A 112,873-nucleotide genomic window follows, 5' to 3' on the forward strand; every position below is an offset into this window, starting at 1 on the left:
GCGGCCATGGGCCCGCAGGCGCTGGCCGCCGCCGGTGAACTCGCCGACGGAATCGTGCCGTTCCTGGCGGGGCCGCGCACCCTGGACAGCGATATCGTGCCGCGAGTCGAACGCGCCGCGCGGGCCGCGGGCCGGCCGCGCCCCCGGGTGATCGCGGGCGTCGCGGTCGTGGTGACCGACGACCCCGATCGAGCCCGTGCCCGCGCCGCCGAACAGATGGCCTTCTACGACGCGATCCCCTCCTACCGCGCGGTCCTGGATCGCGAAGGTGTCGCCACCGCCGCCGAACTGGCCGTTATCGGCACCGAAGCCGAGGTCGAAACGCAATTGCGCCGCTACGTCGCGGCCGGCGCGACCGAACTGCTGGTCACCCAGACCGAACTCGGCGGCGCCGCGGACGAACTCACGACCTGGCGTTTCCTCGGCGCGTTCGGCGGTATTCCGGTCTGACCCCGGCCGCCGGATTTCGATCACGGCGCGCGCAAACCTGCCCGTGGGACTCCGGGGCCGGTACCGTCCCCACTTCCGCCGTTCGCCGTCGATCGGCTCGATGGCCCGGGCCGGGCGGAAGTGTGGTGTGTGGTGACCGACGTGGGCCGAATCCCCGGGGGTGCGCGGTGACCGCGACCGATCTCGAGCCGGACACCGGCGCCGGCGTACCGGCTCCGGTCGTACGCCGGAGCGGCTACCGGCGGGTGATCCGGCCGGTGGCGGCACGATTCGCCGCGCTCGTACTCGTACTCGTGCTCTGGGTCCTGGTCACCGCGGCCGGCCTGGTCGATCCCCTGTATCTGCCGCCGCCCGGCGCGGTCTGGGACGCGTTCGTACGCGCGAGCACCCGGCATCCGATCGCGCCGGGTGTGGACCGGACGGTGATCGGTGAACAGAACTACTACCTGTGGGAGCATCTGCTCGCCAGCCTGCAACGTATCGGCGCCGGGGTCGGGCTGGCGATCATGGCCGGACCGCTGACCGGGTTCGTGATGGGGATGCTGGCGCCGGTCCGGCTGCTCACCGAACCGATCCTGAACTTCCTGCGCGCGCTGCCCCCACTGGGCTATATCGGCCTGCTGATCGTCTGGTTCGGTATCGGTGACGTCTCCAAGATCTGGCTGCTGTTCCTCGCCGCGTTCCCGCCCATCGCGATCGCGACCCTGAACGGGGTCACCGGCGTCAAACAGGACTATCTGCACGCCGCCCGGTCGCTGGGCGCCGGCCGCGTCCAGGTGATCACCCGCGTCGTCCTGCCCGCGACCCTGCCGGAGGTCATCAGCGGTATCCGGATCGCCACCGCCTTCGCCTGGACCACCGTGGTCGCCGCCGAACTCAACAACGGTATTCCCGGTATCGGCGGACTGGCCTATATCTCCGGCACGCAGCTGGACACCCCGCTGACCATCGCCTGCATCATCGTGATCGGCTGCGCGGCACTGGTCCTGGACTCTCTGCTCAAACTGGCCGGCGATATCGCGGTCCCCTGGAAAGGCAAAGTATGAAGCGCACTCTTCGCACGGTGTCGGCGCTGGTCGTCGCCCTCGGCGTGGCCGCCGCCACGGCCGGCTGTGTCGAATCCGGACGCGGCGACAGCGGCGACGGCAACGGTGCGGCGTCCTGCCCGTTCGCCCCGGACACCGGCGTCACCGCGACGGCGCGTATCGCTTACCAGGCGATTCCCAACGCCGACCTGTACGTCAAGGACCGCGGCCTGCTCGAGGCGTGTCTGCCGAACGCGACGATCACCTGGAGCCAGTTCTCCTCCGGCGCCGATGTGGTGCAGGCGTTCGGCGCGGGCAGCGTCGATATCGGCACCCTCGGGTCCGCCCCGGCGACCAAGGCTGTCTCGGCCCCGCTGAACCTGCCGGTCCGCGTGTTGTGGATCCACGATGTGATCGGGAAATCGGAATCGCTGGTGGTCCGGGACGAATCGGTGACCTCGGTCGCGGGTCTGCGCGGTAAGCGGATCGCGACACCGTTCGGCAGTACCGCGCACTACAGCCTGCTCGCCGCGCTCGGCCGGGCCGGGCTGACCGATCAGGTGCAGCTGATCAATCTGCAGCCCGCCGCCATCCCCGGTGCGTGGTCCGGTGGTCAGATCGATGCCGCGTGGGTATGGGACCCCACCCTGTCCGAACTCACCGCGGCCGGGGGCACCGTGCTCACCTCCAGCGCGGAGACCGCGGCGCAGGGGGCCCCGACCTTCGACGTCGCCGCGGCGACCACCGCCTTCCTGGACCGGGACAGTGCCTTCGCGGCGGTATGGGCGAAGGTCCAGAACTATGCGATCGGACAGTTGCGCGACCATCCGGAGGAGGCCGCGGTATCGCTGGGCGCCCAGCTCGGGATCGCCCCGGAGCAGGTGCGGCCCCAGCTGGCCGGGTACACCTATCCGACCGCGGCCGAGCAGGCCGGACCGGAGTATCTGGGCGGTGATTTCGCCGGCGCCCTGCACAGCACCGCGAAATTCCTGCTGAGCCAGGGTGGTATCGAGGCGGTCGGCAATGCGCAGGCGTACGAGGACGCCCTCTACCCGGACGCGGCGCGGGCAGCGGCGCAATGACATCCACCGGCCGTCGGGTGACCCTGTCGTCGGTGACCATGAGCTACCCGGGTCCGGAAACACCGGCCCAGGTACTCGCGCCCACCGATCTGACCGTCGCGGACGGTGAATTCGTCTGTGTGGCCGGCCCGTCCGGCTGCGGTAAGACCACCCTGCTCAATATCCTCGCCGGATTCCTGGAACCCACCGCCGGCACGGTGCGGGTGGGTGGTGAACCGGTCACCGGGCCGGACCCCGCGCGCGGCGTCGTTTTCCAGCAGCCGACCCTCTACCCGTGGCTGTCCGTCCGGCAGAATGTCGAATTCGGTCCCCGGGCACGAGGGGTCGCCCGCGCCCGGCGGCAGGCCGAAGCGGACCGCCTGCTCGCCCTGGTCGGCCTCGACCATCTCGGTGACCGGCGCCCCTACGAACTGTCCGGTGGTCAGCAGCAGCGTGTCCAGATCGCCCGCGTACTGATCAACGATCCCCGGATCATCCTCATGGACGAACCCTTCGGGGCGCTCGATGCCCTCACCCGGGAGAAGTTGCAGGGCGAACTGCTGACGCTGTGGCGGGAACGCCGCAAAACCGTCTTCTTCGTCACCCACAGCATCGACGAGGCACTGCTGCTGGGCACCCGGGTGATCGTCATGGGTACCCGGCCGGGCCGGATCATCTACGACGAACCCACCGCCTTCAAAGCCGGCCTGGACGCCGCGGATTTCCCGGCGCTGCGCGCGGACCCCGGATTCACCGCGATGCGCGACGAGGTCGCCCGCCATATCTACACCGCGCACGCCGCCTGAAAGGATTTCGCCCGCAGCCGGCCGGACCCGGCGCGATCGCGGATATTCTCCTCACCCCATGGTGAGCACGACGAGGTAATTACCCCGCTCCTCGCGCAACTCCTCGATCCGCCACCCGGTACCGGCCACCACCTCCGCGAGTTCGCCCGGTGCCAGGAACCACCACGGGAACCACGGGGTGGCCGTCCGGCGGTGCCGGACCCGCATCCGCATCTCGCCCCCGTGGCGACCCGCCGCGCGGTTGCGCGCGTGGTAGCGGAGATGATCGGGATCTTCGGTGGCATAGGGATCGCGTCCGACACCCACGATCCGTCCCGCACCGCCCGTCGCACGCGCCAGCGTATCCAGCAACCGCGGCGCGGCCGCCGGACTCTCCAGCAACCCGATATTGTTGTCGAGCAGCAGGATCGACTCGAAACCGCAGTGCGGTTCCCGCGCCAGCAGGTCGAATACCGTGCCCTCGAATGTATCCCGCACGCCGCGGCCGCGGCATACCTCCACCGCCCCCGCCGAGGTGTCCAGCGCCAGTACGGACGATCCGCGGCACTGTAGTTCCAGGCTCGCCCGCCCGCCTCCGGCCCCCAGGTCCAGCACCCGTCCGGTACAGCGTTGCAGTGCCGCTCGATCGAAGGCGCTCCATTGCCCGGGTTCGCTGAGGTAGTGCTCGACGGGCCGCCCGGCCATCACATATCCGTCGTCGCGTTCGATCACTTCCACGACACCGCCGCCGCTCCACTGCTCGTACAGCATGGCGCCGACCGCGTCACCGATCACGGGTTCGTCTGTCACGACTTCGCATGATCACGCGTGGTCCACCCCGGCCGCCAGCGATTATCCGCGCCGCGGCCGCGGATCTCCACCCACGGCAGAATGTCCGCGGGTCCACCCGCGCCTAGGCTGATCGAGATGACGAGCACCGAAGGTCCGCTGCCGCATCGCTTTCCCGCGTGGATGGACCGGCTGGGCGTCCGGTATATGAACCCGTGGATGCGGCGGATCGCGCCGGTGCTGCCGGGCTACGCGGTGATCGAGCACACCGGCCGGAAGTCGGGCGCTCGGTACGAGACCCCGATCTGCGTCTTCCGGAAGGACGGGACGGTGGCGGTGGTCCTCCTGCACGGCGAGACCGACTGGGTGCGAAATGTGATCGCGGCCGGTCGTGCCCGGCTCCGCTGTCGCCGGGGCCCGCTCCTCCTGAGCAATCCCCGGATCGTCGGGCCGCGCCGCGCCACACCCGATATGCCGCGGGGTGCCCGCCTGGGCAACCGGATGGCCGGGATCATCGTGTTCGATATCGACTGATCCCGTCGCCCGCCGCCGGGCGACGAAGTGTCCGGCACCGCCCGACCGGCTCGGACACCGGACCTGCCCGCTCCCGCTACCGTCGTCACTCGTGACCACTTCCGGAACGCGCCGGCCGTTTCCCGCGATCGAACCCCACGATTCGGGGCTGCTCGACGTCGGTGACGACAACCGGATCTACTGGGAAACGAGCGGGAATCCGGACGGCAGACCCGCGCTGGTGGTCCACGGCGGCCCGGGCGGTGGCGGCCGGCGGGGCGCGCGCACCCTGTTCGATCCGGACGTGTTCCGGATCGTGCTGTTCGATCAGCGCGGCTGCGGCGCGAGCCTGCCACACGCCTCCGACCCGGCGGTCGATATGCGGCACAACACCACCGAACACCTGCTCGCGGATATGGAATCGCTGCGCCGGCACCTCGGTATCGAACAGTGGCTGCTCTACGGCGGATCATGGGGTTCGACGCTGATCCTCGCCTACGCCGAACGCCACCCGGAGCGGGTCGCCGGGGTGGTACTCGTGGGCGTCACCACGACTCGCCCACAGGAGATCGACTGGCTCTACCACGGCCTGCGACTGCTGCTACCCGCCGAATGGGAGCGTTTCCGGGACAGCGCCCCGGAGCCGGACCCGGGCCGGAATCCGGTCCATGCCTACCGGCGACTGATGGAGGATCCGGATCCCGCGGTACGGGAAGCCGCCGCCCGCGAGTGGTGTGTGTGGGAGGACGCGGTGATCGCGCACGAAAGCCTGGGCGCGCCCGGGCAGTACAGCGCGAAACCGGATGCGGCACGGCTGGCCTTCGTCCGGATCTGCACCCACTATTTCGCCCACGCGGCCTGGCTCGAGGACGGGCGATTGCTCCGCGACGCATACCGTCTCGCGGATATTCCGGCAGTGCTGATCCACGGCCGTCTCGACCTGTCCGCACCCCTGCGCACGGCCTGGGAACTCGCCCGCGCCTGGCCGGGCGCCGAACTGCGGATCGTCGAGGACTCGGGGCATACCGGCAGCCCCGAGCTGGCAGCGGCCGTCCTCGACGCGATCGCCCGGTTCGCCACCTGATACCGCCCGGTTCGCCACCTGATACCGGCCGCGACCGGTTCCTCCACCGGATGCCGTCGCGCGCTCCCTGCCATATGAGGACCCACTGCCGACAGCCGCGACCGATTACCGCCAGCACACCGTCCCCAGCGGTCCGATAGTGACAATGTGACCGAATCCGCGACAGCAACTGCCGTACTCGTCCTCGAAGGGATGTACCGCGCCGAAGCCGAATATCTCGCCGCCGGTGGTCCGGGGCAGGCATCCTTCGCCATCCTCGCACCGTTCTTCGCCCCGGATGTCGAACTCGTCCAGGCCGACGGTCTCCCCTACGGCGGCGTCTGGCGCGGACACGACGGTATGGAGCGATTCTTCCGCACCATGAGCGAGACCTGGGAACGCTTCGACATGGTCGAACAGACGATCCTCGCCGCTACCGGGCCACTGGTCGTCCTGACGGATGTACACGCCCGCTCCCGTGCCACCGGTCGCGATCTGGCCTTCCCCATCCTGCAGACGATCACCGTGGCGGACGGGCGGATCACCCGGGTCCAGCCTTTCTACTGGGATACCGCGGCGATCGCCGCGGTATGCGCGCCCGCCCCGCATCCCGATGGCCACGCAGGGTCGTCCGGCACTCCCGGATGAGGCCGGAGCGGCTCACCGGAAGGCGTCGAGATGCTCCGCGGCCCAGTGCCGGAAGGTCAGGGCCGGATCTCCGGTGATCCGGGTGACCGTATCGTGCACCCGCAGCAGCTCGTCGTTGATATCACCGCCGGTCACATCCAGCACCGCGTCCGCGGCTTCCGCGCCGAACACCGCGACCATGCCCGGACGTGCCTGTGCCCGGGTGCTCTCGATCAGCTCGATATCCCGGCCCAGCAGCGCGGCCACGGTGTCGACCTGCCGGCGCGCGCTGATCCGCTCCGGACCGGTCACCGCGTACCGCTGTCCCCGATGGCCGGATCCGGTGAGCGCGGCGGCGGCCACCGCCGCGATATCGGCGGGATGGACAGTGGGCAGCCCGGTATCGGCGAACGGCAACCGGACCGGTTCGTGCGCACGTACCGCCGAGGCCCACAGCAGGGCGTTCGACGCGAACTGCGTCGGGCGCAACATCGTCCAGTCCAGACCGCTGGTCTCCAGCAGCTTCTCGACCGCCGCGTTCTCGGCCGCCGGCCCGAGGTGCGGATGGGTCTGCACGGTGATCGAGGACACCAGCACCACATGTTCGACCCCGGCGCGGCGGGCAGCGCCGAGAATTTCGGCGTCCGGCCCGAGCCGGGAGAGCAGGAACATCGATCGCACCCCGTCCAGAGCGCGCGTGAGCGCCGCGGCGTCGCCCAGGTCGCCTTCGACGGCCTCGACTCCGGCCGGCAGCCGGGCTGCGGCTGTATCGCGGGTGAACGCCCGGACCGGAGCGATGCCCGGCTCACCCAGCTTTCGCAGCAGCGCGCGTCCGATGTTCCCCGTGGCTCCGGTAACCAGAATCATCCGTGTTCCTCTCACGTGCGGTGATGTACTGGCTCCGACGGTAAAACCTCAATCTTTGTCGAGGTCAACTTCGCGACCGCGTGGGCGGCCTTGTCTTGCCGTCGCCGGGACCGCCCAGCAGGGCGGTGAGCTGCCCGGCGTCGACACGCAGATCCACCTTGTCGAGGACGGTGCCGTGCCAGCGGCCGGTATCGATGTCGACGGTGAGGGAACGTAGTTCGGCTGTCACTTCTCCAGTGTCGCCGGGACGAGTCCTGCGTCGGAGTCACCCGCCTCGGTGGAAACCGAGGCTCGACCACCCGCGGCCGACCGGGCTCCGGAGATATTCTCGATGGTGTGCAGTCCGAACGAGACGACCTGATCGCCGCTCTACCGCGGAAGCGGATGGGGTCGGGGATGCTGTTCGTGGACGAGCGGGACCGGGTGCTGCTGGTCGAGCCGGTCTACAAGCCGCAGTGGGAGATCCCCGGCGGGGTGGTCGAGGCGGGCGAATCGCCGCGGGCGGCGGCAGCCCGGGAGGTACGCGAAGAACTCGGGCTGGAGGTGACGCCGGGTCGGCTACTGGTGGTCGACTGGGTGCCACCCGGACTGTATCCGGACGACGGACTCATGCTCATCTACGCGGGCGGCCACCTCTCCCCCGAGCAGACCGCGGCGATCACCCTGCAGGCCGCGGAGCTACGCAGCCTGCGCTGGTGCGATCCCGCCGAAGCCGGCGAGCGGCTGCTCGACGCGATGGCGCGGCGCGTATCCGCCGCCCTGGCAGTCCATCTCACCCACGGCACCGCGTCCTACCTGGAGAACGGTTTCGCGATGAGCTGAGGCCGACCCGGCGTCCGCGAACGGGATCGCGACGGGTCGGGCTCGGCACCGATTCGCCGGAGCGAGTAGTGAGGTGAGCGTGACCGATTCATCCGGCAGAGCCGAAGAACTGTTCGCCGGGACTGCCTGGCACTACGCCCGATACCGGCCCGGTTATCCGGAATCCCTCTTCGATGATCTCATCCGCCGATTCCGTCTCGACGGCACCGGACGACTCCTGGATCTGGGCTGTGGCACCGGCCAACTCACGCTGCCCCTCGCGGCGCACTTCGCCGAAGCGGTCGGTGTGGATCCCGAACCGGAGATGCTCGCCGAAGCCGCCCGGACCTTCGAATTCCAGCGGTGGTGGACGATCGAACAGGCCATCGGTTACCTCTACTCCACGTCACTGCCGCTGCGCCGGCTACTGGGAGATCGGCGAACCATCTTCGAACACGAGGTCGCCGACACCCTGCGCGCACTCGACCCGAGCGGGCGGTACGCCGAACCGGTCAGGCTGTAAGTGCTGACGGCGACCAGGGCGTAGGGGTCGAGCATTGCGGCCGACGAGGACAGCACGCATGCGCGAACACGACCGTCGCTATGGTGTCCGGCGTGCATCCGCCCACCCGACGGTGAGCGGATGTCGCGGGACCGCGGCGCGCGGCAGGTCGATCGGCCGCGGCGCCGCGCGACGGATCAGTCCCGGTAGATCTTGACGTAGGCGTTCGTAGCGGTCCCGATATTCAAGGGACCCAGGCATGAGGCTGTGCCCTGACCGGACGGAGCGAACGAACCACTCCACGAACCCTGATAAGGGCCGATCGCCATGAGCGGAAAGGCATTGGGCACGCCGTGCAGGCCGAAACACTCGACAATCAGGGCGTACTCCCGCCCAGCGGGTGCGTCGGCGTCGTGGCATACCGCCGACGCGCCGACCAGGTCGCGTGTGACAGTGCAATCCTGCGGCGCGGCCTGGGCAGTCCCGGAGCCGAGTACTGCGGCGAAACCGGAAGACGTCACGGCAGCGACGGCGATCCGTGCGGCGGCACCTGTCGTTTTGCTCATTCGAAACCCCTTTTCCACATCCTCGACCCGTTGCCAACTCATCGATCACCTGCCGTGAACCGTTACTTAAGACAAGGACACCACGGCTCGGCCGCCCATCCGGGCTTCGACTCACCCTCCCCACCAGGCCCCGACCACATCCAGCGCACCAACCTGGGAAAGACACCCTGATCGGTTCGCTGTGCCGATGCCGTCCGGCTGACCGCCGCGTTGCACATCTACGCGGCGTGGCACGGCTCAGCCTTGGCTGTCTCGCCGTTGTTCGCGCTCCGGTACTTCTGCTGTCCGCTCCGGCCATGCCAGCGCCCGGACCAGTACGACCAGGGGCAACCCCACCGCGATCGCGAAACCCAGCGCGATCACCGCCCGGCCCGTGTCGTCGACCACCGGGCGAAGGACAAGCGCGGTAGTACCGTCTCCACGTCGGCCACATCCATGATCCTGTTCAATTCCAACGGGCCGAGATGGTCCGGACCGGGTATGACGATCGCATCCACGTCGGCGGCACGCACTTGATCGAACAGCGGGAGCACCGATGACAGGTCAGGCCAGATCACCAGGTAGCCGAGATGGCGCGCCAGGCGTTGAACCTGTGCGCGATCCCATGTCACAGACGTGCTGACGTACGGATCTACGTATCCGACTGCGGTCGGCCGGTATCTCATCGGTGTCCCCTGTCCCTTCCCCTCGGTCGCTGGCTGCCACCGCTTCCGGGGACTCGGGGTCGAACCCGGCGGCGGTGGCGTAGGCGAATCCTGCACAACACCCATCGGCGGCACCGGTGGCAGCGAACCACTGTGCGGGATAGGGGGATTCCCCCTACCAGAGACGCTGGTGGGACCGCACCAGCGGCCCTATCCTGGGAAATGACCTCTTCGCGGAGAACATCGCACTGGGCAACGGGACTACGGGGTATCCGCGAAGTGGACCCATCCCGCGAAGAAGGCAGGCCGCTATGCCGACCCCTGACGAACTCGCCGCACGCGCGATCGGCGAGCGCATCCAGAACATCCGCACCCGCACCGGCCGCACCCGCGCAGTTGTCGCCGGACTTGTCGGCCGGTCCGAGGACTGGCTACGCGACGTCGAGAAGGGCCGGCTACAGAATCCGCCGGCACTGGACATGTTGTTACGGATCGGGCAGGCGCTCGGCGTACGGGACCTGACCGAGATCACCGGCGACCACGAGTTGCTGGTCGGCATCTCCCGCCGCGCCGGACATCCCGTCGTGCCCGCCATCCGCGAAGCGATCGAGGGCGTCGATCTCACCCCGTCGCCGCCACCGGTCGACACCTCCGAACTCGCAGCGCGGGTTGAGCGCGCTTGGCGGTTGTGGCACACCTCGGCGACACCACGCGCCGACGCGGGCGCGATGCTGCCCGAACTGATCCGCGACGGCCGCCACGCGCTGCGCACTCTCGACGGACAAGAGCGCCGTGCCGCTGCCGCGGCCCTGTCGGGCGCCTACGCCTTGTCCGAGCAAGTCCTTGCATGGGTCGCCGACGCACCGCTGTTGTGGCTCGCTGCCGACCGGTGTATGTCGGCCGCCGAGGTCGCCGACGACCCGGTAACACTCGCGTCGGCGTCCTGGGTTCTCGGCAACGTCCGGCGCTCGACAGGGCGGGAGGAAGACGCCTACCGACTGGCATCCGATGCTGCCGCGCTGCTCGAACCACACTTGGACGGAGACCAGGACGCACAAGCGCTCTGGGGCGCCTGCCAACTGCACGGCGCGATCACCGCCGCTCGGATCGGCCGCGAAGGCGACGCGCTACACGGCATAGACCGGGCACTGGGGATGGCGCGCACCTTACCCACCGGATCGACCCACCCCTGGACGCTGTTCGGTGTCGCGAACACCGAAATCAGCGCAGTGTCGGTGCAGGTCGACCTACGCAAGTCCGGCGGCGCATTGGACGCGGCCCGCGTCGTCGACCCCGACGCGGTGCCGTCGGTCGACCGCCGGTCGAGGCTGTGGCTCGAACTTTCCCGCGCGTACGCGCAACAGCGGGATTGGCTCGGTACGCTCGGCGCGCTACGCACCGGCACCGCCGTGAGCGAAGAGTCGATGAGGTGCCACCCGCTGGCACGGTCGCTGGCGGCCGACCTGGTCACGCACGGTGGCCGACTCAACGAACGGGAGTCGCGAGCGCTCGCGGCGCGACTCGGCGTCACCGTTTGACCGGCCCGCCCACGAAGTACGCATGGTCCGTCCCCCGATCTCACCTCACGACCGATAGGGATCGTCGAAATCGTCCGGATCCCCGGCATTGTGCCCTTCCGGGCGACCAGCTCAACGACGATCGTCCTGTCCGGTCGGTGCCCCGGGCACCAACTCGGACAGGTCGGGGATACCGCCGGCGAGGTCGCTCAGTGGCGCCGCCAAGTGCGCGCTCCGCTCCTTGGCCAGGCGGGCGGCCTCGCGCGCGGTATCGGTGAGCAGCCCGCTCAACTCTCCGGCCGTACCGCGCATTGCGGCCGGGGTCACGCACACCTCGAGTACCGCTCCGGCGCAGTCCACGGTCACCTGGACCGCGCCGTCGGAGGTGGCGGCCCGCACCCGGAGATCGGTCAGCTGCTGCCGTACTTCGCCGATCCGCGCCTGCTGCTGTTCGTAGATATCGAGCACATCGTGCATCCGCGAACGCATGGAGCGAACAGCCGAACCGAAGTCGTGGCATGTGTCCGGGTCCAAATACGCGCCCCTTCGAGGCTGATCGAGCGACAGCACCAGCGGCCCCGGCAGGGCACACGGCGACCGTCGATCCGGGTACGGGATACCCCTGTGTCAACAGCGGCATCCCGAGGCTAACCAGGGTGCGTGGACAAAGAAATGCCCCGAAAGACCATAATTCGTGCGCCTTTTGGTGCGTTGTGCACACTCGGTCGTCCGACGTGCGGCGAAATGCGACCGAACACCGGAACCGAGCGGTATACGGGAGACGTAGTCGCCGGGGCGCGACTGCCGCTCTCGACCGGACGGCAGGTGCGCCCGGACCGATCAGCTTCGCTGCCGTGCGGTGTCCACCAGCAGCCGGTGCAGTGCGGTGGCCGGGGTGCTCGCCCGGTCCGCCTGCAATTCGACCTCGGTGAACGCCTCCACCAGCGCGATACCCGGATCGAATCGGGTGGTGGGGGAACATCCGCTGAGTTGATCGCGCCAGTGCCGGTAACCGCTCACCGTCCGGCCGCGCGAATCGCCGGCCCCACCGAGGCCGGTTGTGCGCAGGTATTCGGTGATCAGCGTGCGCTGGGTCTGCCGGTATACCGCGGCACCGGCCACCGCGGCCAGGGCGCGGCCGAGTTCCCGGACCAGGGTCGCGTAGACCGGGCGGACCGCGGAACCGGGCGCCGCCCGGCGGCCGGCGGTGGCTACCTCGACGGATCCGGACCGGGTGGCGGGGTCGGTGGTCGCGGTCCGGTCGAGCACGATATGCGCGGCTCGTATTTCCGGCCGGTCGGCGCCGGAGACGACCGGCCGGTAGAGACGGGCGGGGCGCGCATCGTCCAGATCGGCGATTTCGAGCACCCGCAGGTCGACGGTGGGATGTCGGGGCAGCACCTGGTCGACGGCCCCGGCGATCTCACGCGCGGTGGTTTCGTCCAGACCGGCAGTGTCGAATCCGATGATCCGGAATCCGTGCCGGGCGGCCGATTCGTCGAGAATGCCCATGATGTCGGCACTTGTGCCGGGCCGGGGCGACGGGTGCGGCGGCAGTGGGCTCGTCGTACGCGGCCGCTGTGGACCGGCCGCAGGTCGCGCGTGGTCCGCGCGGCCCGCCGGCGCGTTCGTGCGGGACGCACCGCGCGGCGGGTTCGGTGGGGTGGCCCGCGACGGACCGCCCTGGTCGCGCGGCGCGGATGCGCGGGCACGGTCCGCGGGCGGGTGCGGTGCCACCGAGTTGTCGGACCACGGAGAGCGGGCGGTACCGCGTGCACCGGGTGCGGACCGCTGGTCGACGCGAGGTGCCGGTGCCGATCGGGTTTCCGGAGATGCGGGGCCCGGCGCGGCCGGGGTGTACGCGGATGGTCCGGCAGCGACCGACGACCCGGTGGATGCGCCGACCTCGCCGGAGCGGCCGGTTTCCGGTGCGACCGGATCGGTCGCGCGGCGGTGCGTATCGGCGGCGGGCTGCGTACCGGGTCCGGACGTGGTCGATTCCACCGCGTTGTCCGCGGCCGGTATCGCGCTGGGGCCCGCTACCGGTGCGTCCGGCGCGGGGCCGTATCCGCCGGGGTGGTTCGGAGCTGTGGAAATGTTGCCGGATGCGGAGACTCGGCCGGTTTGCGGATATCCCCCGGTATCCGGTACTCGGGGCTCCGCCACCGCGGCATCGCCGCGCACGGACCGGCCGGCGGCAGCGTCCACCTCGTCGAACGCCGAAAGCGACTCGGCGAGAAGGGAACCCATATCGCGCAGCGCCTCGGCACTGTGCTGTAGCGCGTCGATGCACTCAGCGGCGCTCGGCAGATACTGGTCCGCGAACATCCGGCCCATTTCGTCATCGCCCCAGCCCGCCGCCGCTTCGGTCATTCCGGCGGCAGCGAGCGCATCCGGTAGCTCGCGGGCCGTCCGGGCCGCGTTCGTCGCGATATCTCGCAGTTTCTCGGTCAGCGCGCGCACGGCATCGGGATCCACCTGGAACGATTCGCTCACCTTCGCCTCCGCGGGGTATTCGCCACACCGGTCGGCGGCACGCCCGCCGGTCAGCCGGAACGTGCAGCGCCGCGACCAGAATATTGTGCCCACCAGGCACCGGTCCGGCCGCGTCCGGTCCGGCCGCGCCGCCGCAGCGGCACCGGCCGGAGTTCCGGCATCGTCACTCAGCCGGTTTCTCCCGCACCGCGGTGCGGCGACCGGAGAATCGGCGCATCAAGGGTTCGTCGAGCCAGTGGTAGATGGCCGCCGCCACCCCCATGGACACGACCAGGCTCAGTCCGGCGAACCCCAGCCAGCCCAGCGGCCCGAACTGTTTTCCGCCGATGAGGAACCGGGTGATCAACGCCATCACCGGGAACTGGATCAGATAGAAGGCGAAGGAGATATTGCCCAGCCAGACCATCCGTGGTGAGGCGGTGAACCCGCGGATCCCCGCCAGGTCGCGCGCGGCCAGCGTGGCCACCAGGGCCGTCATCGGTGCCAGCAGCAGCGCCGACATCTTGTAGTTCGGCGGCACCACCCAGGTCGCCGCATAGGCGATCATCAGCACGATCACCGGCGGCGCCAGCCGGGTGTTGCGCCAGCGGCCCTCCAGTACCAGTCGTGCCGCGAGCACCCCGAGGAAGAACTCGGGCAGCCGCGAGAGCGGGAAGTTGTAGCTGAGCCAATACGATTGGGCCACCGGGATATCGGGCTGTTCGAACCAGATGGGCGCGGCATGCAGTTCGAAGTACGGCGACACCTCACCCGGTATCAACCGCGGCGCGAAGGTATTCGCGATCCCCTTGGGCCCGGGCACCCACAGATAGTACGCGGTGTGCAGCAGCAGGATCGCCACCAGCAATCCCACCAGCGCCCAGAGGACGTGACGGCCCTTGATCCGGCGCACCAGCGGTAGCAACAGCGGAAAGCTCAGATAGAACAGGATTTCCGCGGCCAGCGACCAGGACGGCACATTGAGGCCGCCGACCGTCGTCCACTTCGGCACCCAGGTGTGGATCAGCGCGAGGTTCGGCGCCCAGACCACCGTCCGCGACAACGGGACGCTCGCCACCAGGATGAACGCGACGGCCGCGACCAGGTGGGTCGGGTAGATCTTCAACACCCGGCGCCAGTAGAACCGCGGTACCGAGCTCCCCGGCCGGAACGACCAATAGATGATGAACCCGGACAGGACGAAGAAGAAGGTCACGCCCGCGGCGCCCAGTTGCATCGGCATGAGCTGATGGATCTGCCGGAACAACTCCGACTTCTGGAACGGATACACCGGCAGGAACACCAGGGCGTGCAACACGAACACCGCGAACGCCGCCCACCAGCGCGCCCCCGTCAGCGACGGCAGCGCCGGTCGCGCCACCGCCGCGTCGCGGAACTCCGATCCGGACGCGGCCCGGACCGGCGTCGTGGTCACCGGCGGATCCGCTCGTACACCGCCTCCGCGGCTACCGCGTCACCCTGCGCCGAGGGATGGAAGGGCATCCCGGCCACATCGGCCGCGGGATCGAAGAAACCGTTCAGCCACGGCTCGTCCGAGCACAACCCGTGGCCGGCGGTGACCGAGCGGATATCGACGAACTCGAGGTTCAGCAGTTCCGCGGCCCCCCGTTGCGCCGCATCGAGGCGGTCCAGGTATTCGGTCACCGCGCGGCCCCTCGGCTGCACGACGGGCGCGGCGCCGAGTACGTTCACACATACGTGCTCCTGCGCCGGAGGGAACAGTTCCGGGTACCCGACCAGCATGATCCGCGCGTTCGGCGCGTAGTAGCGCATATAGGTGATCACTTCACGGATGCGGTTGGCGTAGACCTTGCCCGTGACGTTCCGGTAGTCGGTGAACCGTCCCTGCTCGGCCGCTTCCAGGCCGCAGCCGTCGACGAAGTTGAACACGCAGGTCTGCAACGACGAGATCATCGACGATGTATTGGTCTTGGACCAGACGTCGTTCATCCCGGTCTGGATCGCGATGACCTCGGTCTCCGGCCCGAACGCCTGCTGCTTCGCCGCCTCGACCACCTCGTGCACCAGCCACCAGCCCTGCCCCGAAGCGATCGTGGACCCACTACAGGACGCATCGAGGAAATCCGGTGTGCCCGCGAGTCCCATCCGCTCACTCAGCCGAGTCGGCCACGAGGTGGGCGCGTGCAGGCACTCCTTGGTCCCCGAGAACACCTTCGGATAGTTCGCGGTGAACGAATCACCGAGCACCACCAGGGATCTACCCGGCGGCCGGCCGTTCTCCACCGGCGCGGCAGCGGCCGGTGCGGACAGGGCGAGCACGGTGAGCGCGGCCGTCACCACGGCGCCGGCCACTCCACGGCGACGCCGGAAAAACTTGCGGATCACGACTTTCCCGTCGGTCAGTAGCCGGCATGCGGATCGAAATCGGGCACGGTGAGTGTCGGCTCGGGTTGCGCGGGTTCGGGCGGCGCGGGCACCTGCTCCGGCGCGGGCGGTTGCGGTGCCGGCACCACGGCCGGCGGCTCCGCGACGGGCGGGGGTTCGACGGCGGGCGGGGGTTCGACCGCGGGTGGCGGTTCCACGGCGGGCGGGGCGGCCGGTGCCGGGGTGGTCGATGCGACGCTCGACGGCGCGACCGTGCTGGTCGCGGCCGGACTGGAGGTCGTCTCGTGGTTCTCGTGCGATTCGGAGTCGTCGCCACATCCACTCACGCCGAGAACTACTGCGGCGCACGCGAATACGGTCATCAGGCAACGTTTCATGAAGATTCCCAATCCTGCTGGCATTTCAGCGTCCTCGAACCCCACACACTCCGGGTCGCGGAGTTGTCAGGGATAGGATCGCAGGATCCGCAGAACCTGTTACAGCCCGGACTTCCTGGGGCAGGGGCGTTGCATCTCTCGAGCCTCTTCACCAGGCGCTGGATGGGCAGGGTGATACCCAGGAATCGATCCGTCGGGCAAGTAGCAAGGCCGGAGCGAGTGCGCCGCATACGCGAGCGACGCTGATCGGGTGCTTCCACCACGTGATCCCTGACCCATCCAACCCCGCCGCACCCGCGCCCTCGGACAACTGCCGACAGATCTTTCGCTCTACCGGCACAGACGGCCCGACCGGATACGGCCGCGCCCACCGCCGCAACTCAGCGCGAGAACGGTAACCCGGGCTGACCTCGTCGAACGCCGTCTTCACGCCGACACATACCCGCCAGCGTCTATTTCAGTACATCGACGAGCAATTACAAATCATATTGTCTTGCAGAACAAGACAATACAACTTCCACGTTGACTTGCCGCCGCTGCCTGCATCGGCGAAGATGCCGCCGCCGGGACCGAAAGATGTGAGGTGATCGCCTGTTGTGCAGCGGCGAACCCGCCGCAACAATGCGGCGGGTGACGGACCGGATCGACACTGCTCTCTACCGCTCCACCGACTGGATCAGCGGCAGACTCGGCGAGACCGCGCGCCTGACAGAGAGCACACCGCGAACCTTCTCCGCGCAGGATGTGTCGGCAGCGCGCCACGTTCGGCTGCTCGGCGACCAAGAACGTGTAACAGCCGGCAATGGCCCCCCAGAGCGCTCCCACACCGGTCACGGACACGCCACGGGTGCGGCCCAACACTCGAGTTCGCAGACCCGATGGGGCCGAGCGGATGAACCTGCCGCGGCGCGGGAACTGCACACCCGCACCACCGCCGGCGATCCGGTGGACATCGCCACCGGCGAAGTCCTCCTCGCCGAAACGGATGTCCTGCTGCCGGGCGTGCTGGCGATGCGGTTGATGCGTATCCATCTGTCTTCCTACACGGCGGGCCGGAGCTTCGGCCGGAACTGGGCGTCGACACTCGATCAGCGAATCGAGGTGGGAGATCAGCGCATCGCAGTGTTCGGCGAAGACGGATCGGTCCTGCTGTTCCCCTGCCCGTGCCCAGCAACTCCGGTCACTGCCGATACACCGACAACGTCGTACACACTGAGTTACACCGAACCCGGTGACTACCAGCTGGAAGATGCGCGCACCGGGCTGCGCCGATCGTATCGAAGGGGCACGGCAGACCGGACAGACCCTGGAATCTACCCTCTGGTAGCGCTGACCGACCGCCATGGCAATCGGATCACTTTTCGGCGCAACGCATTCGGTGATGTGGATTCGATCGTGCACTCCTGCGGATACCGAGTAGTGGTGAAAACGGATCCGTGCGGCACGGTTCGCGCTTTCGACCTGGTCGATCCGACCGCGCCTGCGGCGACGGTGCGCATACGAACCTTCGAGTACAACCCGCACGGCATGTTACGACAGGTGGCGAGCGCGCTCGACACCGAGATGTCATTCGAGTACAACGACGACGCGCAACTGACCGCATGGACCGATGGCGCCGGCTACACATACCGCTTCCGCTACGACGATGGCGGTCGCTGTGTCGCTCAGGGTGGTAGCGATGGATCGCTGGCAGCCACGTTCCGTTATCGACCGACCGTCGACGGTGGCCAGATCACCGAGTACCGCGACTCGCTCGGCGCGATCACCACTTTCCATCTGGATGCCCTACTGAGGGTCACGGCAGTCACCGACCCGACGGGCGCCGTCATCGCGCACTCCTTCGATCAGGCCGGGCGGCCGGTCGTCCGCACCGATCCGCTCGGCCGGACCACACGGATCGAATACAGCATGCACGGGGATATCACCTCGGTCACCCGAGCCGACGGCTCCACAATGTCGGCGACCTACTGTGCTCCCGGGCTGCCGTCGCGGATAACACAATACGACAGCCACTTCTGGTCGTATACTTTCCGGCCCACCGGACGGCCCGACACCGTCACCGACCCGTGCGGCGCTACGACGCACTACCGCTGGCACCCGAACGGTGCCCTTGCCGCGGTGGTCGATCCGGCGGGCGGGGTGACCCGTTACGATACCGACTCGGCCGGATTACCGATCGCGGTCACCGATGCGCTCGGAACCGTTCATCGATACCGCTACGACGCGTTCGGCAGATTGACCCACATCATCGACCCGAGCGGTGCTCACACGCGGATGGAATGGACCCGCGACGGCAAACTCGCGCGCAGAATCTTCCCGGACGAGACCGTCGAAACATGGCGCTACCACCACGCCGACACCACGATCGAGCACATCGATCCGATAGAGCGCACGACCCGGTACATCTTCGGTCCGTTCGGTCGGCTCACCGCCCGAATCGGCGCCGATCGAGCGACCACATCCTTCGACTACGACACCGAACTGCGACTCACAACGATCACCGATCCGCTGAACCGGCGGTGGCGGTATACCTATGATCCAGCAGGTCGCTTGGTATCGGAGCACGATTACGACGGAAGAACACTCGGCTACCGCTATGATCCGGCCGGCCAACTGATCGCCAAGGTCAACGGAGCAGGTGAACAGACCACCTACCACTACGACCGACGTGCCAACCTCGTGGCTCAACACAACGACGCCGGCACAGCATGTCTCACCTACGACGCGATGGACCGACTCGTCGTAGCGGCCAACGCGGACGCCACGGTCACGTTCGCCCGGGACGCTCTGGGCCGGATCACCGTCGAGACGTGCAACGGTCGCACCGCTCGCTCGACCTACGATGCGAACGGCCACCGCACCGGTTGGATCGGTCCAACAGGCATTCCGGTCCGGTGGCAGCGTGACAGCGTCGGCCGCGTCGTGAGCACCACCGTCGGCACCGACACGATCACCTCCACCTATGACGCGCTCGGCAGGGAGTCGCGCCGCCAACTCGGCGATATGCTGATTCTCCGACAAGAATTGACCCCCGCAGGCATGCTCGCCCGGCAGATCATCGACCCCCCGCACGAGCGGACCACCGCAGATCATCGCCACGGTCTCGAGGACATCCTCCTCGACCGCACCTATCGCTACCGCGTCGACAACACCGTCCAGCACATCAGCGACAGAGCTGACGGCGTACGCCGATACTCACTGGATGCCGACCACCGGGTCACCGCGGTCATCGGACCCGGCCGGACCGAAACCTACCGCTACGACGACGCCGGAAACATTGTGGGCGCCGGGCTTTCCGGTAGCGCCGAAAGGAGTCCCACTCCATGGCACGCCGCAGCGGACGCGAATATCGACGACCTCCACTACACCGGAACCCGACTCGATAGGGCAGGCGCCGTCCGGTACCGCTACGACATGCAGAACCGGCTCGTCCAGCGGGTGGACCCGGATAAGCCGTCGGAATCGCGCTACCAATGGGATTGTGACGATCGGCTCCGCGCAGCCACGGCTCCCGACGGCACCAAGTGGACCTATCATTACGACCCGTTCGGGCGTCGGATCGGAAAGACCCAGCGCTCCAGCGATGGTCGAACCGTCCTCGAGCGCATTGTGTTCGTCTGGGACCGAGATCACCTCGCCGAACAAACGACCTCGACCGGCGCGACGACGACCTGGACCTACGACCAGCGTACCGGCGCGCCGACGAGCCAGCGGCACCACACCACCAGCGCCGGCGACTACACGTTCCACTGCATCATCACCGATCTCGTGGGAACCCCGACGCATCTCGTCGATCCGCGTACCCATCGGATCGTCGGCCGTGCGAAAGCCACCCTCTGGGGTGTCGCCACCTGGATGGGTGCCGATACCCCGCTGAGGTTTCCCGGTCAGTACTGCGATACCGAGACCGACCTTCACTACAACAGATTTCGGTACTACGATCCGCGGACAGCGCGATATATCAGCACCGATCCGCTGGGGCTCGCGCCCGCACCCAACCCGACGACATATCCCAGCGATCCATTACGCGAGAGCGACCCGTTCGGTCTCGATCCGAAGCAAGTCGACCTCTTCCACGGAACCGATGCGATCAACGCCGCGTCGATCAGAGCCAACGGGGTGGACCCGAGTCGTCCCTCCTACCCCCGTGACTTCGGTGACGGTTTCTACACCACTCGGGAGCGAGGGCAGGCCGACGAGTGGGCGTCCTGGTACGACACACCGGTGGTGCTGCATTTCCGGCTCAGTCTGCAAGACCTGAACGCGCTGCCTTCTCGGGTATTCACCATCGATGATCGAGAGCTGGCCGAGTTCGTCCGGCACTATCGAAGCGGCGCGACCGACACCCCCTACGACATGGTCGAGGGGCCGCTGCTACTCAACCCCAAACCATTCCTACAGGGCGCGCCGCCGGTCTGGGCGGGAAACCAGGTAGTGTTCTTCAACAACACCGGCCCGCTGCTCGACTCCGCACTGCAAGCATGAGGCAAAGTCGTGACCGAGTTTCTGACACCAGCCACCCCCGAGGTCCTCGAGCTGTTCGCCGATACCGCCACCGAAATGGTGTCGCTGTTCGGCATCTCGCGCGCCGAAGCGGTCGCCAGAATCAACGCAAAATGGCAAGGCCGAGAGTTCCTTCGCGCAAACGAACTGATCCTGCACCAGGATGCCGGCTACTGGTCACAATTCATCTACTGCGGCGGACACGTACCCGATTGGTCTGTCACCGCCGATCGTTCCACCTGGATTCCCGTCCCTCGACCACCGCTCGATTCCCCGAACTGGACCCTCGGCCCCCCACCGGATCCCAGCCATCTTCAGGACACCTGAACCATCTATAGGCGCCCGCTGGGTCCGCCCGACCGGATCCGCTGGGAACGACGCCGTGTGGACCAGCGATATCGCCTGTCCGACCTGCGGAGGCTCGATCGCCAACTCCGCCCGCTCGCGTATGTCGTCCAGATCCAACCCCGTGGCTGGTTCTATCGGCAAGATACATTGCCGACGGAGCGTTGCTCTGGACGAACACGGCTGTCGAGTTCTACGTTTCCGCAGGTAGAACTCTATTTGTGGGGCGGGTGGGGCTCGAACCCACGACCAATGGATTATGAGTCCACGGCTCTAACCGACTGAGCTACCGCCCCTCGCAGCGACCTGTCGCTGCAACTGTGGGATGGTACCCGGTCGGCGTGACGGGGGCCAGTTGATCGGCCGGGGACGGCGCTTGTGTGCCATCGGGGGTGCGCGGGGCTCGCTAGGGTGGAATCGTCGACCGAGCAGAGGAGGGCGTGTGGCCGGATTGTTCGTACGGGCATTGCAGGCACATCAGTGGTTGTACGAGAAGAGCGGCGGACTGGTGGGGCATCGGCTGCTGTTCGGGAATCCGACCCTGCTGCTGCGGACCGTGGGACGGAAGACCGGGGCCGCGCGGACCTCGGCACTGACCTACGCGAAGGATGGAGCCGATTATCTGGTCACCGCCTCGAACGGCGGGTCGCCGCGGCCGCCGGGGTGGCTGGCGAATCTGAAGGCGCGGCCGGAGTGCGAGATCCAAGTCGGGCGGCGCGCGTTTCCGGTCCGGGCCCGAGCCACTCTGCCCGCCGATCCGGAGTACGCGCGCCGCTGGGGGTTGGTGGACGCCGTGAATCAGGGCCGGTACAGCGAGTACCAGAAGAAGACGAAGCGTCCGATTGCGGTGGTCGTGCTATCGCCCGCGAACGCGGGTCAGTCGGAGTAGCTCTCCGAGCCGGCCCGCGCACGCGCTCTCCGCGGACGGAGGTCCTCCGGCGGGCGACTGGCGAGATGGACTACGGAGGCAACGAGAATCAGGATTGCGAGCACTACCAATGCGGTAACCACGGCACGCACAGTAACGATCGCAAGATGGCGCCGCACCCGAGAACGGTCTACGGGAAGTGAAACGGGTCCCGTTCAGCGAGCAGCGAATACGGCGCGTTTCGATATCTTCCGTCACACTGTGGTTCGTTCGAATATTTTGGGGCGCAAGGCGAATTCGCTCGACACAGTGTGAAACCGTTGAATTTCAACATATACCAAATTGGTATAAATCGGACGCGCCGAAGATGCTCCACCCCAACGGGTTCCGCCGTAAATTTCCCAGCCGTGGCGACGGTACGTCGCGCACTCCCACACCCGTTTCGCACCGGCCGCTCGAAATGTTACACGCAACTACAGGTTACATTCAACTGTCCGGGGTGATGTATCGACCGAAGGCGATACCGAGTCTCGCGGGCCGGGTCAGCCGCCGCCCCCGCCACCTCCGCAGCCACCACCGCCACCGCCTCCCCCGCCGCCGCAGCTGCTTCCGCCACCACAGCCGCCGCCCGTGGAACCGCCGTCACCGGAGCCTCCGTCCCCCGAACTGCCACCGGCGAACCAGGCACCACCACCGGCCGCGCCTCCGGCAGCACCCCCACCCCGCCGTCTTGCTCGATTGCCGCCGCCCGAACTCGATCTGACAGCCGCGGCGATGAGACCTACGAAGGCTCCGACGCAGAGGAAGCCCAGGACCAATGTGATGAACAAAATCCCCAGATCCATCACTCAACGGTACCGGCGAGCATCTGTGGTGTGCAGCCGATTTCGTGACCACGTCCGACGCCCGCGGTGGATCGGGCGGGATAATGATCTCGTGTTCTCCCTCCCCACGTCCCGGCGCCGCCGCGGTATCGACCCCGCCACCGTGACGCGCGCGGTCGCCGAACTCGAGCTCTCCGAGGCCGTCTACAAGACCTGCCCGTGGGAACCGCGCGAACTCGTGGCCACCGGACTGCGGCAGTGGCTGCGCTGCTGCGGCGCGGCCATGGCGGACGGTCAGGTGATCGGGATGCCCTCGTACGCGGTGGACGAGGCCTGGCACGGCCTCATTCTCTGCACGCGGCGCTACGCGCGGTTCTGCGAACACGCCTATGGGCAGTTCCTGCACCACTACCCGGACGGCGACGAGGCCGCGCCGAGCACCGGACCCGGCGATATGGCGAGCCAACTGGGCCGCACGGTGGTGGCGTGGTCGCTCGTCGCCCAGCCGGGTGAGGAATGCGTACTGTGGGATCTGGACTCCCGCCTCGGGCTGGAGCGGCCCTGGGGGATCCCCGCGGAGCGGGTGGCCACGATCGAGGAAACACTGCGGCAGGCCGCCGATCACTGACCGGCTACGCACTCGCTAAATATTCACTAATCGGGCAATCCGGATTAACCCGACTAATTCTGCTGCGGTATCTTCGGCGGGGTGAGTTACTCAGCCGTCGCAGCGGCCACCACCGAACTTGCCTTGATGCCGGGTTTTCTGGACCCGGTGAATCTGCTCAACTCCTTCGGCACCTGGGTGCTGCTGGGCCTGCTCCTGGTGGTGTTCATCGAATCGGGGCTACTGTTCCCGCTACTGCCCGGCGATTCGCTGTTGTTCACGGCGGGGCTCATCGCGGCCTCGAAATCGGCGGAGATCGAACCCTTCGCACCGATCGGGGTGCTGCTGATACTGATCCCATTGGCGGCCATCGCGGGCGATCAGGTGGGGTATCTGATCGGCACCAAGGGCGGGACCGCGTTGTTCAAGAGCGACGACGCGAAGATCCTCAAGAAGTCCTATATCGACGAATCACACGCGTTCTTCGAGAAGCACGGACCGATCACCATCGTCCTCGCCCGATTCGTCCCGATCGTGCGAACCTACGCCCCGCTGGTCGCGGGCGCGGCCAAGATGAAGTACTCGGTGTTCCTCACCTACAACATCGTCGGCGGTGTGCTGTGGGGCGCCGGGGTCACCCTGCTCGGCTACCTGCTCGGTCAGATCGCGGTCGTGCGCGACAACGTCGATCTGATCTTCCTGCTCATCGTGGCCGTGTCGGTACTGCCGATCGTGTGGGAGGTCGTCAAACGCTACCGGTCCGGGCGCGGGAAGTCCCCGGCAGGCGACGACGAACCGGCCGACCGTCCGGCCGCCTGACAGTACAGGCGGCCGGATCACCGGTCAGCGCACCAGCCGGCGCAGGATCTTGTTCCCGAACAGGGTGCCGATGGTCTTCTCCAGCGTGGCGGCGGTGGCTTCGCTGTAGGGGTACCAGATGTTCTCTTTCTTCAGGCCCCAGCGGTCCAGCAGCACGGGCTGCGGATGGGCGAACCCGCGCAGCGCGTCACGGCCGTTGACCAGCCCCAGGCCGCTGTCCTTCCGGCCGCCGAAGGGCGCCTCCGCGACACCGTAGATCACCGACGCGTCGTTCTGCACCACGGACCCGGTCTCGAGCTGTTTGGCCAGCCGCAGGACCTTGGCCTTGTCCTTGGTGAAGACGCTGCCACTGAGGCCGTACTGACAGTCGTTGGCCATTTTCACGGCCTCTTCCTCGTCCCGGACGCGCATGATGGCGACGATCGGGCCGAAGGTCTCCTGCTGCATGATGTCCATATCGTGGGTGACGTCCACGACGACCGTCGGCTTGAAGAACACACCGTCGGCGGTATCGGATTCACCGCCCAGCAGGATGGTGGCACCTTTGGCCTTGGCGTCCTCGACATGCTTCTCGACGATCTCGAGCTGCCGATCCCAGAACAGCGGGCCGACATCCTTGCCGACGGCGCCGTAGGTCACCTCGGCGGCACGTTTGCGCACCTCTTCGATGAACCGGTCGGCGATGCTGTCCACCACATAGATCCGCTCGACTCCGACACAGACCTGACCGGTGTTGAACATCGACAGGTACACCGCGCCCAGTGAGGCGCGGTCCAGGTCGGCGTCGGCACAGACGATCATCGCGTCCTTGCCGCCGAGTTCGAGGGTCACCGGGATCAACCGGCCGGCGCAGGCGGCGGCGATCTTCTTGCCGGTGGCGACGCTGCCGGTGAACGAGATCTTGTCGATATCCCCGTTGACCAGGGCCGCGCCGGTTTCACCGTCACCGTGGACGACCTGCAGGACATCCTCGGGGACCCCGGCCTCGTGCAGGACCTTGACCGCCCACTCACCCGAATGCGGTGTGACCTCGGACGGTTTGAGGACCACCGAGTTACCGGCCAGCAGCGCCTGGGCGATCGGGTTGAGCGAGAGGATGAACGGGCCGTTCCAGGGCGTGATCACCCCGACCACGCCGAGCGGCTGATAGTTGATGACGAGTTTCTTCAGCGGCAGCATGTAGCCGTGCAGGCGACGCTTCTCGTCGGCCAGGTCCTTGGGCGCGCGACCGCTCCAGTAGTTCAGGAAGTCGCAGGCGGGCACCATTTCCACGGCCAGCGCCTCGACCCGCGGTTTGCCGGTCTCCTGCATAACCGTTTCGACGATCTCGTCGCGACGGGCCAGCAGGACCGATACCGCGTTTCGGATGATCGCGGCGCGCTCGGCGATCGGCCGGGCGGCCCAGCCGGGCTGCGCGGCGCGCGCAGTGGCCAGGACCGCGGCCACATCGTCGGCCGTGCTCACCTCGATCTCGCCGACGCGCTCGCGGGTAGCGGGGCTGCGCAGCTCGAGCCGCCGGCGTCCGTCGGCGGTCGGCTCCAGCTGTTCAACGATGGCCATGGTGATCTCTCCTCACCGGAGGAATTGGAACAGGTTCTACTTGTTTCGGAGCTTACGTCATGCCCGCGGGCGACGCACCGGGGATCGCCCCGGCACTCCGGACTTCCTACGATGTATCTATCAAACGATTCAATCAAGTGATTGACACAGGCGGTCCCGCGGGACACCATCGAAACGCGGTCCAGTGCCGGACCGCGCACCCGATCGGCAGGAGACCGATGACAGCCGAGCCCCCGGGCGCGAGCCTGACCGCGCCCTACAGCATCGAATTCCCGTACAACCGAACCGTCGGCGAGAAGATCGGCACGTTCCTCGGCGGCCTGCGCGACGGCGAGCTCTACGGGGTGCGCACCGCATCCGGCGCGGTGCTCTGCCCCGCGCTGGAGTTCGACCCGGCCACCGCCGCCCCCACCGGCGAACTGGTCCGGCTGGCCGCCTCGGGCACCGTCACGAACTGGACCTGGGTTCCCACCCGGCCCGGTGACGATATCGAGGCCGACCACTTCGCCTGGGCACTGATCGCCATCGACGGCACCGAGGGCGCGCTGTTCCACGCCGTCGATACCGGCGGCGACCCGGCCCGCCTCGTCGCGGGCCTGCGGGTGGTACCCCGCTGGCGCGCGGAACGGGTGGGCAGTATCCGCGATATCGTCTGCTTCGAACCGGCGGAGGCGTGATGAGCACCCTGCCCACCCCCGTGGAATCGTTCACCAGCCCGCACAAGGTGGATTACACCTTCGTCGCCGGCACCGGTAAATCGGCCTTCCTGCGCGGACTGAAGGAACGGCGGCTGCTGGCCCGCCGCTGCCCGACCTGCGAACGCGTCTATCTGCCCGCGCCGGAGTTCTGCTCCCGCTGCCTCGCCGAACTCTCCGCACCGTTCGAACTGGGCGGCACCGGCGTGGTCAAAACGTTCTGCGTGGTGAACTTCCCGTTCCCCGGCCAGATGATCGACCCGCCGTACCTGGTGGCCTATATCCAGGTGGACGGCGCGGACACCACGCTCATGCATCTGGTCCGTGAGGTCGAACCGGCCGATGTGCATATCGGCCTGCGCGTGGAACCGGTCTGGTGCGCCGACGAGGACCTGGATACATCCATGAACAGCATCCGCTACTACCGGCCGATCGCAGGAGGTTCCGATGCGTGATATCGCGGTGGTGGCATTCGCGCAGTCGCCCGGAATGTCGGCGGACCGGCACGACGATATGGCCGAGATCCTGCTACCGGTGATGCGGGAGGCGCTCGGGTCGGCGGGGATCGATCGCACCGAAGTCGATTTCTGGGCTTCGGGCAGCCACGATTTCCACGAGGGCCGGACCTTCGCCTATATCGAATCGCTCGACGCGGTGGGCGCGTGGCCGCCGATCTCGGAATCCCATGTCGAGATGGACGCGGCCTGGGCCGCCTACGAGGCGTGGTCGTGGTTGCAACTCGGCGAGGGCGAGATCGCGGTGGTCTACGGGGTCGGGCGCGGCTCGCTGGCAGCCGACCTCGACCAGGTGGCCGGCACACAGGTCGACCCCTATTTCCTGGCCCCGCTGCGTCCGCATCAGGACGCGCTCGCCGGCCTCCAGGCACAGGCCCTGGTGGCCGCCGGGGTGCTCGACGAGAAGCAGATGGCGGAGGTGGTGGTCCGGGCCCGGGCCGCCGCGGTGGGCGATCCGAGTGCACAGGTGTCCGGGGAGGTCACAGTGGGCGACCTGCTGGCCGCCCCGTATCTGGCCGCACCGCTGCGCGCACACGATCGCGGCCCGATCGGTGATGCCGCCGCGGTGCTCGTACTGGCGGCCGGGGATACCGCGCGCCGGCTGGCGCGGCGCCCGGCCTGGGTGCGTGGTGCCGATCATCGGATGGATACGCACTATCCGGGCACCCGCGACCTGACCCGGGTCGACACGGTGACGCTGGCCGCGGAGAAGGCCGCCGCGCAGGCGGGTTTCGCGGCCCGCGAGGTCCAGATCGCCGAACTGCACACCGAGTACAGCTACCAGGAACCGCTGCTGGCACATGCGCTCGGATTGTCCGGGGCCACGATCAATCCCGGCGGCGGACCACTGGTCGCCCGGCCCACCACCGCCACCGGCCTGATCCGGATCGGCGCGGCGGCACAGCACATCCTGACCGGTCGCGCGGACCGCACCCTGGCGCACGCCACCAGCGGGCCCGCGCTCCAGCAGAACATGATCTGCCTATTGGAGGGAGACCGGTGAAACTCGCGGTCGTCGGAATCGGACAGAGCAAACAGGCCAAGAAGCGCACGGTCACCATCGGCGCGATGGTGCGCGAAGCCGTCGACGAGGCCATGGCCGACGCCGAACTGGAATTCGGTGATATCGACGCGATCGTGCTGTCGAAAACACCCGACCTGTTCGACGGCGTGATGAACCCCGAGCTGTATCTCGCCGATGCCATGGGCGCGCGCGGACTCCCGGTGACCCGGGTGTTCACCGGCGGCAGCGTCGGCGGGCACGCCGCGATCTACGGCGCGCACCTGGTCCAGGCCGGGCTGGCGCGGCGGGTACTGGTGGTCGCGTATTCCAAAGAGTCCGAAGGTGATTTCACCTGGGCGCTCTCGCGCGGACTGCCGTTCAGCGCGCAGCTGGGCGCCGGCGCGGGCGCGCATTTCGCGCCGGTGATCCGGGAGTACATCCGCCGCTCCGCGGCGCCCGAACACATCGGCTGGCAGATCGCGGTGAACCACCGGCTCAACGCCACCCGCAACCCGTACGCGCATCTACAGCTGCCGGATATCACCGTGGAACAGGTCCGCGAATCCCGGATGCTGTGGGATCCGATCCGTTTCCTGGAATCGTGCCCGTCCTCCGACGGTTCGTGCGCGGTGGTGATCACCGGCGCGGACGACGCCCACCACACCGACCGGCCGCCGGCCTGGATCCACGGGATGTCGTGGCGTACCGAGACCGGGCATTTCGCGGGACGCGACGAAGTGAACCCCGAGGCCGGGCGCCAATGTGCCGCCGAGGCGTACCGGCAGGCCGGGATCACCGATCCGGCCCGCGAGATCGATACCGCCGAGCTCTACATCCCCTACAGCTGGTTCGAACCGATCTGGCTGGAGAACGTGGGCCTGGCCGAGGTCGGCGAGGGCTGGAAGGTGGTGGACTCCGGGAGTACGGCGTTCGGCGGCGCGCTGCCGATCAACCCGTCCGGCGGGGTGCTCTCCGGAAACCCGACAGGTGCCACGGGTCTGCTGCGATTCGCCGAAGCGGCCATGCAGGTCCGCGGCACGGCGGGCGAACACCAGGTCCCGGACGCGCGCCGCGCGATAGGCCACGCCATGGGCGGTGCGGCCCAGTTCCACGCGCTGTGGGTCGTCGGGTCCGAACCGCCACAGTCGTGACGGAACCGAACGGACGACAGCACCCGACCGGCCGTGGCGACCACGGTCCGGCCGCACAAACGGAGAGTTCGCTCGATCGAGGCGGACACAACAGCGCGGGATGCGAAGGCCCGCAGCGGACGAGGAGAAACAGATGACCGAACGGGTGTACGTCGCCGGTGTCGGCATGACGAAGTTCGAGAAGATCCAGTCGCGGGACTGGACCTACCCGGAAATGGTCGCCGAGGCGGTGGGGCAGGCACTCACCGACGCCGGGGTGCGCTACGACGAGGTGCAGCGCGCCGCCGTCGGATACGTTTTCCAGCCGTCCACGGCGGGCCAGCGGGCGCTCTACGATATCGGCCTCACCGGTATCCCGATGGTGAACGTGAACAACAACTGCGCGACCGGCTCGACGGCACTGGTTCTGGCGCGTGAATGGGTGCAGGCCGGCCTCGCCGATATCGTGCTGGCGGTCGGGTTCGAGCAGATGACCAAACAGGCGATGTCCGGTGACGGCACCGTCCCGAAGGTCACCACCGTCGACCAGCACATGTCCGCGCTGAAATCGGCCGCCGGTTTCACCAGTGCCCCGATGACCGCCCAGTTCTTCAGCGCGGCGGCCAACGAACATATGAAGCGGTACGGGACCACCCGGGAACAACTCGCGCAGGTGGCGGTGAAGAACCACGACCACTCCACCCGCAACCCCAAAGCCCAGTTCCAGGATGCCTACACCCTCGAGCAGGTCCTGAACGACAAGCTGGTATCCGACCCGTTGACCCGCTCGCAGTGCTCCCCCATGTCCGACGGCGCGGGCGCGGCGGTACTGGTGAGCGAACGGTATGTCCGGGAACACGCTCTCGACCGCGCGGTGCCGATCCTCGCCCAGGAACTGGTCACCGATACCGGCGCCTCGTTCGAGTCCGGGTCGATGATCGATGTGGTGGGTGCGCCGATGGCGCGTATCGCGGGACAGAAGGTCTTGGAGACCGCCGGAGTCGGGATCGACGATATCGACGTACTGGAACTGCACGACTGCTTCTCGATCAACGAACTGCTCACCTACGAGGCGCTCGGCCTCTGCGGCGAGGGCGAATCCGGCGCGTTGGTCGAATCGGGTGCCACCACCTACGGTGGGCGCTGGGTGGTCAACCCGTCGGGTGGCCTGATCTCCAAGGGGCATCCGCTCGGCGCCACGGGGCTGGCCCAGTGCACGGAACTGGTCACCCAGGTGCGCGGTGCGGCCGGTGAGCGTCAGGTGGACGGCGCGCGGCTCGGGCTCGCCCACAATCTCGGTCTCGGGGGCGCCTGCGTCGTGACCCTGTACGGCGCGCCGGGCTCGGTCTCCTAGAGTTTCGGTCATGACGAGAAGCCGGGTGCGGACCGGGCGGGAGATATCCCCGCCCGCCGCATCCCCGCGCCGGGGTCCGGCCGCGGCTCGCGGCGAGGCCTGCCCGGACCCCGGCCACGGTCCCGCAACCGAGGCCGGCCTCCCCACCGATCAGCGTCTGATCCTGGCCGCCGAACGGCTTTTCGCCGAACGCGGGATCGACGCGGTATCACTGCGTTCGGTGATGGCCGAGGCCGGCGCGAACGTCGCATCCGTGCACTACCATTTCGGCTCCAAGAATGCCCTGGTGGACGCACTGATCAGCCGCCGCAGCGAACAATTGCACGCCCGGCGCGCCGAACTGCTCGACGCCGTCGAGGCCACCGGCGCACCCGATGCCCGGGCGCTGGCCGACGCGTTCGTCCGCCCGGTCGGCGAACTCGCCGCCGGCGGCGGCACACCGTGGATCCGCCTGGTCGCGGGCATCATGAGCGGTAACCATCCGGCCCTGGCCAAGCTCACCGAGGGGTTCGCCCCGCAGGCGCTGCGTTTCAACGCGCTGCTGGAACAGACCGCCCCCGGCGTCGCGTCCCGGACGATCCGTTTCCGCCTCACCCAGGCCATGAACCTGACCTTCCAGACCCTCGGCGACCCGGACGGTCTGCGCGGCATGCTGGCGCTCAGCGGAACCCGGCTCTCCCCCGACGAACTGCTCACCGAACTGATCGATACGGTCACCGCGATCCTCACGGGTCCCCCGGACCGGTAGCGGCCGCATCGCCTCCGCCGGTTACGGTCCCGGACGATCGGCGCCGGGCCGCTCTACTTCCGGAATACGGAAGAGGCGGTACCGGCGTTCGTTGACACCGAGTACGCGCCGGGCCACGGCACTCTGCGCGAGGGTGGCACGCTTCTACCGGCCCACCGCCCTGAGCCCCACCCAGCACGCGCGGGCCCACGCCGATACCGGCGACCGAGCGCGACCGGAACGGGCCGGGATCCGCGGAGACCCGGCCCGCGCGCTACGCGCTCGATCCGCCGCGGATCAGAGACGCTCCGGTGCCGCGATACCGAGCAGGTCCAGACCGTGTGCCAGGGTCCGGGCGGTCAGCTGACACAGAGCGATCCGGTTGCCCCGCAGGGGCTGCGGGGCGACCAGCACCGGGCAGGCGTCGTAGAACGCGGTGAACGCACGTGCCAGGTCGTAGAGGTAGCCGGCCAGGCGGTGTGGTTCGAGGGTCGTGACGACTTCGTCCAGGACCGTCGAATATCCGTCCAGGGTCAGCGCGAGGTCACGCTCCGCGGCTTCGAGGGGTACCGCCGATTCGACCACCGCGGCGGCGGATTCGTCCGCTCGCCGCAGAATCGAGCGGATACGGGCGTGCGCGTACTGCAGATAGACACCGGTGTTGCCGTTGAACGCCGTCATCCGCACCGGGTCGAAGGTGTAGTCCTTCACCCGTGAGGTCGACAGATCCGCGTACTTCACCGCGCCGATCCCGGCCTTTTCGGCGATCGAGTCCAGTTCGTGAGCGGGCAGATCCGGGTTCTTCTCGGCGACCACCCGCCGCGCCCCGGCCACGGCGTCGTCGAGCAGATCCATCAGCCGCACGGTGCCACCGGCCCGCGTTTTGAACGGCTTCCCGTCCGGACCGAGAATCGTGCCGTAGGCGACGTGGTCGACCTCGACGACGTCGGTGAGCCAGCCCGCCCGGCGGGCCGCCTCGAAGACCAGCCGGAAATGCAGTGACTGCCGGGAATCGGTCACGTAGAGCAGGCGGTCGGCGCGCAGCGCGGTGATCCGGTAGCGGATGGCGGCGAGATCGGTACTGTCGTAGCCGTATCCACCGTCGCTCTTCCGAGCCATGAGCACCGCCGGCTCCCCGTCGGGACCGCTGACCTGTTCGGAGAGGACGACGACCGCGCCGTCGCTGTCCACCGCGACACCGGAGTCCACGAGTTCGGCGACGGTATCGGAGAGCATCGAGTTGTAGAACGATTCCCCGACATAGTCGTCCGGGGTGAGCAGGACGCCGAGCCGTGCGTAGATGGCCCCGAACGCCTTCTCCGATTCCGCGACGATATCCCGCCAGCGCGCCACCGTATCCGCGTCGCCGCGCTGGAGCGCCACCACCCGGGTGCGGGCCCGGCCGGCGAATTCGGGATCGGCGTCGAAGCGGGCGCGCGCGGCCTTGTACAGGGCGTCCAGCGCCGAGACAGCGCTGGTCGCCGAGTCGATATCCGCGGTATGCCAGCGCAGTTCGGGGTGTTCGTCCAGATATTGGATGAGCATGCCGAACTGGGTCCCCCAGTCGCCGAGATGATTGACCCGGACCACCTCGGCGCCGCGGAACCCGAACACCCGCGCCAGGCTGTCACCGATGATGGTGGTGCGCAGATGACCGACGTGCATCTCCTTGGCCACATTCGGCGCGGAATAGTCGATCACCACGCGCCGTCCGGTCTCCGGGGCGTCCACGCCCAGCCGGTCATCGGCCAGCCGGGCCGAGACCTGTGCCCAGATCGCGTGGTCGGCCAGATCGATGTTCAGGAATCCGGGACCGCTGCGTTCGACAGCGGCCAGGGCCGAACCGTCGCTCCGGCCGAGTTCGGCGGCGATGGCCGCGGCCAGCTCGGCCGGAGCGGTCCGGGATTTCTTGGCCAGCGCGAGCGCGGCATCGGATTGGAAATCGGCACGTTCGGATCGGCGCACCACCGGGTCGGCTGCCGCGAATTCCGGTCGGACTCGGGCCATGGCCTCCGATACGGCAGTGCGAACATGTCCGAGCAGCGGCACGACACCGGTGGAGGGCACCCGAGATCCTTTCGTGGGAGAAAGGCCCAGTATCGCAGCAGTACTGGTTCAGCTCGGGATGCCCACCGCTCTCAGTTGACCTGCCGGCCCTCGCCCCAGTACTGGGCACGCAGCGCCTTCTTATCCGGTTTACCCAGCGGGCTGACCGGAATGCTCTCCGCGAAATCGACCGTCTTCGGCGTGTACACCGCGCCCTTGCGATCCTTCACGAGCGCCTGCAGTTCCTCGACGGCCACGCTCTGTCCGTTACGCAGCACGACCACCGCCTTGACCGCCTCGCCCCATTTCTCGTCCGGGACGCCGATCACGGCCGCCGCGCTCACCGCCGGATGCGCCGACAGCACATCCTCGACCTCACGGGGATACACGTTGAATCCGCCGGACACGATCATGTCCTTCTTGCGGTCGACGATGTAGAGGAAACCCTCCTCGTCCTGCCGGGCGATATCCCCGGTGTGCAGCCAGCCGAATTCGGTGGCTTCCGCGGTCTGTTCGGGTTTGTTCAGATACCCGTTCATCACCAGCGGTCCGCGGACGCACACTTCCCCGGGCTCGCCCTGGGGCACCTCGTTGCCCTTCTCGTCGAGCAGGGCCACCGACAACCACGGCACCGGCCGGCCACAGCTGGCCAGGCGTTCGGGCTTGTTCAGGTCGTGGTCGCCCCGGCGCAGTACCGAGATGGTCATCGGGCTCTCGGCCTGGCCGTAGAACTGGAAGAAGATGGGGCCGAACTTCTCGATCGCCTCGGCCAGCCGGGTCGGGGAGATCGCGGAGGCGCCGTAGAACACGGTCTGCAGGCTGGACAGGTCGTACTTGTCCAGGTCCGGGCTGTCCAGCAGAGCGTAGAGCATGGTGGGCACCAGCATGGTCGCGGTGATCTTGTACTTCTCGATCGCCTCGAGCACCTTGGCCGGGTGGAAGTACGGCAGCACCACGATGGACCCGCCCTGCTGCGCGGTGGGACCCCAGAACGCGGCACCGGCGTGACTGAGCGGGGTGCACACCAGGAACCGGACCTCGTCGGGCCATTCCCATTCGGTCATCTGGATACGCAGCATGGTGGTGCTGCCGCGAAAGCTCATCTCCACGCCCTTGGGCTTACCGGTGGTGCCGCCGGTGTAGGCGAGGCTCATGGTGGCGTTCGGGTCGACCTGCGGTCCGCGCACCCGCTCCGGGGTGAAACCGGTGGCCAGTTCGATGAGGTCGGTCCCCACCTCGGACGGGCCGAACGAGAACAGGTTCCGCAGCCCGGGTACCTTCTCGCGCAACTGCGCGGCACGCTCGTCGAAACCGGCCGGATCGTAGATCAGGGTTTCCACGCCCGCGTCCTCGAGGACGTAGGCGTGATCGTCGAGCGAACCCATGGGATGTAGCGCCATGGCCCGCGACCCGTTCACATTGTTGGCGCCCTGGGCGAAGATCACCTCCGGGCGATTGGCGGAGAGCACTGCCACCGGCGAGCCCACGCCGAGCCCCGCCGCGGCGAGCGCCTGGGCGAAACGGCTGATCTGATCGCGCACGTCGCGGTAGGTCAGAGTCGCGTCGTCGATATGGACCGCGGTGCGGTCGGCATAACGCTCGAGAGCTTTGCCCAGCAGATCCACCGCCAGCGGCTCACGGTGCAGCAGGGCGGTGTCGTCGACGTGCGGTTCAGTGTTCATTCGTCTGCCTTTCGGGCCGGCCCGTAGCAGTGGCCCAGCGAAAATCGACCGGCTCCGGCACGGCCACGGGCCGCGGGCACCGCCACATGGCGCCGCGGCCCGTGAACCGCCCACGGGGCTCGCAAACCGCAAAAACTATAACACGTTCTACTTTGATTCCGGGAGCGATCCGGCAGACCCGGACATACCGGCCAGCGCGGTCCGGCAGGCTTCGACGTAGCCGCGCACCAGCGGACGGTTATCCGCTCGCCGCCAGGCCAGCGCCAGTTCACTCGGGCTCACCCCGCGCACCGGTCGCACCACCACTCCCTCGTGCGCGACCAGCGGCGCGTTACCCGCCGCCAGCAGTACCACCCCGTCGCCGGCCCGCACCGATTCATAGGTTTCCTCGGTACTCGATATCTCACCGCCGATGATCGGGGCGCGGCCGCCGCGCTCACCGACCGCGAGAAAATAATCCCGCAGCGCCCGCGCCGATTCGGGCAACGCTAGGAACGGTTCGTCGAGCAGATCGGTGGAATCCACGCTGTCGCGCCCGGCGAGCGGATGCGATTCGGGCAGGGCGACCACCCGGGGCTCCCGCGCCACCACCACCCATTCGTACCGGCCCGCGTCGGCGAGCGGCAGCCAGACGAACGCCACATCGGCGGACTCGTCGGCCAGGCCGGCGGTCGGGTCGACCCAGCCGATCTGACGCAGCACGGGCCGGGCGGCGGGATGAGCGGCCGTGAAACGGGCCCGTACCGCCGGGAGCAAGCCGCGGCCCGGGCCGGAGCCACACGATTGTTCTCAGTACCGCCGAAACGAGGAGACACAGTGCGCAACCCGAAGATCTGGCTGGTGACCGGCGCGAGCAGCGGCTTCGGCCGCGCGATCACCACGGCCGCGATCGACGCCGGCGATACCGTGATCGCGGTGGTCCGCCGCACCGCCGCCCTCGACGATCTCGTCACCGCCCACCCGGACCGGATCGAAGCGTTGGCGCTGGATGTCACCGATACCGAGCGGATCGACGCGGTGATCGCCGATACCATCGCCCGCTACGGCCGGATCGATGTCCTGGTCGACAATGCGGGCCGCACCCAGGTCGGCGCGGCCGAGGAGACCACCGACCGCGAACTGCGCGACCTGTTCGATCTGCATTTCTTCGGGCCCGCCGCGCTGACCCGCGCCGTGCTGCCGCAGATGCGCGCCCGGGGATCCGGGGCGATCGTCATGATGAGCAGTGTCGGCGGGCAGCTGTCCTTCGCCGGCTTCTCCGCCTACAGCGCCACCAAATTCGCACTGGAGGGCTTCTCCGAGGCACTGGCCGAGGAGGTCGCGCCCTTCGGGATCCGGGTGCTGGTGGTGGAACCGGGCGCCTTCCGCACCGGGCTGTTCGGGGCCGGCGCCGCCTATTTCAGCACCGAGAACGAGGTGTACGGGGAAACGGCGGGCGTCACCCGGCGGATGGTCGAGAACGGCGACGGCACGCAGCCCGGTGACCCCGCGAAAGCCGCGGCCGCGATCCGTACCGCACTGGCCGCCGAACATCCGCCGCTGCGCCTGCCGCTGGGCGAGGACTCCGTGGATGCCCTGCTCGCCCACCTCGACGCGGTCCGCGCCGAGGTCGTCGAATGGGAGAAGGTAGGGCGGGCGACCGCTTTCGAGTGATCCGGCGGCCGACCGGCCGATGCCGGCGGTCAGGCCGGTTCGCGATATACGTTGTCCCAGCCCGTATCCGCGCGGGGCGGCCTGATCGGAGTCGACTCGCGCGGCCGGAAATCCGGATTGGGTTCGATTCCCGCGTGCGAGTCGTTCCGATCGATCGAAGTGCCCTCGATCTTGTCCACCGGGATACCGTCGAGGGCGACGACGAGTCCCTCGTCGAAACTGACCCGGCTCTCCCCCGTCTTGTCGACGGTACCGGTTATGTCTCGGACGACATGCACCTCGTCCTCCGGCGGGCGCGGCCATCGGGAGCTGCGGAGTGGGAAACGAGCGGCCACCGCCGGATCCTTCGACAGGCAGACCCAGTCGTCGGCGCCCGGCCCGTCGGAGGCCACCCACGAATGCGTCGAGTCCGCCAGCTCACTCCGCGGCCGGATACCTTCGGCCGCGATCTGCTCCCGCGATCGTCAGTCACCGCGATAGAGCCGGTCGAGATACGGCTCTCGCCGGGCGGTCTCGGGCGGGAATGCGAGAAGTCGGTATCGGCCGGTATCCCGCCGAGGAGATCGGCCTGGGAACCATGCTCCGGACCGACAGCCGTCGGCGACCGATCAGTCGCGCGTGCTCTCCCCGTCCACCCGGCGCCGGATACCGAGCGGATTCGCGGTGCGGATCTCCGCGGCCAGTAGTTCCTCCGGCACGTTCTGATAGCTCACGGGACGCAGGAAACGTTCGATGGCAAGGGTTCCCACCGAGGTGGTGGCGGGTGCGGTGGTCGCCGGGAAGGGCCCGCCGTGCACCACGGCGTGACCGACCTCGACGCCCGTGGGCCAACCGTCGAACAGCACCCGGCCCGCGATCAGCTCGAGCTCCGCCAGCAGCGGACGGGCGGTCTCCAGATCGGTGGCGGCGGCGTGCACCGTGGCGGTCAACTGTCCCTCCAGTTCACCGGCCAGGGCGATCAGTTCCTCGGCATCCGCGGCCCGCACGATGATCGAGCTCGGGCCGAACACCTCGTCCTGGAGCGCACGGTCGGCGCGGAAACGTGCGGCGGTGGTGACGAACAGATGGGGGTCACCGGAGCAGCTCGTGGTGCCGGCGGTACCGGTCCCGGCCAGCTGTACCCCGTCGATGCCGCTCAGGCGCTCGACACCGGCGGTGAACGAGGCGGCGATCGCCTTGTTGAGCATCGGTGCACCGGCGGCGGAACCGATCGCCGCGGTGGCGGCCGCCACGAAATCGTCGGCGCCCGGTCCGTCGGCCAGGAGGACCAGCCCGGGGCTGGTGCACAGCTGACCGACGCCGGTGGTGAGCGAGCCCACGAATTCGGCACCGAGGCGCGCACCGTGTTCGGCCAGCGCACCCGGAAGTACGAACACCGGGTTGACACTGGACATTTCGGCGAACACCGGAATCGGTACCGGCCGCGCCGCGGCGGCCGCGGCCAGCGCCAGGCCGCCCTGCCGGGAGCCGGTGAAACCCACCGCGCGGATATGCGGATCGCGCACCAGGGCGAGACCCGTCTCCACACCGCCGTGTATCAGCGCGAAAGTCCCTTCGGGCAGACCGTGGGCCCGTACCGCCGCGAGAACTGCGCGGGCCACCAGTTCGGAGGTACCCGGATGCGACGGATGTGCCTTGACGACCACCGGCGCACCCGCCGCCAGCGCGGAGGCGGTATCGCCGCCCGCGACGGAGAAGGCCAGCGGGAAGTTGCTCGCGGCGAACACCGCCACCGGCCCCACCGGGATACGGCGCTGGCGCAGATCGGGTTTCGGCAGTGGGGTGCGCGACGGATCGGGCCGGTCGAGCCGGGCACCGGTCCAGCTACCCTCCCGCACCACATCTGCGAACAGGCGCAGTTGGCCGGTGGTGCGGCCGATCTCGCCGCGGATACGCGCTTCGGGCAGACTGGATTCGGCGATCGCCCGCTGGGCCAGTGTCTCGCCCAGATTCTCGATCTCGGTGGCGATACTGTCCAGGAACGCGGCACGTCGGGTGAAATCGGTGGCGCGATACTCGGCGAAGGCGGCCCAGGCCGCGGCCGCGGCACGGGCGACGGTGGCGGCGTCGGCCGCGCGGTACTCCGGTTCGAGGGTGACACCGGTCGCCGGGTTCACCGCCCGGAACGCTCGGTCGGTGCCCGGAATCTCGGTGGTACCCAGCAGGTTGGCGCCGGTCAGACGGTCGGTTTCGGTGCTGGTCATCAGCTCACCTTCTTCACGAGGTCGGCCAGTTCGGCGATCTCGGTCTCGTCGAGATCGGTCAGCGGGCTGCGCACCGGACCCGCCGGGCGGCCGATGACCTTCATACCGGCCTTGATGATGCTCACCGCGTAGCCGGGCTTGCGGTTGCGCAGATCGCAGTACGGGATCACGAACTCGTTCAACGCGTTCAGGACGAACGCGTTGTCACCCCGGCGCAGCGCCCGGTAGAAGTCGAGCGCGAATTCGGGGACGAAGTTGTAGATCGCCGAGGAGTAGGTGGTCACGCCCAGCGCCAGATAGGGCAGGGCGAACATCTCCGCGGTGGGCAGGCCACCGACATAGGTGAGGCGGTCGCCGACCCCGGCGTAGATCCGGGTCATCTGTTCGATATTGCCGATACCGTCCTTGAACCCGACCAGGTTGGGGCAGCGGTCGGCGAGTTCGGCGACCGCGGATTCGGAGTAGGCGGCATTGGCGCGCGAGTAGATGATGACGCCGAGATCGGTGGCCGCGCAGACCTGGCGCACATGCTCCACCAGGCCCTCCTGGCTGGCCTCGGTGAGGTAGGGCGGCAGCAGCAGAATGCCGGCGGCACCGGCGCGCTCGGCGGCGCGTGCCATCTCGACCGCGGTGGCGGTGCCGTATCCGGCGGGGGCGATCACCGGCAACCCGTCCGGGGCCTCTTGGACCGCGGCGGTGACGACCTGTTCGACCTCGGCCGGGGTGAGCGAGAAGAACTCACCCGTACCGCCGGCGGCGAACAGACCGGATGCGTCGTACTGGCCGAGCCAGGCGATGTTGTCCCGGTAGGCGGCCTCGTCGAAGGAACCGTCGGCGCGCAGATGGGTCACCGGGAAGGAGAGAAGGCCGGAGCCCAGCTTCCGGGCGACTTCCTGGGGAGTGTCAGTGGACATGGGGTGCGCTCCTGTTCGGGGGTGACCTGCTGACCTCACCCTAGGAACCCCCTATGATTCACGTCCAACACTGATTACATATCTATCAATACAAGGTCGGTATCGTATGTTCACTTTTGTCCAGCTCACCCATTTCGTCGCCGTGGCCGAGGAGTTGCACTTCGGCCGGGCGGCCGAACGCTTGCGTATGACGCAGCCGCCGCTGAGCCGGCAGATCCAGCTGCTCGAGAAAGAGGTGGGGGCGGAGCTGTTCGACCGCTCCAATCGCACCGTGAAGCTCACCCGGGCCGGGCGCGCCTTCCTCCTCGACGCCCGCCGCCTGTTACAGCAGGCCGAGCGGGCCACTCTCGCGGTGCGCCGGGTCTCGGCCGGGACCGGCGGAGTGCTGCGCCTGGGGTTCACCGGGGCGAGCGTGCACTCGGGATTACCGCGAGTTCTCGCCGCGACCCGGGCGGCACTGCCCGATGTCGATGTGGAGTTACGCGAAATGGTGACGATGGACCAGGTGGAGGCGCTGTCGGAGGGCGCACTCGATCTCGGAATGGTGCGCCCGCCGATCGCGCGACCGGACCTCACCACGCGCACCTTCGTGCGCGAGGGACTGATCGCGGCCCTGCCCGGCGATCATCCGCTGGCGGCGGACGAGGGCCCGGTACCGGTCGGCGCGCTACACGGGGTCGATATGGTGATGCACGCGCCGGTCGAGGCGCGCTACTTCCACGATCTGATCACCACCGTCCTGCACGCGGCGGCCGTGATCCCGGTGATCACCCAGTACATGACCCAGATCCACAGCATCCTGGCGCTGGTCAACCTGGGCTGGGGCGTGGCGCTGGTGCCCGAATCGGCCACCGGTATGCGCTTCGATCATGTGGTGTACCGGCCGCTGGCGGGCGTCGATACGCAGGTGGAGCTGGATCTGGTGTGGCGCCAGGGCAACGAGAACCCCGCCTTCACCCGATTGATGGCGGCATTGGGGGCCGATGCGGCAATGCCCGCCACCTCCGATACCTTTCCGGTATCCATTCATCCGTAATTAGTGTTGGACCGGAATAACCCGAGGTCTTTACATTCGGTGCTGTGAGGCGAGTCACCGGACTCGGCCCTCTTCCCACGGCACTGCACAGCGCGGTGGTGGTTCGACCGAAAGGAGTGGACAATGCCGTTCACTCGACAGCCGACGGCGGAGCTGGAAGCCGCTGTGTCGAAGTTCTTTCGACGCGTCGTACCGCTGTTCATCTTCATGTTGATCTGCAACCAGATCAACCGCTCCAATATCGGCTACGCCCGCGAATATCTCGAGGCCGACGTCGGTATCGGCGCGGCCGCCTACGGCTTCGGCGCCGGTGTCTTCTTCATCGCCTACGCGCTGTTCGAATTGCCGAGCAATGTGATGATGGAGAAATACGGGGCCCGGATCTGGCTCACCCGCATCATGGTCAGCTGGGGCCTGGTCTCGGCCGCCATGATGTTCGTGCAGAACGCCACCATGTTCTACGTGCTGCGCTTCCTGCTCGGCGCGGCCGAGGCCGGATTCTTCCCGGCGGTCATCTTCTACCTGGCCAAATGGTTGCCCAACAGTCATCGCGGCCGCGCCACCGCGCTGTTCGTCGCGGGCTCCTCGGTCGCCGCGGCGATATCCGGACCGCTGTCGGGTCCGCTGCTCTCCCTCGACGACGCCCTGGGACTGCACGGCTGGCAATGGATGTTCGGTATCGAGGGAACTGTCTCGGTGATCGTCGGCATCATCGCCTACGCATTCCTCGACTCCCGTATCGAGGACGCGAAATGGCTGACCGCCGGTGAGAAGAAAGCGCTCGTCGACACCATTTCCGCCGAGGAGATCGATAAGGCCGCCAATTCCGGCGTCGCGCATCGAGGGTCCCGCTGGCGGATGCTGCTCGATCCGAAACTGATGCTCTTCTGCTGGATCTATTTCGCCATCCAGTTGTCGATCTACGCGAACACGTTCTGGCTGCCCTCGATCATCCGCCGGATCGACGGCCTCAGCGATATCACCGTCGGCCTGCTCTCCTCGCTGCCCTGGATCTGCGCGGTGGGCGCCATGTACGCCTCGGCGCGGATCGGTGACCGGACCGGTAATCGCCGCCCGCTGCTGATCATCGCGCTGCTCACCGCGGCGGTCGGCACCTATCTCGCCGCCATCGCCTCACCGTGGCTCGCCCTGGTGTTCCTGTGCCTCGCCGCCATGGGATTCAAGAGCGCCAGCCCGCTGTTCTGGTCGATCCCGCAGTCCGGCCTGCATCCGCTGGTCCTGGCACCCGCGATCGCCATCATCAACTCGCTCGGCAACCTCGGCGGATTCGTGGCGCCCTACGGATTCGGCCTGATCAAATCGGCCACCGGCGAGGTCACCTGGGGTCTGTACGCGCTCGCCGCCGCCTCCGTCCTGGCCGCGGCCTCGGTCCTGCTGATCCGCAGGACCGGTGGACAGACGGGCGCCGCCCCGCTCGCGACCGAACCCGGAACCCCCGATACCCGGTCGCTCCCGCCGACCGGCACCGCCACAGTCACCACCCTGGAGAAGAGTTCATGACCACCCGCACGCCTCGCGTCACCGGGATGCGCGTCGTCCCCATCGCCGGCCACGACAGCATGCTGCTCAACCTGAGCGGCGCGCACGCCCCCTACTTCACCCGCAACCTGGTGATCCTGACCGATTCCGACGGACGCACCGGGGTCGGCGAGGTGCCCGGTGGCGAGCGGATCCGGGCCACCCTGGACGAGGCACGAGAGCTGGTGATCGGGCGCGGTATCGGCGAGTACCACGCCGTTCTCGCCGATATCCGGCGCGCCTTCGCCGCCCGCGACGAGGGCGGGCGGGGAAACCAGACCTTCGATCTGCGGGTCACGGTGCACGCGGTGACGGCGGTCGAATCGGCGCTGCTCGACCTGCTCGGGCAGCATCTGGAGGTCCCGGTAGCCGCCCTGCTCGGCGAGGGTGTGCAGCGGGACCGGGTTCCGGTGCTCGGCTATCTCTTCTTCGTCGGTGACCGCTCGCGTACCGACCTCCCCTACCGGAGCGGCGCGGACGAGCCGGCGGACGCCGACGAGTGGATGCGCCTGCGCCACGAGGAGGCCCTCACCCCGGACGCCGTGGTGGCCCTGGCCCGGGCCGCCCGGCAGCGCTACGGATTCCGCGATTTCAAACTGAAGGGCGGTGTACTGCCGGGGCCCGAGGAAGCCGCCGCGGTACGCGCGCTCGCCGCGGAATTCCCCGACGCCCGGATCACGCTCGATCCCAACGGCGGCTGGCTGCTACGCGAAGCGATACCGCTGTGCCGGGAACTCACCGATGTCCTCGCCTACGCCGAGGACCCGGTCGGGCCGGAGGGGTCGTTCTCCGGCCGGGAGGTGATGGCCGAGTTCAAACGGGCCACCGGCCTGCCGACAGCGACCAATATGATCGCCACCGATTGGCGCGAACTCGGGCATACCGTCCGCACCGGAGCCGTCGACATTCCGCTGGCCGATCCGCATTTCTGGACGATGGCGGGATCGGTGCGGGTCGCCCAACTGTGCGACGCCTGGGGTTTGACCTGGGGTTCGCACTCCAACAACCATTTCGACGTCTCGCTGGCCATGTTCACCCAGGTGGCCGCGGCCGCACCCGGTGAGATCACCGCGATCGATACGCACTGGATCTGGCAGGACGGCCAGCGCCTCACCCGCGACCCGTACCGAATAGTCGACGGCGAACTGGCCCTCCCGCAACGGCCCGGTCTCGGTATCGAACTCGACGAGGAGCGGGTCGCCGCCGCCCATGAGCTCTACCAGCGCGAAGGACTCGGTGAGCGCAATGACGCCGCGACCATGCAGTACCTGATCCCCGGCTGGACGTTCGACAGCAAACGGCCCGCGCTGAGCCGCTGAACCGCTGAACCGTCACACCGCCCGGGGCGACCCGGGCGGTGTCGTGTTCGGGAGCAACGATCTCGGCAGGTCCACCCGGGCACCCTTGCATCCCATAAATAGGGATAGTTAGTATCCCTATTTATGAAAATGGGTGAAGGCGTCGAGTGGAGCCTGCACTGCTGCGTCACGCTGACCTGGCTCGACGACCGGTGGCCGGTACCGATCGCCCGGCTGGCCGCCTGGTTCGATCTGCCGGTGGAGTACCTGAAGAAGCGCCTGCAGACGCTCGTCCGCGCCGGGATCCTCACCTCCACCCCGGGCATACGCGGCGGCTTCGGCCTGGCCCGGCCACCGGAACAGATCACCCTGCTCGATGTGGTCACCGCCGTCGAGGGCGGCGTGGACCCGTTCCGCTGCACCGAGATCCGGCAGCGCGGCGGCAGCGGCCGCACCACCGGCGCGGAATTCACCCGGCCGTGCGGGATCTCGTTGGCCATGCGCCGCGCGGAATCGGCCTGGCGGCGCGAACTCGCCGCGCAGACCGTCGCAGACCTCGCCGCCGAAGCCCCGGCCGCCGCGGCGGAGCGAACCCGGCTCGGATTCGCGAGCCCCTGATCCCACGGGTGGAAACCGGCGCCGGATCTCGGCTCCCGGACCCCGCAGCTCTTCAGCAGAAGTATTCGGTATCCCGAACGACAGGAATCCGAGGTGGCCGGCATGTCCGGAATCGTGGTGCTGGGCGGTGGCTTCGCCGGAGTATGGAGCGCGGCGAGCGCGGTCCGGCTCGCCCGTGCGGCGGGACGCGACCAGCGTGTCACAGTGATCGACCCCGGCGACGATCTGGTGATCCGGCCTCGCCTGTACCAGGCCGGGCCCGACCGCATGCGGGTATCGCTGGACCGGATCCTGGGACCGGTCGGGGTACATCGGATCGCGGGCACCGCCACCGCGATCGATACCGGTCGCCGGCAGGTGACCGTCATCGGACGAGACGGCGAAACCCGGGAGATCACCTGGGACCGGCTGATTCTCGCGACGGGAAGCCGGCTGGTCCGGCCCGTCCTACCAGGTGCCGAACTGCTCCACGATGTGGACACCCTCCCGGCCGCCGCGGCGCTGGACGCGCATCTGCACCGCCTCCCGGATCTGCCACCCGGCGCGGGCCGCTTCACGGCCGTGGTCGTCGGAGCGGGCTTCACCGGGCTGGAGATCGCGACCGAACTGGTGGACCGGCTCGGCGCGCTCGCCGCGAACAAGGATCCGGACGAACGGGTCCGGGTCGTATTGGTGGAGCGGGCAGCCACGATCGGTCCCGAACTCGGCCCCGGACCCCGGCCACAGATCCTCGAGGCCCTGGCGGCACTCGGCGTGGAACAACGGCTGGGGGTGAGCGCGGCCGGGGTCGAACCCGGCGGGATCACCCTGTCCGACGGGTCCCGTATCCCGGCGCGCACGATCGTCTGGACCGCCGGGATACAAGCGAGCCCGCTCACCGCCGATCTCCCCGCCGACCGCGACCGACTGGGCCGGTCGGCGGTGGACGAACAGTTGCGGGTGCTCGGCGCACCCGGTGTCTATGCCGCCGGTGATACCGCGGCGGCGCGAGCCGAACCGGGACATCCGGTGCTGCAGTGCTGCCAGCACGCCTTGCAACTCGGCAAGTTCGCGGGCCACAACGCCGCCGCCGACCTGCTCGGTCTCCCGGGCGTACCGTTCGCGCCGGTGCCCTATGTGACCTGCCTCGACCTGGGTTCGGCGGGAGCGCTCTTCACCAACGGCTGGGACCGGCACGTGGTCGCGACCGGCGAGGTCGCCAAGGAGCGTAAGCGCAAGGTGAACGAGTGGTGGATCTATCCGCCCACCGACGATCCGGACGAACTGCTCCGGCAGGCCGACTACCGCTTCTCGGTCCGCGATATCCCCGCCCCGCGCACCTGAACCGCGCGCTACGACCGGACCGCCCCGCGCACCGAACCGTCCGCCGCACCCGAATTACGTTCCGCCCCTGCGCGCCGGTCTCCCCCGATCCTCGATCCGCAGTCGCAGTCGCAGTCGCAGTCGCAGTCGCAGTCGCAGTCGCGGAGATGATCAACCGGCCGCTACCAGCTGCTTCTCCGCGGCCGGCGGGCTGGGCAGGTGTGCACGAGAATGCCGGACTATCACCGCGGTTCCCGTGAGCGCGAGCAGCACCAGCCCGCCGAGCAGTACCGGATAGCCGGCGGCGGGGCTCAGCAGGCTCAACAGCGACGGCAGCAGGAACCCCAGATAGGCCAGCGCGTAGTAGGCCCCGGTGAGCGCGGCCAGTTCCGCCGGCGCGGCCAGCCGTTGCAGTTCGAGCAGGCCCGAGACCAGCGCGATCCCGTACGCACAGCCCAGCGAGAGAGCCGCGAACATCGCCAGGACCGGTGACCGGACGATCGCGGCGAGCGCACTGACCACCAACCCGGCCGGCATGACCGACATGGCCACCACCACGGCCCGCGCGCTGCTGATCCGGTCCAGCCGTTTGGCGAGCGGCTGGACCAGCACACCGACGGCGAGGGTGGCGACGGTGATGACGGTCGAATACAGCAGTCCCCACTGCCCGACCCGGTCGCCGACGAGCTGCGGCATGATCGCGTACGCCACCCCGGCCGAACCGAAGATCCACGGAGCCATCGGCGCGATCACCCGGCGGAACCGCGGATGCCGCAGGCCGGAGAACCGCCCGCCGGTCCCGGTTCCGGCGGCGAGAGTCTCGGGCACGCGCATCAGCATCGGGAGTACCGCGGCCGCGAGCAACGCGTGCACGAGATAGGGCAACACCATCGGCGCCGGACCCCACTGGGCGAGCACCCCGGCTACGCCCGCGCCGAAACCGAACCCGAGCGTCAGCCAGAGCGCGGCGCGCCGGGCACCGGATGCCGGGCCGTGACCCGCGCGGACAGCGAGTTCGGTGACCCAGGTGGTGCCGACCGCCATCGCCACCGCGACCCCGAATCCGGTGATCAACCGGCCGGCCACGATCCAGCCGACACCGAACACTCCGGCGGCCAGTAGCAGGCTCGCGACCAGCGAGGCCGCCACCCCCGCGACCGCCACCGGGCGGCGCCCGAACCGCGCGGACAGCGCCCCGCTCAGCAGCAGGCCCGGCACCAGGCCGAGGACGTAGGCGCCCAGCAGCGCGTTCACCACGAGCGCGGACCAGCCGGCCTCGCGGTACATCACCAGCAGTGGGGTGAACTGGTTACCGCCCCAGGCGCAGACGAAGATCGCCGCCACCGCCGCATGCCACGAACCCGGTCTCATCGCCGGTGGGTCCCGTCCAGATGTGCTCGCAGGGCGGCGGCGAAAGCGGCTTCGTCACCCGATTCGATGATGGCGATCAATTCCTCGTGCTGCCGCAGCACCACCGGAATGAGGTCGGGCACCGGGCCCAGGGCGGCCACGTTCATCCGGCGCTGCCGGTCGGCCAGCCCGGTGTAGAAGCGGATCAGCAGTGCATTCCCGCCGGCCGAGACCAGGGTGCGGTGGAAGAGTTCGTCCGCCTCGGCGAAAGCGTTCAGATCACCGTGTTCGGCGGATCCACGCTGGACATCGAGTGCGTCGCGCAACGCGGCGGCGACGGCGGGAATCCGCTCGGGGGTGCGGAGCAGGCGGCGCAGCGCCGCGGTTTCGACGGCTTCCCGGGCATCCAGTACATCCGCCGCTTCACCCGGCGGCACGGGCGCCACGATGGCACCGCGTTTCGGTACCAGCGTCAGCAGTTCCTCGGCCTGTAACCGGACGAACGCCTCCCGCACGGGCGTCCGGCTCAGACCCAGCCGCCCGGCGATCTCGGTCTCGCTGAAGAGGTGGCCGCCCGGGAGTTCTCCGGACAGCACCAGTTCCTTGGTGAGCCGATAGGCCCGGTCCGCGGCACTCTGCCCGGACGTTTCGCCCGGATACGGCGATGGCGATGTTTGCACGCGGTCCACTCTATCCAATAGATACAAGCTTGCATGCAAGCATGCACTCGTCAGCCCGGGCGGGGGCGTACCGGCGGGATACGAACGCGGGACCTTCCGGCCCCGGCGGTACGGTCGGATCGGGAGAACAGACGGCGCGACCGCCGACCGGATGAACGGACAACGATGTGAACGAGGCTTTCTACCTGCCCGATCCGGCGGACCCCGAACGGTTCGTCTCCACCGAACTCACGCGCGGCCCCTGGTCACCCGACGCCCAGCACGCCGGACCGCCGTCGGCCCTGCTCGGCCATGTGATCGAGCGGTGCGAACCGCGGCCGGGCTTCCAGATCGGCCGGGTCGCCGTCGAGATCCTCGGCCCGGTCCCCCTCGCACCGCTGACCGCGCGGGCCCGCCTGGTGCGGCCGGGACGCAGTGTGGAACTCGTCGAAGCGACCCTCTCGACCGAACGCGGTCCGGTGATGCGGGCGAACGCGTGGCGTTTCAAACTCGCCGACCCCGAACTGGAGATCCCCGAACATCTCCTGCCGACCGGTACGCGGCCGGGCCCCGACCGGACGCCGGCCCCGGAACCGTTCCCCTCCACACAATCGGTGGGGTTCCACACCGGTATCGAATACCGGTACGTCACCGGGTCGTTCGGCGAACCGGGCCCCGCGGTGTGCTGGATCCGGCTGAAATACCCGATCGTCGCCGGTACCACGCCCAGCCCGCTGGAACGCACGCTCGCCGCCGCCGATTCCGGTAACGGCGTGAGCGCGGTACTCGACTGGGACCGCTATCTGTTCATCAATACCGATCTGACCGTCACCCTGCACCGGCAGCCGGTGGGCGAATGGGTCTGCCTCGACGCGGTCACCCACCCGCAACCGCACGGTATCGGCCTGGCCGAATCCGCGCTCTTCGACGAGAAAGGCCCGCTGGGCCGCAGCACTCAGACCCTGCTCATCGGTCCACGCTGACCGGATCGCCCACGTGGGCCGCCGGGTCACCGAACTCGCGTCGGACCGCTGCGGCCACGCGCTCGGCATCACCGGTCGCGAGCAGGTCGATGAGCGCACCGCGCAGTAACGCCAGCACCCGGGTGCGCTCGGCGCGTGCGTCGGCGCTGTCCCGGATCTCGGAGGGCTGGGCGGCGGCCAATACCGCCAGCCAGTCCTCGACGGTTTCCCGGGCGAATTCGGCCCACGGCCCCGCCGGCTCGACCAGCGACCGCACATAACCCTCCAACCAGAGGGTGAGCAGACCTCGGCGGGCGGGTTCGGCCAACCAGTCCCACAGCAGGGTCGCGGCCCGGGGCAGCCGATTCCCGGTCGTGCCGGGAGCAGACGCTTCGACCTCGGCCAGCAGGTCCAATTCCTCGGTCCGGGCCCGGGCGAGCAGTGCGCGCACCAGCGATTCCTTACTGCCGAACAGGTAGAGCAGGACCCGCGGGCTGGTCCCGATCGCCGTCGCGAGCGGGCGCAGCGACATCTCGCCCAGCCCGTGGGTGAGCACATACCGGTAGGCCGCTTCGAGCAGTTCGGCCTGCCGCGCCGAGGGGGTTGCGTCCGAGTCCGCCATACATGCATTCTGACACCACTGAAACAGTCGTTTCAGTGCGGGTGCCACAGCGGAAGGAACATCATGACCGGGACAGACGGCGAGGCGGAGCGCGGTCCGGCGATCCGCCCGCTCGGACAGCCGGGCGATCTGGGCTGGGTGGTGCAGGCCCACGGCGAGCTCTACGCCGCGGAGTTCGGCTGGGACACCACCTTCGAAGCGCTGGTCGCCGAGATCGTCGCCGGATACGCCACCGAGCACGACCCCACCCGTGAGGCGGCCTGGATCGCAACCCTCGACGGCGAACGGGTCGGGTGTGTGCTCTGCGCCCGCGGCGACACGGACGACACCGCGAAATTACGAATTCTGCTGGTACATCCGAAAGCGCGCGGCCACGGCCTGGGCGAACGGCTGGTCACGACGTGCCTGGATTTCGCGCGCACCACCGGCTACCAGCGGATCACCCTCTGGACCAACAGTGTGCTCGCCTCCGCGCGCCGGATCTACCGCGCCACCGGATTCGAATTGGACGACGAACACCACCATCGCAGCTTCGGCCGGGAGCTGGTCGGGCAGAACTGGTCCCGGCAGCTGTAGGGCCGCGGCGGCTGCAGGGGCACAGCGGATGCGGGGTCGCAGCAGCCGCAGGGTCACGGCGGCTGTGCGGGGTCACGGCAGCGCGATCATCGCTGGCCGGATACCGCGACCGCGCTCTCCGGAGCACCGCGCGGACATGAGCAGAAGCTGCGGATACACGACCGCGAGTCGCTCGTCCGGTGCGGATATTCCGGGCTCGTGCACCGATTCGCCCGCGGGCCGCATATGACAGGCAGCCGACCCGGAACCCGGCCAGTGCCCGGCGGGTACGAACGCTACGGGGAATGCACTCCACCGCACCCTGCCACGCGCGATCCAAGGACACGGTCCCGAGTAACCACCCGCAACGGTGTCCTACGCCGCAGGACCCGCCCGGCTGAACTGGCGGGTCCTGCGGCAGAACATCAGCACAGCCAAGGTGAACCCCGCCGACTGCTCTGTCCGTCCGTGGGACTATTCCTGGGCGGGTCGAGCTTCGCTTGCCTTGCGGTATTTTCCGTGTTGTCCTTCGCCGATTTCCCAGGTCACGGGCATGCCTGCGGTGATGGCTTGTTCGTCACCTTTGTATTGCCAGAGGGAGAACCAGATGTCGCCGGAGCGGCTGGCGATGAGGCCGTCGTAGCTGTGCGGGAGCCACCATCGGACCACACCGTCGAGAGTCGGGTCGGGATCCTTCGCGGTCTCGACCTGCCCGTAGGGTATCGAGCTGCCCGATCCCTGCCATCCCGTGGTGGTGGGCAGCAGTGGCTGGTCTCCCCCGTCGGGGTCGGCGGGCCAGATCTTCCCGGAGCGCGTGAGGATGTCGTCGTGGATGCGGCGGACGATGTCGTAAGCCTTGCCGCTGGGGGTGTTCTCGTCGGGGGTGCAACCGACGAGGACGTCCAGTTCCGGGATGGTGAATTCGATCCACCATCCCGGAGGGGAGGGCTGCCTCAGGAGACGCTCGGGAATCGTTTCGTCGATGTGGACTTCGAGGCCGAGGGCCGATTCGATGTCGGCCGCCAGCAGGTCGGCGCCTTGCCGGGCTGTCTCCTGGTTCATGTGGCTATCCTGCCGAGTAAGGGACGGTGCAACGGTTGATGGGGGTTACGTACAAGACCTTGCCGGCGGCGTGGGAGGCGGTGACCTGACCGGACTCCGCCGACCGACTCCACGGGGTCGGGCACGGTCCCGGCGCAGCGTCCACTACCCCACCGCTTCCTGTCGCAGGCGGGGGTTCCGGCGCCGGGCGACGCTGGTCGGCGGCCGAATCCGCGGCGGCGCTTTCCCGGGCGCCGCTCCGGATGCCGTCCGGTCGCGAGTGGGGTGGCCCGGCCGGGGGCGTTGGACAGTACGACCCCGGCACTGCTGTCGGCGGAGGTGCGGGCACGGGAGGTGCCGGCGGCTCTCCTTCGGGCGCGGGTCGCGTCCGGTGCGCGTAGAGCTGCTCGCGAAGGGAGGCGACTTCATCGGTGAGCCCCCGGACCTGCCCGGCCACCCGATCACCGGCGGTGACCGCCTGGCTCAGGATCTCCCGGCCACGTTCGAAGGCTTCGTTCAGCAGATCCAGTGCGTGGATCGGCGCGGAGGTACCCGGCGGTGGTGTCTCGGCGGCCCGGCGGTTGACCGTGTCGACGAGCGATCCGACCGCCGTACGCCCCTCCGCGGTGATCCGGCCGGTACCGTCGGCGATCAATGCCACGGCCCGGGCGTCCAGTTGGGCGAAACCGGCCGTCATCGTGTCGAGCCGTCGCACTTTCGCCGCGTATTCGGCGATGCCGGACGGCTCGGCGCCACCCGGCATCGCGGGGACGCGCGGTGCGGGAGGTGCCTGCCGCGGACCTGTTCCGAAACTCCGCCACACATCACAGAGGTAGGCAGGTAGTTCGCGGTACATCGCACCGACCGGCCCGGTGAGATCCGCCGGCATCCGCAGGCTCGCGAGCTGCGCGGGGCAACCCCCGTTGCCGATATCGGTGGTCTCGATCCGCACCGGCAGCCGGGCCTGCACCGATACTTCGTATCCGCCGAAGGCGCCGCCCAGCGCGGCGATCGGCCCGCCGCCGCGCGCATTCCACGGCAACAGTGTTCGCGCCGCGATCCGGTCCGCCCGCCGCGCGGTCCCGGCGGACAGGGTTCTGGTCGCCGCCGCGACCCCGTCCTTCAGCAGCGCGCCCGCGAGATTCGTCGCCCAGGCGCCACCCGCGGCACCGATTCCGGCGACGAGCGCCTCTTCCAGCGCGGCGCCCGTCTCCTTGTCGTCACCCCAGGCGGCGCCGACGAAGGAACCGGCGGCCGAGCCGAGCATCGCCCCGGGCGGACCGAGGAATGCCGCTCCGAGCGCGCCCCCGGCGAATGCGCCACCGTCGGCCCAAGTGAAACCGAAAATGCCCACACCGCACGCTATTTCCGGGCCGGACCTGCACCGATGGGTCCTGACAGCCTCCTTACGGACGCGCCGGGTTTATTGACGGACCGGACACTCGCAGTGCCGGAGCAGCCTCAACGGAAAGCCGGTTCCCCGGTCACCGCCTGGCCGACGATGAACTGGTGCACCTCCGAGGTGCCCTCGTAGGTGAGCACCGATTCGAGATTGGCCGCGTGCCGCAGCACCGGATACTCGAGGCTGATCCCGTTGGCGCCCAGCAGGGTCCGGCATTCCCGGGCGATGGCCAGCGCTTCGCGCACGCTGTTCAGTTTGCCCACGCTGACCTGTTCCGGCCGCAACCGATGCGCGTCCTTCAGCGCGCCCAGTCGCAGCGCGAGCAGCATGCCTTTACCCAGTTCGAGGGTCATATCGGCGAGTTTGAGCTGGGTGGCCTGATAACCGGCGAGCGGTTTCCCGAAGATCCGGCGCTGGCCGGTATAGGCGATGGTGGTCTCCAGACAGTCGCGGGCCGCACCGAGTGCGCCGAATACGATGCCGAAGCGGGCCTCGTTCAGGCAGGACAGCGGCCCGGACAGCCCGCGGGCCGCCGGGAGCACCGCGTCCGCGGGTAGCCGGACCTCGTCGAGGACCAGTTCGCTGGTCACCGAGGCACGCAGCGAAAGCTTGCGGGTGATCTCCGGCGCCGAGAATCCCGGGGTATCGGTCGGCACGACGAATCCCCTGATCTTGTCGTCGGTCTGCGCCCATACCACCGCCACATCGGCGATCGACCCGTTGGTGATCCACATCTTCGTCCCGTTGAGCACCCAGTCGTCGCCGTCGCGGCGGGCGTGGGTGCGCATACCGCCGGGGTCGGACCCGAAATCCGGTTCGGTGAGCCCGAAACAGCCGATGGCCTCCCCCGCGGCCATCGGTGGCAGCCACTGCTGCTTCTGTTCCGCCGAACCCCACCGCCGGATCGCGAACATCGCGAGCGATCCCTGGACCGAGACCAGGCTGCGCAGGCCCGAATCGGCGGCCTCCAGTTCCAGACAGGCCAGACCGTAGGCGGTAGCGCTGGTACCGGCGCACCCGTAGCCCTCGAGATGCATTCCGAGCACGCCGACTCTACCGAGTTCGCGGGCCAGTTCGCGGGCCGGGAGGGTGGCGTTGTCGAACCATTCGGCCAGGTGGGGCCGCAGCCGCTCGGCGGTGAATGCGCGCACTGTGTCGCGGATGGCACGTTCGTCCGCGCCGATCATCTCCTCGATACCGAACAGGGCCAGAGGTGACTGTGGGGTGACCATGGATTGTCCTTTCGTGCGGTGCCGGGCCGGGTTTCAGACGAAGGCGCTGATACCGGTCTCGGCCCGGCCGATGAGAAGTTTCTGGATCTGGCTGGTGCCCTCGTAGAGGGTCATCACGCGGGCGTCGCGCAGATACTTCTGCACCGGGTATTCGTCGATATAGCCGTAGCCGCCGAAGATCTGGATGGCACTGTTGGCGGCGCGCACCGCCGCCTCGCTGGCGTAGTACTTGGCCTTGGACGCCGCGATACCGAACGGCTCGCCCGCCTCGACGAGATCGGCCGCCCGCCAGACGAGCATGCGGGCCGCGTCGAGTTCGACGGAGATATCGGCGATCATGTCCTGGATCAGCTGGAACCCGGCCAGTGGCCGGCCGAACTGCTCTCGCCGGCCGGCGTACTCGACCACGGCTTCCAGACAGCCCGTCACGATCCCGACGCAGCCGGCACCGACCGAGATCCGGCCCTTGTCCAGCGACTTCATGGCGATCCCGAAACCTTCGCCCGCGACACCCAGCATCGCCGCGCCGGGTACCCGGACATCGCTCAGATAGATCTCACCGGTGGCCTGGCCGCGCAACCCGAGCTTGCCCTTGATCTCGCGGCGCTCGAATCCCGGGGTGTCGGTGGGCACCAGGAAGGCGCTCACGCCCTTGGGCCCGGCCGCACCGGTACGCGCGAAGACCAGGCACAGATCGGCCCAGGTGGCATTGGTGATGAACATCTTCTGCCCGTTGAGCACATAGTCGTCACCGTCGCGGACCGCGCGGGTCTCCAGATTGCCCGCGTCCGAACCGGTATTCGGTTCGGTGAGCCCGAAGCAGGCCAGGATCGCACCGGTGGCGAGACCCGGCAGCCACCGCTGCTTCTGTTCCTCGGTGCCGTGCGAGAGGATCACCTTACCCACCAGACCCATGGATACCGAGACGATTCCGCGCACCGCGGAGTCCGCGCGACCGAGTTCCTCCATACCGATGCAGTAGGTGCGGTAGTCACCGCCCAGGCCCCCGTACTGCTCGGGGATGGTGAGGCCGAAGAAGCCCATCTCCCCGAGCTTCGCGACGATGCCGAGGTCCACGGATTCGGCACGGTCCCATTCCAGCCGTCGCGATACCACCTCCTTGTCCAGGAAGCCACGTGCGTAGTCGCGGAACTGCTGTTGTTCGGGTGTCTCGAAGAGCTCCATCAGATCTCCAGGGGTCGAGGGCGGGCGGTTGCGCTGCCGTCGGCGGCGTAGGTGTACCAACCGGCACCGGTTTTGCGGCCCAGCTCACCGCGGGCGACGAGGATCTCGACGCTGCGGCTCGGTGCGTCCCGGGGATCACCGGTCTCGGCGAAGCGCGCCTGCTTCGTGTAGTAGCCGATATCGATCCCGGTGAGGTCCATCAGTTCGAACGGGCCCATCGGATAGCCCAGCGCGGTCCGGCAGGCGGTATCGATCGCCTCGACCGGAGCCGCCCCGGCCTCCAGCACGGCGATGGCCTCGTCCCGTACCGCGTTGAGGATGCGGTTGGCGATGAAGCCGGGGATCTCCCGGTCCAGGACGACCGGTGTCTTGCCGAGGCTTTCGGCCAGCGCCACCGTGGTGGCCACCGTCGCGGCGGAGGTACGCGGCCCGGGTACCACCTCCACGCAGGTCATGACCAGTGCCGGGTTGAAGAAGTGCAGATTGCAGAAACGGTCGGGGCGTCCGGTGGCAGCGGCCAGGCGCGACGGGACGAAACCGGAGGAGTTGCTGGCGAGAATCGCGTGTACGGGGGCGGCCCGGTCCAGCAGCGCGAACAGTTCTCGTTTGACCTCCAGTTTCTCCACCACCGCCTCGATGACGTAATCCGCTGCCGTGGCGCATTTTTCGATATCCGTGGCGGCTTCGAGGCGAGACAGGGCAGCGTCGGCTTCCGCTGCGCTCAGCCGCCCCTTGCGCACGCGCCGGGCCGAAAGCTCGCCCAGTTCGGCACGCGCGGCGTCCAGCCGGGCCGGATCGGTATCGGTCAGTGTCACGTGATGGCCGGCCAGCGCGCAGACCAGGGCTATCTGTGATCCCATGGCCCCGGCCCCGACGACGAGAATGCGGTGGACGGTGTTCAACCTCGGCTCCTCACTGTCCGGTGAACCGCGGTGGGCGCTTTTCCAGGAAAGCCGCCGCGCCCTCGGCTTTGTCGCCGCTGGTGTAGAGCAGTGCCTGGGCCAGCCGCTCGACCACCTGGCCGGTGCGCTGGTCGGTATCCATCCCGGTGCGGATCACGAGCTTCGCCAGCCGTACGGCCAGCGGCCCGCGGACCAGTACCTGCCGGGCGATTTCCCGGGCCCGGGCCACCGGGTCTACGGCGACGGCGGAGACCAGGCCGATCTCGGCGGCCTCCATCGCGTCCACCGACCGGCCCGTGAGCACCATTTCGATCGCCCGGCCGATGCCCACCAGGCGGGCCAGCCGCTGGGTGCCGCCCGCACCGGGCAGCACCGCCAGCTGTGTTTCCGGAAGCCCGAACACCGCCTTCTCACCGGCGATCCGGATATCGCATGCCATCGCCAGCTCGCATCCCCCACCCAGCGCGTAGCCGGCCACCGCGGCGATGGTCGGTTTCTCGAACGCCTCGATCTCGTCGTAGAGCCGCTGCATCTGCGCGGCCAGGCCGGTGCGCAGGTCGTATCCGCGCAACTGCCCGATATCGGCACCGGCGGCGAAGGCCCGGCCCCCGGCGCCGGTGAACACCACCGCGCCGACCGTATCGTCGGCGTGCAATCGTTCCAGCGCGACGTGCAGATCCCGCTGCACCTGCCGGTTCAACGCGTTGCGGACCTCGGCCCGGTTTATCGTCACAGTGGCGATGCTGTCGGCTGTGTCGACGAGCAGAGTCTCGTAGGTACTGATGTCACTCACTCCGGCACCCCGATCTGCTCACGTAACTGGAATTTCTGGATCTTGCCGCTGGGTGTGCGCGGAAGTTCGCCGAGAATCTCGAGCTGCTCGGGCCAGTACTGTTTGGCCACACCCTTCGCGGCGAGGAAGGTCCGCAGGGCGGCCAGGTCCAGCGGCTGCGCGCCGTCCCGCAGGACCACGCACGCGCAGGCCCGTTCCTGCAGGCGCGGATCGGGCACCGCGATCACCGCGACCGCTTCGATCTCCGGATGCTCGTAGAGCACGTTCTCGATATAGACCACCGGGATGTTCTCGCCACCGCGGATGATCACATCCTTGGTGCGCCCGGCGATGCGCAGATATCCCGCGGCATCGATGATCGCGAGGTCACCGGTGTCGAACCAGTCGCCGTCGAAACTCTGCCGGCTCAGTTCGGGCCGGTGCGCGTAGCCGACGAACAGGAACGGTCCGGCCACCTGCAATCTGCCCTCGGTGCCCGCGGGCAGAACAGCTCCGGCATCGTCGACGACCCGCAGCCGCATGCCCGGCCAGGGGTAGCCGTCGGTCTCGATGATCCGGTCCTCCGGATCGCCGGGTATACCGAGGGTGACCAGCGCGTCCTCGCTCTGTCCCCAGCCACCGAGCACCACCAGCCCGGGCAGACGGCGTCGCGCCTCGCGCACGATCGCGCGGGGTATCGGCGCACCCATACAGCAGAAGCGGGTCAGCGAGGACAAGTCGTGGTCGGCGATATTCGGAGCGGCCAGCAGGTCGTGCAGGAACGGCGTGGCCGCGGAGGTGTAGCCGATCCGGTGTTCGGCGACGAGTTCCACGAACCTGCCCGCGTCCCAGACGTCCTGTAGGACACAGGTCGCCGCGTTCTGTACCGGCAGCCGGGCACCGTAGAGGAAGCCGGTCAGATGGGCGAGGGTCGAGGCCATGTGGAAGACCGTGTCCGCGGTGATACCGAGCCGGGCGGGCAGCGGGTTGTTGGCCGCGATCGCCGTGTTGTGGGTGTGCATCACCCCTTTCGGCTCCCCGGTGGTGCCCGAGGTGAAGATCAGCAGGGTCACCGCGTTGGGATCGGGTCGCAGCGCGGCCAGTTCGGCCCGATCGCGGCGCCGCTCCCACGGGGTGGCTGCGAAATCGTCCCAGGAGGAGCCCACCACCAGCACATGTTCGAGTTCGGGCCGGCCCGGCCGCAGTGCCGCGATCATCGCCGGATAGTCGAAGCCCCGGAAGGTCTCCGGCACCACCAATACCTTCGACCGGGCTGTCGCGACCATGAAGCCGATCTCGCGCTCCCGGTAGATCGGGATGAGCGGGTTGCTGACCGCACCGATCCGGGTGGCCGCGAAATGCACCACCACCCATTCGATCCAGTTGGGCAGCTGGAAGGACACCACATCCCCGGGGCACACACCCAGTTCCAGCAGACCGAGCGCGCACCGGTCCACCTCGTCCCGCAGTTCGGCATAGGTGACGCGGCGGCGGGAATCGACGAAGGCGGTCTTGTCCGGGAAACGCTCGGCCGCATCGTCGAGGTAGTCGGTGATCACGCGGTCCACCCAGTACCCGTCGCGCGTATGGGTTTCGATCTGCTCGTCGCTGAGGATCGATTCGAAAGACATATCCGGCTCCGGATCAGCTCATGGTGAGGCCGCCGCTGACGCTGACGGTCTGTCCGGTGATGTAGTCGGCCTCGGATGAGGCCAGGAACGCGACCGCGTTGGCCAGATCGCTCGGCTGCGCGAGCCGGCGGAAGGGAATGGATTTGGTCAGCGCCTCGCGCAGTTTCGGGTTGTCCCCACCGAGCGAGGCGAACAGCGCGGTATCGGCCGGACCGGGACATACGGCATTGGCGTTCACCTGGTGCCGGGCCATCTCACGAGCGATGGCCTTGGTGAACGCGATTACTCCGCCCTTGGCCGCGGAGTACACCGCCTCACCGGAGGAGCCGACCCGCCCGGCGTCGGAGGCCACATTGACCACCGAGCCGAACCCCTGCGCGGCCATAATCGGCAGTACGGCCTTGGTGGTGTTGAGTACGCCGTAGAGATTGATCTGGATGACCCGGTCCCAGTCGGCGCGTTCGGAATCCACGAAGGGGCTCGCCTTGTCCCAACCCGCGTTGTTGACGAGCACATCGATACGGCCGAAGCGGTCCACGATCCGCGCCACCATCGCATCGACCGAATCCGGTGCGGTGACATCGGCGCGGATACCCACTGCTCCGTTGCCCAGTGCGGTCGCTGTTTCGCCGGCGGTCTGCTCGTTGATATCGGTGACCACGACCGTCGCCCCCTCGGCGGCGAGTTTCTCCGCGATACCGCGTCCGATGCCCTGACCGGCTCCGGTGACGACGGCGATCTTGTCGTTCAGTTTTCCCATGGGTGTTTCCTTTCCGGCGGCGCGGTTCAGGGCGCGTAGGCCCGGCCGAGGAGGTTGCGGGCGATGACGAGTTTCGACACCTGAGCGGTGCCGTCGCCGATCTCCAGGCCGATCACATCGCGCAGGCGCTGCCCGATCGGGCTCTCACTGGAATAGGCGAGGTGCCCGAAGGTGAGCAGGCACTGGTGGATGACCTCGGCGGCGAGTTTCGGGGCACGATATTTGGCCATGGCCGCTTCGGTGCTGTGGTCCAGGCCCCGGTCCTTGCGCCACAGCGCCTCGTAGCAGATATGCCGGACCCCGCGCAGTTCGGTCGCGCATTCGGCGAGCGGGAACGCGACGCCCTGGAACTTGCCGATCGGGCTGCCGAACGCCTCCCGTTCGCGTGCCCAGCGCAGCGCCTCGTCGAGGGATTGCTGCGCGGCGCCCAGGCAAGCCAGGCCGATGATGGCCCGGGAGTAGTCGAAACCCTGCATCACCGAGACGAATCCGTCGCCTTCGCCGCCGACCAGTTCGGCGCGGGTCACCGGCAGACCGTCGAAGTGCAGGGTGGCGCGACCGATCGACCGGCTGCCCAGATCGTCGAATCCGGCGCGGGAGACGTAGCGATCGTCGAGATCGGCGTAGAAGGCACTCACGCCGCGAGCGCCGGGCCCGCCGGTCCGGGCCAGTACGAGCCCGGTGTGCGCGGACATCCCCAGGGTGATGGAGGTCTTCTCCCCGGTCAGGCGCCAGCCGTCACCGTCGGGTTCGGCCTTGGTCTCCAGCGCCGCGGCGTCGGTGCCGTGCCCCGGTTCGGTGACGCACAGCGCCGGAAGGACCTCCCCCGACGCGATCGCGGGCAGCCACCGCGCCTGCTGATCCTCGTCGGCGTGGCGGGCCAGTACATCACTGATCAACGCGCTGACGATGATCAGATACCCGGCGTTGAAATCGCCGCGGCCCACCTCTTCGGCGGCCATCCCGGCCACCACCGCGCTGGCCTCCTGGCCGCCGTGCCGTTCGGGCACCCGCAACCCGGTCAGCCCCATTCCGGCCATATCGGCGACCAGTTCGGGCCGTAGTTTCGCGGCCCTGTCGTCGGATTGGTAGTGCGGCGCCAGCACCTTGCCGGCGAACCGGCGCAACTCCTGCCGGTAGATCTCTTCGTCTTCGGAGAACAGGAAGTCCATCTCAGTGCCAGTTCACGTGGGAGTTGAAATCGGCGGCCCGCTTCTCGGCGAATGCCGCGGCACCCTCGAGTCCCTCGGGAGAGGCGGTGAACAGATCCAGCGCCGACATCGCCAGATTCGACAGACCCGCCTGATGATCGGTATCGGCGTTGAACGACTGTTTGCAGAACCGGATGGCGGTGGGACTCTTCTGCGCCACCTCCGCGGCCCAGGCCTTCGCGGTGTTCAGCAAATCCCCGGGCGGCACGACCAGGTTCACCAGCCCCATCCGCTCGGCTTCGGCGGCGTCGTACTGGCGGCACCAGAACCAGATCTCGCGGGCTTTCTTCTCGCCGACCACCCGGGCCAGATAGGCGGTCCCGAATCCGGCGTCGAACGAGCCCACCTTGGGCCCGGCCTGGCCGAACCGGGCGGTACTGCTGGCGATGGATACATCGCACAGCACGTGCAGCACATGTCCGCCGCCGACCGCGATCCCGTTCACCGCCGCGATCACCGGCTTGGGGATATCGCGGATCAGTTTGTGCAACGCGCCGATCTCGAACATGCCGCTCTCGGTGGGCCCGTAATCGCCGGTTTCCGCGCGCTGTTTCACATCACCGCCGGTACAGAACGCCTTCTCCCCCGCTCCGGTGAGGATCACCGCCTGTACCTGCCGGTCCGCCCAGGCCGCCCGGAACGCCTTGATCAACTCCTCGACGGTCCTGCCGCGGAAGGCGTTGTAGCGCTGCGGCCGGTCGATGGTGATCACCGCGGCGGGCCCGTCGACCTCGTAACGGATGTCCTCGTAGGTCTGTGCACCCACTGTCGCCTCCTTCGTCGAACGATTCGTTGACCATAGTGACGATTTTTGACTCATGAGTCAATCTTTAATTTAAAAGTCAAAGATGTATCGTTGGGTCGACGATCGGAGGGAAGGTCATGAGCGCCCAGCAGACAACCGAAGAACGACGGCCCGCCTCGGCGCGCGTGCAGCGCAAACGGGGGCAGCGCCGCCAGGAGATCCTCACCGCGGCCGCCGAACTGTTCGGCGAACGCGGCTACGACGCGGTGAACCTCGACGATGTCGCCGAACGGCTCGACCTGACCAAAGGCTCGCTGTACTACTACTTTTCGAGCAAAGAGGAACTCGGCACCGCCGCGATCGAAACGCTCGGCGCGGAGTGGACCAGCCGCCTGGAAGATCTGCTGGACCGCACCGAGGGCGACCCCTCCACCCGGTTACGCGCCCTGATCCACGAACATCTGACCATCGCGGTGCACGACTACCCCGCCGCGCTCCGCCTCTTCCTCATCCCGCGCGAATGGCCGGAGGCCCAGCGGGAACGCATCAAGGAATTGCGCCAGCGCCACGACACCCTCTTCCGCGGCCTCATCGAACAGGGCATCGAGGCCGGTGAACTACGGGTGATCAGCGTGAACACCACCCTGCAGTGCATGCACGCCGCCATGAGCCAGGCACCGCTGTGGTGTGCCGACCTGCCCGGCACCGAACAACGCGCGGCCGTGGACGAGATCACCGACACGCTGATGACGATGGTGCACTGCTCACCCGCGCCGGACCGCCTCTGATATCGCCGGGAGCGTGATCAGCGGCATGGTCAGCGATATCTCGGGGCGATACCGCCGCGAGCCGGAGCGGTTCCGCGCCACGTAGGTCTACGCCGCGTAGGGGTGGGCCGCCACCGTCGCCTCGGCGCCGATATCCTCCAGCAGCCGCGTCACCTCCCGGGGGTGGCGGCCATCGAGCCCGCGAGCTCACAAGCTGCCGGAGGCGCGCGTTCTCTTCGAGTTCACGGCTCCGCGATATCGCCGCGCACGCAGACCGAGATCGCGGACCGCTGCGCCGGGGCCATCGACGCGGAGTCGACGATTCGCCCGGCGCTCATCCGCGCCGGGTCAGCGCGACGACAGGTACGACCCGCCCGGCGGTGCGCTCGTACTCGGCCAGCGCGGGCAGGATCGCGACCATCGCGAGATGCAGGCGATCGCGTTCGGGGCCGGAGTCGATCACCTCGGCGTCGGCCTCGAAGAGTTCGGCACCCACCTGGACGGTCACCGCCGGGTGCGCGCGCAGATTGTGGAACCACGCCGGATTCCGCGGCGCGCCGGCATTGGAGGCGACGATCACCAGCCGGTCGCCGTCCCGCAGGTACATCACCGGTTTCGTATGCGGTAGCCCGGATTTGGCGCCGATGGTGGTGAGCAGGAGCAGGTCGTAGCCCGCGAACGGCCCGCCGACCCGGCCCTCGCCGGCACGGAATTCCTCGATGACCTCGTCGTCCCAGGCGGCCATGGTTGCATCCTCCGCATCGCCTACCGCGCTCCGCCGATCAGCGGTGCGCGACCACCGGGGCGGGGAGGGGTTTACCCAGCACCCGGTTCAACCAGAATGCCCCGCGCAGCCCGTGAAAAACAGCCATGACGAGCGCGCCGGTACTCAGCGCGGCGAATCCCGCCCATGGATGCGCACCGAGATCGGCCGCATATGCCAGCAGCACCGCCATGACGAAGCCGAGCGTCCCCGCGACCGCGTTCCGCACCGGCGCGTTCCCGGTGACGTTGGGGAACTCCTCACCCATCATCCCTTTGGCGAAATGGGGAAATGCGTTCGCGCCCAGCACACCCGCCGCGAACGCCGCGACCACTGTCAGCCACATCGAAGCCACCTCATTCGGTCAACGCCTGTAGTCCGAAACTAGCAGCCGGAACAGTTTCGGTCAACGTTCGTTGTCCGAATTCGACCTGCCGCGCGGCCGGGCCCTAGGCTGGCCGCGTGTCCGAAAACCAGCCGACCAGAGCCGAACAGCGACAACGCACCCAGGAACGCATACTGCGAGCAGCCACCCACCTGTTCGCCGAAACCGGATACGAACGCACCACGATCCGCGCGGTCGCGGCCGCCGCGGAAACCGACCCCAGCCTGGTCATGCGGTATTTCGGATCGAAAGAAGAACTGTTCGCCGAGGTCGCGGTCCCCGAACCGGACACTCCGATCAGCGGCACACCGGAGCAGGCGGCCGAACAACTACTCGCCGCGCTCGCGGGAAAGATCGGCGGCGAACCCGCTACGGCGACGCTGGCCGCCCTCCGGACCATGCTCACCCACTCCGATACGGCCGAGAGTGTGCGCACCGCGATGATCACCCGGCAGCGGCAGGCCGCCGAACACCTGGCCCCCGAAGACGCGGAACTGCGCGCGGGACTGATCGGGGCGCTCACCATCGGTGTCGTCATCAGCCGGCACCTACTGCACCTGGACGCCGTCGGTGACGCCGATCCCGACCGTATTGTGGAGTTGCTCCGGCCGGCATTCCACGAGATCGCCCACGGCGGAACGGTCAGCGACCCGCAACCGTGAAACGTTGCTCCACAGTGATTTCCGCGTAACCACCCGGACCGCACCCCGGACATGCCACCGGGGCGCCCGGTACCGAACCGGACGCCCCAGCCGGCTGCCGCGGCGCACAGGTGTGAACCCGGCGCCCCGGCAGCAACCCCGCCGCAGCGGATAACGAGATCAGGCGGGCTGCTGTTCGGCCGCCTTCTGCTCGGCCAGCATGGTGAGCGCGATATCGACGATCATGTCCTCCTGACCGCCCACCAGCCGCCGCCGGCCGGCCTCCATGAGCAGGGTGCGGACATCGATGCCGTAGCGTTCGCTGGCCGCCTCCGCATGACGCAGGAAGCTCGAATACACCCCGGCATAGCCGAGCGTGAGGGTTTCGCGGTCGACCCGCACCGGCCGGTCCTGGAGCGGCCGGACCAGATCGTCGGCCGCGTCCTGCAGGGCGAACACATCACAGCCGTGCTTCCAGCCGAGCACATCGGCGACCGCCACGAACGCCTCGATCGGGGTGTTGCCCGCGCCCGCGCCGTGCCCGGCGAGCGAAGCGTCCACCCGGCGGACACCGTTCTCCACGGCCACCACCGAATTCGCCACCGACAGCGACAGATTCTCGTGCGCGTGGATACCGAGTTCGGTAGCCGGGTCGAGCACGTCACGGTAGGCCAGGATGCGGTCGCGCACCCCGTTCATGGTGAGCCGGCCACCCGAATCGGTGACGTAGACGCAATGCGCGCCGTAGCTCTCCATGAGTTTGGCCTGCGCGGCCAGCGCGGCCGGTTCGGCCATATGACTCATCATCAGGAATCCCGAGACGTCCATCCCGATCTCACGCGCGGTCGCGATGTGCTGGGCCGCCACATCGGCCTCCGTGCAATGGGTGGCCACCCGCACTGAACGCACACCCAGCCCCCAGGCCCGCCGCAGATCCTCGGCGGTGCCGACACCGGGCAGCAACAGGCTGGTGAGCCGGGCATTCTTCAGGTTCGCGGCGGCGGCTTCGAGCCAGGTCCAGTCGCTGTGCGAACCGGGACCGTAATTGACCGACCCGCCGGCCAGCCCGTCCCCGTGCGCGACCTCGATCGCGTCGACACCCGCGGCGTCGAGCGCGGCCACGATCTTGCCGACGTTCTCCGGGGTGATCCGGTGCCGGATGGCGTGCATACCGTCGCGCAGGGTCACATCCTGGACGAAAACGGTCGGCACGGCGTCGGACGAACTCATCGTGCGGTCTCCTTCTGTTGAATGTTCTGCGCGATCCGCTCGGCGACCTGGAGTCCGGCCGAGGTCATGATGTCGAGGTTGCCGGCGTAGGCGGGCAGGTAATGCGCCGCGCCCTCGACCTCGAGGAATACCGATACCCGGTGGGTCGGGAACGCGTCGTTGTCCTTGGCGAGCAGCGTGTGCACCGGCTGGTCCGCCGGGATCGCGTCGATCTGCACTTCCTGCTTGAGCCGGTAGCCCGGAACGTAGGCCGCCACATCGTCGACCATCTTCACCACCGAGGCCTTGATCCGGTCGTGGGATTCCACGTCGGGCGCGTTCACCAGGCAGAAGACCGTATCCCGCATGATCAGCGGCGGCTCCGCCGGATTCAGGATGATCACCGCCTTACCGCGCTCGGCACCACCCACGGTTTCGATGGCATGCGAGGTGGTCTCGGTGAACTCGTCGATGTTGGCGCGGGTGCCGGGCCCGGCGGACTTGGACGCGATCGAGGCCACGATCTCCGCGTAGGCCACCGGCACGATCCGCGATACCGCGGCCACGATCGGAATGGTGGCCTGACCACCGCAGGTCACCATGTTCACGTTCTGCGCGCCGAGGTGCTCCTCGATATTGACCGCCGGCACCACGAACGGACCGATCGCCGCGGGGGTGAGGTCCACGAGACGTTTACCCAGCGGCGCGAGCCGCGCGTGGTTCTGCTCGTGCGCCTTGGCCGAGGTGGCGTCGAAGACGATATCGATCTCGTCGAAATTCGGCAGCGCGATCAGGCCCTCCACCCCCTCGTGGGTGGTGGGCACCTTCAACCGGGCGGCCCGGGCGAGACCGTCGGACTCCGGGTCGATACCGACCATGGCGCCCATTTCCAGGAACCGGGAATGGCGCAGCACTTTGATCATCAGGTCGGTGCCGATATTGCCCGAGCCGATGATCGCGACCTTGGTGCGTTTGGTGTTGTCACTCACTGGGATACCTCCGAGGCGGTGGTGAACGAAGCCGTGACCGTCCCGAGGCCGGAGATGGCGGCGGTGACGGTGGCGCCCGGGTGCAGCGGCCGCATCGGACCGAGCGCACCGGAGAGGATCACCTGCCCGGCCCGCAGCGGCTCGCCGAAGGTGCGGGCCTGCTGGGCCAGCCAGGACAGGGCGTTGAGGGGGTCGCCGAGGCAGGCGGCGCCGTTGCCGGTCGATACCTCTTCGCCGTCGATACGCATACTCATGGCGACATCGACGGGTTCGAAATCGTCGAGCGTCCGGCGCTCGGTGCCGAGCACGTAGAGGCCGCTCGAGGCATTGTCGGCGACGGTATCGGCGAAGGAGATGTTCCAGTCGGTGATCCGGCTGTCCACGATCTCGAGCGCGGCCACCGCCTCCGCCACGGCCGCCCGGCACTGGGCGATATCGAGCGGTCCGTCGGCGAGGTCCGCGCCCAGGATGAACGCGATCTCCGCCTCCGCGCGGGGTTGCAGCAGCCGGTCGATCGGGATCACATCCCCGTCCGAATAGGCCATATCGGAGAACAGGACCCCGAAATCGGGTTGATCCACGCCCAACTGCTGCTGCACGGCCTGCGAGGTGGCGCCGATCTTGCGACCGACCACCGTGACCTCCGGGGTGACCCGCGCGGCGTTGAACCGCTCCTGGATCCGGTATGCGGTGGCGACGTCGTCCGGGCTGATCAGCCCTTCGCGCAGCGGTGCACAGGTCCGGCGCGTCTCCGCGGCGGTGATCAGGCGTTGCGCGGCGCGGGCGACGATCGATTCGTCGACGCCGGGCCCGCTGATGCTGTCGACAGTGGTTGCCACCGCGACCTCCGTTCTCCTCTTCGTTGGGGTATGACCAGTGCACACCCCGAAGCCGCAGCTGAACAGTAAAATGGTCCACTGACTGGACCAGTTTCACCAGAAGGGCCGCCATGCCGGAACATCAGCTCGACGAACGCTCCGTACTGGGGCGGGCGTTGCTGATCCTGGAGGCGTTCGGGGTGGAGGACCAGGCCGTCGGACTCTCCGAGCTCACCCGCCGCACCGGGCTGCCGAAGGCCACCGTGCACCGCATGTGCCGGGATCTGGCGACCGCGCGCCTGCTGAGCTCGTCACCGGACGGCTACCGGCTCGGCCGCGGACTGTTCGAACTGGGTATGCGGGCCGCCACCGAACGCACCCTGCTCGAGGTCGCGGTGCCCTTCCTCCAGGACCTCTTCACCCGCACCCGGGAAACCGTGCATTTCGGGGTGCGCGACGGCGACGAGGTCGTCTACATCAGCAAGATCGGCGGCCACCGCCAGGCCCGCGCCCCGTCCCGGATCGGCGGGCGGATGCCGCTGTACTGCACCGCGATCGGCAAGGCCCTGCTCGCCCACTCCGACCCCCGCACCATCGACCGCATCCTCGCGGGACCGCTGGTCCGACGCACCCCACGCACCGTGATCGCGCCCGGACTGCTGCGGGCACAGCTGGCGCAGGTCGTCGAGAACGGCCTGGCCTACGAACGCGAGGAATCCGCGCCCGGCATCGTCTGCGTCGCCGCACCCGTCCTGAGCGCCGACGACAAACCACTGGCGGCGATCTCGGTGACCGGCCCGGTCACCCGGTTCCACCCGGAAGCGCACGCGGCATCGGTACGCGCGGCCGCCGCGGGGGTGGCGTCCATTCTGGCCCGGCGCGGGTCCTAGTACATCGTCCAGAATTTGCGCGAAATTTCCGGAGCAGCTTGCCTCGACCAGAGCACAGAATCGAAGGATTCAGCCCGCCCTGTCCGCTTACCGCAGTCATACGGCCTACGTTTTGCAGCAGCAGCACCCGCTTGATACTCTTCGACAAGCTTCATCCGCCAATCTAGGTCGTGTTACATAAGCCTACTGCGTGGTCGAAGAAAATTCGAACCGGGGGGATTTTACGTGATCGATGTTGTATCGATGGAAAACATCGAATATCGACCGACCCAAATTGAGGAAACCTGATGCGCGCGCGTGATAACCGATCCTCCTGGGATGATTACTACGATGATGATGATAAGTTCTATCCGCCGTCCACTAAGAAGGCAAATAAATTCGAGCCTCCGCAAAAGTCTGCTCTGATCGTATTCGAGATCGCAGAAGACCGGCTTCCAGTCAAGCTAACCTTACGTAGGGACTGGAAGAATAGCTTCGCACCGAGCGAATATGGAAAGTCGCTGATGGAAGCCTATCGCCATGCGCTGTATCAACGTTCGTTACAAATGATTGAGCTCGGCAGCGCCGGGAAGCCGAGTACCCCCGCCCTACGCGACATTATCCCAACACTCCTACAAACACGCACCTATATCGAATACCGCGGCACACTCGATCGTTTGGTCGGCGACGCAACAGTAGAGATACATGGACTCGGCGTGAATGAACTCGACGAGCCCGCGATGACCATACGAGCCAACCGTTCCATGATCACAGACATATATTTTGATCCCGATTGGGCGCTCCGGGCCGACATTTCTACAATTTCACACGACATAATTTACTGCGCGAACCAGTTACGTACCGCCAAACCCAGACTGGCCGTAGACGAGTACTTGGCCCGCGAAACCGACTCCCAACTGACCGAGCGGCTGGCCGCACATATTTCCAGAATTCGCCAGGAGTAAGAGTGCCTGATCAAATTCAATTAGCCGCAGAGCAACTGGACCTCCACTCCAAAGCTTGGACAAATGAGGTCAAAACAGAGTTGCTCAATGCAGCGTACAAGGTTGACACACTAAAAGACACAAGCCGACTCGAATGGGGATTGTTCCAAATTCCATACAACTCCTATGTCGTTTCGGCCGACTACGTCCGAGCAAGGCTAGCGGAGGGCGCCTCCGAAGCCGAGGAAATAGGGAGCACACTGCGTATTATCGCCAATCAATTCATGCAGCAGGATTCGGACCAGGCACACGAGTTCAACAAAATAGCGGAATTAGGACAATGAGATGGCGGATCCCGTAGACGAGAGTCAACTCGATAACGCGATCGAAAGCCTCAGAACTAAAATAGAAGAATGGAGAAACATTCCTGAAGAAATCAATGACACCGTTGACGACCTGAAATACTACGCACCGGTCGTTTGGGCATTCGCAACTAAAAAACGCGATGAGGCCCAGGCCAAGATTGAAACGCTCCTGGAGAAACTGGACGAAATTCTGACAGGCATCAATGCGCCATTCACCTTTCTGGGGTGGGCCGCAGACTGGCAGATCGTCGGGGCGAAGGTCCGCGCGGCATCGAACGCCCAGAATCGCCCCGAGGTGACTGTTGAAGGATTCTGGGAGGGGGAGGCCAAGAATAGCTACAATACATCAAAAGCAGCACAGGACAAAGCCTTCACGTCAGCGGTTGAAGTCTGCACCAAGATCGAAACAAGTATGCTGAATCTTTCGAAATCAGCTCTTGATTTCTACATCAAGGTGGCCGACACACTGGCCACCTACATGGCAAATCTTTCCGCGGCGCTCACCGAGGTCGCTTCCGTGGTTCTTGCATACGAGGGCGCACCTGGACTAGTACAAGCAGCCGCCGACGTCCTCGTTCTCATCGAGGGACTCGTGACCGCCATGCTGAACACTGTGCAGAGTCAGATGGTAGAGGCGAACGCTCTCGATAACGCCACCGATAATCCGTGGGGATTCTACGGAGATCGCTGGCCGGACGCTATCGCGAAAACATACAGCGACTCTGCCTACTGGCAGCCGAGTCGGGCCTGAAGAGGACAGATGAACACAGTGTTGTTACCAACGAGAAAAATTGCAGTTGCCGGAATTTCGGCACTGTCGATTCTAGCCACAGCCGGCTGCGTCTCCAGCGGAGACACCGAAAGTAGCCTTGCGGGGGCGACTTCGACCGCAGTACCGCATCCCGATTGCCTTCCGCGCGCGATGGCAGGTCATCCCGACCCGGAGGTGGAAGCGTTTGCATCCAGCCTTTCCTTGGGGAAGGACATCTCCGTCGAAGCAGCGCAAGTGCTGCCGGCGACAACCCATCCGGGGAAGCTCGTACTATCGATCACCATATGTGTGCCGAATTCATCCGACAGTGATTCCTTACGGCCCGTAGCCACTGACATAGCCCACGAGCTGATCAAGACCGAACTCGGCAGAAGAACTTATTCGTTCAGCGTCCGAGATCAGTCCGCCCACAACGGTATCGAAGCGATTCTGCGGGTAAAGGAATTCAGCGACCGGCCCTGGGACGGTACGCCTTCCGAAGGAGCAGAGCTGAGCGCATGGGAGGTATTCCCCACCTGAACAGGGTTCGGACGCCATACGAATTTGCGCAGCAGAGGGCTACTGTCTGAAGCGTCAGCCGGTGCCCGAGGCAACTGAATCGAGGGATTACTCGACCCGTCCCGTGGGCCGTGTGGTCCTGTGGGACCACACGGCCCACGGGACCACACATAAGACCCGCCGGCCTGTTCTGTGCTCTTTCCGACCACACCATGCGGCGCACGCCAGGTGACAGCCGGCTGCGAAGTGTTACCCAACCATCGACAGGTCCCCCGAGGCGACTTGATCGCTGCGAACTGGCTCAAGAAACACAAGCTGCGTCCCACCATTCGGGCCAGACACAGGACCAAAGAATCCTCCAACACGGATTCGATAGCTGATGCTTCTCGCCACATCAGCGAAACGCGTGTGTCAGCAATGTCATTCGATCCCGACCCGGCCCACATGGTCCACGGTCCGCGTGAGCCACCGGGGGAGTGGAATCCGCCCGGCCGCCACCTGCTCCGGCACTCTATCGAACCGGCGCACACTCCTGGATCGAGCCGGCACTCGGCTAAGCGCGGGCTTCGTCCGGCTTCACGCCCAGCACCTGAACGGTCGTACTGGGACCGTGATGGAACACGCCTTCGCTGATGTCACGGTCGACCTCCCGGCAGTGCTCCAGCCGCAGACCCGCCAGATCACACTGGAACTCCTCCGGCGTCGGCATCCCGTCCGCGACCGGCGGACCCCCGACGCCCGGCCGGTCCAGGTGACGCGGCGTGTATGCCTCGAGCACGAAGACCCCGCCGGGACGCAGTCCACGCACACACGCCGCGTGCACTCCGGGCCGCAACGCCGACGGCAGATGCCCCCAGATGGAGACGATCCCCGACCAGCGCGCTGCACCGAAGTCGAACTCGGTGATATCGGCGACCACCGTGTCGATCTCCACCCCGTGCCGCGCGGCCAGCTCGCGCGCATTGGCCAACCCCACCTCCGACAGATCCACAGCTGTCACGGAATATCCGCGACCCGCCAGGAACACCGCGTTGCGCCCCTCCCCTTCCGCCAGGCACAACACCGGCCCCTCGGGTATCCGATCGGCCACTTCGAGCAGGTAGTCATTGGGTTCGGTGCCGTAAGCGGTGAACGGCCGCGCGTACCGTTCGTTCCACATCTCGGCCTGGCCGGGCACAGTCATCGTCTCTCCTGGGTCTCGTCCTTGACGTCCGAACCCAGACTGCAAGTTAATGTCCACATGAAGTCAACTCCCGACGCCACGGCGTCGACCCGCGCTGCGGAGCCGAACTCGGACCGGTCCGCCGCGACCTACTCCATCGGCGAACTGGCCGCCCGCTTCGGACTCGCGACCCATGTACTCCGCCATTGGGAAAGCGCCGGACTGCTCACTCCGGCGACCCGGGTCAGCGGTCGGCGCCGCTACTCGCAGTCGCACGTCGCCCGGGTGGCGTTGATCCTGCACAGCAAGCAGGTGGGCATGGGCCTCGCCCGCACCCGTGATCTGCTGGATGCCTGCGACGGCCCGGACCGCCGCCGCATCCTCCGGTCACATCTCGACGAACTCGACAACCAGCTCAGCAGAATCCAGACCTCGAAGGAACTCATCACCCACGTACTCACCTGCCGCTATCAGGATTTCACCGAATGCCCGCGTTTCCGTTCCGAGATACTCACGGCCTGCGATTCCGAAACCGAAGAACATGGCACAGGACGACACTCACAAACCACAGATGCGCGAGGATCGCGACAGGCCGAGTGACCTGTTCGCCGCCCCCGTACAGGCGCGGCCCGACGCCCCGAGCCCTGGTGCTGTGACTCAGAAATCTCTCAACGGTTCTTGCACCAGCCGGCACAGTTCCAGATGATTGATGTCGTCGAGAGCCAGGGCCGCGGTCCACAGGGAGGCGTCGAGCGTTCCAGGGATGCGCCAGAGTTCAGGCGTTGTGGCGGGGATATGTATACGGATCGGATCGAGTTCGGGAAGGTGCCGGGCAGCCACCGCCCACCACTGCCGACCGCGCGCATCGATGACAACAGCGACCAGAACATCATCGTCCAGTCCTGGTAGCCGCTCGGCCGCCACGCGGACTTGCTCAGGAATATGCCCGTTCTCCGGTCGATCGGCCAGCTGATCAGAGAAGACGACGAACACCAATCCGAAACCGAACATATCGGGTCCGAGAGTGTTGCGTAGATGCGCTGCACGCAGGTGCAGCGGATTGAGCTCGTGGGCACAGCGGTCACCGGTGAGGTCCACTCCGACACATTCAGCAGCGATTCCGCGATCGTCACAGCTGAATCCATAGAGCATCGGTAGCAAGGTGGTAGGCATCGACAGCAAGAACCGAGAGGTGATCTCGTCCATCGATTCCGCGTCCGGGTAGCGGATATATGTCACTGCGCACTCGATTGCCGGGCCACCTGCGACCAGAACTGTTGGCGCACTGCATCCCACAACGGAGTCAGTTCGGGAAACCTCTCCCGCATAGTCGCGAGGTCGAGCGCGGTTGCCGCACTGGTCGCTGTCAGCAGATCACTCGTCGTCGCACACACGCTGAGGATCCGAATCATATTGTGGGACAGACACCAGGTGGCCCGCATTTCACCGAGTGCGGTACGACGAACAGCTACTGGAGCTGCCCCGGAAGCCGAGGATTCCGCTATCCGATTCATCGGACCGCCCTCCTGTCGCACAAGGCATACGCCCAGCGCCGGATACTGATTACGAACGGCATGGTCTCCCCTTCTGACATCGGCAGGTCACGTGGCCGGTCACTGGAAACAATCACGAACTACACCCAACGTATGGACTTCGGATGGACACCTGAACTGCGTCCAGGACGCCTTTCCGGACACTTTCTCCCAGCAGAACGTCCCTGTATGGTTTCGCCATGGGGCAACGACTCGAGTCGGCAATGCTTCGAGCTCAGATGGATTCGGCCACATTGGCTGCTGCGGTCGGAGTCGACGTCAAGACTGTGAACCGCTGGTTGGCCGGCCGTGTTCCACACAAGCGGACCCGAACCGAGGTCGCCCGTGTGCTGCACGAATCCGAGTCAGTGTTGTGGCCACAGACCCGGCCGGACCTGAGCGTGGGAGCACCCGCAACCGCCGAAGTCGTAGCCGCCTACGCCCACCGCGCCGATATTCCGAACGAGGTCTGGATATCGTTGCTGACCAGGGCTACTCGACGCATCGACATCATCGGCTATGCCTACCCGTTCGTACTCGAGCTGCTGCCCGACGCATCACATCTGATCGCCGAGAAATGCCGCGGCGGCGCCGAGGTTCGTTTGGCGTTCGCCGATCCCGAATGCGCCCACGTAGCCGAACGCGACGCGCTCGAACAGATGCAGGGGACGCTGCCCGGTCGGATCCGTAACGCACTCAGCATGCTCGGACCGCTGGCCGATACCTCCGGGTGCAGGGTCGGACTACACGCAACGCACCTGTACAACTCGGTGTTCAGATTCGACGATCAGATGATCGTGACTCCGTACCTGGTCCGCGCCCGCGGGTACCAGCATCCGGCGCTACATCTGCGGAAGTTGTCTCCCCATGGAATGTTTGCGTCGTTCGACGATCAAGTGGAGCAGATATGGGGAGCAGTGACCCCTTACCTGCTGGAAGTGGGTGCCGATGACCGGACGGCGTGACTACTACCGAGACCCGAACGCTCCTGAGCCGAACAGTCTGGTGCCCGGAGGCTCGGCCCTCGTCGTCGACGGCGGCGGTGCCGTTCTGATGCAACGACGCAGCGACTCCGGCAACTGGTCCTTTCCCGGCGGTGTCATGGAGATAGGTGAAACCCTGGAGCAGTGCGTAGTCCGGGAGACCAGAGAAGAGACCGGCCTGGATATCGAGATAACCGGAATCCTGGGGATCTACACCGATCCGCGACACGTGATCGCCTATGCGGACGGCGAGGTCAGGCAGGAATTCAACATCACGTTCTACGGCCGGGTGATCGGTGGGCACATACAGGTCAGCTCGGAGTCGACCGAAGTCGGATTTCTGACGCTGACGGAACTGGAAGAACTCCCGGTCCACGACACTGTCCGACTCCGCCTGCGGCATCACACCGAACAACGGACCGACCCCTATCTAGGCTGAGGGTAGCTACCAACGGCGGCCGCGCTCGATCACCACCGTCTACACACAGCGGGCTGCGATCAGGTAGCGCCGGTCGCCGATTTCGTACAACAATCGACGAAAATACGCACCGCAGGATCCGTATCGGCGTCCGGCATCCACACGACACCCACCGAGCTCGGCGCTACTCCGGTCACCGGGACGTAGGTGATTCCGGGCCGTGCGTAGAACCGTGCGCTGGACTCCGGCGCGAGCGCCACCCCATAGCCGTTGGCGATCGCGCTCAGCCATTCGTCCGGCTGATCGGTGACCGCGCCGATACGAGGCATCCAGCCTGCGTGTTCGTCCGCTGCCAGCCAGTAGTCGCGCCAGGCACCGGTTTCGGCCGGAGCCGCCACGAACGGTTCGTCGAGCAAGTCCTCGAAGGCTACGGTCTCGCGGGCCGCCAGTGGATGCGCCGAAGCCACCGCCACCCAGCGTGCTTCGCGGAACAGTTCGCGCACCCGGAATCGGTCCTGCCCCGGAAACGGTAACCGGAGCAGCGCGACATCCACTTCGGCGCCGGCCAGGCCGCCCGTCGGATCCGCCCACGACGACTGGCGCATATCCACCCGCCAGCCCGGCCGGCGACGGGAGAATTCCGCGATGATCCGCGGGGTGGCCTCGTTGGCGGCGCTGGCGAGAAATCCGACCCGCAGCACCCGGTCGGCCTGCGCGGCGGCACGGCGGGTTTCCTGGAGTGCCCGGTCCCAGGCGGTGAGCAGTGCGGCCGTCCGGCCGGCCAGTGCTTCGCCGGCGGCGGTGAGGGCCGTCCCGGCCCGCGATCGCACGAAGAGCTGGACACCCAGCAGGTGTTCCAGCTGTTTGATCTGTTTGGTCAACGCGGGCTGGGATACGTACAGCCGTTCGGCGGCGCGGGTGAGGTTCCCTTCCGCCGCGACCGCCGCGAAGTAGCGCAGCAAGCGGGTGTCGACATCCATTCCATCAGGTTATGAATGCAGGTATTGGTGTGTTTCCCCGGGGCCGAACAGGATGGATTCCACAACGCGTGGTCACCGGGCCACGTCCGGACAAGGAAGCGCCGCAGTGCACACCACCTATCTCGTCGTCACGATCGTCACCGCCGCGTTGAACGCCGCGGACGCGATCGCCGGGCTCGCCAGCGCGAAATTCGTTCTCGCCAACTCCGCGGAGGTGGGGGTGCCACCCAGCTGGCTGCCTTGGCTCAGCGGGCTCAAACTGGCGGGCGCGGCCGGTCTGCTGCTCGGCATCCTGGGTATGAAGGAGCTGGGTCTCGCCGCGGCGGTCGGCCTGGTCCTGTTCTTCGCCGGCGCGCTCGCCGCGCATATCCGCGCCCGCGTCTTCTACAACCTCGCCTTCCCCGGAGCCTTCTTCGCTCTCGCCGTCACGGCTGCGGCACTGACGGCCACGCAGTAGTCCGGATCCGGATGGACTCAGGATCCGGCGGTCACTCGACCGCCAAAAACACTGTTCAACAGTAGATCACAGAATCAACCGACATCTGTCATTGACATTTTTCAATGAAGAGCTTCTGATTGAGTCTGTGAACGCACCGACGGACAAACCACGGGGCCGGGAAGCCCAGCGCCTCGAGACCCGGCAGCGGGTGTTCGACGCCGCCGTCGCGGAGTTCCAGCGCACCGGCACCGCCGGTGCCGATGTCGGTGCCATCATCGAGGCCGCCGGCGTCGCGCGCGGCACCTTCTACTTCCACTTCCCCAGCAAGGAGCATGTCCTCCTGGAGCTGGAGCGGCGCGAAGAAACCCGGGCGGCCAAAGAGTTCGCCCGATTCGTCGCGGCACCGCACGATCTTCCCGGCGCACTCGCGAAAGCGGTGCGGCTGGTGCTGTCGGTGGAACGGCGGGTCGGCACGATCTTGTTCAAAGACGTTCTCGGACTGCATTTCACCCCGACCCGCCCGCCCGACGACGAATGGACGGACCATCCACTGATCGTGCAGGTGGTCGAGGAGATCGCGCGGGCACGCGAAGCGGGTGAGGCCGCGGCCGAGATCGATCCCTTCCACAGCGCGGTCTTCTTCCTGCTCGGCCTCTACGCACTGCTCACCACGACCAGCGATTCCAAGGCGGTCCGCGCCGCCATGCTCGACAACTACGTCTCCACCGCACTGCGCGGTATGGAGCCGCGCTGACCCGCGACCGCGGGCCGCAACCGCAACACACCGCGTTCCGCGGAACCCGACCGACGGAGGTCATTCATATGTGGCAGGACATCGTTCGTCTGATCCTCGGCTGGGGCGCGATGGGCGCCGTGATCGGATTCTGGTACTGGGTCATGCGCAATATCGGGACGTTCTGAGCGACCCGGCCCGGACCGACGGTGACCGCCGTGCTTACCGATCCATCGACCTCCGCGGCGTCGCTGGAGCGCAGTTGCGCCCTGACGGCCGTGGCCTTCTCCGATCGGCGCCGCCACGGGGCGCGGCTGATCACCGGGGAGCGCCGGGTTTTCGGCCTGGACCCCGCCCGCACGGTCGTACAGGTGCCCTATCCGGCCCCGCCGGAGTGGACCCGCCGCACGCTGACCTGCGGGGTCGCCCTGCAGTGCGCACCGTCGAAGGACCGGATCGCGGCGTACCCACTGCACGAGTTGTCGCCCCGGGAACTGGCGAGTGTGGCGGTGGTGGAGGGTGGCGTCGCGATGGGCTGGATAGCGGACCGGTTCCCGGGACTGATCCCGGAACTGCGCCGGATCCTCCCGGAACTCGAACCGGCCGACCCCGAAACGCCCGGCCTCGAAATACTCGATCGCGCGGTCGCGCTGGCCCGCGCACACCCGGCCCCGGCGACCCACCTGCTGCTGGGTGTCCCGCCGCTGGCCGGGCCGGGGCGGAGCCGGGTGGCGGTGGCACTGCGCCGGATGTACGGGCGGATGCCGTGGACCAGCGCACGTACCGATTCCTACCGGGCCGTATCGGTGCCGGTCGGTGGCGAAGGCGGGGTGCGCAACCCGAATCTGCCACCGCCGAGCCGGCCGGAGAACGACGAGATCGAGATCCGTCCCGACCAGCGTGCGGGTATCCCCTACCCGGAGTGGAATATGTGGACGAAGCGGTTCCTGCCCGACCACGTCGCGGTGCTCGAACGCAGGCAGCCGGTCCGTTCCCGCACGCCGACCCCGGTCACGGTGGATGTGCGGCGCTGGTTCCGGCAGCCCACCCATCGCGCGTTCACCGGCGGGCTCGAGGACGGCTCCGACCTGGATATCGACCGCTATATCGGCCACTACACCGAGCTGCGCACCGGTACCACCGCCCGGCCCAGGATCTTCCGTGACCTGCTGCCCGCTTCCCGCGATGTGGCCACTGCTGTCCTGCTCGACGGCAGTTCCTCGCTCGGTGTGCACCAGGGCCGGGTCTTCGCCCTGGAACTGGCCTGTGCCGACGCGCTGTCACAGGCGATGGCGGCGGCCGCGGAACAGCACGGGATCTTCGTGTTCACCGGTAACACCCGGCACCGCGTCGAGGTGCGCTGCCTGAAGGATTTCGACGAGGCGCGATTCGTCGATCCCGGCGGCCTCGGCCTGCGGACCGGCGGTTACACCCGGCTGGGGGCCCCGCTGCGGCATCTCACCGCCCGGCTGCTCGACCGGCCCGCCGAACGGCGACTGCTCATCGTGATCGGTGACGGACTGATCTCCGACGAGGGGTACGAGGGCCGTTACGCCTGGGCCGATGTCGCGCACGCGGTCGAGGAAGCCGACGACGCCGGGGTGGCGATCTATTACGTGGGCGTCGGACCCGCGCGGGTGGACCCGCTGCCCCTGGTGTTCGGACAGCGCCGGTCACAGCGCATCCACCGGGTCGAGGAGCTGCCCCGCGTCCTCGCCCACGTTCATCGCGAATTGGTCGCCACCTGATGGGTGCGGTAGGTGGAACCCTTCCGGTCCGGGGTGCGGAGGACGCCCGGCCCGGACATCGAGGAGGTCAGGATGAGTACCGGATACCACCCCGCCGGCGGTCACGAGATCGCGCTGTTCGAGAAAGCTTTCCAGCGCCGTATCCCGGTGATGCTCACCGGGCCGACCGGTTGCGGGAAGACCCGGTTCGTCGAGCATATGGGCCGGTTACTGGACCGCCCGGTGGTCACGATCAGCTGCCACGACGATCTGACCAGTTCCGATCTGGTCGGCCGATTCCTGGTCACCGGCGGTGATGTGGTCTGGCACGACGGGCCGCTCACCAGAGCGGTCAAGGACGGTGCGATCTGCTACCTCGACGAAGTGGTCGAGGCCCGGCACGATTCGCTGGCGATCCTGCATTCGCTCACCGACCATCGCCGCGAGCTCTACCTGGATCGCGCCGACGAGGTGGTCTCCGCACCGGAGACCTTCCTGCTCGTCTGCTCCTACAACCCGGCCTACCGCAGTTCGCTCAAAGAGTTGAAACCGTCGTTCCGGCAGCGGTTCATGACGCTGGCCATGGATTATCTCGACGCCGACCGCGAAGCCGAGGTGGTGGTGGCCGAGACCGGGGTCGCGCTACCGGTCGCGCGGCGGCTCGTCGGCTGCGCACGGGTGATCCGCGAAGCCGACGAGGTCTTCCATTTCGAACCGCCCTCCACCCGGGTCCTGGTGACTACCGCGCATCTCGTCGCCGCCGGAGCGGGCGAACGAGAGGCCGCCGAAGCATGCATCCTGGCGCCGCTGAGCAGCAACGGCGCGATCAACGAAGGTCTGCGCGAGATCGCGGCGGCCGCACTGGCCATCGCGGATACCGCTTCCGCGCAGTCGGTTCCAGAAGGAGGACCACCACCGTGAACGAACAGGATCGAAGGCGCCGCCGCGCGCTGATCGCCGTCCAGATCTTCGCCTACGGATTCCTATTGGCGATGTTCCTCATCCAGTTGCATATGTACTCGGTCCGGGATTGGTAGGAGCCGTCGTGAAACTCTCCGCTGTCTCGCTGCCGTGGCGTACCGGCACACCGAAACCCGGTGACGCCTACGACGCCCATCACGACGAATCCCGCCGGGCCCAGCGCGAAGCCGATTGGTGGCTGACCGCCGGAACCCTGCTCATGGGCACCCTGGTCCTCGGCATCGTGGGCCTGCCGATCTTCCTGCGCGGTGTCTGGTTACAGCGCAAGGCGCAGGAATCCGGGCTTTCGGTGCGCCCCATCATCGTCACCCTGATCGGCTATCTGGTCATTCTGGATGCCGCGCTCAACAGTCTGGGCTGGGCGCTCGATCTCATCGCCAACCACACGCTGATCGCCCGGGTGATCCTGACCGCCTGGGGCAATTTCTTCGACGCCGGCTACTTCTGGCACTACAACGAACTGTGGATCGGCGGCGCCGGCGCCCCCGGTGAGAAGGGCTGGGAAGTCGCCCTGATGCTCACCGTGTTCCCGATGCGGATCGCCGCGGCCATCGCGTTCCTGCAGATGAAGCGGTGGGGGCACCAGTGGATGATCGTCACCTGCTGGTTCGGGCTGGTCATCTGGATCGGCTACACGTTCAACATGACCATGTACGCCGATGTGCGCTACGACGGGGTCGTGCTGCCGGTGATCGGCTGGTGGCTCTACGACATCTTCTACATCACGCCGTTCCTGGCGATTCCCTACCTGCACACCGTCAACCGCGAGATCTTCTCCGACTGACCGTGCCCGCGCTCTTCCGAAGGATTCCGCATGAGCAAGAAACCCACCCCCACAGACGACCCGGAAAACGATGAACTGCCGCTGGGCACGACGGCACCCTACGCGCGCATGCACCGCTGGTTGCGGCGCGGAATCTTCGTCTGCCTGTTCGCGCTGGTGATCGAAGGCGCGTTCACGGTGCCCGCGCTGGCGCTGTGGTACGGCTGGCCCACTCTGTCGTTCACCGAGATCTGCAGTGAACTCATGAAGGTCAGGTACTCCGACGACACACTCGAATGCGAGCATCCGTATCCGCTCTCCGGTGCGCCCTTCGGGGGCCCGCCCGAGGCGGCCGGGCAGCGCACGGCGCAGGACGAATGGAGTATTCAGCCCAAGCCCGGATGGGACCGGATCGGTTTCCGCGAACTGGTCCGGATCCACGAGGACCGGCTCGCACGGCAGGCCACACCGGCACCGTCGCGCTGAGGTAAATCGGTAGGTGCCGACGTCCGGCCGCGCCGGCACCTACCGGACGCAGCAGTATCCCGTATGCACCACAGAGGCGTGTCACAGCGTCGGCGCGCTGCTCCAGCAGGAGGGTTTCGAACCGGTCAGCAAGCAGAGGGCGTTCAGTGCGGCCTCCAGCAGATAACCCGAGCCGGACGAGGATCCCGAAGCAATATGAGCAGCGACGGCCGCAGCGGGCCGGTCCGGTATCGCCGAGGCGGCCGGGGCGCCGGCACCGACCAGTGCGAACCCGACGACGACTGTTGTGAGGACTCTGCGGAACCGGCGATCGAAGGCGTTGTTTCCCATGGTGGTCGACTATGGGTTGCCGGATTCGGCCCGACAAGGCCCCGATTCGGGGGCCCCCGGAAATGCGGGCACGCGGATATCACCGCGGCTCGGCCGCTGTTCTGTACGCCGCCATGGAAGTAGCGCGGAGCTGGCGAACAGCGTGAGGGCCGCGAAACCGATCGCGACGCGCGGGCTCGTCGCCGCGGCGATGACTCCGCCGAGGGCGATGAAGGCAGGCTGGAAGCTCTGGGAACTGACAGACCAGGCAGTGCCGACGCGGGCCATATGATCGTCGGCGGTGCAGTTCATCCGATAGGTGGTGAACACGGGATTGAACACACCGGCGCAGAACAGCAACAAGGTCTCGGCGACCATGATGACGACGAGACCGGATATATCGGGTCCGGCGATCAGCAGCAGTCCCAGCCAGCAGGTCCGGAGGGTGCCGAAGCCGAGCAGAACCACCCGCGCGCTGAACAGGTCGACGAGTTTCGGGGCGCACAGCGCACCGATCAGGCCACCGAGGCCCGGGATTCCGAGGGCCAGCCCGTACTGCCAGGGCGAGAAGCCGAGTTCGCGCAACATGAGTAGTGCCACCAGCGGTCCCGTGAGCACGAGAGAGCCGCCGAAGATCATGGCGTTCCAGAACAGGCGGTGCAGGGTGGGCCGACCGAAGATATGGATCCAGCCGCTGCGGATCTCGGTTGTTCGAGAGCGCTCGGGCCGCGCGGGTACGGGCTCTGGTTCTGCCGCGGTGATGCTCCGGATTCCGAGGGCGGACAGCAGGTAACCGACGGCGTCGAGAGCGAGCGTCACTGTGGTGCCGAAAATCGAGATGAGCACCCCGCCCACCGGGGAACCGACCGTGGAGACACTCCAATACATGGTCTCGAAGCGGCTGTTCGCGCGTACCCGTTGCGGTTCGGGCACCAGTGCTTTCAGGTAGGCACCGCCGGCGGCGCCGAAGACGATACTGCACAGGGTCTGAATCGTGAGGACGAGACACAGGTGCGCATAGGTGAGGACGCCGAACAGGGCCGCGGCCGGCACGCTGGCCAGCGCCGCGAAGCAGACGAGGTCGGCGTGCACCATGACACCTCGTTTGCGGCGGAACTCGATAAACGATCCCAGTGGCAGCGCGAGGGCGGCACCGGCGATACCGGCGAGGGCGGCCATCAGGGAAACCTGCAGATCGGATGCCTGAACCACGAGTATCGCAACAAGCGGCAGGGCGCCCGCGGCGAGCGAACTGCCCACTCGGCCGATGGTGACCGAGGCCCAGTAGCGGTAGAAGTCGGGCGACAGCCGTTCCGTGGGTGTCGAAGCGTGGATCATCGAGCGCTCTCCGGCCGATAGAGGAGGTGCTGGGGCAGGACTTCGGCGCCACGCGGCTGCCCACCGCGTAACGCGGTACCAGTGTGCTGCAGGCCTGTCCGCTGGACCGCCGGGGCGCACCGGAGTGGCCCGGTCGTCCGGAGGTGGATTCCGGAAGCGGTGAGCGGAACGTAATGCAGTCGTGTCCACGTGTCATCCGGACGAAACGTGCACCTCGTAGCTTTTGGATACGAGCTTGGATCCGAACTCGGATACAAGAACGAAGGCTGCACACGAGGAGAACGTATGGTTCCGCCGACCGCACCCGGTATCCATATCGCCGGTCTCAGCAAGAAATTCAAGGCGGGACGACGCGAGGTCACCGCACTCGACGGGGTCGATATCCGGTCCGGGGAGGGTGAGTTCGTCACGCTGCTCGGCCCCTCCGGCTGCGGTAAGAGCACCGTTCTGCGCATCCTGGCCGGACTGGAACCGCAGACAGCGGGCGAGGTACTGGTCCACGGTGAAACACCCCGGGAGATGCGCCGCCACGATCATCTGGGTATCGCGTTCCAGGAAGCCGCGCTGCTGCCGTGGCGGTCGGTGCGGACGAATATCCGGCTACCACTGGAGGTCTCCGGGAAGCGCGTCGGCGACAACGCGATCCAGGAGCTCATCGACCTCGTCGGACTGACCGGTTTCGAGAACGCCCGGCCCGCGCAACTGTCCGGCGGGATGCGCCAGCGCGTCGCGATCGCCCGGGCGCTGGTGGTCGAACCCCGGGTGCTGCTGCTCGACGAACCCTTCGGGGCGCTCGACGATATGACCCGGCAGAACCTCAATGTCGAACTGTTACGGATCTGGACCGAACGTCCGGCGACCACCCTGATGGTGACCCACGGTATCTCCGAGGCGGTGTTCCTATCGGACACGGTGGTCGTGATGAGCCCGCGACCGGGTCGCGTGCAGAAGGTGGTCGAGATCGATCTGCCCCGGCCGCGCACCCCGGAGATGATGCGGACCAGCGCTTTCCACGACTATGTCGATCTGCTCTCCGGGGTGCTGTTCGGTACCGCACCGGTCACCTCGGGAGTCGGCGCGTGAACCGTACCGGATTTCTGGCGGCCGGCGGGTCGCTGCTCGTACTCGTGCTCTGGCAGGTCGTCGGCGCGACCGGTGTACTCGGTCCGGCGATCGCGGCACCCGTGGAGATCGTGGCCGGTCTCGCCGCCGACGGCGCGGACTTCTACGCCCTGCACCTGCCCGTTACGCTCGCCTCGGCGGCCGCGGGTTTCTGCTGGGGCAACCTGGCCGCGATCGGCTGCGCGGCCCTGGTACTGACCGTTCCGGCGATCGAGAAGCTGGTCCTGCAAGTGGGGATCGCCTCGGCCTGTGTGCCGTTGATCGCTATCGCGCCCATCCTCGCGGCCTGTTTCAACGGACCGGTGACCTCGGCGATCATGGCCGCGGTCTCCGTATTCTTCACCACCCTGGTCGGCACGCTCAACGGCCTGCGGCACGCCGATCCGGTCGGTGAGGATCTGGTCCGGGCCTACGGCGGCGGCCGCTACCTGGTATTGCGCAAGGTGCAGTTGCTCTACGCGCTGCCCAGTATCATCACCGCCCTGAAGATCGCCGTCCCGGCCGCCCTGCTCGGCACGATCATCGGCGAATTCATGGGACAGGAACGCGGATTGGGCGCGGCCCTGGTCGTGGCCCAGCAGTCCAGCGATGTCGTACGCACCTGGGGGATCACCCTCGTGTGCTGTGTCCTGGCGGCCGGTTGTTTCCTGATCGTCGCCGCAGTCGAGCGGTTCGCCACCCCGTGGGCCGCGAGCACCACCGCGGAGGCACGCGGATGAGTACCGTCACCCGGCTCGGCCGGCCCTTCGTCCGCGGCGCGGCCCGGACCGCCGCCACCGTACTCGGCGCGATCATCGCCATCGTGCTGGTATGGACCGTCTTCCTCCGGCTGGTCCAGGTGAGCCCGTTCGTCGCCAAATCACCCGGGGATGTGCTGAACTACCTGCTCACCGCCCCCGAAGCCGCCGCCAACCGCGCCGCCATCGGCGCCGATCTGCTACGCACCCTGGCCGACGCGTCCTACGGCTATCTGCTCGGACTCGCCCTGGCGGCCGCGGTTTCGCTGATCTTCTATTTCTCCCGCACCGTCGAGACCATGTTCGGCCCGACCGTGACCGCCGTGCACGCGATCCCGATGGTCACCGTCGCACCGATCCTGGTCCTGATCTTCGGCCGCGGCGCCCTCGCCACCGCCGCTATCGGCGCTGCGGTGGTGGTGGTTCCGGCGCTGCTGACCATGCTGCACGGGATCCGCTCCGCCCCGCGCGCCGATCTCGATATGCTCACCGCCTTCGGCGGCTCGCCCCTGGACGTCTTCCGCAAGGTCGCGCTCCCCCATGCCGTACCCACCTGGTTCGCCGCCGCCCGGGTCGCGGTGACGACCTCGGTCGTCGGCGCGCTGCTGGCCGAATGGCTGGCGACCGGTGAAGGTCTGGGCGGGCAGATGTTGCGGGCCGCCAACGAATTCCAGTTCGACCGCCTCTGGGCCTCGGTCGTCGTACTCACCGTCGTCTGCGTCGCTGTCTACCAGGTCGTCGCGTTCGCCGAGGATCTCGTCACGACCCGGATGAGCGCTTCCCGCTGACCTTCCGCACCCTTCTCCACCCATCGATCGGAGTACCCCATGTCCGCACAATTCGACCGGCGCAGATTCCTGACCCGCAGCCTGGCGGTCGGTGGTGTCGCCCTGGCCGGATCGGCCGCGCTGACCGCCTGTGTCTCCGGCGGCGCGACCACCGGATCCGGGGACGGTTTCGGCGTCGCCTCCCAGCGCCTGGCCTGGATCAAGAATACCCAGTTCGCGGGTAGCTATCTCGCCGACCGCAACGGCTACTACACCGACGCCGGTTTCACCGGTGCGGACCTGGTATCCGGTGGTCCCACCGCACCGCCCATCGAATCCGATGTGCTCACCCGTACTTTCGCCGGTGTCTCCCAGGTCCCGATCGCCGGTGCCGCCGTCGCCAAAGGCGCGCCCCTGAAGATCATCGGGGCGGTGTACCAGCGGTACGCCGGATGCATCATGTCGATGGGCACGAAGCCGATCAACGGGCCGCAGGACCTGTACGGCAAGACCATCGGCTGTGCTTCGTCGAGTGAACCGGTATGGCGCAATTTCATCGCCGCCCTCGGACTGGACGAGTCACGGATCACCACCGTCCCGGTACAGGGTGATCCGATCGGGATGACCGCCGGTGAGATCGACGGCTACCTGGGATTCATCAACAGCCAGGTGGTGGATCTACGGCACAAGGGATTCGATATCCGCGCGACGCTGCTCGCCGATATGGGATTCCCGCTGGTCGGCCAGACCTACATCACCACCCAGGACAATCTCGACAACCATCGCGACAAGGTCAAGGCGTTCCTGAAAGCAGAGGTCCGCGGTTGGAAGGACGTCCTCGCCGATCCCCGCCTCGCCACCGACCTCACCGTCGACGACTACGGGCGCACGCTCGAACTGGACCGTGCCAGCACCCTCGACTGCTGCCTGGCGGGTAACGAACTCATTCGCAACGGTGATCCGCGCCAGCAGATCGTCGCCGTGTCCGACGAGACCGCCGAGGCGAATATCGCGGCGATCTCGGCGGGCGGACTGAAGCTCGGCGTGGACCAGCTCTTCGATCTCGGCCCGATCCGCGAGGTGTTCGCCGAGAACCCCGATCTCGCTCTCGCCTGACCACCACCAGTACCCGAAAGGTCCCCCCATGCCCACTCCCCCCACTCCGGATTTCGTGGTCACCGGCGCCACGGTGGTCTCCCACGACGGCCGCGGCCGCCACGATATCGCGGTCCGGGAGGGCCGGATCCTCGCGGTCGGCGAAGGTCTGGCCACCGAAGGCGTACCCACGGTCGACGCCACCGGTCTGCTGGTCCTGCCGGGCCTGGTGGATATGCACGTCCATCTGCGTGAACCCGGGATGACCGAGAAAGAGGATTTCGCCAGCGGCACCCGGGCCGCGGCCGCGGGCGGGGTGACGACCGTCGTCGATATGCCGAACACCAAACCCCCGGTCGCCACGGCCGAACGGTACCGGCAGAAGCTCGAACTGGTCCGGAACAAGGCCTATGTGGATTTCGGGCTCTACGGCATGATCGATCACGACAACGACGGCGAGATCGCCGGTATGGCCGAACTCGGCGCCATGGGGTTCAAACTGTTCATGGGGCAGACCACCGGCGACAACCGCTGCCCGAACGACGCCGCCATCTTCCGCGGCCTGGAAGCGGCGGCGGCGGCCGATCTGGTGGTCGGTGTCCATGCCGAGAACGACCATCTGCTGCGCATGTTCGGCGACCGGTTGCGCGCCTCCGGCCGTAAGGACCCCCGCGCGCATCTGGAGGGGCGTCCCGCGTTCGTCGAGGTGGAAGCCGTCACCCGCATCATCACCATGGCCACCGAGGCCGGTACGAAACTGCATATCCACCATCTGTCGACCGCGGTCGGTCTGGCACGGGTGATGGATCTGCGCGCCGAGGGACACCGGGTCACCGTGGAAACCCTGGTGGCGCATCTGTTCCTGGACGAGAACGCCTACGACACCTACGGCAACCTGGTGAAACTCAATCCGCCGATCCGGCCCGCCGCGGATGTCTCGGCGCTGTGGGCCGGAATAGCCCGTGGCGATGTGGACATCATCGCCACCGATCACGCCCCGCACACCGCCCGCGAACAGGCCGAGGAAGATGTCTGGCAGGCCTACGGCGGTTTCATCGGGGTCGAGACCATGCTGCCGCTGCTGCTCACCGCCGCCGCCCGGGGCGAACTCACGGTGGAGGATATCGTGCGATTGTGCGCGTACCGGCCGGCGCAGCGCTGGTCCATCCCGGGCAAGGGGCAGATCGCGCCGGGATTCGACGCGGATTTCGTCCTCGTCGACCCCACCGCCGAAACAACTCTCGATTCCGCCGCGCTGCATTCGAAGCACACGGTGACGCCTTACCACGGGTGGCCGCTCACCGGGTCCGTCCTCGCGACCTATCTGCGCGGGCAGCTGGTATTCGAGAAGGGTGAAATCATCGGGGAGCCGTCCGGTCGCCAGGTCCGCCCGGTGCGCGAACCCCGCACTGCCGCAGTGTGATCGGCCACGGCAGCCACCATCAGCACAAGGGAGAAGTCGTGACCGAAGCACAGATATCGCTGCTCGACTCCGGCGGCGACGGCACAGCCACACTGCGCAACGCAGTGCGGCAGTGCCTCGGCGAAGTACGTGAAGGGGGTATCGGAGCGGATACCTCCACCGAGACCTGCGGCGGTTCGCTGGCGGTGATCGCCGGGATCGGCACCACCGCCGCCGGGGCGCTCCGCGGCGCCCTACTGCTCGACGCGCTCGCCGCCCGGGACGTCGAACTGGCCGATACCGTGCACCATCCGGACCCGGCGGCACTGCTCGCCGACCGCGGCTGGCAGCTCGCGCTCGTGCTCAGCCCGTGGAAACAGCAGGTCGCGACACAGCTCGCGGCGCTGACCGGGTCCGCGGCCCGGACGACCGTCGTCGACACTGTCGTCCGCGGTGCCGGCGGGCCGATCGGCGTCAATACCAACAGCTGGGCCGCGCAGGCCGCGATGGAGACCGTACTCGGTGGGCGTACCCCCGCAGATATCCTGATCCTGGGCGCGGGCGGATCGTCCAATTCGGTCGCACTCGGGTGCCGCCGGGCGTGGCCCGGCGCCCGGCTGTTCGGCAGTGCCCGCGACGCGGACGCGCTCGCCGGCTGGACCGGCCGGTTCGGCGCCGAGGCGGTGGCCCCGGGTGACCTGAAGGCGCTGTGCGCCGAACAGGCACCGGCGCTCATCGTCAACACCACCACCTGGGGTGAGACCGAGGATTCGGAAAACCGGCCGTTCGCTTTCGATTTCGCCGAACTCGTCCGGCCGGGCAACTGCTACTTCGACCTGAACAACCGGGTCTCCACCCTGCAGACCACCGCCCTGCGGGCCGGGATGAACGTTATGTCGGGAACGTTCATGCAACGTGTCACCAATGCCTGCCGCGCGGCACTGCTGGACGCGAGTGCCCGGTGACCGCGACCGGTAGCGCGGGTCTGGTACCCGCCGACGAGCAGCTCAGCGTCCGGGAACGGGTCTACCGGTTCCTGCGCCAGCAGATCACCACCGGTGAGTACGCCGGCGGGATCCGGTTGACCGAGGAGCAGATCGCCGAGGAACTCGGGGTGAGCCGGACGCCGATCCGGGAGGCACTCCAGCGGCTCACCAGTGAGGGACTGGTCGAACGGGTGCGGCGCGGACAGCTGGTCGTGGTGGAGTTCGATGCGGCCGTCCGTGCGGAACTGCACGAGCTGCGCGTGGCATTCGACCAGGTCGCGGCCAAGATGCTCACCGCCAAGGTGGACTCCGTGGACTGGGCGGCGCTGTACGCGCTGCTCGATCCGCTGGGTGCCGCACTGCACGAATTCGGTGTCGGCAGCGCCCAGTACTCGATGGCCCATCTCGAATTCCACATGGCGGTGAACCGGGCGGCGTTCACACCGATCACCTCGTCGTTCCTGCAACGCCAGGCGTTCCTCTATCCCACCGACGACTACGTCCAGCAACCCGGCCACGAACCGGTCTCCCAGCACCGGACGTTGCTCGACGATCTCTCGAGCGGAGATCTCGAACGCGCCGCCACGGCCGCGCGGATCCACGCGCTGCGCGGACCCGGTAACACCACTCTCACCTAGCCACACCGCACGCACTGCGGGCGCACAAGGAGTTCCACCATGTCCGACGATATCGTCCTCATGTTCGTCAACGGCCAGGCCATGCGCGGCGGATCGCTCAACGACGCCCTCGCCACGGCCCGGTATCTCGGCCCGGTCCGGACCGCACCCAGGTACCGCTTCTTCTCCTTCGACAATGTTTTCCCCGGGCTGGCACCGGTTTCCGAGGGCGGATGGCCGGTGCCCGGTGAGATCTACGCGGTGTCCTATACCGACCTGCGCGAGAATCTGCTGCCGCGCGAACCTGCCGAACTGGAACTGTCGGTGATCGAACTGGAGGACGGCCGGGGTTCGCTGAGTATGGTGTGCCGCCGGCTCCCGGGCCCCGGCGATCCGGCGCACGAGATCACCGCGCCGGGTGGCTGGCGCGAACACCGGGCGATCCCCGCCGCGTGATGGATATCCTCACCGCCGGAGAGGATCCGGGCACCGCCGACCACTACCTCTGGTGCACACCCGATACCGTCGGCTGGGGCAGCCTCCCGACGCCCGCGACCCCACCGGTGCTGGTCGTCGACAGTGGGTGCACGGTCACCTTCGACACAGTGTCGCAGGAGGGCCTGATGGAGGACCAGGGACGCGATCCGGTCGGCTATTTCGGCCGGTTCGGCGTGCCACGGCAGCAGGTGCTGCCCGATGCCGTGGCGCTGGCCGAATCCGATCTGCGCCGCGACCGGCCACCGTTGGGTCCGCATATCGTGCTCGGCCCGGTGCATATCCGCGCGGCCGAGCCGGGCGACTGGTTACGGGTGGACTTTCTCGAACTGACCCCGCGCGTCCCCTACGGCATCATCTCCAGCCGGCACGGACGCGGCGCACTACCCGAGACCCTGCCGCGCGAGCCGGACGGCAGTGTCCCCGCGGTGTTCAGCAGATTCTGCGCGCTCGACGGCCCGGGCCGGGCCGAGTTCCGGTACGGCACCGGCCGGGCCTCGATCGCGATCCACCCCTTCATGGGACTGTGCGGGGTGACTCCACGACAGGCGGAGGCATTGAGCACCATCCCGCCCGGTCCCTTCGGCGGGAATATGGATATCCGGGAGATCGTCGCCGGATCCTCGCTGTTCCTGCCCGTCCAGGTCACGGGGGCCGGTTTCTATCTCGGCGACCCGCATTTCGCGCAGGGCAACGGGGAGATCGCGCTCACCGCGCTGGAGGGTTCGCTGCGGGTCACCGCTCGACTGTCGGTCCTGAAATCCGCCCCCGGACCGCAGGGGGGTGGCCTGCCGTACGCCGAAACCGACGAACACTGGATCCTGCTCGGCCTGGACGAGAGCCTCGACGAGGCCATGCGCCAGTGCGCCGGGATCGCGGTGGAATTCCTGGCCGCGCGCACCGGAATGACCCCGAGCGAGGCCTACCTGTATCTCAGTGCCGCCGGTGATTTCTCGGTGACCCAGGTGGTCGACATCGTGAAAGGGGTGCACTGTGCGATCCGTAAACGCGATTTCGCCGCGTGACGGGAGCGGCGCGGCCGAACCCGTCCGCCCCGGGTTCCGGCGCGCCGACGGACGCCCGGTCCCGGTGTTGCACAATGCGAAACTCGCCGACGGCCGCGTGGTGGACGTACACATCGCGGCGGGACGAGTGGTGGACGTGGTCCCGGCCGCGGGCGGGCAGATCGGTGGATCCGATCTGGACCTCGATGGATTCGTCCTGCTGACGGCCCCCGCCGAACCGCACGCCCACCTGGACAAGGCGCTGTCCTACGACGAGATACGGCCCCCGATGGGCGATCTCGGCGCAGCCATCGAAGCCTGGGAGGCCCATACCCCGCGGCTGACGGTCGACAATATCGCCGACCGCGCCCGCCGGGCCGCGCTGCGGGCACTGTCCAACGGGACCACGGCCCTGCGCTCCCATGTCAATCTGCTGCGCGGTGACGACCCACTGCGCGGCGTGCGCGCGCTGGTGCGGGTGCGCGCGGAACTCGCCGAGTTCATGGATATCCAGCTCGTGGCCCTCGCCCCGTATACGGCCGACGACGAGACCGTCCACGCGGCCCTCGATCTGGGTGTCGACCTCGTCGGCGGGCATCCGCATCAGACACCGGAGCCCACCGCGAACCTGCACCGGCTGCTGGGGATCGCGCGCGACCGCGGGGTCGGCGTGGATATGCACACCGACGAACGCCTCGATCCCACCATGCTCACGCTCGAACAACTCGCGCACGCGGTCCGCGACCGCCCGGACGCCGTATCGGTCACCGCGAGCCACTGTGTGAGTCTGGGCGCGGCGGCACCGGAAGTCGTCGCCCGGGTGACGGCCGCGGTGGCGGCGGCCGGGATCGGGGTGGTCACCCTGCCGATCACCAACCTGTATCTGCAGGGACGCGACCATCCGGTGGCGACCCCGCGCGGTCTCACCGCCGTCCGCGCGTTACTGGACGCGGGGGTTCCGGTGGCGGCGGGCGCCGATAACGTCCGCGACCCCTACAACCCGATGGGCCGCAGCGACGCGCTGGAAACCGCCGTATTGCTGGTCACCGCCGCGCATCTGACCCCCGCCGAGGCGTATCGGGCCGTCAGCGATACCGCTCGCGCCGTGATGTCGCTACCGGCGGCCGGGCCGGAACCGGGCGCGATGGCCGATCTGCTGGCCGTCCGGGCGAGCGGGCTGGAGGATGCCCTGGCCACCGCACCCGCGGACCGGTACGTGCTGCGCCACGGCACCCTGGTGGCCGCCGGCCGGTCGGAGCGCACGACCGCGGTCGGCGCCCCCGGCTGAACTGCGCCGCGCTCCGACGGCACCCGGCCGTCCGCGGACGGTCAGGAGTACTTGTAGAACCCTTCGCCGGTGGCCACCCCGAGTTTGCCCTTGTCGATGTAGTTCTCCTTCAACCAGGTGGCGAGACCCTCGTTCGCCGGATCGCTGCTCAGGATGTTGTAGGGCGTGGTGAGCCCGACGACATCGAGGATCTGGAACGGGCCCATGGGTGCCCCGGTAGCGATCCGCCAGGTCTTGTCCACCGCCTCGGGTTCGGCGTACTCGCCGGCGGCGAGTTCGATGGCGGAGTTCAGGAAGGGCACCAGTAGCGAGTTCAGCACATATCCCGATTTCTCCTTGTGCACCTCGATCGGCACCATACCGATGGCCGAGGCGAAATCGACGACCGCGCGGAATACCGCCGGATCGGTGCGGGTGGTACCCATGACCTCGGCGGTGTTGAACTTCCACACCTGGTTCGCGAAATGCAGCGCCAGGAATTTGTCCGGGCGGCCGGTGAAGTCCGCGATATCGCTGGGCAGCAGCGTCGAGGAGTTGGTCGCGAAAATCGTGTGTTCCGGGGCCAGCTCGCCCAGCTTCCGGTAGGTCTGCCGTTTGATGTCGAGCACCTCGGGCACCGCTTCGATCACCAGATCGGCGTCGGCGACCGCGGCGCCGAGGTCGGTGGTCAGGCCGATCCGCGCCCGGGCCTGTTCGGCGAGTTCGCCGGTCGCGCCCATCACCTCGTCGCGATAGGTGGTGGCGAGGCCGGCAAAGCGTTCACGCGCGGAGTCGAGCGCGGCGACGCTGATGTCGTAGGCCTGGACGCGGTATCCGTGGAAGGCCGTCTGGAAGGCGATCTGGGAACCGAGCACCCCGGTGCCCAGTACGGTCACCGCGCGGATCTCGAGGGCCATCGTCTTCTCCTTGTCGGTCGAGGCTTGTCGGACAACCGGAGCTGACTACCGGAACCAGTAGAACAGGGTGGGCCCGGCGAGGTGGGTGCGTGGTCCACGAAGCCGTTTGCGATCGGATAACGACTCCCCTCGGGCATCGCCACCTGCGCTTTCAAACAGTAATTCAATCAATGATTGAAAATGGTCCCGCGCGGTGGTTCACTGGCCGCATGGCCCAGCGAGTTTCCACCGCGACCCGTGAGCGTCTGCTCACGGCCGCCGAACGACTGCTGCTCACCGAGCGCTACGACGATGTCTCGGTACGCCGCATCTGCACCGAGGCCGGGGCCAATCCCGCCGCCGTCCACTACCACTTCGGCTCCAAGGAGGCCCTGGTGGCAGCCCTGCTCGAGGAACGCCTCGGAGCGCTGTGGGCCGACCGCCTCACCGAGGTCACGGCCGCGGCCGGGCCCGTCGCCGATATCGTCGACGCGGTTCTCACCCCGTTCACCGATCTGGCGGCCGACCCGCTGGGCCGGCTGCACCTGCGCCTGCTCGCGCAATGTGTCGTGGACCGACAGGTGGACGGGCCGTGGCAGCAGCAGTGGTTCCGGATCGACTCGTGGGCCGGACTACTGCCCCAGCTCGGCGAACGGGAGAGCCTGCGCCGCTGGATGCTCGCCTTCGACCTGGTCATCATGCGATTCGGCCGCGCCGCCGCCGAGGACCGGGCACTGAGCCCGCGGGCGGTGGCGACATTGCGCGATTTCGTGCTGGCCGGTCTGACCGCACCGACAGGAGACACACCGTGACCGATGTATTCGCCCCCGCCCCGCTCGGCCCGCTCACCCTGCGCAACCGGGTGATCAAGGCCGCGACCTTCGAAGGACGCACTCCCGACGCGCTGGTGACCGACGACCTCGTGGAGTTCCATCGGGAGGTCGCCGCGGGTGGTGTCGGGATGACGACCGTGGCCTACTGCGCGGTCGCGCCGGGCGGCCGGACCGACCGTCACCAGATCTACATGCGGCCGGAGGCGGTACCGGGCCTGCGCCGGCTCACCGACGCGGTGCACGCCGAGGGGGCGGCCGCCAGCGCGCAGATCGGCCATGCGGGTCCGGTGGCGAATTCCGCGTCCAATCGGCTGCCCGCGCTGGCGCCGAGCCGTATGTTCAGCCCGCTCGGGATGAGCCCGATGAAGGTGCCCGATCCGGCCGGGATCCACGAACTCGTCGTCGCCCATGCCGATGCCGCGCTCCTGGCGATAGAGGCCGGATTCGACGCGGTGGAAATACATTTCGGCCACAACTATCTGGTGAGCTCGTTCCTGAGCCCACTGCTGAACCGGCGCAAGGACCGCTACGGCGGCACGCTCGAGAACCGGGCCCGGCTGGCCCGCGATATCGCCCGCCGGGTACGCGAGGCGGTCGGCGACCGGATCGCGGTGACCGCGAAACTCAATATGGAGGACGGTGTCCGCGGCGGACTCACCCTGCCGGATTCGTTACAGGTGGCCGCGTGGCTGGAGGCCGACGGCGCCCTCGACGCATTGGAATTGACCGCGGGAAGTTCGCTGCTCAATCCGATGCTGCTGTTCCACGGCGCCGCCCCGCGCCGGGAATTCGCGAAAACCCTTCCCGGACCGGCCCGCTGGGGCTTCCGCATGGTCGGTAAGGCGTTCCTGCGCGAATACCCCTACGAGAAGGCCTACCTGCTCGAACGTGCCCGGCAGTTCCGCCGCGAGCTGTCCATGCCGCTGGTACTGCTGGGCGGGATCACCGATCTGGAGTCGATGCAGCTGGCGATGGCGGAGGGATTCGATTTCGTCGCCATGGGCCGGGCACTGTTGCGCGAACCGGATCTGTTGCACCGCATCCGATCCGACGCGAACACCGAATCCGCGTGCGTGCACTGCAACGAGTGCATGCCGACCATCTACAGCCGGACCCGGTGCGTACTCCGGCTCGATCCCCTCGAATCCGCGATCCCGGACACTCCGGTCGCCGGCGGATAGGCGTGTATGGGGTCACGAATCCCCTGCTCACAAAATTTGTCAGCCCCAATTAACGAACACCTGTTGAATGCGCCGTTGAATAGCGGTACGGTTCAGGTCATCAAAGCCGCACTCCCCCAGTGCATATGCTTCCGCAACCGCCTCCGGGCGGCGCTACGACCGAGGACCTGACATGCATCGAACCGTACGCACCCGCCGACTCGCCGTCCGGATCGCGGCCACCGCCGCGATCGCCCTGGCCCCGCTGGCCCTCACCGCCGCACCCGCGCTCGCCGATAACGGCGCACCCGTGGTCGTCGAGGAAGCCGCACCCGCGGTCACCGACAACGCCGAGGTCCAGGACGTGAGCCGCCCCGGCCGCCACGGTCACGGCTACGGCGATCGCGGCTGGCACGGCCGTGGCGACCGCAGCTGGAACGGCCGCCACGACAACCAGGTCGATTGGAACCGCGGCCGCCACCACGACCGCGGCTGGGATCGCGGCTGGGACCGCGGCCGCCACCACAACCGCGGCTGGGACCGCCCCGGCTACGGTTACGGGCTCCCCTTCCCCCGGATCTTCCTGCCCGGCTCCGGCAGCGCATTCTGATACCTGAACAACGGCACGTCGATCATGTGCCGATAAACCTCGGGCGGCCCGGCCCGAGAGAGTGGAACCGGCCGACCGCGGCGACCTGGATCGGCCGGTTCCCTCTGTCAGGAATCCTCGTGCCGAACCGCCGGGTGGTACGGCCGGGTATCGGCGCCGTGCGAGAACGACGCGGCCTCGGGGCCCCGCTGCGGCGCCTGCTGAGCCCGCAACCTCGGCAGCGCTCGTTTCAGCGCCTCGATCAGCAGATCGGCCAGATCGTGGCTGAAGCCGTTGCGGACCACCACACGCAGCACCGCCAGATCCTCCCGGTCGGCCGGAAAGGTGTAGGCGGGCACCAGCCAGCCCTGTTCACGCAGCGCCGCCGATACATCGAAAACCGAATAGCCGGTCTCGCCCTCGGCGAGGGTGAACGCGAATACCGGTAGCTGCCGTCCGTCGGTGATCAGCCGGAACGGGCCCAGGCCGGCGATCCGGTCGGCCAGGGCCGAGGCGACCTCCCGGCAGTAGCCCTGCACCCGGGCGTAACCGCGGTGACCGAGCCGCAGGAATGTGTAGTACTGGGCCACCACCTGCGCACCGGGCCGGGAGAAGTTCAGCGCGAAGGTCGGCATCTCCCCGCCGAGATAGTTCACCCGGAACACCAACTCGTCGGGTAATGCGTCGGTGTCACGCCACAACACCCAGCCGACCCCCGGATAGATCAGCCCGTACTTGTGGCCGGAGGTGTTGATCGAGGCGACCCGGGGCTGCCGGAAATCCCATTCCAGCTCGGGATCGCAGAACGGCGCGATCATGGCACCCGAAGCACCGTCCACATGAACCGGGATATCCCAGCCCTGCTCCGCCTGCACCCGGTCCAGGGCGGCGCAGATCTCGGCGACCGGTTCATAGCTGCCGTCGAAGGTGGATCCCAGAATCGCCACCACGCCGATCGTGTTCTCGTCGCACCGGGCCGCCGCCTCGTCGGCGGTGAGATGGAACCGGTCACCCGACATCGGCACCACACGCGGTTCGACATCCCAGTACTCGGCGAACTTCTCCCAGCACACCTGGACATTGATCCCCATCACCAGATTGGGCCGCTCGGCGGACTGCCCGGCCGCCCGCCGCCGCTGCTGCCAGCGGCGTTTCATCGCCAGCCCGGCCAGCATGCACGCCTCGCTGGACCCGGTGGTCGAGCAGCCGACGGCGTGATCGGGGTCGGCGGCGTGCCACAGATCGGCCAGGATCCGCACACACCGCTGCTCCAGTTCGGCGGTCCGCGGGTATTCGTCCTTGTCGATCATGTTCTTGTCGAAGCATTCGCTCATCAGGATCTGCGCCGCGGGCTCCATCCACGTGGTCACGAAGGTCGCGAGATTGAGCCGGGCGTTACCGTCGAGCAGGAGTTCGTCGTGCACGATCTGGTAGGCGGTATCACTGTCCATCTCGCGCGCGGGCAACCGGTTACGGGGCACCTCGACCGGCTCCCGGGTGAACACCGGATTCACCGAGATATCGTCGCGGCCGGGTTCGCCGGGCCGAGACGGATGGGTCAATGCCATGGAGACCTCCACAAGCATTCGTTCCGGATGGACAGTCGCCCGGACGGGCTGGTCACCTCGAGTATCACCTGAGGCACGACCGTTCCGGCGTACGACGACCATCGGGCGGGTCGGCTCGGCGATCCGGGCTCCCGCCCCGCACCGTGTCGCCGGGACCACTCGGCCGGCGCCGATCGGGCATCCGAATCTGGGCGGGATCTCCCCCACCGCGCGGTGGTGCGGGATACGCTCGGCCGATCAGTACCGATTCCCCCTGGTCACGACATCCGCGAACGCGCACCACCAGAGGAGGAGACCCGTGAAATCCGTCAATGCGTATCTCATGTTCAACGGCAATGCCGAAGAGGCGTTCACCTTCTACCAGTCCGTGTTCGGCGGCGAACTCCAGCTGATCCGATTCGGCGATATGGGCGAGGGCGCGAACCTGCCCGACGAGGCCAAGAGCCTGGTGGCGCATACCGCGCTACCGCTGGCGGGGGCCGGCCAGATCCTGATGGGCTCGGATTGCCCACCCGGACAGACCGTGGAGGTCCCCCAGCGGGCGAACTTCACGGTATGCCTGGAGGTCAGCGACCGAGACGAAGCCGAACGCGTTTTCGACGCCCTGAGCGCGGGCGGCGCGATCGATATGCATCTGGCCGCCACCGAATGGACCGAACTGTTCGGGATGCTCACCGACAAGTTCTCGATCCCCTGGATGATCGACTACAACTCCGCCGAGTAGCACCGGGACAGTCACCGATGGGCACCGGCGAACGAGATATAGAACCGGGGCAGCGTTCCGGTTCCGGTCTGGTGCTCACCGTGCTCTGCGCGGGTCAGTTCCTGATGGCCCTGGACAGTTCGGTCATGAACGTGTCGATGGCCACGGTGGCACAGGATCTCGGTACCAGTATCACCGGAATCCAGACCGCCATCACCCTCTACACACTCGTAATGGCATCCCTGATGATCACCGGCGGCAAGATCGGCGCGATCTTCGGCCGGCGGCGCGTGTTCGGGATCGGTCTGGTCGTATACGGCGTGGGGTCCTTCGTCACCGGACTCGCGCCGAACCTCGGCATCCTGCTGGTGGGCTGGTCACTGCTCGAGGGCATCGGTGCCGCGCTGATCATGCCGGCGATCGTGGCGCTGGTGGCCGCCAACGTACCGGTGGAGCGCCGCCCGGCCGCCTACGGACTGGTGGCCGCGGCCGCCGCGGCGGCGATCGCGGCCGGGCCGCTGCTGGGCGGCGCGGTGACCACCTACGCCTCCTGGCGGTTGGTCTTCTTCGGCGAGGTCGGCGTCGTGATCATCATTCTGCTGCTCCTGCGCAGGATGAACGACAGTGCTCCGGAGCGGGCACAACTGGATCTACCCGGTTCGGTGTTGTCGGTATGCGGTCTCGCCATGATCGTGTACGGGGTGCTGCGCTCGAGCGATTGGGGCTGGATCCAGGAACGGCCCGGCGCCCCCGCGATATTCGGACTGTCACCGGTCATCTGGCTGCTCCTGGGCGGGCTGCTCGTGCTGTATCTGCTCCGGGAGCGGCTGGCGGCGTGCGTGCGCAACGGCCGCGAACCACTCTTCGACCCGGACCTGCTGGGCAACCGGCAGCTCACCGGTGGACTGGGCATGTTCTTCGCCCAGTTCAGCGTGCAGGCGGGGGTGTTCTTCGCGGTACCGCTGTTCCTGTCGGTGGTACTGCAACTCAGCGCGCTGGGCACCGGTGCCCGCCTGCTGCCGCTGTCGGTGGCACTCATCGCGACCGCGGTGGGTATTCCGAAACTGGCGCCCCGGGCGCGGCCGCGCCGCGTAGTGCGCCTGGGCCTGCTGTCGATGATCATCGGGATACTCGTCCTCGCCGCGGGGATGGACCCCGGCGCCGATGCGCGGGTGGTCGCGATTCCGATGCTGCTGATGGGCGCGGGCCTGGGCGCGCTGGCATCTCAGTTGGGCGCGGTGACGGTATCGGCCGTTCCGGAATCCCGGAGTGCCGAAGTGGGCGGCTTACAGAACACGGCGTCCTATCTCGGCGCCTCGCTCGGCACCGCGCTGATCGGATCGGTGCTGATCGCCACCTTGACCTCGTCGGTCCTGGACGGAATCGAGAACAACCCCGCTGTCCCGGATTCGGTACAGCAGACGGCCGGTACCGATCTGGCCGCCGGTGTGCCGTTCCTGTCCGATACTCAGCTGCGGACCGCCCTCACCGATACGGGTCTCGACGAATCGACCGTCGACACGGTGGTGTCGGTCAACAGCTCGGCTCGCCTGGACGCCCTGCACACGGCGTTCGCGGTCACCGCCCTGCTGGCTGTCGCCGCGCTCCTGGGCACCCGGCGGATACCGGAACATCCGGTGACCGAACCGGATACCGGCGCGGCGAACGACGATGGCCCCGACTGAGGCGAACGGGCCGCACCGCGGCACCGGACCTCAGCCCGTCACCCGGCGGAGAAAGGCCGCCGGGCCGGAGACAGCCGCCGGACCATCCCATGCGCGGCGAGCATGAGCGGAGCGCCCGCGAGCGCGGATACGCTCAGCGGAAACGGAAGACGTCGGGTAGCCAGGGCGCCCGGCGGTGATGCGGCCGGGATCGATTGACCCACAGCGGATTCGATTCGTCACGCCGGTACACCGTGAGCTGGCCGGCCACGGAGAACCGCAGATGGGTGGCGCTGCCGAACACCTCACCGTCGGCCGCGAGCGATTCGGCCCGCGGCAGGTACACGAACAGTTCCGGTAACTGCCGTTCCCCGTAGACGCGACTGTGGCCGATGGCGGCCAGCAGCAGTGCGACCACCGCGCGGGTGCGCGACCAGCGCAGATCGGCACGGAGCCAGCGGACGTCCAGCAGTCCGGAGTCGAGACGGTCGCGGAACGCCGGAACGGCACCGTGCGGATGGTAGGGACCGTTGCCGACGAACAGGAACCACACCCGCTGCCAGTGGTCGTCCAGATAGATCTCGATCGGTTCGGCCCGGCGCAGCGTGACCATGAGGGCCGCCGCGAACGCGGGCCATTTGCCCCAGCGCGGCTGCCATTTCTCGCGCAGCCGGACCAGATCCGGGTAGGAACCGAGGCTGAAGGTGTTGATCAGATGCCGGGTCCGCATCTCGGTGGCGTCGCCGTATTCGACACCGGCGATATCCACCGCGACAGCTTCGCCGACACCGGTCGCGTCGACGACTTCGACAAGATCGTAGACGCCGAGGTCGCGGGCGAAATGATTGAGCGTGCCGGTCGGGATCACCACCAGGGGCAGTTCGAAGCGCAAGGCCACCGCGGCCACCGCGGCCACTGTGCCGTCACCACCGGCCACCCCGAGGGCCGCGACCGGTTCGGGCTGTTCGGCGATGGCCTGTTCGAGCAGTTCGGTGCAGTCGACATCGGGCTGGGTGCGCAGGACCACAGCGGCGGGCAGCGCCGCGGCGATATCGTCGGTCGGGTCGTAATCGGCATCACCGGATACCGGGTTCACGATGATGACGAGCCCTTTGCCCTCGGCGAGCACCGGGGCCTCGCGGACCAGCCGCGCCCGCGCCTCGTCCGACTCCCGCACCGGCCACCAGCGCCGGGTGGCCAGCGCGATGCCGGAGCCCACGGCGGCACCGACCAGGACATCCGAACCCCAGTGCACCCCGGTGTGGATCCGGGAGTAGGCGACCGCCGCCGCCAGCGGAGCCACAGCCAGGGCGGTGCGCGGGCTCTCCATCGCCACGGCCGTCGCGAAGGCCGCGGCGCTGGCACTGTGCCCCGACGGGAACGACGACGAGGACGGGGCCGGGGACAGCCGCCGGTATTCGGGCATCAGTTCCGCGGCCGGCCGGCGCCGGGCGAAAACGGTTTTGAGCACGACATTGGCGGCGAAACTGGCACCGGCCACCGAGACCGCCCCGCGGAGCGCCGCCCGCCGGGTCGCTCCCCCACGCGCGGCGAGCAGGCCGGCACACACCATCCACAGCACACTGTGATCGGCGCTTCCGGTCAGGCGCAGCAGGCCCGTATCCATCCGGGAAGCGGGCAGTTCCGCCACCGCGCCGCCCACGGCCCGATCGAATCGTCCGATCTTCTGAAACCTACGGCGCGCCCAGCTACTCACGCGCTCGAGACTACTCACCGCCGTGACCGGGCCGCGAACCGAAGCGGCCCGGTGCGAATCCACCGGGTGGCTCCGATTCGCCGGGTACCGCGCGGCCGGCTCCGGCGCCACCGGCCGCGGCATTACTCAGGCGGTGTTCTGCCGCCGCGGCAGCTTCCACCCGGGGCGCGGGAAGTGGCAGGTGTAGCCGTTCGGGAAATGCTGCAGATAGTCCTGGTGTTCGGGCTCGGCCTCCCAGAATTCCGGTGCCGGTGTCACCTCGGTGACGACCTTGCCCGGCCACAGGCCCGAATCCTCGACATCGACGATGGTGGCCAGCGCCTCGCGCTTCTGCTCGTCGTCGAGGTAGAAGATCTCGGAGCGGTAGCTGCTGCCGATATCGTTGCCCTGGCGATCCTTGGTGGTCGGATCGTGGATCTGGAAGAAGAACTCCAGCAGCGCCCGATAGTCGGTCTGCGCCGGGTCGTAGACGATCTCCACGGCCTCCGCGTGACCCGGATGGTTGCGGTAGGTGGGGTGGTCGTTACGCCCGCCGGTGTAGCCGACGCGCGTCGATACGACACCCGGCTGTTTGCGGATCAGCTCCTCCATACCCCAGAAGCACCCACCGGCCAGGACCGCCTTGCGCGTTTCGGTCACGCTTCCTCCTTCACGTTGTCTGCCCCGGGTACAACCCGCGACCGGGCCGGGAAAATCCCGTTCACCGTGGCACTCCTGCCCGCTGCGCGGTGACCAGCAGGTACTCCCATTCCATCCGGCCGCCGCCCAGATCGTGCGCGGTACCGAGATCGGCCAGTTCCCGGTCCAGCTGCGCGGCCCTCTCCGGATCGCCGGCGAGGGTCCGGTACACCGTGACCACGGGGCCGTAGTTGGCCTTGAAGAAGTCGCGGAAGGCGGGACCGTCGGCGAAGCAGTCGACGACAGCGCGTTCGCGCCGCAATTCCAGACCGGTCACCCCGTCGCCCAGCAGCTCCGTGACATGCGCTTCGTCACCCCACAGCGGCGGCGGTTGCGCGCCGGGCGGCGGGGCGGGGGCGAACGGCTTCATCACCGCGAACATCCGCCCGACGAACCCCTCCGGCGTCCAATTGATCAGGCCGATCGTCCCGCCCGGTGCGGTCACCCGCAGCAGTTCATCGGCCGCGGTCCGGTGGAACGGCGCGAACATCACTCCCACGCAGGAGAGGACCACGTCGAAGGCGGCCGTATCGAAGGGCAGGGCCTCGGCGTCGGCCTGTTCCCAGGAGACTTCGACACCCGCCGCGGCCGCATTGCGCCGGCCGGCTTCGAACAATTCGGGGGCGAGATCACAGGCCACCACCTCAGCACCGGCCACCGCGGCCGGAATGGCCGCGTTCCCGGCACCGGCGGCGATATCGAGCACCCGCTGACCGGGCCGGATACCGCAGGCATCGACAAGCCTGCGGCCGAGTTCGGGAATCACATCGGCAGCCACCCGCGGGTAGTCGCCCGACGCCCACATCGCTCTGTGCTTGCTCTTGAGATCACCGGGCGCGAACTGCGTCATCATCTGCTCCTCGGGTCGATCGAACCTCGGATCCGTACACGGCAGGTCGCGTCTTCCGGATGAATGTCCGCGCGGCCGCCTCGTATCGTCGTCGCACCAGCTCGGCCGGTCGCCGAGCACGTCTCATTGTCTGCCCCGGCCGCCACACGCCGCAAACCCCGGCGCACGGCCCGATCCGCCGCCGGATCGTGACCGCACGCCCGGGCCGGAGCAGCAACCGGCGTAGCCGCCCCGCTACCGCACTAGGCGGATTCTTCGTACCGGATGTCGTATCGGGCCGCGATCGGGTTGATCTTCACCGGATCCAGCACCCCATCGGTGAGCACCGCCGGACCGGCCGTGAAGAGGTCCTCCAGATAGCACTCCCAGCCGCCCGGCGACGAGATCTGCAGCAGCCGGGGCGGTGGCGCCGATACCGCGCGCAGCGCGTGCGGAACCCCGTGCGGCAGCAGCACGAACATACCCGGAGTCACGGTGAGCGAACGATCGGCGAAGTCGACGCCGAGCTCTCCGTCCAGCACGTAGAGGCATTCGTCGGCGACATGATGCGTATGCCGGGGTATATCGCGGGACAGGGTCACCTCCAGCAACGAGAACCTACCTTCGGTATCACCGGTCAGCGCCTTCACCGCGAAGGCCGGCGGCAAGGGGACCCGGCCGTGCCGCACTTCCCCCGGCGCCAGCATTCGAAAACGATCCTCGGACATGGACTCCCACCTCTCGACGAGCTAGAATCGGAAGCGGATTCCGATTCCGTTTAATGCTAGCCACGAGAGGTTCCCGGTTGTCAAGACCCACCCCCCGACGCGCACCCCGCGCCGATGCCGCGCGCAACCGGGATCGCATACTCGCCACCGCACGCGCCCTGTTCGCCGAACACGGAAGCGGCGTACAGCTTCCCGAGATCGCCCGCGCGGCCGGCGTCGGCGTCGGCACCGTCTACCGCCACTTCCCCACTCATCGCGACCTCGTCGAAGCGGCCGCCACCCAGCGGTTCGCCGAGATCGAGGATTTCGCCCGCCGGGAATGCCTCGCGGGCACGGCACCGGGGTCTGCTCTGGCCCGCTATCTGAACCGTGTCGGTGAGATCCTGGCGGCCGACCGCGGCCTGTCCGCCGCCATCGAATCGAGTCGGCATTCGACCGGTAGCGAACCACGCGGTGAGAGCCGCGCCCGCCTCGAATCCGTGCTCGGCGAGATCATCGAACTCGACCGCGCCGCAGGCACCCTGCGCACCGATTGCACAGTGGCCGACGTCTACATGGTCGTGGGCGCCCTGTCGGCGACCATTCGCACCGGCGGCGACTGGCGCAGACTGCTCGCCGTCATACTCGACGGCCTGCACCGGTAGCGCGATCGGCGACGACGGGAGTTCGCCTGCCGATCCGGAACCAAGGTGACGTTTCCGGTCCGGAACATATGATCACCGGTCGCCGCGCCGCCGGAGATTCCGACGTCCGTTCCACCGGCGGAGAACAGTGCGCGGCCGCCCGGCGTCACTCGGCCGGCCGTAGAGTTCTCCGAAACTCGACTCTTCGGTGCGGTATGTACGGCCGGTACCGGAGCATCCGGCCCGGCTCTCGCCGAAACCTCAACGAATCAGTGCCGCAACGTAATTCGTCGATGCATCGCGTAGGGTGCTACACCGTGCCGAGGGGACGGGACAACCGCCCGGGAAATCCCGCCACATATCGCGACCAGCACGGAGTCACTTGTTTGAGCACGAAACCGCCCTATGCCCACACTCCGCCTCGGCCCGCCCACCTCACACCCGTCACCGACGAACCGAACCCGCCGCCCGCGGAGCCCGCCCGGACGCAATGAGAATGAGCCACAACTTGTTCGGCGCCCTTCTCGCGTATCGTGCCGGAGCGGGTCGGAATGACGGGACCGCGGCCGAGGCCTCTCGTCACACACTGCGAAACACTACGGAGTCACCCTTTTGAGCACGACACAGCCCGCTTCCCACCTACCACCCGGCACAGCCCACGGCTCCCCCTTCGCCGACGGCGGTCCTCGAATCCCCCTCTACGCAGCCGAATTCGCCGAGAACCCCCATCGGGTGTTCCAGCAGATGCGCCGCGAACACCGCGCCATGGTGCCCGTCGACCTCGCCCCCGGCGTCCCCGCGACCCTGGTCATCGATCACCGGACCGCCGTCCACATTCTCAACGACCATGAGCATTTCCCCGCGGACCCGCGGAACTGGCAGAAGGATATGCCCGCCGACTGTCCGGTGCTGCCGATCATGGAATGGCGCCCGGTCCCGGCGCGCAGCACCGGTACCGATCAGCATCGCTACCGGTCGGCCAATGTGGCCGCGCTGGCCGAAGTGGACCTGCACGGACTCCGCGCGGCGGTGGAGCAGATCGCGAACGCCCTGATCAATTCGTTCTGCGAGACCGGCCGGGCCGATCTCCTCATGCAGTACACCTTCCCGCTGGCCTTCGGGGTCTGCAACACCCTTCTCGGCTGCCCACCCGAGATCGGCCAGCAGGTCGCCGCCGGGATGGCCGCGATGTTCGAGGGTATCGATGCCGGGGCGGGTAACCGGATGATCAATGCCGCGCTGGCCGAACTGGTCGCGCTCAAACGCGCCGAGCCCGGAGAAGACGTCACCACCCGGCTACTCCAGCACCCCTCCCAGCTGGACGAAGAAGAGATGGTCCATCAGCTGGCGGGACTGTACGGCGCGGTGATCGAGCTGCAGCAGAATCTGATGGCGAACGCGCTGTTGCTGATCTTCACCGACGACCGCTTCGGCGGACATGTCCTCGGCGGCAGCCTCTCCACCCGCGACGCCATCGACGAAGCACTGTTCGACAATCCGCCGATGGCGAACTTCCTCATCACCTATCCTCGCCAGCCCATCCTCATCGACGATGTCTGGCTGCCCGCCCACCGACCCGTCGTCATCAGCATCGCCGCCTGCAACCACGACCCCTCCATCCGCGCCGACGATCACCGCGGCAACCGCTCCCATCTGTCCTGGGGACTCGGACAACGGACCTGCCCCGCGCAGACACCCGCGTATCTGGTGGCCCAGGACGCGATCGACCTCCTGCTCGACGCGCTTCCGGAAATCGAACTGGACGCACCGCCCGAGGGGCCCGCCTGGCGGCCCGGGCCGTTCCACCGGTCCCTGACCGCCCTGCCGGTGAAGTTCCCGCCGTCACCACCGATCAACCTGGGGTGAGGGCGCTTTCGGACGCGACCGCGCGACCCCGGCTCTAGTCCGAGCCGGGGTGCGGGTGTTCGATGGTCTCTCCCGCTCGCGCCCACACACTGTCGATATCGAAACGGTCGGCTCGCCACGAATCCGCGGCGACCCGCACCCGGCCCCGCCATGTGCGCATGATCCGGGCGTGTACCGGCCAGCGCACGAACCGCCGCATATCGCGTTCGCTGTCCCATACCGAGATCGAACCGCCCCGCAATTGCGCGGGCCGGCCCCACAGCCACACACCGACCGCGCCCTGGAGCACCGGCCAGGTCTCACCCAGTTCCAGTCCGAGCTGGTAGATCTGCTGGACATCGGGCTGCGATGTCGCCAGGAAGTCCGTCACGCTGACGAATACCGGTCCGGTGGAGTCCACGGCGGGACCGGGTTTCCACGGCATGAGCACGGTGCCTTCGGAAAAAGGCGGCGCGGCGGTCACGACACCACTCGCACGGCCGCAGGAACGCAGAGCACCCTATTGATAAGCATGAGTCTACGGTATGCGACTGCTTATCAATTTGGCAATGTCGTGACTCGCGTGGTCCGGCCGCCGGGCCGCCGGCATCGGATCATCACGACAGGTGGAGCGGCGCAGATATCGGGAATTCCACACGTAGCGAGGCAAGTGATCGATGGAAGGGGCCGGGCCGCCAGATCGGAGCCTCGGACAGCTGGATCTCGGGAAGTGCGTCCAGTAGCTGATCGATGGCGTCCTGGGCGATCAGGTAGGCCATCGACTGGGCCGGGCAGGTACGCGGCCCGGCTCCCCAGGCCAGATGGGAGCGGTTCCCCGTGCGGTCACCGGCGCGGACCGCCGGGTCGTTGTTGCAGGCAGCGATGCTCACGGCAATCGGCTGGTGTGCGGGCAACCAGGCGTCGTCGATGAGGATCGGCTGCCGCGGGTAGGTGAGCAGATAGTTCGCCAGCGGTGGATCGTTGAAGAGAACGTGGTCGAGCGCCTCGCGCGTCGACAGACTTCCGCCCAGGACGCCACCGCCCAAGCTGTCGTCGGTGAGGATGAACAGCAGCGTGTTGACGATGAAGTTCTGCTGGAACTCGATCCCGGCGCCGTACTGGCTCGCCAACTGGTGGACCATCTCCAGATCGTCGAGTTCGGCCGGGTGCCGCAGCAGCGCGGAGGTTATATCGTCACCGGGGTCGGCCCGTTTCATGGCCACCAACTCCAGCATCGCCTCGCTGATCATCGCATTGCCCTGGTCCGCATCGACGCCCTCGACGATCGAGGCCATACCGGCGGCCATCTTCTGACCCACCTCCTGCGGGCACCCGAACAGCACATTGAGGACTCCGAAGATCAGCGGGAAGGTGTACTGACTGATCAGATCGGCGCCACCGTCCTCGCAGAAGGAGTTGATCAGGCCGACGGCGATCTCCTCGACCGTTGTGTGCAACGCGTACAGATCGACCTCGCCGACGCTCTCGGTGGTGGCCCGGCGATAGCGTGCCGCCTCCGCCCCGGCGCTCCTGGTGGCCATCGGGCGCCATTCCATCATCGGCAGCACCGGACAGTCGGCGGGCATATCCTGCTGCCAGGTACGGGGATCGGCCGGGAAATGCTCGGGGTCGTTGAGGATCCGCACCGCGGTCCGGTAGTCGATCACCAGCGTCGCGGGTACACCGGGCGCCAGTTCCACCGGCATCAAGGACTGGTACTGCTGACGCATTTCACGGTAGTAGGAGTGGGGGTCGGCGGCGAATTCCGGGGCGAACAGCGGCATTCGCGGGTCATCGGAATCGAACGGTGAGATCGGCCGGGCGGGGCACGACGGTTCGGGCGTTCCAGGTGGGACGGTGCTCAAAGAAGGAGACTCCAGACAGCTGTTGCGGATGGCGGACGTAGAACCAGGTCTGCGGCGAATTCCGCTGCGCCGGAACAGCTGTTGCGTCGCCGCGGGACACTCCCGGACCACGCGGACCGGGCAGCTAGACTCTGTCCGGTGCTGTCCGTGCCGAAGGTGTACTCGCTGCGAGTAGTCGCTTCAGGGGTTCCGCCGCGGCGAGGTAACGGTCGGCGATCCGGCCCGAGGACCGCCCGGTGGGAGGTAGCGCGGTGACGACCGGCTCGGCAGCGCAACCCCGGCGCGGCCGCGGACGTCCGCCCGGATCCGACGGAGCACATACGCGCGACGTGATCTTGCGAGCGGCCCGCGAACTCTTCAGCGAAGTCGGCTACGACCGTGCGACTTTCACCGATATCGCGATCCGGGCCGGAGTGTCCCGCACCAACATCAACCACTATTTCCGGAGCAAGGACGAGCTCTATCGCACCCTGTTCGAAGCGGACAAGGGCAGTGTGATCACGGCAGGTATCGCCGACGCCGGAGCAGCGGCCGACCTCGCCGACCGAATGGCCGCGTTTCTGCGCATCACCATGCGGGCCGATTCCGAGAACCGCACCTATGTCCGGTTTCTCGCGGCATCGCTGTTCGACGCGCTGCGCAATCCGGACCTCGGTGACTGGGCCGAGGGGCAGATCGACAATGTGCGCGGTTTCATCCGACCGGCGTTGGAAGCCGCGGCGGCGGACGGAACCATCGGGCCGGATGTCGATATCGTGACCGCCACCGAAGTGCTCATCGCCGTGGTCTGGGGAATGAGCATGTACGCGGGATTCGTCGGCAACGAGGACCAGCTCGAACCGATGATCGACCAGCTCAGCGCCCTGTTGCGCGGAACTCTCTGGTAGCCGCGGCCGGTGTGCGCGACACCCGTCCCGCCGGTCGGCGAGGCGGACCGGATACCGCACCGCCGGGTTCATCCGACAACGGTGACGGTTCCCGCGTCGCCGTCCACTCGGACGCGCTGGCCGTCGCGGATCCGGTAGCTGCCGCTCTCGGTGCCACAGACACAGGGAATTCCGAGTTCGCGGGCCACAATGGGCCCGTGGCTGAGCAGGCCACCATAGTCGGTGACAACTCCGCCCGCGACCAGGAACAGGGATACCCAGCTCGGGTCGGTGGTCTCGCAGACGAGGATATCGCCGTCGTCGAGCTCGGTGGTCGACGGATCGCGAACCACACGGGCCCGGCCTTCCACCACACCACCACTGGCCGCCACGCCCGTCACGACGCCGGAGACATCCAGGGCCGGAACGTCCGCGGCACCGGCCTCGATCAGCTGCGGTACCCCTGCCCAAGCCTGCGGCAGCCGGTAATCGCACCGCGATTCGTAGTGGGCTCGACGAGCCCCGACAAGTTCACGCCGGTCACCGGTGACACCGTCGCGCACTTCGTCGTAGGACAGGTGGAACACATCGTCGATATTGTCGATCACACCCGCTTCGACCAACAGGGCGCCCTGCCGCCGCATCACGGCACGGGCGATATCGAAGGTGAGCAGATATCCGGCCTTGCCCTGCTCCCGTAGCGCGATCCAGCGAGCGGCCCATCGCACGTACCGCGCCGCGCCGCGCCGCTTACGCCGGGGCAGCGCCGCCTGGAGTTCGGACAGGGCACGCTGCCGGGCCTCGATCTGCTCCCGGCTCCGATTACGCGGTGCCCGTGGACTGTCCGCGGGGATCGCGCGATAGTCGGCGAGCCGGTTGAGTATCGGGGCCGGGTCCTCCCGCCAGGTCACGCCGGACAACTGTCCCTCGTTGCTGCCGTGGTAGCCGTGGCGATCGGTGAACTCGCGCAGCGTGATCTCATCGTGGGCCAGCGCCCACAGATCGTGTGCTATCTCGCTCTCGTCGGATCCCACTCCGGACAGCAACGCCGGCCCCGAGTGGGTCAGATCGAGTTCGGCCAGCATATCGGTGACCCGATCCGCGAGCCCGGAACTGACGAACGCGACCAGCATATGGTCGGTCAGCATGCGCTGGAACCGCTGCCGTGCGTCGTCGAGCAGTTCGACACATCCCGCGTGGTCGAGGTTGCCGATACTGTCCAGATGGTCCAGCCGCCAGCGGCGCAGCCCGGCGAATTCGGCATCGTGGCGCTTCGGCAGCCGGAGCACCGCCGACGGCGCCTTCACCGCGATCACGGGATAGCGCCGGGCACTGTTCGCGTCGACCGTTCCCGGCCGGACATAGCCGAAGAGCTGCTGTTCGACTGCCGTCGCCGAGGTACCGGGGGTGATATTCGCGATCTCGCGGAATTTGTCGATATTGGCCGCCGCCCGGCCGGCGAACAGCGTCCAGAACATATCCTCCGGCTGATCGGGAACACACACCTGCTTCTTCGTCAGGACACCCAGATTCCGGAACGTGGTGCGAGTCGCCAGTTCCACCGCCGCATTGACGAAGGTGAAACCCAGCGTGGTGAACACCCCCGGAAATGCCTCCGCGACATTACCGGTGGTCCACGTGACCGATGGGTCGATCGTCGTGTTGTCGAGCGTCTCCTCGACGGTTTCGCGGGTGCTCATCGAACTTTCTCCATCTTGCGTCGCAACAGCAGCTCGGGCAGCGAACCCGGTGCGCCGTGGGGGAATTCCGCACGCGCCCACCGGGTGAGCAGCGCGATATCGGGATCGTCGGCCGGAGCGCCGGATACGACGGCGAGCTCGCCCGGATACACCGCGCCGGCCGACGCGTCGACGGTGACCGTCTGTCCGGCCAGCGCCATGAGCACTCCCGGACCACAGCCGACCACGCAGGGCACCGCCATCTCGCGGCAGACGACCGCCGCATGCGAAGTCGACCCGCCGAGTTCGGTGATCACCGCGGCGGCCATCGACATGGCCGTCACATCGTCGGGGTCGGTGGTCGGCCGCGCCAGGATCACCGATTCCCCCCGGTCCGCGTATTCCTCGACCGCACCGGAATCGGTGACGACGAGGCCGGTGGCAATCCCCGGACTGGCCGGCTTACCGGTCGCGACGGGAACGGGCGCGACCGGACCGTCGTGATCGATCCGGGCGGCCATCAGCGCACGGACCTGTTCCGGCCCCACTCGGTCGAGCGCTTCCCCGTCGGTGATCAGACCGGCCTGCCGCAGCTGTACCGCATGCCGGATCGTGGCCTCCGGAGACCGTTTGGCGGCCCGGGCCTGGAGCAGCCACAATCTGCCGCTCTCCACCGTGAACTCGATATCCTGCACGTCACGGCCGTCGGCCTCCAGGGTGGCCGCCGCGGCGAGCAACTCGGCATGCACCTCCGGCATGGCGATATGCAGCTGCGCGAGGGCGAAGGCGTCGGCGCGACCGGACACCACGTCCTCCCCCTGGCTGCGCGGCAACCACTCGCCGTAGGGTTCGGCACCGCCGGTGAGCGGGTTGCGGGTGAACAACACACCGGTCCCGGAACGGCGGTCGAGATTGCCGAAGACCATCGCCTGCACGGTGACGGCGGTACCGGCCTCGTGCGAGAGACCGCGGCTCTCCCGATAGTCCACAGCGCGGGGCGAATTCCAGGATCGGAATACCGCTTCGATCGCGCGACGCAGCTGATCCCACGGATCCGCGGCCGGGCGGGAGCCGACCACCTTCTCGAACTGCGCACGGAAACGGCGATGGGTGTCGGCGGCGAACACAGGGTCGCCGAACTGTTGCGCCAATGCCCGTTCGACCTCGTCGTTCATCCCCAGATTCAGAACGGTATCCATCATCCCGGGCATACTGGCCGCCGCACCCGAACGTACCGAGACCAGCAGCGGCCGCGGGCCTGCGCCGAACCGGCGACCCGTGACTGCCGCCAGATCCGCAACGGCCGCGGGCACCGCATCCCACACTTCGGGGGGCAGCGACTCACCGGTGCTGTGCATACGCCGGCATACCTCGGTGGTGAGGACGAAAGCCGGCGGAACCGGGATCCCGAGCGCCGATATGCGCCGCAGACTCCACGCCTTCCCGCCCAGGAGATCCGGGCCGGCAGTGGTCGGGGAGCCCAGCGAAAGGACCGACGTATGCCCGGCAGCGGTCACCGCGCCCGCTCCGCGGCCTCTTCCCGCACCCGGGACACACCGGCGAGGCCGATCAATTCTTCGTGCAGTTCGAACCAGACCGTGTGGTAGCTGTCGACGAGTGGCCGCGCAAACCAGGCCGGGTCGCCGGCTCGGAGCTGAGCCAAGGCCGCGGCGAACCGGTTCGGATACTGCGCCAGACGCGGCGCGAGATCGACGAATTCCGCCAGCAGCGGCCCGAACCGCTCGTGCAGTACGGCCAGCCGGGCCACGATCCGCGCGTCGTATTCGGCGTCGGTGTGATCGTTGGGGTGCTCACCGTCGATGAGCTGCCAGTCGGTGACCAGCTGTTTGAAGTCGGAGTTCACTGCGCCGAAGTCCAGGTACCGCTGGTGCAGCAGTGCCCGGTCGACTGTGGTCCGCTCGGCCGCCAGCAGGGCGTCGAGCCGTGCGCGGCCGGCTGCGGTGAGCTTGATGCGGGCACCCACCCGGTGCAGCTCGCCCGCGGCCAGCAGCGGCTCCAGCACCGCGGTAAGCCCGGCCTCGGGAAGGCCGGCCGCGGCGGCGAGATCCGATTCGGTGGGCCGGCCTTTGAATCGCGCGGCTTGCAGGACGCGCAGGACATGGAGCATGGCGTATCCGCTTTCTCTCGTCACCGCCGATCAGGCGACCCGGTGCAGGATCGCCTGCTCGAAGATGCCCTCGCCGCCGCGGTCGCCGGTATCGAAGGACAGGAAGTCGTCGTAGACCGCCAGGGCCGGTCCGGTGGTTTCGGCCGGGCCCGCCGGTACCCGGAAGCCGCCGAGGCGGGTGTCCAGCGCTACCAGCCTGGTCGTCGTATCGGCGAGTTCGAGCCGCGCCCAGCGGAATTGAGCGGCCGCGTCACGGGCGAACGTGATTCCGGTGATCGCCGTCGAACCCGTCCCGTCGATGACGAAACCATCCGCCGTCGATGTGCCGTCGGCACCCCGGAACTTCATCGCCGAGACGAAGGCCGAATCGTCCACCACGAACAATGCGGCGAACTCGACCCACTGCGACGACTCGTCCCGAAATCCCCAGGTCCGGTCGCGCATACCGTGGCCGGCGGTGACCACTGTGTTCCCGTCCACCGATACGCTGCCCACAACCGTGCACGCCTGCTGGAAATGCTGCAACGGCTCGGCGGCTACCAGCGCGGGAATGGCGTTGTTGGCGGCATAGTCGGCGGCGACGAAAAGCGGCGCGTTGACGAGTTCGGCCCGCACGAGCGAGTGCTCGACCCGCACCCGGCCGTCCAGCCCGAAATGGATGCTGTCACTGCTGAAGGTGCCCGCCGCAAGAGTTTCCACCACTTCGACGACCCGGCCCGCTACGGAGACACTGAACCGGGCACGACGTGTATCGGGCGCGTTCGGTGACGTGGACACATGCACCGTGCCGAATACCTCTGCGGCGGAATCCCAGAACGAGAGGTAGGCGTTGTCCTTCCACACCGGATCGCCGGCACCGGCGGCGTCGGAGTGGATCGGTTCGGACAGCTTGCCCCAACTCTGTTCGGTCGGGGTGGCGGTGGTCATCGACGGGTCCTTTTGGTCGGGGTACACGGGGAGAGGCGGATTCGGGCGGTAACCGCACCGACCGGGGGTAGCGCCTGTACCCCCGGTCTTTCGCACGAGCGGCTCCCACCCCGAGCTGCGCCGCGCGACGAGTACGGGAACCCGCGCGATATGAGGGCCCGGTAGCCACCAGCGGTCGGAGTGACGCCGCCGGGGGTCTCGACGCCCATGAAGTTACCTCCGGTTGCCGGCACAGCGAGCGGGTGCGCCGACGTGAACAATGAACGGACGCACAGAACCTCGGTCTCGACGGCCGGTCACACCGGCGCCGGGTCACTGTGCAGATGTGAGGCTATACGAAATGACGGTAGTGTCAATTTATGTTGGGGCGGCCGCCCGATGTCGAACTTCCGCGGCGGTGCGGGAATAGTGTTGCGCGACAACATCATTCTTTCAGGTAGATGTCACGGGCGGCCGGCAGGGCGACCCGCTCGACACGAGCGCTCCGGCGGAGAACATTCGCCCATTTGACG

The 112,873-nt window shown here is 67.7% G+C and carries 115 protein-coding genes, 1 tRNA gene and 1 pseudogene (1 of these 117 running past the window's edge); 63 read left to right on the top strand and 54 right to left on the bottom strand.

Features of this window, described 5'->3' with window-relative positions:
• The 4 genes from ACWEWT_RS19835 to ACWEWT_RS19850 form a co-directional block, all read left to right on the top strand.
• Positions 1-450: the 3' end of a TIGR03564 family F420-dependent LLM class oxidoreductase gene (locus ACWEWT_RS19835; RefSeq protein WP_452560835.1), read on the top strand. The gene continues 495 nt to the left of window position 1, outside the view; 450 of the gene's 945 nt are visible here — the last part of the coding sequence; the start codon falls outside the window, past its left edge; the stop codon is at positions 448-450.
• A gap of 245 nt (positions 451-695) precedes the next feature.
• Positions 696-1,496, top strand: a complete 801-nt coding sequence (locus ACWEWT_RS19840) for an ABC transporter permease (protein ID WP_452561043.1) — start codon at positions 696-698, stop codon at positions 1,494-1,496.
• A complete protein-coding gene (locus ACWEWT_RS19845; protein WP_452560837.1) occupies positions 1,493-2,557 on the top strand; it encodes a taurine ABC transporter substrate-binding protein in 1,065 nt (354 codons plus the stop codon). Before ACWEWT_RS19840 ends, ACWEWT_RS19845 begins: the two co-directional genes overlap by 4 nt.
• Complete coding sequence (locus ACWEWT_RS19850) at positions 2,554-3,342, top strand: ABC transporter ATP-binding protein (protein ID WP_452560839.1); 789 nt, start codon at positions 2,554-2,556, stop codon at positions 3,340-3,342. Before ACWEWT_RS19845 ends, ACWEWT_RS19850 begins: the two co-directional genes overlap by 4 nt.
• Before the next feature lie 51 nt (positions 3,343-3,393).
• On the opposite strand, the gene ACWEWT_RS19855 is transcribed toward ACWEWT_RS19850, so the two are convergent.
• Entirely contained in the window at positions 3,394-4,131 is a 738-nt protein-coding gene (locus ACWEWT_RS19855) for a methyltransferase domain-containing protein (RefSeq protein ID WP_452560841.1), read from the bottom strand.
• A gap of 117 nt (positions 4,132-4,248) precedes the next feature.
• Here ACWEWT_RS19855 and ACWEWT_RS19860 point away from each other — a divergent pair, with 117 nt between their 5' ends.
• The 3 genes from ACWEWT_RS19860 to ACWEWT_RS19870 all read left to right on the top strand — a co-directional run bounded on the left by ACWEWT_RS19860 (position 4,249) and on the right by ACWEWT_RS19870 (position 6,334).
• Positions 4,249-4,644: a nitroreductase family deazaflavin-dependent oxidoreductase gene (locus tag ACWEWT_RS19860; protein ID WP_452560843.1), complete on the top strand. Its 396-nt coding sequence runs from the start codon at positions 4,249-4,251 to the stop codon at positions 4,642-4,644.
• Between the two features lie 91 nt (positions 4,645-4,735).
• Positions 4,736-5,707: a prolyl aminopeptidase gene (gene pip / locus ACWEWT_RS19865; RefSeq protein ID WP_452560845.1), complete on the top strand. Its 972-nt coding sequence runs from the start codon at positions 4,736-4,738 to the stop codon at positions 5,705-5,707.
• A 147-nt stretch (positions 5,708-5,854) separates the two neighbouring features.
• Positions 5,855-6,334 carry a nuclear transport factor 2 family protein gene (locus ACWEWT_RS19870; RefSeq protein WP_452560847.1) on the top strand — a complete coding sequence of 160 codons (480 nt, stop codon included), beginning with the start codon at positions 5,855-5,857 and terminating at the stop codon, positions 6,332-6,334.
• 12 nt (positions 6,335-6,346) lie between these two features.
• On the opposite strand, the gene ACWEWT_RS19875 is transcribed toward ACWEWT_RS19870, so the two are convergent.
• Positions 6,347-7,180 (bottom strand): NAD(P)H-binding protein, encoded by an 834-nt coding sequence (locus ACWEWT_RS19875; RefSeq protein WP_452560849.1) that lies wholly within the window; start codon positions 7,178-7,180, stop codon positions 6,347-6,349.
• 64 nt (positions 7,181-7,244) lie between these two features.
• Positions 7,245-7,409: a hypothetical protein gene (locus ACWEWT_RS19880; RefSeq protein WP_452560851.1), complete on the bottom strand. Its 165-nt coding sequence runs from the start codon at positions 7,407-7,409 to the stop codon at positions 7,245-7,247.
• A gap of 107 nt (positions 7,410-7,516) precedes the next feature.
• Here ACWEWT_RS19880 and ACWEWT_RS19885 point away from each other — a divergent pair, with 107 nt between their 5' ends.
• The gene (locus ACWEWT_RS19885; RefSeq protein ID WP_452560853.1) at positions 7,517-8,002 is read left to right on the top strand and encodes an NUDIX domain-containing protein; all 486 of its coding nucleotides are present in this window, start codon (positions 7,517-7,519) and stop codon (positions 8,000-8,002) included.
• 79 nt (positions 8,003-8,081) lie between these two features.
• A complete protein-coding gene (locus ACWEWT_RS19890; protein ID WP_452560854.1) occupies positions 8,082-8,504 on the top strand; it encodes a class I SAM-dependent methyltransferase in 423 nt (140 codons plus the stop codon).
• 176 nt (positions 8,505-8,680) lie between these two features.
• Here the strand turns inward: ACWEWT_RS19890 and ACWEWT_RS19895 are convergent, their stop codons facing one another.
• Positions 8,681-9,049, bottom strand: a complete 369-nt coding sequence (locus ACWEWT_RS19895) for a hypothetical protein (protein WP_452560856.1) — start codon at positions 9,047-9,049, stop codon at positions 8,681-8,683.
• A gap of 237 nt (positions 9,050-9,286) precedes the next feature.
• Positions 9,287-9,436, bottom strand: coding sequence for a hypothetical protein (locus ACWEWT_RS19900; protein ID WP_452560858.1), 150 nt, complete (start codon positions 9,434-9,436; stop codon positions 9,287-9,289).
• 568 nt (positions 9,437-10,004) lie between these two features.
• Here ACWEWT_RS19900 and ACWEWT_RS19905 point away from each other — a divergent pair.
• Positions 10,005-11,231, top strand: coding sequence for a helix-turn-helix domain-containing protein (locus ACWEWT_RS19905; RefSeq protein WP_452560860.1), 1,227 nt, complete (start codon positions 10,005-10,007; stop codon positions 11,229-11,231).
• A 111-nt stretch (positions 11,232-11,342) separates the two neighbouring features.
• On the opposite strand, the gene ACWEWT_RS19910 is transcribed toward ACWEWT_RS19905, so the two are convergent.
• The 5 genes from ACWEWT_RS19910 to ACWEWT_RS19930 all read right to left on the bottom strand — a co-directional run bounded on the left by ACWEWT_RS19910 (position 11,343) and on the right by ACWEWT_RS19930 (position 16,453).
• Complete coding sequence (locus tag ACWEWT_RS19910; protein ID WP_452560862.1) at positions 11,343-11,699, bottom strand: YbaB/EbfC family nucleoid-associated protein; 357 nt, start codon at positions 11,697-11,699, stop codon at positions 11,343-11,345.
• Positions 11,700-12,050: 351 nt separating this feature from the next.
• The gene (locus ACWEWT_RS19915) at positions 12,051-13,706 is read right to left on the bottom strand and encodes a hypothetical protein (RefSeq protein ID WP_452560864.1); all 1,656 of its coding nucleotides are present in this window, start codon (positions 13,704-13,706) and stop codon (positions 12,051-12,053) included.
• Positions 13,707-13,869: 163 nt separating this feature from the next.
• Positions 13,870-15,120: an acyltransferase family protein gene (locus ACWEWT_RS19920; protein ID WP_452560866.1), complete on the bottom strand. Its 1,251-nt coding sequence runs from the start codon at positions 15,118-15,120 to the stop codon at positions 13,870-13,872.
• The gene (locus ACWEWT_RS19925) at positions 15,117-16,052 is read right to left on the bottom strand and encodes an SGNH/GDSL hydrolase family protein (protein WP_452560868.1); all 936 of its coding nucleotides are present in this window, start codon (positions 16,050-16,052) and stop codon (positions 15,117-15,119) included. Before ACWEWT_RS19925 ends, ACWEWT_RS19920 begins: the two co-directional genes overlap by 4 nt.
• 14 nt (positions 16,053-16,066) lie before the next feature.
• A complete protein-coding gene (locus ACWEWT_RS19930; RefSeq protein WP_452560870.1) occupies positions 16,067-16,453 on the bottom strand; it encodes a hypothetical protein in 387 nt (128 codons plus the stop codon).
• Positions 16,454-17,374: 921 nt separating this feature from the next.
• Here ACWEWT_RS19930 and ACWEWT_RS19935 point away from each other — a divergent pair.
• Together ACWEWT_RS19935 and ACWEWT_RS19940 are read left to right on the top strand one after the other, a co-directional pair.
• A complete protein-coding gene (locus tag ACWEWT_RS19935) occupies positions 17,375-20,914 on the top strand; it encodes an RHS repeat-associated core domain-containing protein (RefSeq protein WP_452560871.1) in 3,540 nt (1,179 codons plus the stop codon).
• Between the two features lie 9 nt (positions 20,915-20,923).
• Complete coding sequence (locus ACWEWT_RS19940; RefSeq protein WP_452560873.1) at positions 20,924-21,259, top strand: hypothetical protein; 336 nt, start codon at positions 20,924-20,926, stop codon at positions 21,257-21,259.
• Positions 21,260-21,499: 240 nt separating this feature from the next.
• On the opposite strand, the gene ACWEWT_RS19945 is transcribed toward ACWEWT_RS19940, so the two are convergent.
• Positions 21,500-21,573 (bottom strand) — tRNA-Ile (locus tag ACWEWT_RS19945).
• A gap of 146 nt (positions 21,574-21,719) precedes the next feature.
• Between ACWEWT_RS19945 and ACWEWT_RS19950 the strand changes: the two genes are divergently transcribed.
• From ACWEWT_RS19950 to ACWEWT_RS19960, 3 genes are all read left to right on the top strand, one after another.
• Positions 21,720-22,166: a nitroreductase family deazaflavin-dependent oxidoreductase gene (locus tag ACWEWT_RS19950; RefSeq protein WP_452560875.1), complete on the top strand. Its 447-nt coding sequence runs from the start codon at positions 21,720-21,722 to the stop codon at positions 22,164-22,166.
• A 915-nt stretch (positions 22,167-23,081) separates the two neighbouring features.
• Positions 23,082-23,597 carry a hypothetical protein gene (locus tag ACWEWT_RS19955; protein ID WP_452560877.1) on the top strand — a complete coding sequence of 172 codons (516 nt, stop codon included), beginning with the start codon at positions 23,082-23,084 and terminating at the stop codon, positions 23,595-23,597.
• Between the two features lie 126 nt (positions 23,598-23,723).
• Entirely contained in the window at positions 23,724-24,395 is a 672-nt protein-coding gene (locus ACWEWT_RS19960; protein ID WP_452561045.1) for a VTT domain-containing protein, read from the top strand.
• 24 nt (positions 24,396-24,419) lie between these two features.
• Here ACWEWT_RS19960 and ACWEWT_RS19965 read toward each other — a convergent pair whose 3' ends face one another.
• Positions 24,420-25,955, bottom strand: a complete 1,536-nt coding sequence (locus ACWEWT_RS19965) for an aldehyde dehydrogenase family protein (RefSeq protein WP_452560878.1) — start codon at positions 25,953-25,955, stop codon at positions 24,420-24,422.
• Positions 25,956-26,173: 218 nt separating this feature from the next.
• On the opposite strand from ACWEWT_RS19965, the gene ACWEWT_RS19970 reads away from it, so the two are divergent.
• The 6 genes from ACWEWT_RS19970 (at position 26,174) to ACWEWT_RS19995 (ending at position 31,400) form a co-directional block, all read left to right on the top strand.
• Positions 26,174-26,632 carry a DNA-binding protein gene (locus ACWEWT_RS19970; protein ID WP_452560880.1) on the top strand — a complete coding sequence of 153 codons (459 nt, stop codon included), beginning with the start codon at positions 26,174-26,176 and terminating at the stop codon, positions 26,630-26,632.
• Positions 26,632-27,105 carry a Zn-ribbon domain-containing OB-fold protein gene (locus ACWEWT_RS19975; protein WP_452560882.1) on the top strand — a complete coding sequence of 158 codons (474 nt, stop codon included), beginning with the start codon at positions 26,632-26,634 and terminating at the stop codon, positions 27,103-27,105. Before ACWEWT_RS19970 ends, ACWEWT_RS19975 begins: the two co-directional genes overlap by 1 nt.
• Entirely contained in the window at positions 27,098-28,168 is a 1,071-nt protein-coding gene (locus ACWEWT_RS19980; protein ID WP_452560883.1) for a lipid-transfer protein, read from the top strand. Before ACWEWT_RS19975 ends, ACWEWT_RS19980 begins: the two co-directional genes overlap by 8 nt.
• The gene (locus ACWEWT_RS19985) at positions 28,165-29,319 is read left to right on the top strand and encodes a thiolase domain-containing protein (RefSeq protein WP_452560885.1); all 1,155 of its coding nucleotides are present in this window, start codon (positions 28,165-28,167) and stop codon (positions 29,317-29,319) included. Before ACWEWT_RS19980 ends, ACWEWT_RS19985 begins: the two co-directional genes overlap by 4 nt.
• A gap of 133 nt (positions 29,320-29,452) precedes the next feature.
• On the top strand, positions 29,453-30,652 hold the full coding sequence (locus ACWEWT_RS19990) for a thiolase C-terminal domain-containing protein (RefSeq protein ID WP_452560887.1): 1,200 nt from the start codon (positions 29,453-29,455) through the stop codon (positions 30,650-30,652).
• Between the two features lie 10 nt (positions 30,653-30,662).
• On the top strand, positions 30,663-31,400 hold the full coding sequence (locus ACWEWT_RS19995) for a TetR/AcrR family transcriptional regulator (RefSeq protein ID WP_452560889.1): 738 nt from the start codon (positions 30,663-30,665) through the stop codon (positions 31,398-31,400).
• Positions 31,401-31,676: 276 nt separating this feature from the next.
• Here the strand turns inward: ACWEWT_RS19995 and argS are convergent, their stop codons facing one another.
• From argS to ACWEWT_RS20010, 3 genes and pseudogenes are all read right to left on the bottom strand, one after another.
• Positions 31,677-33,446, bottom strand: coding sequence for an arginine--tRNA ligase (gene argS / locus ACWEWT_RS20000; protein ID WP_452560891.1), 1,770 nt, complete (start codon positions 33,444-33,446; stop codon positions 31,677-31,679).
• Positions 33,447-33,517: 71 nt separating this feature from the next.
• The gene (locus ACWEWT_RS20005) at positions 33,518-35,107 is read right to left on the bottom strand and encodes an AMP-binding protein (protein ID WP_452560893.1); all 1,590 of its coding nucleotides are present in this window, start codon (positions 35,105-35,107) and stop codon (positions 33,518-33,520) included.
• Positions 35,108-35,254: 147 nt separating this feature from the next.
• Positions 35,255-35,872: pseudogene (locus tag ACWEWT_RS20010) on the bottom strand (LysR family substrate-binding domain-containing protein); the annotation flags it as partial.
• Between the two features lie 51 nt (positions 35,873-35,923).
• On the opposite strand from ACWEWT_RS20010, the gene ACWEWT_RS20015 reads away from it, so the two are divergent.
• A complete protein-coding gene (locus ACWEWT_RS20015) occupies positions 35,924-36,760 on the top strand; it encodes an oxidoreductase (RefSeq protein WP_452560895.1) in 837 nt (278 codons plus the stop codon).
• 29 nt (positions 36,761-36,789) lie between these two features.
• Here the strand turns inward: ACWEWT_RS20015 and ACWEWT_RS20020 are convergent, their stop codons facing one another.
• The 3 genes from ACWEWT_RS20020 to kdgD all read right to left on the bottom strand — a co-directional run bounded on the left by ACWEWT_RS20020 (position 36,790) and on the right by kdgD (position 39,878).
• Positions 36,790-37,152, bottom strand: coding sequence for a hypothetical protein (locus ACWEWT_RS20020; protein WP_452560897.1), 363 nt, complete (start codon positions 37,150-37,152; stop codon positions 36,790-36,792).
• Positions 37,153-37,368: 216 nt separating this feature from the next.
• On the bottom strand, positions 37,369-38,964 hold the full coding sequence (locus ACWEWT_RS20025; protein ID WP_452560899.1) for an aldehyde dehydrogenase (NADP(+)): 1,596 nt from the start codon (positions 38,962-38,964) through the stop codon (positions 37,369-37,371).
• A complete protein-coding gene (gene kdgD, locus ACWEWT_RS20030) occupies positions 38,964-39,878 on the bottom strand; it encodes a 5-dehydro-4-deoxyglucarate dehydratase (RefSeq protein WP_452560900.1) in 915 nt (304 codons plus the stop codon). The genes ACWEWT_RS20025 and kdgD overlap by 1 nt, the downstream gene beginning before the upstream one ends.
• Positions 39,879-39,984: 106 nt before the next feature.
• On the opposite strand from kdgD, the gene ACWEWT_RS20035 reads away from it, so the two are divergent.
• The 5 genes from ACWEWT_RS20035 to ACWEWT_RS20055 all read left to right on the top strand — a co-directional run bounded on the left by ACWEWT_RS20035 (position 39,985) and on the right by ACWEWT_RS20055 (position 45,692).
• Positions 39,985-40,914 carry a LysR substrate-binding domain-containing protein gene (locus tag ACWEWT_RS20035; RefSeq protein ID WP_452560901.1) on the top strand — a complete coding sequence of 310 codons (930 nt, stop codon included), beginning with the start codon at positions 39,985-39,987 and terminating at the stop codon, positions 40,912-40,914.
• Between the two features lie 123 nt (positions 40,915-41,037).
• A complete protein-coding gene (locus tag ACWEWT_RS20040; RefSeq protein ID WP_452560903.1) occupies positions 41,038-42,435 on the top strand; it encodes an MFS transporter in 1,398 nt (465 codons plus the stop codon).
• Positions 42,432-43,772 (top strand): glucarate dehydratase, encoded by a 1,341-nt coding sequence (gene gudD, locus ACWEWT_RS20045; RefSeq protein WP_452560905.1) that lies wholly within the window; start codon positions 42,432-42,434, stop codon positions 43,770-43,772. The genes ACWEWT_RS20040 and gudD overlap by 4 nt, the downstream gene beginning before the upstream one ends.
• Positions 43,773-43,895: 123 nt before the next feature.
• On the top strand, positions 43,896-44,369 hold the full coding sequence (locus ACWEWT_RS20050; protein ID WP_452560907.1) for an RrF2 family transcriptional regulator: 474 nt from the start codon (positions 43,896-43,898) through the stop codon (positions 44,367-44,369).
• A gap of 102 nt (positions 44,370-44,471) precedes the next feature.
• A complete protein-coding gene (locus tag ACWEWT_RS20055; protein ID WP_452560908.1) occupies positions 44,472-45,692 on the top strand; it encodes an NAD(P)/FAD-dependent oxidoreductase in 1,221 nt (406 codons plus the stop codon).
• Positions 45,693-45,842: 150 nt separating this feature from the next.
• On the opposite strand, the gene ACWEWT_RS20060 is transcribed toward ACWEWT_RS20055, so the two are convergent.
• Together ACWEWT_RS20060 and ACWEWT_RS20065 are read right to left on the bottom strand one after the other, a co-directional pair.
• Positions 45,843-47,042, bottom strand: a complete 1,200-nt coding sequence (locus ACWEWT_RS20060; protein WP_452560910.1) for an MFS transporter — start codon at positions 47,040-47,042, stop codon at positions 45,843-45,845.
• Complete coding sequence (locus ACWEWT_RS20065) at positions 47,039-47,701, bottom strand: GntR family transcriptional regulator (RefSeq protein WP_452560911.1); 663 nt, start codon at positions 47,699-47,701, stop codon at positions 47,039-47,041. The genes ACWEWT_RS20060 and ACWEWT_RS20065 overlap by 4 nt, the downstream gene beginning before the upstream one ends.
• Before the next feature lie 167 nt (positions 47,702-47,868).
• On the opposite strand from ACWEWT_RS20065, the gene ACWEWT_RS20070 reads away from it, so the two are divergent.
• A complete protein-coding gene (locus tag ACWEWT_RS20070) occupies positions 47,869-48,663 on the top strand; it encodes a thioesterase family protein (protein ID WP_452560913.1) in 795 nt (264 codons plus the stop codon).
• Here the strand turns inward: ACWEWT_RS20070 and ACWEWT_RS20075 are convergent.
• The gene (locus tag ACWEWT_RS20075; RefSeq protein ID WP_452560915.1) at positions 48,647-49,264 is read right to left on the bottom strand and encodes a TetR family transcriptional regulator; all 618 of its coding nucleotides are present in this window, start codon (positions 49,262-49,264) and stop codon (positions 48,647-48,649) included. The two genes, ACWEWT_RS20070 and ACWEWT_RS20075, sit on opposite strands and share 17 nt — an antisense overlap.
• 63 nt (positions 49,265-49,327) lie before the next feature.
• Between ACWEWT_RS20075 and ACWEWT_RS20080 the strand changes: the two genes are divergently transcribed.
• Positions 49,328-49,840 carry a GNAT family N-acetyltransferase gene (locus ACWEWT_RS20080; RefSeq protein ID WP_452560917.1) on the top strand — a complete coding sequence of 171 codons (513 nt, stop codon included), beginning with the start codon at positions 49,328-49,330 and terminating at the stop codon, positions 49,838-49,840.
• Positions 49,841-50,293: 453 nt separating this feature from the next.
• Here the strand turns inward: ACWEWT_RS20080 and ACWEWT_RS20085 are convergent, their stop codons facing one another.
• From ACWEWT_RS20085 to ACWEWT_RS20130, 10 genes are all read right to left on the bottom strand, one after another.
• Positions 50,294-50,881, bottom strand: a complete 588-nt coding sequence (locus ACWEWT_RS20085; protein WP_452560919.1) for a hypothetical protein — start codon at positions 50,879-50,881, stop codon at positions 50,294-50,296.
• 4 nt (positions 50,882-50,885) lie between these two features.
• Positions 50,886-52,214: a hypothetical protein gene (locus tag ACWEWT_RS20090; RefSeq protein WP_452560921.1), complete on the bottom strand. Its 1,329-nt coding sequence runs from the start codon at positions 52,212-52,214 to the stop codon at positions 50,886-50,888.
• A gap of 107 nt (positions 52,215-52,321) precedes the next feature.
• On the bottom strand, positions 52,322-53,494 hold the full coding sequence (locus ACWEWT_RS20095; RefSeq protein WP_452560923.1) for an acyl-CoA dehydrogenase family protein: 1,173 nt from the start codon (positions 53,492-53,494) through the stop codon (positions 52,322-52,324).
• 33 nt (positions 53,495-53,527) lie between these two features.
• Positions 53,528-54,679: an acyl-CoA dehydrogenase family protein gene (locus tag ACWEWT_RS20100; protein WP_452560925.1), complete on the bottom strand. Its 1,152-nt coding sequence runs from the start codon at positions 54,677-54,679 to the stop codon at positions 53,528-53,530.
• Entirely contained in the window at positions 54,679-55,581 is a 903-nt protein-coding gene (locus tag ACWEWT_RS20105) for a 3-hydroxyacyl-CoA dehydrogenase family protein (protein WP_452560927.1), read from the bottom strand. The genes ACWEWT_RS20100 and ACWEWT_RS20105 overlap by 1 nt, the downstream gene beginning before the upstream one ends.
• Positions 55,582-55,591: 10 nt before the next feature.
• Entirely contained in the window at positions 55,592-56,374 is a 783-nt protein-coding gene (locus ACWEWT_RS20110) for an enoyl-CoA hydratase/isomerase family protein (RefSeq protein WP_452560929.1), read from the bottom strand.
• Entirely contained in the window at positions 56,371-57,984 is a 1,614-nt protein-coding gene (locus tag ACWEWT_RS20115) for an AMP-binding protein (protein WP_452560931.1), read from the bottom strand. Before ACWEWT_RS20115 ends, ACWEWT_RS20110 begins: the two co-directional genes overlap by 4 nt.
• A 13-nt stretch (positions 57,985-57,997) precedes the next feature.
• Positions 57,998-58,744 (bottom strand): SDR family NAD(P)-dependent oxidoreductase, encoded by a 747-nt coding sequence (locus ACWEWT_RS20120; protein WP_452560933.1) that lies wholly within the window; start codon positions 58,742-58,744, stop codon positions 57,998-58,000.
• A 26-nt stretch (positions 58,745-58,770) separates the two neighbouring features.
• Positions 58,771-59,916 carry an acyl-CoA dehydrogenase family protein gene (locus ACWEWT_RS20125; RefSeq protein ID WP_452560934.1) on the bottom strand — a complete coding sequence of 382 codons (1,146 nt, stop codon included), beginning with the start codon at positions 59,914-59,916 and terminating at the stop codon, positions 58,771-58,773.
• A gap of 1 nt (position 59,917) precedes the next feature.
• The gene (locus ACWEWT_RS20130; RefSeq protein WP_452560936.1) at positions 59,918-60,721 is read right to left on the bottom strand and encodes an enoyl-CoA hydratase-related protein; all 804 of its coding nucleotides are present in this window, start codon (positions 60,719-60,721) and stop codon (positions 59,918-59,920) included.
• Positions 60,722-60,837: 116 nt separating this feature from the next.
• On the opposite strand from ACWEWT_RS20130, the gene ACWEWT_RS20135 reads away from it, so the two are divergent.
• Positions 60,838-61,488, top strand: a complete 651-nt coding sequence (locus ACWEWT_RS20135) for a TetR/AcrR family transcriptional regulator (protein WP_452560938.1) — start codon at positions 60,838-60,840, stop codon at positions 61,486-61,488.
• A 313-nt stretch (positions 61,489-61,801) separates the two neighbouring features.
• On the opposite strand, the gene ACWEWT_RS20140 is transcribed toward ACWEWT_RS20135, so the two are convergent.
• Together ACWEWT_RS20140 and ACWEWT_RS20145 are read right to left on the bottom strand one after the other, a co-directional pair.
• Positions 61,802-62,212 (bottom strand): nitroreductase family deazaflavin-dependent oxidoreductase, encoded by a 411-nt coding sequence (locus ACWEWT_RS20140; protein WP_452560939.1) that lies wholly within the window; start codon positions 62,210-62,212, stop codon positions 61,802-61,804.
• 37 nt (positions 62,213-62,249) lie between these two features.
• Positions 62,250-62,576: a hypothetical protein gene (locus tag ACWEWT_RS20145; protein WP_452560940.1), complete on the bottom strand. Its 327-nt coding sequence runs from the start codon at positions 62,574-62,576 to the stop codon at positions 62,250-62,252.
• 116 nt (positions 62,577-62,692) lie between these two features.
• Here ACWEWT_RS20145 and ACWEWT_RS20150 point away from each other — a divergent pair, with 116 nt between their 5' ends.
• Positions 62,693-63,277 carry a TetR family transcriptional regulator gene (locus tag ACWEWT_RS20150; protein ID WP_452560942.1) on the top strand — a complete coding sequence of 195 codons (585 nt, stop codon included), beginning with the start codon at positions 62,693-62,695 and terminating at the stop codon, positions 63,275-63,277.
• A gap of 159 nt (positions 63,278-63,436) precedes the next feature.
• Here the strand turns inward: ACWEWT_RS20150 and dmpG are convergent, their stop codons facing one another.
• From dmpG to ACWEWT_RS20165, 3 genes are read right to left on the bottom strand one after another with little or no spacing between them, the layout of a single operon-like run.
• A complete protein-coding gene (gene dmpG, locus ACWEWT_RS20155) occupies positions 63,437-64,486 on the bottom strand; it encodes a 4-hydroxy-2-oxovalerate aldolase (RefSeq protein WP_452560943.1) in 1,050 nt (349 codons plus the stop codon).
• On the bottom strand, positions 64,483-65,454 hold the full coding sequence (locus tag ACWEWT_RS20160; protein ID WP_452560944.1) for an acetaldehyde dehydrogenase (acetylating): 972 nt from the start codon (positions 65,452-65,454) through the stop codon (positions 64,483-64,485). The genes dmpG and ACWEWT_RS20160 overlap by 4 nt, the downstream gene beginning before the upstream one ends.
• Entirely contained in the window at positions 65,451-66,293 is an 843-nt protein-coding gene (locus ACWEWT_RS20165) for a 2-keto-4-pentenoate hydratase (protein ID WP_452560946.1), read from the bottom strand. The genes ACWEWT_RS20160 and ACWEWT_RS20165 overlap by 4 nt, the downstream gene beginning before the upstream one ends.
• 110 nt (positions 66,294-66,403) lie before the next feature.
• Between ACWEWT_RS20165 and ACWEWT_RS20170 the strand changes: the two genes are divergently transcribed.
• The 5 genes from ACWEWT_RS20170 (at position 66,404) to ACWEWT_RS20190 (ending at position 69,741) form a co-directional block, all read left to right on the top strand.
• On the top strand, positions 66,404-67,162 hold the full coding sequence (locus ACWEWT_RS20170; protein WP_452560948.1) for an IclR family transcriptional regulator: 759 nt from the start codon (positions 66,404-66,406) through the stop codon (positions 67,160-67,162).
• A 287-nt stretch (positions 67,163-67,449) separates the two neighbouring features.
• Positions 67,450-68,106, top strand: a complete 657-nt coding sequence (locus ACWEWT_RS20175) for a hypothetical protein (protein ID WP_452560949.1) — start codon at positions 67,450-67,452, stop codon at positions 68,104-68,106.
• 2 nt (positions 68,107-68,108) lie between these two features.
• Positions 68,109-68,429, top strand: coding sequence for a hypothetical protein (locus ACWEWT_RS20180; RefSeq protein ID WP_452560951.1), 321 nt, complete (start codon positions 68,109-68,111; stop codon positions 68,427-68,429).
• A gap of 1 nt (position 68,430) precedes the next feature.
• Positions 68,431-69,201, top strand: a complete 771-nt coding sequence (locus ACWEWT_RS20185) for a hypothetical protein (protein WP_452560953.1) — start codon at positions 68,431-68,433, stop codon at positions 69,199-69,201.
• 9 nt (positions 69,202-69,210) lie between these two features.
• Positions 69,211-69,741 (top strand): hypothetical protein, encoded by a 531-nt coding sequence (locus ACWEWT_RS20190; protein WP_452560955.1) that lies wholly within the window; start codon positions 69,211-69,213, stop codon positions 69,739-69,741.
• A 532-nt stretch (positions 69,742-70,273) separates the two neighbouring features.
• On the opposite strand, the gene ACWEWT_RS20195 is transcribed toward ACWEWT_RS20190, so the two are convergent.
• On the bottom strand, positions 70,274-70,903 hold the full coding sequence (locus ACWEWT_RS20195; protein WP_452560956.1) for a class I SAM-dependent methyltransferase: 630 nt from the start codon (positions 70,901-70,903) through the stop codon (positions 70,274-70,276).
• 57 nt (positions 70,904-70,960) lie between these two features.
• Here ACWEWT_RS20195 and ACWEWT_RS20200 point away from each other — a divergent pair, with 57 nt between their 5' ends.
• Positions 70,961-71,482, top strand: a complete 522-nt coding sequence (locus ACWEWT_RS20200) for a helix-turn-helix domain-containing protein (RefSeq protein ID WP_452560958.1) — start codon at positions 70,961-70,963, stop codon at positions 71,480-71,482.
• Positions 71,483-71,539: 57 nt separating this feature from the next.
• On the opposite strand, the gene ACWEWT_RS20205 is transcribed toward ACWEWT_RS20200, so the two are convergent.
• Positions 71,540-72,088, bottom strand: a complete 549-nt coding sequence (locus tag ACWEWT_RS20205; protein WP_452560960.1) for a hypothetical protein — start codon at positions 72,086-72,088, stop codon at positions 71,540-71,542.
• A 29-nt stretch (positions 72,089-72,117) separates the two neighbouring features.
• Entirely contained in the window at positions 72,118-72,276 is a 159-nt protein-coding gene (locus ACWEWT_RS20210) for a hypothetical protein (protein ID WP_452560962.1), read from the bottom strand.
• 539 nt (positions 72,277-72,815) lie between these two features.
• Between ACWEWT_RS20210 and ACWEWT_RS20215 the strand changes: the two genes are divergently transcribed.
• The gene (locus ACWEWT_RS20215; protein WP_452560964.1) at positions 72,816-73,379 is read left to right on the top strand and encodes a hypothetical protein; all 564 of its coding nucleotides are present in this window, start codon (positions 72,816-72,818) and stop codon (positions 73,377-73,379) included.
• Positions 73,363-73,836: an NUDIX hydrolase gene (locus tag ACWEWT_RS20220; protein ID WP_452560966.1), complete on the top strand. Its 474-nt coding sequence runs from the start codon at positions 73,363-73,365 to the stop codon at positions 73,834-73,836. Before ACWEWT_RS20215 ends, ACWEWT_RS20220 begins: the two co-directional genes overlap by 17 nt.
• A gap of 59 nt (positions 73,837-73,895) precedes the next feature.
• On the opposite strand, the gene ACWEWT_RS20225 is transcribed toward ACWEWT_RS20220, so the two are convergent.
• The gene (locus ACWEWT_RS20225; RefSeq protein ID WP_452560968.1) at positions 73,896-74,795 is read right to left on the bottom strand and encodes a LysR family transcriptional regulator; all 900 of its coding nucleotides are present in this window, start codon (positions 74,793-74,795) and stop codon (positions 73,896-73,898) included.
• 106 nt (positions 74,796-74,901) lie between these two features.
• Here ACWEWT_RS20225 and ACWEWT_RS20230 point away from each other — a divergent pair, with 106 nt between their 5' ends.
• The 6 genes from ACWEWT_RS20230 to ACWEWT_RS20255 all read left to right on the top strand — a co-directional run bounded on the left by ACWEWT_RS20230 (position 74,902) and on the right by ACWEWT_RS20255 (position 79,924).
• A complete protein-coding gene (locus ACWEWT_RS20230; RefSeq protein ID WP_452560970.1) occupies positions 74,902-75,252 on the top strand; it encodes a DoxX family protein in 351 nt (116 codons plus the stop codon).
• A gap of 127 nt (positions 75,253-75,379) precedes the next feature.
• Positions 75,380-75,988 (top strand): TetR/AcrR family transcriptional regulator, encoded by a 609-nt coding sequence (locus ACWEWT_RS20235; RefSeq protein WP_452560972.1) that lies wholly within the window; start codon positions 75,380-75,382, stop codon positions 75,986-75,988.
• A gap of 197 nt (positions 75,989-76,185) precedes the next feature.
• Positions 76,186-77,715, top strand: coding sequence for a MorD protein (locus tag ACWEWT_RS20240; RefSeq protein ID WP_452561046.1), 1,530 nt, complete (start codon positions 76,186-76,188; stop codon positions 77,713-77,715).
• A gap of 72 nt (positions 77,716-77,787) precedes the next feature.
• Positions 77,788-78,615, top strand: a complete 828-nt coding sequence (locus tag ACWEWT_RS20245; protein ID WP_452560974.1) for an AAA family ATPase — start codon at positions 77,788-77,790, stop codon at positions 78,613-78,615.
• Positions 78,616-78,760: 145 nt separating this feature from the next.
• Positions 78,761-79,459: a hypothetical protein gene (locus tag ACWEWT_RS20250; protein ID WP_452561047.1), complete on the top strand. Its 699-nt coding sequence runs from the start codon at positions 78,761-78,763 to the stop codon at positions 79,457-79,459.
• A 30-nt stretch (positions 79,460-79,489) separates the two neighbouring features.
• Positions 79,490-79,924, top strand: a complete 435-nt coding sequence (locus tag ACWEWT_RS20255; protein WP_452560976.1) for a hypothetical protein — start codon at positions 79,490-79,492, stop codon at positions 79,922-79,924.
• Between the two features lie 81 nt (positions 79,925-80,005).
• On the opposite strand, the gene ACWEWT_RS20260 is transcribed toward ACWEWT_RS20255, so the two are convergent.
• Positions 80,006-80,254 carry a hypothetical protein gene (locus ACWEWT_RS20260; protein ID WP_452560978.1) on the bottom strand — a complete coding sequence of 83 codons (249 nt, stop codon included), beginning with the start codon at positions 80,252-80,254 and terminating at the stop codon, positions 80,006-80,008.
• A gap of 9 nt (positions 80,255-80,263) precedes the next feature.
• The gene (locus ACWEWT_RS20265) at positions 80,264-81,571 is read right to left on the bottom strand and encodes an MFS transporter (protein ID WP_452560980.1); all 1,308 of its coding nucleotides are present in this window, start codon (positions 81,569-81,571) and stop codon (positions 80,264-80,266) included.
• Between the two features lie 285 nt (positions 81,572-81,856).
• On the opposite strand from ACWEWT_RS20265, the gene ACWEWT_RS20270 reads away from it, so the two are divergent.
• From ACWEWT_RS20270 to ACWEWT_RS20315, 10 genes are read left to right on the top strand one after another with little or no spacing between them, the layout of a single operon-like run.
• Positions 81,857-82,654, top strand: a complete 798-nt coding sequence (locus ACWEWT_RS20270; RefSeq protein WP_452560982.1) for an ABC transporter ATP-binding protein — start codon at positions 81,857-81,859, stop codon at positions 82,652-82,654.
• On the top strand, positions 82,651-83,412 hold the full coding sequence (locus tag ACWEWT_RS20275; RefSeq protein WP_452560984.1) for an ABC transporter permease: 762 nt from the start codon (positions 82,651-82,653) through the stop codon (positions 83,410-83,412). The genes ACWEWT_RS20270 and ACWEWT_RS20275 overlap by 4 nt, the downstream gene beginning before the upstream one ends.
• Entirely contained in the window at positions 83,409-84,218 is an 810-nt protein-coding gene (locus ACWEWT_RS20280; RefSeq protein ID WP_452560986.1) for an ABC transporter permease, read from the top strand. The genes ACWEWT_RS20275 and ACWEWT_RS20280 overlap by 4 nt, the downstream gene beginning before the upstream one ends.
• A gap of 39 nt (positions 84,219-84,257) precedes the next feature.
• Positions 84,258-85,313, top strand: a complete 1,056-nt coding sequence (locus ACWEWT_RS20285) for an ABC transporter substrate-binding protein (RefSeq protein WP_452560988.1) — start codon at positions 84,258-84,260, stop codon at positions 85,311-85,313.
• Between the two features lie 28 nt (positions 85,314-85,341).
• Positions 85,342-86,715 carry an allantoinase AllB gene (gene allB, locus ACWEWT_RS20290; protein ID WP_452560990.1) on the top strand — a complete coding sequence of 458 codons (1,374 nt, stop codon included), beginning with the start codon at positions 85,342-85,344 and terminating at the stop codon, positions 86,713-86,715.
• Between the two features lie 38 nt (positions 86,716-86,753).
• Positions 86,754-87,659, top strand: a complete 906-nt coding sequence (locus ACWEWT_RS20295) for a hypothetical protein (RefSeq protein WP_452560992.1) — start codon at positions 86,754-86,756, stop codon at positions 87,657-87,659.
• The gene (locus ACWEWT_RS20300; protein ID WP_452560994.1) at positions 87,656-88,318 is read left to right on the top strand and encodes a GntR family transcriptional regulator; all 663 of its coding nucleotides are present in this window, start codon (positions 87,656-87,658) and stop codon (positions 88,316-88,318) included. The genes ACWEWT_RS20295 and ACWEWT_RS20300 overlap by 4 nt, the downstream gene beginning before the upstream one ends.
• A 39-nt stretch (positions 88,319-88,357) precedes the next feature.
• On the top strand, positions 88,358-88,753 hold the full coding sequence (locus ACWEWT_RS20305) for an allophanate hydrolase-related protein (protein ID WP_452560995.1): 396 nt from the start codon (positions 88,358-88,360) through the stop codon (positions 88,751-88,753).
• Positions 88,753-89,817 (top strand): acetamidase/formamidase family protein, encoded by a 1,065-nt coding sequence (locus tag ACWEWT_RS20310; RefSeq protein ID WP_452561048.1) that lies wholly within the window; start codon positions 88,753-88,755, stop codon positions 89,815-89,817. The genes ACWEWT_RS20305 and ACWEWT_RS20310 overlap by 1 nt, the downstream gene beginning before the upstream one ends.
• Positions 89,786-91,084 (top strand): amidohydrolase family protein, encoded by a 1,299-nt coding sequence (locus ACWEWT_RS20315; protein WP_452560997.1) that lies wholly within the window; start codon positions 89,786-89,788, stop codon positions 91,082-91,084. The genes ACWEWT_RS20310 and ACWEWT_RS20315 overlap by 32 nt, the downstream gene beginning before the upstream one ends.
• 41 nt (positions 91,085-91,125) lie before the next feature.
• Here ACWEWT_RS20315 and ACWEWT_RS20320 read toward each other — a convergent pair whose 3' ends face one another.
• Positions 91,126-91,980 carry a 3-hydroxyacyl-CoA dehydrogenase gene (locus tag ACWEWT_RS20320; protein WP_452560999.1) on the bottom strand — a complete coding sequence of 285 codons (855 nt, stop codon included), beginning with the start codon at positions 91,978-91,980 and terminating at the stop codon, positions 91,126-91,128.
• Between the two features lie 209 nt (positions 91,981-92,189).
• Between ACWEWT_RS20320 and ACWEWT_RS20325 the strand changes: the two genes are divergently transcribed.
• The 3 genes from ACWEWT_RS20325 (at position 92,190) to ACWEWT_RS20335 (ending at position 94,562) form a co-directional block, all read left to right on the top strand.
• On the top strand, positions 92,190-92,771 hold the full coding sequence (locus ACWEWT_RS20325) for a TetR/AcrR family transcriptional regulator (protein ID WP_452561000.1): 582 nt from the start codon (positions 92,190-92,192) through the stop codon (positions 92,769-92,771).
• A complete protein-coding gene (locus tag ACWEWT_RS20330; protein ID WP_452561002.1) occupies positions 92,768-93,973 on the top strand; it encodes an NADH:flavin oxidoreductase in 1,206 nt (401 codons plus the stop codon). Before ACWEWT_RS20325 ends, ACWEWT_RS20330 begins: the two co-directional genes overlap by 4 nt.
• A gap of 172 nt (positions 93,974-94,145) precedes the next feature.
• On the top strand, positions 94,146-94,562 hold the full coding sequence (locus tag ACWEWT_RS20335) for a hypothetical protein (RefSeq protein WP_452561004.1): 417 nt from the start codon (positions 94,146-94,148) through the stop codon (positions 94,560-94,562).
• A 107-nt stretch (positions 94,563-94,669) separates the two neighbouring features.
• Here ACWEWT_RS20335 and ACWEWT_RS20340 read toward each other — a convergent pair whose 3' ends face one another.
• The gene (locus ACWEWT_RS20340) at positions 94,670-96,109 is read right to left on the bottom strand and encodes a glutamate decarboxylase (RefSeq protein ID WP_452561005.1); all 1,440 of its coding nucleotides are present in this window, start codon (positions 96,107-96,109) and stop codon (positions 94,670-94,672) included.
• A gap of 298 nt (positions 96,110-96,407) precedes the next feature.
• Between ACWEWT_RS20340 and ACWEWT_RS20345 the strand changes: the two genes are divergently transcribed.
• Both ACWEWT_RS20345 and ACWEWT_RS20350 read left to right on the top strand, forming a co-directional pair.
• Positions 96,408-96,833 carry a VOC family protein gene (locus ACWEWT_RS20345; protein ID WP_452561006.1) on the top strand — a complete coding sequence of 142 codons (426 nt, stop codon included), beginning with the start codon at positions 96,408-96,410 and terminating at the stop codon, positions 96,831-96,833.
• A 17-nt stretch (positions 96,834-96,850) separates the two neighbouring features.
• Entirely contained in the window at positions 96,851-98,497 is a 1,647-nt protein-coding gene (locus ACWEWT_RS20350; protein WP_452561008.1) for an MFS transporter, read from the top strand.
• Between the two features lie 133 nt (positions 98,498-98,630).
• Here the strand turns inward: ACWEWT_RS20350 and ACWEWT_RS20355 are convergent, their stop codons facing one another.
• From ACWEWT_RS20355 to ACWEWT_RS20370, 4 genes are all read right to left on the bottom strand, one after another.
• Positions 98,631-100,193 carry a phosphatase PAP2 family protein gene (locus tag ACWEWT_RS20355; RefSeq protein WP_452561010.1) on the bottom strand — a complete coding sequence of 521 codons (1,563 nt, stop codon included), beginning with the start codon at positions 100,191-100,193 and terminating at the stop codon, positions 98,631-98,633.
• A 126-nt stretch (positions 100,194-100,319) separates the two neighbouring features.
• Positions 100,320-100,784, bottom strand: a complete 465-nt coding sequence (gene msrA / locus ACWEWT_RS20360; protein ID WP_452561049.1) for a peptide-methionine (S)-S-oxide reductase MsrA — start codon at positions 100,782-100,784, stop codon at positions 100,320-100,322.
• Between the two features lie 109 nt (positions 100,785-100,893).
• On the bottom strand, positions 100,894-101,724 hold the full coding sequence (locus ACWEWT_RS20365; protein ID WP_452561012.1) for a class I SAM-dependent methyltransferase: 831 nt from the start codon (positions 101,722-101,724) through the stop codon (positions 100,894-100,896).
• A gap of 239 nt (positions 101,725-101,963) precedes the next feature.
• Positions 101,964-102,428, bottom strand: a complete 465-nt coding sequence (locus ACWEWT_RS20370) for a cupin domain-containing protein (RefSeq protein ID WP_452561014.1) — start codon at positions 102,426-102,428, stop codon at positions 101,964-101,966.
• A 77-nt stretch (positions 102,429-102,505) separates the two neighbouring features.
• Between ACWEWT_RS20370 and ACWEWT_RS20375 the strand changes: the two genes are divergently transcribed.
• Together ACWEWT_RS20375 and ACWEWT_RS20380 are read left to right on the top strand one after the other, a co-directional pair.
• Positions 102,506-103,072 carry a TetR/AcrR family transcriptional regulator gene (locus ACWEWT_RS20375; protein WP_452561016.1) on the top strand — a complete coding sequence of 189 codons (567 nt, stop codon included), beginning with the start codon at positions 102,506-102,508 and terminating at the stop codon, positions 103,070-103,072.
• 591 nt (positions 103,073-103,663) lie between these two features.
• The gene (locus ACWEWT_RS20380) at positions 103,664-104,917 is read left to right on the top strand and encodes a cytochrome P450 (RefSeq protein ID WP_452561018.1); all 1,254 of its coding nucleotides are present in this window, start codon (positions 103,664-103,666) and stop codon (positions 104,915-104,917) included.
• Between the two features lie 34 nt (positions 104,918-104,951).
• On the opposite strand, the gene ACWEWT_RS20385 is transcribed toward ACWEWT_RS20380, so the two are convergent.
• Positions 104,952-105,380, bottom strand: coding sequence for a hypothetical protein (locus ACWEWT_RS20385; protein WP_452561020.1), 429 nt, complete (start codon positions 105,378-105,380; stop codon positions 104,952-104,954).
• Between the two features lie 133 nt (positions 105,381-105,513).
• Positions 105,514-106,680, bottom strand: a complete 1,167-nt coding sequence (locus tag ACWEWT_RS20390; RefSeq protein ID WP_452561021.1) for a cytochrome P450 — start codon at positions 106,678-106,680, stop codon at positions 105,514-105,516.
• Positions 106,681-107,090: 410 nt separating this feature from the next.
• Here ACWEWT_RS20390 and ACWEWT_RS20395 point away from each other — a divergent pair, with 410 nt between their 5' ends.
• Positions 107,091-107,648 carry a TetR/AcrR family transcriptional regulator gene (locus ACWEWT_RS20395; protein WP_452561023.1) on the top strand — a complete coding sequence of 186 codons (558 nt, stop codon included), beginning with the start codon at positions 107,091-107,093 and terminating at the stop codon, positions 107,646-107,648.
• Positions 107,649-107,716: 68 nt separating this feature from the next.
• On the opposite strand, the gene ACWEWT_RS20400 is transcribed toward ACWEWT_RS20395, so the two are convergent.
• From ACWEWT_RS20400 to ACWEWT_RS20415, 4 genes are read right to left on the bottom strand one after another with little or no spacing between them, the layout of a single operon-like run.
• The gene (locus ACWEWT_RS20400) at positions 107,717-109,327 is read right to left on the bottom strand and encodes a PEP-utilizing enzyme (RefSeq protein ID WP_452561025.1); all 1,611 of its coding nucleotides are present in this window, start codon (positions 109,325-109,327) and stop codon (positions 107,717-107,719) included.
• Positions 109,324-110,823 carry a pyruvate, phosphate dikinase gene (locus ACWEWT_RS20405; protein WP_452561027.1) on the bottom strand — a complete coding sequence of 500 codons (1,500 nt, stop codon included), beginning with the start codon at positions 110,821-110,823 and terminating at the stop codon, positions 109,324-109,326. Before ACWEWT_RS20405 ends, ACWEWT_RS20400 begins: the two co-directional genes overlap by 4 nt.
• A complete protein-coding gene (locus tag ACWEWT_RS20410; protein WP_452561051.1) occupies positions 110,820-111,434 on the bottom strand; it encodes a hypothetical protein in 615 nt (204 codons plus the stop codon). Before ACWEWT_RS20410 ends, ACWEWT_RS20405 begins: the two co-directional genes overlap by 4 nt.
• 30 nt (positions 111,435-111,464) lie before the next feature.
• On the bottom strand, positions 111,465-112,361 hold the full coding sequence (locus tag ACWEWT_RS20415; RefSeq protein WP_452561029.1) for a DUF7065 domain-containing protein: 897 nt from the start codon (positions 112,359-112,361) through the stop codon (positions 111,465-111,467).
• Between the last annotated feature and the right edge of the window lie 512 nt (positions 112,362-112,873).

This window comes from Nocardia sp. NPDC003963 (assembly GCF_053605105.1).

Bases quoted from the DNA above. Each gene is read 5' to 3' on its own strand.
- ACWEWT_RS19845 (WP_452560837.1), top strand. From the start codon at position 1,493: ATGAAGCGCACTCTTCGCACGGTGTCGGCGCTGGTCGTCGCCCTCGGC.
- ACWEWT_RS19850 (WP_452560839.1), top strand. From the start codon at position 2,554: ATGACATCCACCGGCCGTCGGGTGACCCTGTCGTCGGTGACCATGAGC.
- ACWEWT_RS19860 (WP_452560843.1), top strand. From the start codon at position 4,249: ATGACGAGCACCGAAGGTCCGCTGCCGCATCGCTTTCCCGCGTGGATG.
- ACWEWT_RS19875 (WP_452560849.1), bottom strand. From the start codon at position 7,180: ATGATTCTGGTTACCGGAGCCACGGGGAACATCGGACGCGCGCTGCTG.
- ACWEWT_RS19895 (WP_452560856.1), bottom strand. From the start codon at position 9,049: ATGAGCAAAACGACAGGTGCCGCCGCACGGATCGCCGTCGCTGCCGTG.
- ACWEWT_RS19905 (WP_452560860.1), top strand. From the start codon at position 10,005: ATGCCGACCCCTGACGAACTCGCCGCACGCGCGATCGGCGAGCGCATC.
- ACWEWT_RS19910 (WP_452560862.1), bottom strand. From the start codon at position 11,699: ATGCGTTCGCGGATGCACGATGTGCTCGATATCTACGAACAGCAGCAG.
- ACWEWT_RS19930 (WP_452560870.1), bottom strand. From the start codon at position 16,453: ATGCCAGCAGGATTGGGAATCTTCATGAAACGTTGCCTGATGACCGTA.
- ACWEWT_RS19960 (WP_452561045.1), top strand. From the start codon at position 23,724: ATGCCGGGTTTTCTGGACCCGGTGAATCTGCTCAACTCCTTCGGCACC.
- ACWEWT_RS19965 (WP_452560878.1), bottom strand. From the start codon at position 25,955: ATGGCCATCGTTGAACAGCTGGAGCCGACCGCCGACGGACGCCGGCGG.
- ACWEWT_RS19970 (WP_452560880.1), top strand. From the start codon at position 26,174: ATGACAGCCGAGCCCCCGGGCGCGAGCCTGACCGCGCCCTACAGCATC.
- ACWEWT_RS19975 (WP_452560882.1), top strand. From the start codon at position 26,632: ATGAGCACCCTGCCCACCCCCGTGGAATCGTTCACCAGCCCGCACAAG.
- ACWEWT_RS19980 (WP_452560883.1), top strand. From the start codon at position 27,098: ATGCGTGATATCGCGGTGGTGGCATTCGCGCAGTCGCCCGGAATGTCG.
- ACWEWT_RS19990 (WP_452560887.1), top strand. From the start codon at position 29,453: ATGACCGAACGGGTGTACGTCGCCGGTGTCGGCATGACGAAGTTCGAG.
- ACWEWT_RS19995 (WP_452560889.1), top strand. From the start codon at position 30,663: ATGACGAGAAGCCGGGTGCGGACCGGGCGGGAGATATCCCCGCCCGCC.
- ACWEWT_RS20005 (WP_452560893.1), bottom strand. From the start codon at position 35,107: ATGAACACTGAACCGCACGTCGACGACACCGCCCTGCTGCACCGTGAG.
- ACWEWT_RS20025 (WP_452560899.1), bottom strand. From the start codon at position 38,964: ATGACCAGCACCGAAACCGACCGTCTGACCGGCGCCAACCTGCTGGGT.
- kdgD (WP_452560900.1), bottom strand. From the start codon at position 39,878: ATGTCCACTGACACTCCCCAGGAAGTCGCCCGGAAGCTGGGCTCCGGC.
- ACWEWT_RS20035 (WP_452560901.1), top strand. From the start codon at position 39,985: ATGTTCACTTTTGTCCAGCTCACCCATTTCGTCGCCGTGGCCGAGGAG.
- ACWEWT_RS20040 (WP_452560903.1), top strand. From the start codon at position 41,038: ATGCCGTTCACTCGACAGCCGACGGCGGAGCTGGAAGCCGCTGTGTCG.
- gudD (WP_452560905.1), top strand. From the start codon at position 42,432: ATGACCACCCGCACGCCTCGCGTCACCGGGATGCGCGTCGTCCCCATC.
- ACWEWT_RS20050 (WP_452560907.1), top strand. From the start codon at position 43,896: ATGAAAATGGGTGAAGGCGTCGAGTGGAGCCTGCACTGCTGCGTCACG.
- ACWEWT_RS20055 (WP_452560908.1), top strand. From the start codon at position 44,472: ATGTCCGGAATCGTGGTGCTGGGCGGTGGCTTCGCCGGAGTATGGAGC.
- ACWEWT_RS20060 (WP_452560910.1), bottom strand. From the start codon at position 47,042: ATGAGACCGGGTTCGTGGCATGCGGCGGTGGCGGCGATCTTCGTCTGC.
- ACWEWT_RS20075 (WP_452560915.1), bottom strand. From the start codon at position 49,264: ATGGCGGACTCGGACGCAACCCCCTCGGCGCGGCAGGCCGAACTGCTC.
- ACWEWT_RS20080 (WP_452560917.1), top strand. From the start codon at position 49,328: ATGACCGGGACAGACGGCGAGGCGGAGCGCGGTCCGGCGATCCGCCCG.
- ACWEWT_RS20085 (WP_452560919.1), bottom strand. From the start codon at position 50,881: ATGAACCAGGAGACAGCCCGGCAAGGCGCCGACCTGCTGGCGGCCGAC.
- ACWEWT_RS20095 (WP_452560923.1), bottom strand. From the start codon at position 53,494: ATGGTCACCCCACAGTCACCTCTGGCCCTGTTCGGTATCGAGGAGATG.
- ACWEWT_RS20100 (WP_452560925.1), bottom strand. From the start codon at position 54,679: ATGGAGCTCTTCGAGACACCCGAACAACAGCAGTTCCGCGACTACGCA.
- ACWEWT_RS20115 (WP_452560931.1), bottom strand. From the start codon at position 57,984: ATGTCTTTCGAATCGATCCTCAGCGACGAGCAGATCGAAACCCATACG.
- ACWEWT_RS20120 (WP_452560933.1), bottom strand. From the start codon at position 58,744: ATGGGAAAACTGAACGACAAGATCGCCGTCGTCACCGGAGCCGGTCAG.
- ACWEWT_RS20125 (WP_452560934.1), bottom strand. From the start codon at position 59,916: ATGGACTTCCTGTTCTCCGAAGACGAAGAGATCTACCGGCAGGAGTTG.
- ACWEWT_RS20135 (WP_452560938.1), top strand. From the start codon at position 60,838: ATGAGCGCCCAGCAGACAACCGAAGAACGACGGCCCGCCTCGGCGCGC.
- ACWEWT_RS20140 (WP_452560939.1), bottom strand. From the start codon at position 62,212: ATGGCCGCCTGGGACGACGAGGTCATCGAGGAATTCCGTGCCGGCGAG.
- ACWEWT_RS20145 (WP_452560940.1), bottom strand. From the start codon at position 62,576: ATGTGGCTGACAGTGGTCGCGGCGTTCGCGGCGGGTGTGCTGGGCGCG.
- dmpG (WP_452560943.1), bottom strand. From the start codon at position 64,486: ATGAGTTCGTCCGACGCCGTGCCGACCGTTTTCGTCCAGGATGTGACC.
- ACWEWT_RS20170 (WP_452560948.1), top strand. From the start codon at position 66,404: ATGCCGGAACATCAGCTCGACGAACGCTCCGTACTGGGGCGGGCGTTG.
- ACWEWT_RS20175 (WP_452560949.1), top strand. From the start codon at position 67,450: ATGCGCGCGCGTGATAACCGATCCTCCTGGGATGATTACTACGATGAT.
- ACWEWT_RS20185 (WP_452560953.1), top strand. From the start codon at position 68,431: ATGGCGGATCCCGTAGACGAGAGTCAACTCGATAACGCGATCGAAAGC.
- ACWEWT_RS20190 (WP_452560955.1), top strand. From the start codon at position 69,211: ATGAACACAGTGTTGTTACCAACGAGAAAAATTGCAGTTGCCGGAATT.
- ACWEWT_RS20195 (WP_452560956.1), bottom strand. From the start codon at position 70,903: ATGACTGTGCCCGGCCAGGCCGAGATGTGGAACGAACGGTACGCGCGG.
- ACWEWT_RS20200 (WP_452560958.1), top strand. From the start codon at position 70,961: ATGAAGTCAACTCCCGACGCCACGGCGTCGACCCGCGCTGCGGAGCCG.
- ACWEWT_RS20205 (WP_452560960.1), bottom strand. From the start codon at position 72,088: ATGGACGAGATCACCTCTCGGTTCTTGCTGTCGATGCCTACCACCTTG.
- ACWEWT_RS20220 (WP_452560966.1), top strand. From the start codon at position 73,363: ATGACCGGACGGCGTGACTACTACCGAGACCCGAACGCTCCTGAGCCG.
- ACWEWT_RS20225 (WP_452560968.1), bottom strand. From the start codon at position 74,795: ATGGATGTCGACACCCGCTTGCTGCGCTACTTCGCGGCGGTCGCGGCG.
- ACWEWT_RS20245 (WP_452560974.1), top strand. From the start codon at position 77,788: ATGAGTACCGGATACCACCCCGCCGGCGGTCACGAGATCGCGCTGTTC.
- ACWEWT_RS20255 (WP_452560976.1), top strand. From the start codon at position 79,490: ATGAGCAAGAAACCCACCCCCACAGACGACCCGGAAAACGATGAACTG.
- ACWEWT_RS20260 (WP_452560978.1), bottom strand. From the start codon at position 80,254: ATGGGAAACAACGCCTTCGATCGCCGGTTCCGCAGAGTCCTCACAACA.
- ACWEWT_RS20265 (WP_452560980.1), bottom strand. From the start codon at position 81,571: ATGATCCACGCTTCGACACCCACGGAACGGCTGTCGCCCGACTTCTAC.
- ACWEWT_RS20270 (WP_452560982.1), top strand. From the start codon at position 81,857: ATGGTTCCGCCGACCGCACCCGGTATCCATATCGCCGGTCTCAGCAAG.
- ACWEWT_RS20280 (WP_452560986.1), top strand. From the start codon at position 83,409: ATGAGTACCGTCACCCGGCTCGGCCGGCCCTTCGTCCGCGGCGCGGCC.
- ACWEWT_RS20285 (WP_452560988.1), top strand. From the start codon at position 84,258: ATGTCCGCACAATTCGACCGGCGCAGATTCCTGACCCGCAGCCTGGCG.
- allB (WP_452560990.1), top strand. From the start codon at position 85,342: ATGCCCACTCCCCCCACTCCGGATTTCGTGGTCACCGGCGCCACGGTG.
- ACWEWT_RS20305 (WP_452560995.1), top strand. From the start codon at position 88,358: ATGTCCGACGATATCGTCCTCATGTTCGTCAACGGCCAGGCCATGCGC.
- ACWEWT_RS20310 (WP_452561048.1), top strand. From the start codon at position 88,753: ATGGATATCCTCACCGCCGGAGAGGATCCGGGCACCGCCGACCACTAC.
- ACWEWT_RS20320 (WP_452560999.1), bottom strand. From the start codon at position 91,980: ATGGCCCTCGAGATCCGCGCGGTGACCGTACTGGGCACCGGGGTGCTC.
- ACWEWT_RS20325 (WP_452561000.1), top strand. From the start codon at position 92,190: ATGGCCCAGCGAGTTTCCACCGCGACCCGTGAGCGTCTGCTCACGGCC.
- ACWEWT_RS20335 (WP_452561004.1), top strand. From the start codon at position 94,146: ATGCATCGAACCGTACGCACCCGCCGACTCGCCGTCCGGATCGCGGCC.
- ACWEWT_RS20340 (WP_452561005.1), bottom strand. From the start codon at position 96,109: ATGGCATTGACCCATCCGTCTCGGCCCGGCGAACCCGGCCGCGACGAT.
- ACWEWT_RS20350 (WP_452561008.1), top strand. From the start codon at position 96,851: ATGGGCACCGGCGAACGAGATATAGAACCGGGGCAGCGTTCCGGTTCC.
- msrA (WP_452561049.1), bottom strand. From the start codon at position 100,784: ATGGAGGAGCTGATCCGCAAACAGCCGGGTGTCGTATCGACGCGCGTC.
- ACWEWT_RS20365 (WP_452561012.1), bottom strand. From the start codon at position 101,724: ATGATGACGCAGTTCGCGCCCGGTGATCTCAAGAGCAAGCACAGAGCG.
- ACWEWT_RS20370 (WP_452561014.1), bottom strand. From the start codon at position 102,428: ATGTCCGAGGATCGTTTTCGAATGCTGGCGCCGGGGGAAGTGCGGCAC.
- ACWEWT_RS20390 (WP_452561021.1), bottom strand. From the start codon at position 106,680: ATGCCGCTGTTCGCCCCGGAATTCGCCGCCGACCCCCACTCCTACTAC.
- ACWEWT_RS20400 (WP_452561025.1), bottom strand. From the start codon at position 109,327: ATGAGCACCCGCGAAACCGTCGAGGAGACGCTCGACAACACGACGATC.
- ACWEWT_RS20410 (WP_452561051.1), bottom strand. From the start codon at position 111,434: ATGCTCCATGTCCTGCGCGTCCTGCAAGCCGCGCGATTCAAAGGCCGG.
- ACWEWT_RS20415 (WP_452561029.1), bottom strand. From the start codon at position 112,361: ATGACCACCGCCACCCCGACCGAACAGAGTTGGGGCAAGCTGTCCGAA.